A 115343-nucleotide genomic window follows, 5' to 3' on the forward strand; every position below is an offset into this window, starting at 1 on the left:
GAAATACCGTAAACCAAGAACTTGACTGAATTCACGTTCTTTAACAAAAGATAGCATGAATTAACAAGAGTGCTTTGTACTCATCGTATTTTTCGATAAATCATTACTGATTGATTAAAAGTAAACAATTTTGTATTGAACAATAATAAGCCATTTTTCTCTGTTATAGAATTGTAAGCTTTTTAATTCAATCCTCAACAAACGGGCAAGATTATTGAACAAGTTTTATGAACTTTAGTGGTAGCATCATTAGTGAAATGCTTTATAACAACTAATTAAGGAGGGGTAGAATATGAGAAATAACTTTCAAATCGTTGCGTTGCAAGAGAAGGAGTTTAATAACCTATTTCTAATGAATGAAGAAGTATTAAAAAGTATCGGGGCAGTCAAAATAATAGCAAATAAAAATCCTGGATATCTTTGCAGGATAAGTTTGAAGGATGCAGAGGTAGGAGAAGAGGTAATTTTACTGAATTACCAATATCATAGTGTTAATTCGCCTTATAAAGCAAGTGGTCCTATATTTATACGAAAGGGAGCAACTACTGCTAAGCTAGATGTAAATGAAATTCCGCATATGTTACATCATAGGTATCTATCTGTACGCGGCTACAATGCTGACTCAATGATTGTAGAAGCAAGGGTTACAGAAGGTGTAAATGTAAGAGAAAATATAGATGGAATTTTTGATAATAAAGAAGTAGAATATATTCACATTCTTAACGCTAAACCAGGATGCTATAACTGCCTTGTTAATAGAGTGTGAAAAAATTAAAAATGCAAACTTCTATTATCCTATAAAGGGTACCACCAATCACTATCAAGCTAATTCAACAAAATCTCCTCTAAAATGAAAAAAATACGCTATTCTATTTGTAGAATCATAGGAAAGGATGGCGTTTTTGTATGTCTATTTCTGTATCTGATGAATTACAACTATTTGCTCAAGAGATTCAAAGTTTTTTATCTCCAAATACCTTACGGGATCTTGCTAGAGATGTTGGTTTCGTACAACGAACCAGTAAATACCAAACAAAAGATTTAGTCGCTTTATGTATATGGATGAGTCAAAATATCGCTACAACCTTTTTAGCTCATATGAAAGAAGAAATTATACCAGTTTTAATGGATATAATAAAGACAAATAACATTCCTGCAATTAGGGAAGCTATTGATGCAATAGGTTTCATTTGTTTCTATAACAAAATACATTCTAATACTCAAATTATTGATGCACTTATTCTGTATTTAGGGAACAATTTCAACGATAACATTATCCTATGGAAATTGGTCAGAGCATTTGAAAGTTTTAACGATATCAATGTCATTAAAACTCTTATGGAAATAGAACAAAACGATAGTCAATTGGTTATAAGAAATGAAGCCAAGAGGTCACTGAAAATTATTAATAACCGTACTAATAATTAAAAATGAATTTTCAAGAGAATAAGTCATTTTGTTTCATAGGGAAGGTTCTACCTAACACCATTCCATTTATAAAATAGACAATACTTAATAGAATTCTTCCAACAAATAAGGCAGCTGTTTTTATATTCCAATCCTTTTTCTGGATTACATAAAGAATTGGAAATAGTATAGGTATCCCAAAAACAATAATAAAGACTGTATTTACCATTCTCTCCTTCTAACAAAATGATTATGTTTTTAAACTTGGTGAATTCTCAGGTTGGAGGTATGTTTCATTGTTACTGGTTAAAAACAAGGGCCGGAATTCCGGCTCCTTTTCTATCCCGCAACATAAAGGTTTACTTTATCTCTTGGTTTCAAAAAACTCAATCCACTCTCCATCAGGACCCGCGAAGAATATGTAACGTGTTCCATCTGGTAATGTTTCGATTTCTTCTCCTAGTAAAAATGTTACGCCATGTTTCTTGAGTCTTTTGATTTCTTCTTTTAATGAATCCACTTTAAAGCAAATGTGATGTACTTTTCCTTCTGCCGGAAGGGAAGAGTTATAGCCCTCAATTAATTCGAGTATCGTCTCTTTTGATTCTTCCACACCTAAAAAAGCGAGTTTTAAGTCTGGATTCGGGTGCCCCATACGTTTAATGAGCTGTAAGCCAACTACTTCTTCATAAAATACGATAGATGTTTCTAGGTTTGCAACCATAAGTCCAACGTGTTCAATTCTTCTAACTGGCATGTAGATTCCTTCTTTCTGAAAATTATATACAATATATTATTGAAAATTTAGAAAATAAGCAAGATAAAAACCTTACAAATTTTAGCGTGTTATATGGTATAGTGAGAAAGTATGTTTGGGGAGAAGGAAGGAGATTATACGATGAATACACCTACTCAAACTCCTTCATTATCGGAAACGATGAAAGAGTGGCATTATGCATTAGCATATGAAATTAAACATTGGAAAACGATAGGTGGTAGTAAAATTTCTATCATGAACGGTCGTTTTTTATATACAGATTATGAAAGTACAGTATATGTATTTCAGCTTATTTCAGAAGTAAGCTTACCTGAAGGTTCACCGATTCGAATTGAGTTCGATGGTGAGGAAGCGACAGGGGAAGTATTATCTGTACATGGATTAGAAATAGAACTGAAGTTAAATGATTATATACAAGGTGAAATACGAGAAGCTGTTTTATACAGTGAACCGTGGCAACTTTTAGAGCAACTACAAGAGCGATTAAAAGATGCACGTAAAGATAAGCTAAAACGTAATCGTATAAAGCGTCTTGTTGATGGGACGAGCAGTCCGAAACATATGGAAAAGATGAAAAATCCGAAAAATGAATTGGCGTATCGCTCGTTTTATAATCCGACAACGTACGTATGGGGACCGCCTGGAACAGGGAAGTCTTACAATTTATCACGTATTATTTCGGCTCATTATCAAAAAGGAAAGTCGGTACTTGTGTTAGCTCATAGTAATGCAGCCGTGGACGTATTAATGAGTGAAGTAACAAAGCAAATTGAAAAGAAAAAGAAATGGACGCCTGGTGAAATTGTTCGTTACGGTTATAGTCAACACGAACATATACGAAATCATGAAACGTTACTTGCGTCGAAGTTAGTTGAAACGACGAACGGGTCTTGGGGTGAGGAGAGACTCTATTTAGAAGAGACACGACAAGATCTTCGTGAAAAGATTTTATCATATAAAGCGACATCTGCTGATAAGAAGCGTATACAAGAGATTGAAAGTGACCTTCGAAAGCAAAAGGCAAAAATTAAAGAAGTAGAAAAAGAATACATTGAAAATGCGAAAGTGATTGGTGCGACTTTATCGAAATGTGCTATTGATTCACTTATTTATGAGCGTACATTTGATTTAGTTGTTGTAGATGAAGTGAGTATGGCGTTTGTTCCGCAAATTGCATTAGCTGCTTCACTTGGAAAACGTATCGTCGTTTGTGGTGACTTTTTACAGTTACCTCCAATTGCGATGGCAAATCATGAACTCGTTCGAAAATGGCTTGGCGAAGATATGTTTTACCATGCTGGGATTGTTGAGTCTGTTAATAAATCAGAAGCACATCCGAACCTGTTTATGCTGCAGGAACAAAGACGTATGCATGCGGATATATCTAAATTTACAAACTCATTTATTTATAAAAATAGAGTTTATGACCATCCGTCTGTTTCAGAACGTAAAGAACTTGCGCAATTGCAGCCGTTCGCAAATGAAGCAAGTGTTTTATTTGATACGAGCCAAATGGGAGCTTTTTCGTTAAAAGACGCTGCTTCAGGATCTCGTTTTAACATTATGTCTGGTTTAGTAGCAATGCAAATGATGTTAATCGGACTGTTAGATGGTGTGCAATCCATTGGTGTTGTGACGCCTTACAGAGCGCAGTCTCGCTTTTTATCAACGTGTATTAGAGAAATGTTGCAGAGAACGAAATATCAAAACATACCTGTTTTAGCAGCGACAGTTCATAAGTTCCAAGGATCTGAAAGAGATATGATGATTTTTGATACAGTAGATAGTTATCCGCAAGAACGACCTGGCGTTTTATTCTTTGACCATAAAAACCATCGTCTCGTCAACGTTGCTGTGACAAGGGCGAGAGGGAAGTTCATTCAATTATCAGATTGTCATTATATGCGAAAAAACCTTTCTAGAAAACAAGCGTTGTCACAATTAACGGCTCATATAGAACGCCACGGAGATGTGTATGATCGCACGACATCAAGACAATTGTGGGAACGGAAAATATCGAAACGATTACGCTGGTTTATGGAAATGAATCTTGAGGAAACGAAAGGGCTATTAAAAGATATTTTAGCAGCAAAACGAAAAATCATTATTTCGCTTCCAAGTACAAAACAAGTAGATAAACGAGTATGGCAAGCGTTAATGCGTACAAATGCGCAAATAACGGTGTATAGTGATGGACCAGTTCCACTGAAAAATGTAAAGTTACAAAGACAAAATAAAGCATTCCCGTTCCTAGTAATCGATGATGAAATCTTTTGGGCAGGCGCACCCCTTACATCTCAAATGATGTTTGAAGGTAGTACAGAATTTCCGTACGTATGTGCAAGACTGCAAGCACCAGAAACCATTGGTGTATTAAAAGGATTTTTAGATATTCGGTAAATTCGGATAGGAATTCCTTGACTTTTATTTGAAATGAACTTAGAATGAATGTAATTTAATATAATTTTATGAAAATTCTTATCACGAGAGGTGGAGGGACTGGCCCTATGATACCTCGGCAGCGGATTCTTTATGAATACTGTGCCAATTCCAGCAAGTTAACTTGAAAGATAAGAAAGAAGCTCATTTTGACTGTATATACAGAAGCCTCTTTCTATCTTTTAGAAAGAGGCTTTTTTACGTGAAAATAAAAGGAGGAAGAACAATGGGAGCGACAGGAGTAGCGTCACAAAGAAAAACAATTGAAGAGAGTATCGAAAGAAATAAGGGAAAGTACATAGAAACAAGTCATGATATTCATGCGAATCCAGAGATTGGTAATCAAGAGTTTTACGCATCTAGAACGTTAAGTTTATTGCTAGGTAGTGCAGGATTTCAGTTGCAACACAATATAGCTGGACATGAAACAGGATTTATTGCGCGAAAAAGTTCAGGAAAACAAGGACCAGCAATCGCATTTTTAGCTGAGTATGACGCTTTACCAGGACTTGGCCATGCGTGTGGTCACAATTTAATTGGCACAATTAGCGTTGCAGCAGCGATCGCATTATCAGAAACGCTTGAAGAAATTGGCGGGGAAGTTGTCGTTTTCGGAGCACCAGCTGAAGAAGGAGGACCGAACGGTAGCGCAAAATCGAGTTATGTAAAGGCAGGTTTGTTTAATAATATTGATGCAGCGCTTATGATTCATCCGAGCGGAAAAACAGCGACAACGAGTCCTTCACTAGCAGTCGATCCACTTGATTTTCATTTTTACGGAAAAACAGCTCATGCTGCAGCTTCACCTGAAGAAGGAATTAACGCATTAGATGCGGTGATTCAGCTGTACAACAGTATTAACGCACTTCGCCAACAACTTCCGTCAGATGTGAAGATTCATGGCGTGATTACAGAAGGAGGAAAAGCACCTAACATTATTCCCGACTACGCTGCGGCAAGGTTCTTCATTCGTGCAGCAACGAGAAAAAAATGTGCGGAAGTAACAGAAAAAGTGAAAAATATCGCACAAGGGGCAGCACTAGCAACAGGCACAAAAGTAAAAATCCATCAATTCCAAAATGAAATCGATGAACTACTCGTAACAAAAACATATAACGACATCGTAGCTGAAGAACTAGAGTTACTAGGTGAAGATGTAAACCGTAAAGAAAGACTTGGTATTGGCTCAACCGACGCAGGAAACGTAAGTCAGGTTGTACCGACCATTCACCCGTACATTAAAATCGGCCCAGATGACTTAATTGCACATACGAATGAATTTAGAGAAGCAGCGCGTTCAGAATTAGGAGACAAAGCATTAATTATATCCGCAAAAGCATTAGCAAATACGGCGTATCGATTAATTACAGAAGAAGGGTTGTTAGAGAAGGTGAAGGAGGAGTTTAGAGAGGCGCAGAGGAATCAGGGATAAGGGGATTAAGGTGCTCTTTTCGCAGAGCAATTTAATTAATAAGTAGAGACATAAAAAAAGAACATTGAAAATTAAAATGTACCCTATAGAATAGACACTTAAAAAAAAGTCTATTCTATAGGGTCTTTCTTGTATAATGAGAGAAAAATGAGAATCGGAGAAATTTCAAAATGACGAAAAAACTGTTCACAGAAAAAGAAGTTCAAGCACTATCAAAGAATCGATACGTAAAATCAGTCAGTCAGAAAGGGATTACTTATACAGATGAATTCAAACGTATTTTTATTGAAGAAAATGAAAAAGGAAAACCACCTCGTATTATTTTTGAAGAATGTGGATTTGATATAGATGTCATCGGTCTACAACGTGTTGTATCATCAGGAAATCGATGGCGTACTTCCTATAAGGAAAGGGGGGTATTTGGTTTAAGAGATACACGTAAGGATAACTCCGGAAGAAAGTCAGAGAAAGAACTTACATTAGAAGAGAAATATGCACGTTTAGAAGCGGAACGAAACTTATTAAAAGCTGAAAATGAATTATTAAAAAAGATCAAGCTTATGGAAGGGAGGATGGGAAAGAAATAAGGTTACACCCCAGTCAGAAATACATCTTAATTCGTACTATTATTGAAAGGTATAACCTGAAAAATATGGTGAGATATTTGTGTGAGATCGCTGGTGTTTCGCGCTCTGGATACTATCATTATTTTTCCGCTACTGCTCAAAGTCAGCGAGAGAAAAGAATGCATCAAGATGAAATGGCGAAAGAGCTCATAGTAAAGGCATTTCAATTTAAAAACCGAAAGAAAGGGGCTCGTCAAATTAAAATGACATTGGCGGGTCAATTTCAAGTTGTTTACAATTTAAAACGCATCCGAAGAATCATGAAAAAATATGGAATTGTCTGTCCCATTCGGAAAGCGAATCCCTATAAAAGAATGTTGAAAGCGACGAAAGAACACTTTGTAGTACCTAATCAATTAAAACGAGAATTCAGGCAAGGTATACCTGGAAAGGTACTTCTTACAGATATCACATACCTGTTTTATGGCAAAAATCAGAAAGGATACTTATCTACCATTCTAGACGGGTCTACGAATGAAGTTTTGGCTTATCATGTTTCAGAACGGCTTACTCTAGATATCGCAACGACAACTCTTCGTAAACTAAAGAGGAATAAGAAAGTGGAATTAACACCAGATGCATATATTCATTCAGATCAAGGAGCTCATTACACAAGCCCTACCTATCAAAAGTTGGTCAAAAAATTAAAGCTAGGACAATCCATGTCAAGACGAGGAAACTGTTGGGATAATGCCCCTCAAGAATCCTTTTTTGGGCACTTTAAAGATGAAGCACACATAAAAACTTGTACATCTTTCACTCAGTTAAAACAAGAAATTAAAGACTATATGAAATACTATAATCAACACCGCTATCAGTGGAATTTAAAGAAGATGACCCCTGTTGAATACAGAAATCATCTTCTTGATGCCGCCTAACTTTTTTTAAAATGTCCTTTACAAAGGGTACGGATTAAATCAATGTTCTTTTTTTATTTAATAATCATTAATTTTGTTGGTTTTTCTCCTAAAGGAAAAACTTTTACTGTTAGCGGAGGATAATATGTATCTCTTTATTAGAACGACAATTTCTCCTCAAACTCACTCTTTAAAACAATTAAAGGAGACGATAAGCCGAATTGCATTAAAGAGTCTAAAAATGCAGCGAGGGAATCCATCGAATCGCTCATGACCTTCATCATATAATTAAACTCCCCACTAATTCGATATAAATCTGTTACTTCAGGAGCGGCATTACAATATTGGATAAAATCAGTGCATTGGCTCGTTTTAAACATGATGAATGCTTGAATGTTTTTATTAATTTTGGAAGGCTCAAATTTCGTTCGGTAAGCCGCTATAACACCTTGATCCTCAAGTTTATTCATACGCTCCTTTACAGCCGGTTGCGTCATGGATATAATTCGTCCTATTTCTGAAACAGAAATTCTCGCATTTTCATACAACAAGTTCATTATTTTATGGTCGATTTCATCTAGTTTTACTGCATTTTGCATTGTGTAGCCTCCTTATTTTATTTTTTAAAGTGAATCACAAACTATAACTATAATATCATAAGTGAACGAGCTAAATTACCTATAAATCTATATTTAAAATTATTGCTGTTTGAATAAAAATATAAGTATAGGTTTTATTAAATAGAAATTTAGGAAGGATGGAAAAAATGAAGAATCTTGATGGAAAAGTAGCGTTAGTAACAGGGGCGAGTCGCGGAATTGGTCGTGCGATTGCGATGAGATTGGCAAACGACGGTGCATTAGTGGCAATTCACTACGGTCGAAATAAAGCAGCTGCAGATGAAACGATTAGTGAGATTGAATCCAATGGAGGAAAAGCGTTCTTAATTGAAGCAGACTTCAATTCCATTGATGGTGTCAAAAAGCTAGTAGAACAATTAAAGAATGAATTACAAATAAGAGTTGGTACATTAGAGATTGATATTTTAGTAAACAATGCAGGGATAGGTACACAAGGGACGATTGAAAATACGACAGAAGAAATTTTTGATGAAATTATGTCCGTAAATATTAAGGCGCCGTTCTTCTTAATTCAGCAAACATTACCGTTACTACGAGCAGAAGGGCGCGTTATTAACATTTCATCAGCTGAAGTACGACTTGGTTTTACAGGGTCCATTGCATACGGCTTAAGTAAAGGTGCATTAAATACGATGACACTGCCTCTTGCTAAACATCTTGGAGAAAGAGGTATAACTGTGAATACAATTATGCCTGGATATACGAAGACAGATATCAATGCGAAATTGCTAGATGATCCAGAAATACGAAATTTTGCTACGAATTCATCTGTGTTCGGTCGAATCGGGCAAGTTGAAGATATTGCGGACGCAGTAGCATTCCTTGCTTCTGCTGATAGCCGCTGGGTAACGGGGCAAATTATAGATGTTTCTGGTGGATTTTGTTTATAGAAGGAAAACAGCTTATGACCATCAAGCGACTGAATTGAGATATCCCCAAAATAGATTCTTATAAATAACTAGGAAATTTATTGTAATCAAAGTTTAGATCCCTATATTAATTTGTAAAATAAATTCACTTTATGTTATTATTTTTTCTTTGGACTGATAGTTGCGGGAGTTTTGATTATGATAGCTTTTATGCAACTCGATCTTTACCTTGCACTATATGTAAAAGAATTTGTACCAACACAATCTCTTTTCTCATGGAATACTGGTTCATTCTCTTTGAGTAATACTCAAATTTTCGGATGGATGATGGGATTGAATGGAATCTTATTTGTTTTATGTTCTTTACCTATTGCAAAATACTTTGAGAATTGGAGCGATCGAAATGTTTTACTTGTCTCTAATGTTTTGGAACAGGTATGTTTTTAATAGGGCTAACGACGAATATATGGCTATTGTTTGGCTTTATGGCAATATTAACAATTGGCGAATTGATTCGTTCGCCAGTTGTACATAGTTTTGTCAGTAAATATGCACCTGAAAATGCTAGAGGACAATATATGGCAGCATCTAATTTACAATTTACCATCGGGCACTTTATTGCACCTATTATAATTGTATTTTCTACACGGTTATCTCCAAGCGTTGTGTTCGGAATTATACTACTTTGTGCCCTTGTTAGTGCAGTTTTCTATGTGAAAATATTTCGTATGATTTCAAACACAACTATGCATAATGAATGATGAATTAGTAAAGAAGCTTGTAAATCAATAATAAGCTAATAAAATACTATTTAAAAACGCTATTTTTTTCCGTTGAATCATAGGAGAGAATAGCGTTTTTCTATGTGTAATTTTGTAGAAGTGATAAAGTTCAGGATGGAATTATTTCAGGAAGGGGATTTAACGTACACATTGCTTTTAGAGTGTACCTTATATGTTTATTTGTAAATGAAATTTGAGCGAGTAGCGGTTACCCTCGCTTTTTATGAGAACAGAACGGGAGGAAGGTTAAGGAATTAATTAGGAATAAAATTACATTTTGGGTCAAACTAAAAAATTTTGATGATTGATATTTTTAAACGATCTTATTATAAAATGAACATCGTTTTTATAATTTAACATATTATTTCAATTAACTACGTTAAAATAGGTTTTTTATATTATGAAAGTTTAGTATTATTAGTTTCTTACATACTTTTCCTATTTATAATGGTATAGTAAAATATAGTAAAAAGAGAGGGGATTAGTATGGCGATAATTGGAATTGATTTAGGGACAACTAATAGTTTAGTAGCAACATGGTCGGAAGATGGTGCAACACTTATTCCAAATGTTTTAGGTGAATTTCTCACACCATCGGTAGTTAGCGTTGATGAAACGGGGGAAATTTTAGTTGGGCGTATTGCGAAAGAGCGACTAATTACTCATCCACAACTAACAGCAGCAACTTTTAAACGTTTTATAGGAACAGAGAAAAAATATGAGCTGGGTACATATACTTTTTCATCTGAAGAGTTATCATCTTTTGTTATTAAATCTTTAAAACAAGACGCAGAAGCGTATTTAAATGAAGAGGTTACCGGTGCTGTAATTAGTGTCCCTGCCTATTTCAATGATACGCAGAGAAAGTCAACGAAACGTGCAGCGGAAATAGCAGGATTAACAGTAGAACGCCTCATTAGTGAACCGACAGCTGCGGCAATTGCTTATGGCTTATACCAAGAACAATCAGAAACAAAATTTCTCGTATTTGATTTAGGTGGAGGAACTTTTGATGTTTCCATTTTGGAATTGTTTGAAGGGATAATGGATGTAAAATCAATTGCGGGTGATAATTATCTTGGTGGTGAAGATTTCACGAAAAGTTTAATGACCTTCTTCTTAGAATCCCATCAACTGGATCCAGAGTCGCTTGATTCAAAAACATTATCATTAATTTATACACAAGCAGAACGCTGTAAGCTTGCTTTGTGTAATGAGTCAACTGCAACTATGAATGTTGTGATTCATAATCAAACATATGAAACAAGTATAAATAGGGGTGAATTCGAAAAGATTGTAACGCCGCTACTGTTACGTCTTCGTTATCCGATTGAACGTGCTCTTCGTGATGCTTCGTTAAACCCGAATGATTTAGACGCTGTCATTTTAATTGGTGGAGCGACTCGAATGCCTCTTGTGAAATCTGTTATTTCTAAAATGTTTGGGCGTATGCCTTATGCAAATATAAATCCAGATGAAACAGTTGCTTTAGGTGCTGCAATTCAAGTTGCCTTAAAAGAACGAAATAAGGCTTTAGAAGAAGTGATTTTAACCGATGTCTGTCCATATTCTTTAGGAACAAGTGTTGTTCAAGAATTTGGAGATGGTAAGTCAGAGTCTGGGTACTTCTTCCCTATTATAGAGAGAAATACACCAATTCCTGTAAGTAAGGTGGAGCGACTCTATACAGTAAAGGATAAACAACAATTTATAACTATTGATGTATATCAAGGGGAAAACCGTAAGGTAGTAAATAATTTAAAACTGGGCGAGCTCAAAATTAAGATTCCTCCTGCTCCTGCTGGAAATGAGTCGGTTGATATTCGTTATACATACGACATTAATGGCATTCTTGAAGTTGAGGTAATAAGTACATCAACTGGAGAAAAGAAAAGAACGATCATCCAGCAAAACGCTGGAAATCTTACAGATGCAGAAATAGAAGAGAGACTTTTAGAGTTAAGACATATTAAAATTCATCCGAGAGATAGAGAAGAAAATCGACTTCTTCTTGCAAAGTGCGAAAGGCTTTATGAAGAGTCACTTGGTGATGAACGCAAAAAGATTTCTATATTACTGCAACAATTTGAGAGCGTACTTACAACGCAAAATGATAAAAAGATTAAAGAAGCTTCCAGTATATTAAAAGAACATATTGAAAGTATGGAAAGGTGGGCAAATCGCTAATGAGTATTTGGAATACATTGGAGATTGAACCTACTGACAATATTTCAGTCATTAAAAAAGCTTATGCAAAACTCCTGAAAATACATCATCCAGAAGATGATCCAGAAGGATATCAAAAATTAAGAGAAGCGTTTGACGAGGCAGTGAAAAGTGCGAAAAATATGAAAGATAAGCCGTCGATTCAAATAGATGATATAAATGCTCTTGATAGGGAACATGTATTTTCTCCATGGACTGACAGTGATGCGGAAATTGCTACTACTACAATTACTGAGCATCCAGTCTATACATTCATGGAAAGTGTTGAGACGCTTTATGATAATTTCTTTGCACGGATAGAGCAGGGGAATTGGGAGGAAATATTGCGTTCAGATGTGATATGGGATGTTCAATATGCAGCAGCACTACAAGATCAGTTAATTGAATTTTTCTTATATCATTATCACTTCCCACATTCGATTTGGGAATTAATCGATCAAGTATTTCGATTCAGCGAGCAAAGAAATGATTTAGTAAATGAATATGGAGAAAATACAATTCAATTTTTATTAGAAAGAATTAGCGGCGAAAAAGAAATGCGTTATGATATCTTTGAAAAAACTGCTGATTTAGATTTTGAGTTGTATTTCTATATACGAGAAGAAATACAAAGGAAACTGATAGCGAATGAATTAGAAGATGTAAAAGAAGAACTGGATCGTGCGTTTGCAATGTATCAAAGGGACCCTGAATTATTACGTATGCAAGGTATTTATTATTTACGTATAGACAATAAGGAGAAGGCATTACAAGCATTTAGCAATATTCTGTTGATTGATAAAGACGACCCAGATGCATTATTATATCGTGCCCGTATTCAGCATAATCTTGGGAAATTTCACGATGCTATCAAAGATTGTGAACATCTTCTTTCTGTCTACCCAGAGCATATGGATGCGATGTTCATGATGACAAAATGCTTAGAAAAAGCGGGAGAAATAGAGAAAGCTGAAAAAATAGTGCAGGATGCTTTTCAAATAGATAGGAACCATGTTGAGTTTCTATCATATTTCAATTTGTTTTTGGCACAAAGCGGAAAGAAACCAAATAAACCAGGGGTTACAATGGCTTATGTATTTGGTTGGATATTGATGTATAGTGGCATGTTTTTAAGACGTACCTGGGTGTATATTTTATTTTTTATTCTTGCTATTATTACGCGACTACCTTTCAAATATATCCTTCTTCTTCCGGTTGTTTGGGAAGCGTGGAAGTTTTATAGACTGAAAATCAAAATGTAAGGAGGAGCTTAGGTGTTCGTTTCAAGAAAGAAAAAACAGGTAAAACAATATTTACGAAGCATGTCTACTATATGTATGGGTACTTATTTTCTTATTCATTATTTTACAAAATATGAATTTACATTTATAAGAGACCGTATACTTGGGAAAAAGTTTTTGAAGAAACAATTACAAAGATTTGATTGTAACGAACCAGCACAATTGAAAGAAATGATTGAGTGGTTATTAACAGAAGGATCACGCCAAGAATTTCAAACGATGTACAATCAATTAACCCCTCTTTCAGAAGCACAGCGAAAGCTATTACTTCCAAGACAATCAAACGATGAAAAAATGTACGTTGTGAATTACTCATTGCACATGTTACCTGATGCTGGGATTGCTGCATTTGATTATGCATGGTGTATTTGTTTAAGTCGAATTGGTAAAAGATTAGGTTATTTATCTAAAAAAGAAGCGGAACATTATATGATACAAGCGGCAAAACTTGCTCAAAACTCCTATTCAGATTGGCATGAGTACTTTCTTGCTTTTCATATCGGTAGTCACTTTAATAAATTGGACATAGAGTTCATAAGCAAAGATAAATACAATATTTTTTACACACTCGGTATGTTTAGAGTTAAAGATTCTTATGTGCATACAATTGCATGGAAAAATGACCTCCTTACAGATATGAGGGAAGGATAATGTTTGAGAGGAAAGCCTTACAATTGGACTGTATGATATTAAGATTGATGATAAATACTACTTCACCAGATGAAGAAGTAGTAATATGGTCGTTTGAAAATCTAAATGTAGTTCCATAACAGTGTTTTATGTTAAAGCAATAGAGAAATGAGAAGGTGTTTCAAAGAGTCTTCGGTTAGAGTTGATACTTCTTATTTCGTATAAAAATAGTACGTTATCCTATTTACGAGAACCATAGTAAGGATAACGTACTATTTTTTCTGTTATGTAATTATATTAAAATATAATGATGTGTTTGCAAGAGACTACAGATGTATTCTCTATAAGATGTGAAAGAAGAGGAGGTTATATTAATCGAAAAAAATTGATATATTAGTTGCATAAAGAACTCAACAGCCTATATACTATAAATATCAAAAAAATTTGATGAAGGGAGAGTGAACTACAGTGGCGCAAAATTTCCAGCTCTATGAGAAAAAATTCAAAGCATTAGCGGATCAAAAGCGTTTAGAAATCATGTATGAACTTTGTCAGCGAGGCCAAACGTGTGTATGTGATTTAACAGAGATTTTTGAAATGACACAATCTAAGTTGTCCTATCATTTAAAGATTTTATTAGATGCAGGTTTGATTGTAAAAGAAACAAAAGGTACGTGGAGTTATTATGATTTAAATGATGCGGAAGTGAATAATTTATTATCAGAAGAATTGTGCTGTATCTTTAGAAAAACAGGGAAAGGTAGTTGCTGTTAAAATTTTGAGTTATTAATCAAAAAAAATTGATTAATGATATGTAAAGAGGAGGAATAAGGTATGAGATATGTTCACATCGGTATAAACGTTACGAATTTAGAGAAGTCTATTGAATTTTATGAAAAAGTATTTGGTGTATCACCAGTTAAAGTGAAAACGGATTATGCAAAATTTTTATTAGAGACGCCAGGACTTAATTTTACGCTGAACGTACGAGATGAAGTGAAGGGAAATCAGGTAAATCATTTCGGTTTCCAAGTGGATACAGCTGAAGAAATTACATTACATAAAGAAAGATTAGAAAAAGAAGGTTTCTTTGCGCGTGATGAAATGGATACGACTTGTTGCTATGCAGTTCAAGATAAGTTTTGGATAACGGATCCTGATGGAAATGAGTGGGAATTCTTTTATACGAAAGCACATAGTGATGTTCACAAAATTGAAGAGTCATCATGTTGCACGACTGCAAATGAGGTGACTAAAAATTCTTGTTGTTAATAGGAGATGGAAAATAAAATGAAACGCTTATCCTTTCTAGACCGATATTTAACACTATGGATTTTTCTAGCGATGGCTGTTGGGATTGGTTTAGGGTTTGTATTCCCTAGTGTAGTAGACGGACTGAATATATTACAAGTTGGAACGACGTCTATTCCACTTGCTGTTGGTTTAATTGTCATGATGTATCCACCATTAGCAAAAGTTCGCTATGAGGAAATGGGCCGAGTATTTAAAGATGTAAAAGTGTTAGTTCTATCTTTAGTACAAAACTGGATTATTGGTCCGGTACTTATGTTTGTGTTAGCAATTATTTTTCTTTCTGATAAACCAGAATACATGGTTGGTCTCATTATGATTGGATTAGCACGTTGCATTGCAATGGTAATTGTTTGGAACGATCTTGCTGATGGTGATAAAGAGTATGCGGCAGGTTTAGTCGCTTTTAATTCGGTATTCCAAATGCTCTTTTTCTCGGTTTATGCATACGTATTTGTAACAGTCATTCCAGAATGGTTAGGGATTAAAGGGGCTATTGTCGATATTACAATGATAGAAGTAGCGAAATCAGTATGTATCTATTTAGGAATTCCTTTTATAGCAGGTATGTTGACACGCTTTGTACTCGTTAAGTTAAAAGGAAGACAGTGGTATGAAAAGGTGTTTATACCGAAGATTAGTCCACTTACACTACTTGCATTGCTATTTACAATTATCGTTATGTTCTCTTTAAAAGGAGAGATGATTGTTAGCGTACCATTAGATGTAGTAAGAATAGCGATTCCGTTATTAATCTATTTTATTGTAATGTTTTTTGTTTCTTTCTTTATGGGAAGAAAAATTGGTGCAAACTATCCGGTAACAACAACGTTAGCATTTACAGCAGGTAGTAATAACTTTGAATTAGCGATTGCTGTAGCAGTTGGTGTGTTTGGTATTCATTCAGGCGCAGCATTTGCAGCTGTTATCGGTCCTTTAGTTGAAGTCCCTGTCATGATTGCACTTGTAAACGTCGCTTTTTGGTTTAAGCGTAAATATTTTAATGACCAACCAGTATAATTTAAAAACAAAGGCGGAATACATTTATTACTACAATTGTGTGCGAATTCAAGCAAACCTAAACCATCTATTCCCTAAAGAATTTAGGGAATAGATGGTTTAGGTGTTTTGATAGGTGTCTCGTTTTCGGGGGGTACTTCAATTTATTCTGATGAGTTTTTTTATAATTTATCAATAATTATTCTTTTCTCTCCGGCTGATAGGAAAGAATAACGACACCTGAATTGGTCGTTCTTGTTTCTATAAGTTTTAATGCTTTTGTATTGCTCTGGTCTTTAAAGAGACGCTTTCCGCTTCCTACGATAACGGGATTGACTATAAAGTGATATTCATCAATGAGGTCATGTTGCATTAATGTTTGTGTAAGATCACTGCTGCCATATATTAAAAGGTTCTGACCGGACTGTTCCTTCAGTTTTGATATTTCTTCTACAATATTACCCTTGATAAGCTTTGCATTCCATTCGGTTTTTTCCAAAGTTGTTGAAGCGACAAATTTAGGCATGCTGTTCATCTTATCAGCAAAACCTTCTTCATCAGTCATAGAAGGCCAGGCAGCTGCAAAACCTTGATAGGTTACTCGCCCTAGTAGAAGCGCTTCACTTTCAAACAGTAAATCGGATTGAAACTTTGCTACTTCTTCATTGAAGTATGGAGCAGTCCAAGCTGGTTCCTCCATGACACCATCTAGTGAGAGGTACATCGATACAATTATTTGTCCCATTTTGTTCTCCTTTAGTTTTAAATTGAGATTTTTACATATTGGTAACGCAATTATTAATTCTCCAGCTAGAGAAATTCTCCTTTTTAATTGTTTCGACAAAAGGAAAGTTCTATCATTTCGCGAATTTATTAGACATAGACGAGTGCTATAATTTTCTATATCTACATAAAGAGGTGACTACGTATGAATCAAAGACCGTCAGAAGAAGAATACGCCGGGAATTCCGGCGAATATATCCGTTTGGTGCCGGACGGTAACATCATCGACATTCTGCTTGTCCAGGAAAAGCAAATGATCGAGCTCCTGGCATCGTTGACCGAAAGCCAGGCCGAATATCGGTATGAGGAAGGAAAATGGACGCTGAAAGAAGTAGTGGGCCACATTGCAGACGCGGAACGCGTCATGACATACCGTCTGCTCCGGTTCGCAAGAGGGGACCAGACGCCTCTGACAGGTTTTGATCAGGAATTGTTCATACCTCCTTTTGGAAGCTGGACAACCGCGCAATTGGCCGAAGACTACCGGGCCGTACGGCAATCAACGATTACATTGTTGCGCGGGCTACCGGTGGAGGCGTGGACCCGCAAGGGCACAGCCAATAACCTAAGTATTACGGCGCGCGCCCTCGCGTACGGCATCGCAGGACACGAACTGCATCACATGATGGTCATCCGAAATCGGTACTTGAGTTAATCGTCGGCTGAGGCATTTTGAATGGAACTAACGGGTAACTTTAACAAAATAAGGAATACAATTAAACATCCTAAAATATGCAAATTTTTATACATGACTGCTTGCGTATCATGGAGTGAATCCAAATGCTATTAAAGCAATGAACGAAGTAAATATCGACATAACAAATCAAACATCAGATATAATTGATGCAGAAATTTTAAATTGTGCTGATTTAGTCGTTACGCTTTGTAGTCATGCGGATGCTGTTTGTCCATCTACTCCGCCGGATATGAATCGTGTTCATTGGGGATTTGATGATCCAGCAGGAAAAGAATGGTCTGAATTTCAACGTGTTAGCGATGAAATTGGTGAACGTATAAAGCGATTTCTGAAATAGGGGAGTAAATAAAGGAAAGAGTCAATCTTCTATTGTGTTGGAGATTGGCTCTTTTTTATTATATATTTCATTGGTTTAAAACAACTATTATATATTTCATTGGTTTAAAACAACTATTAAAAAGAATAGAGAATATTCTGTCATGGTGTTAAAGTTATAATAAAGCGATTTCAAAAAGGTGGTTTAACTTATGATTTCTGAATTAAGCAAGAATGATTTTTATAAATGTAGTAGTTTAATAAATGAACAAGGTCAGTTAGAAGTCAAAGCTGTAATTACGGGAGTGAATCCTGGTCGAATATTTGTAGATAACGAGACTTCTCCTAATTCGGGACTCATTTGGTTAGGTAATAATGATGGCTTCTTCTTTATTGGAGATGCTGAAAATGAAGAGTTTAATAAAGAAATGAATCGTTTTATTAATCATGTAATAGTACCTGAGGCGAGGAAAGCAGGACTAGATTGCTTTGAAGGAATCGGGAATCATTCGAAGTGGAATAAAACAATCGAAAGAATATTTCAGCACCGTAACTTAAAGAGTTGGAATCAAAGAGTGTATATGCTAAGAAAAGAGGATTATGAAAATCATCATGAGCCTAAATTTGAACAGGGATATACTGTGCTAAAAATGAGCAAAGCTCTCTATGAAAATAATAATAAAACATTTAAGAACATTGATTTTTTACAATCAAAAATTTTAGAGTTTTGGTCTTCACCAGATTGTTTTTTCAATGAAGGAATCGGTTATTGCATTGTTTATGGTGATCTAATTGTGAGTGTTTGTTTTTCAGGATTTGTATTTGAAAATATACACTGTATAGATATTGAAACAATAGAAGAGCACCAGGGGAGAAAATTAGCTCAAACGATAGCTCATAGTTTTGTGAAAGATTGTTTGGAGAATGACATTACTCCATATTGGGACTGTATGGAATTGAACAAGTCTTCTATCGCAGTTGTGGAAAATGTAGGGTTTACAAATGTGTTTAATTACGTAGGATATTATTTTCCTTTTGAGTAAATTAAGTGTATTTTACAAACCTATCATCGAGGATTTTTACATGTAAGGAGAATAGGATGAAACACATAATAAAAGACGTATTAATAAATTATTTTAAAGAAATTCATACATTAGCAGTGGAAGAAGAATTACATAAGAACAGTTGGCATACAGATTTACACTATAAAATCATCGTAAATGGAAAGCGGTATTCCGCAAGATTTATAAATAGCAAGCGAACAATCAATCCAGCTTTTGGAGCGTTATCAAACGAACAACTGATAGAGCAAGTATGGTTTACGTATTATGTACGCGAACATGGAATTCCTTTTATGCAGATAAATAAGAATAGGGCAGGAGAGCCATTTACACTTGTCGCTTGGAATGAGGAACAATACAGATTTGTCTTGTCTAATTGGATTGAGGGAGAACATATTACACATTGTACAGAAGCTATCGCAAAAGCCTTTGGAAAGGAATCAAGAAAGATTCATGACATATCTTGCGCATTTCAAAGCTCGATTTTTCAAAAGAAATCACATTTGGATGGGTATGCCCAGTTTATTCATATGTTAGAAAGTAAGGCAAGCGCATGCAAAGAATTACGGGAGTATATAAAGCTAGCTACATATCATATAGAGTGTGCATATACGAGTGAATTAAAGTTTATCGTACAGACAGATTTAAATCCTTTGAATGTTTTATGGGACTCAAGTGAGCAGGTAAAAGGAATTGTAGATGTCGAATCGATTGGATATGTTGATCGTATTGAAGGACTAGCCTTTTTACTAAAGTGGTATTCTCGAACAGAAGGAATACATTCGCATGAAGTATGTTCAAGTGTTGCTAGTGCATTTTTAGAAGGGTATAAGGCTCATAATATTGTTACATCAAATGATTACAAAAGACTTTCTTCGTTACTATGGTTATCCGGTAGTTTAAATTGGAATTTTGTGAAGAAAACACTAAGTGTAATAAGTGATAAGAGGAAATTAGAAGAACATTTGGAAGTTTATAGAGTGAGGGGAGAAAGGTTGTCTTCATTAATAAGTAGAGAAGAAAGAGCCAACTCGTTTGAGTAGGCTCTTTAATGATAAGTAGGCTGAATATAACCTAATTTTATCCCTTTCGTGACAGCTTCTAAAGAAGATGAAACATTTAATTTATCAAATACGTGCTGAATATGATTGGAAATTGTACGTTCGCTAGCGTATAACATAGAAGCAATTTCTTTGCGCTTATAGCCATCACATAGTAATTGTAAAATTTGTTTTTCAGTATGAGTCAATTCTTCAATTGTTTCTGTAGGGGTTGGAAAATGAGATGCGCCTTTATTAATGTCATGTAATACTTTCACCAATATTTCAGGTAAAATATTTTTATTAATAAAACCACTTACACCTAGTTTTTGAGCTTCATACTGGTAAACAGGTAAATCATAACCGGTTAATATAACAATTTTTGTATTACATTTACTATCCAAAATTATTTTTGCTATTTCTAAACCATCTTCACTACTTATATTGCTTAAATTAATATCTAATAAGATAATATCTGGTTTAAACTGATTGATAATTGTAACGACATTTTCAACATTTTGTAATGAACGGAATTCATCTATTTTAGGATAATCTTCTAAGGCTATTTCCAAGCTTTTAGCAAACAAAGCATGATCATCTATTAATAAAATGTTTATAGGAATCGTCTCCTTTCATAGGAATGATAATAGTAATGCATAAACCAGAAGGCTTACTATTTGAAATGGTCATTTTACCATTTAATAAAAATAGCTGTTCTTTAATCGAATTCAATCCTTTATGACCATTCAAAATATCTGCTTCGGTAGTTGTTAGACCTTTGCCATTATCTTTCACAACAAGTTTTATTTCCCCATCTTCTTGTACTAAATGTAAATGTAACTTTGAACAATTTGAATGTTTGAATGCATTCGTTACTAGTTCTTTTAATATTCGATATACGACAAGGTGATAGGGTTCTACTAAAAACAAGTCGTCGTTACACGTAAAGGATATATTAACATGTTTCGTTTCATATTTTTTTTGTATCATTTTAAGTAAATTACGATAATTTTCTTTTAATGTAAGTGTTTTTAATAGAGTTGGATGATACTCCTGCATTTCAATGCGTATTGTATGACTTAAGTTATCCAGTGTCGCTACGATTATGTCATGAATTTCTTTTTTACTAGATTTGTTCATCATATTTTTAACAGCTAATATGTCTTGTAGTATTTCATCATGTAAATAATTAGAAAATCCACTTTTTAATTGTTCTTCTTTTACGATTTGTACTAAGTTATGAACATACGAACTGTCTGGCAAAGTTTTTAATTTTTTTGTATTCAAATTGGAGATAGTGTTTTTTGTGTCTTGAAATAATAATGTGAAATAAAGCTGAATGAACCAAATAATTGTATGTATAAAAATGAAATAAGTAATCATATTAAATTGAAATAGTACTCCAAGTGAACTCATAAAAATAAAAATGCATACAAACATAAAAGCAATTGCACCTTTTTTTAAGGGGAAATATTGTTTCATAGATATATGATTTTTAAAGGCTATTGCATGAATACTAAATAGGGGGAACAGAATTATTATGTACCATCCTAAATTATTTACATATTCGGGACTTCTCCCAAATAACGTAACATATACGATAAAGGGGAAGATAAGAATTGTAGTAGATGTAAGTAAATGCTTTTTTTCACTTTTAAAAACAAATTTAATTCGTTTGTTATGTTTCAGGAATAGAAAAATAATCCAACTAACACTGATAAGCCATTGAAATGAAAATAGAACAGAAAATATTCTATCGTTTATTAAATATGCACCTAATGTTAGTAAACATGTAACTCGTAAAATCCAATCTTTTTCTTTTTTATAACTATAAATAGAATCTTGGAAAAAGAATAGGAGTATAAATTGCACGATTTTATATAGAATGAATACACTTAGTAGTGTACTGAATGCACGAAAAATTGGTTCATCGTTCAGTGTAAGTAAAAACTGCCAAGAAGTAAAAAGTAATAAACTAGAAAACTGTGATAATAGAGTATTGTTTTTTAAGTTGATAAAACTAATATATGATCCATAAATGGACATGACCGTTATAAGCAGTAAAGGGAGTAATTTTGCTGTTCCTATAATATTGTCTATTGAAAATTCGTAGCATAGAAAAATAATCATACAAAGTTGGTTAATTAAAATTAAAATTTGTTTTTGCTCATAGTACTTTTTCATAAAATCACTTACCTTTGTTAGATTACATACAGATAAAGCTGATGTTTTTTTATCATCAGCTTTATTTATAGTTTTTTACTTTTTATTGTTAAATATAATTTTATAACATGCTCTTTTTGTTAACAAATAATAAACGATATATACAACAGTAAAAATAAATATTGCAAAAAGAATCGGTAATATAAACGCACTACTTTTTCCTAATAGGTCATCCATTAAAGCAGTCTTATAAGTTATTAATGCAAAGATACTATGTGCTAATCCTATTATGTAAGGAATGCTAAACAAGGTGAAAATTTCTTTACTTATTATTCTTTTTATCTTCTTTTTGTTATAGCCCATTCTATTTAAAATAATAAATTCATTTTTATTTGCCATCATACTTGAAAGGTTATGGAAATAGAGAATACTGCCTGTTGCAATAAAGAAGATGATAGTAACAAAACTAATGAGCAAGAATGTTGAGCTATTTTGCTGAATAATATAATCATTTTTCTGGTAACTGCTTGTAAAATAACTATTATTTTTAAATAGTGGAGCTAGGTTTTCATAAACTGCTTTATTATTCCTCATATCTAATCCATTAAAACTCACTATCGTTTTTTGGGGTAATTCTAAAGCTTTTATTTCTTTATAAAGTTGATCTGAGATAATAAGTGTTCCGACACTATTTGCAAACCCAATTGAATTAAGTAATGTAGTGTCTTTTACTTTAACATCTATATTAGTTGTAGGCGTTAAATTTAAAGTATATATTTTCGCTTTATCTAGATTTTCTTTTTCAGGTCGATATTTTACTAGGATGCTTTCATTTTTAGGTAGATGATTAAATTCTACATTTTTATCTTGAATATGTATTAACTTTCTGTAATCTGACTCAGAGATAAGGTCAAATCCATGTTCTTTTTTTATACGATATTCTTTCGGTAAATTATTAGAATTAGATTTCCCGTTAATAATGGTTGTTTCTGTATATCTTGTATTTTCTTTACCGACAGTATTTTGTACAGTTTGTAGTGCTTTATTGGCTACGTCCTTATTGTCTAAAGGAAACTCAATAGCTGAAGGTACGATCCGTTCTGTAGCGGCAACAGGATAGTAAAGTGTCAGTAAAGTAGAACTGAAAATAGCTAAAGTTCCAGCGGTTAATAAGGTTAACAAAATTAATGTTTTTGCTTTTGAACGAATTTTAAATATAAAGTTTGGGATGACGATAATATTGGATTCTTTATAAAACCATATTTTATTTTTCTTTAGCTTTTGAATCGCATATGGTAAAAATGAATGAATAAAGAAGATCGTCCCTAATATTACACTGAACATTGTTAAGAGAGCGATTGGAGAAAAGCCAATTGTTTTCCACAAAGATTTCGTGCCCCTTGTAATATCGATTGCTAAGAAATAGCCAATTAAAATGAAAAATAATCCTAGTAGTGAAAAAACTGTATTGATTTTTATCTTTTTATCTTCTTTTTGTTCCATACGTACTAAAGTTAGTAAGGAACTTTTTCGAAGAATAATCCAATTTGATAAAGATAAAACAAAAAGAACAGCAAAGATAAAAGCAAAGGTGAATAGTACTGCATCAAGGTTAATAAATGGTACTTTAGAAGTATCGATTTGTAATTTTAATATTTTGATTATAGCTCCTACAATTCCTTTATGAGCAATAGCACCAAAAATAATTCCTACAAATAGGGCAGCAAAGCAAATGATAATATTTTCAAAAGTTAACAGTTTTAGCATCGTTGATTTTCTATACCCTAAAAGGGAGTAAATGCCGAGTTCATTCATTCTTTTTTTCATAAAAAATGTATTAGAGTATGACATATAGAATAGTACAAATGCCATAACAAAGATCGCCACCGTTTTTGACATCGTTTCTACTCTACCATCAGACGAAATCTTTTCCATGACAATGTCGTTCGTGGAAAAAGAGATAAAGGAGAAAAATACCATCAGTACAAAAGCTACTGAAATAAAATAGAATGAATAGAAGGAGAAGTTATTTTTTAAATTCTTTTTTGCGATTGTAAATAAACCCACAGTTCAATCTTCCTTTCATGCTCTTAGTTATATCGATTTTCATCAATTTTAGAGATCTCTTTTAATATTTCTTCAAAAAATTCTTTTCTATTTTGTTTATTTTTCTTTAATTCTTTTATAATGTTTCCGTCTTTGAATATTAAAATTCTACTAGAAAAACTGGCTGCATAGGCATCGTGAGTTACCATTAAAATTGTAGTTTGAAGGTCCTCATTTACTTCTTTTAATTTTTGAAGTAGTTCTGTTGCAGAATTTGAATCTAACGCGCCTGTAGGTTCATCTGCAAATAAAATACTAGGCTGCTTTGCAAGGGCTCTTGCAGCTGCAACCCTTTGTTTTTGTCCACCTGATAATTGACTAGGATACTTGCTTAATTGCTCAAATATTCCAAAACGCTTTGCTAAATTTTCTATTGTGGATTCAATTTCCTTTGGAGATTTTTTTAACAGAGTAAGTGGAACAGCAATATTTTCCTTTACGGTTAAACTATTAAGTAAAAAATACTCTTGAAAAATAAACCCTAAGTAATCCTTCCTAAAATCAGCAGATTTATTATTGTTAAGCGTTTGGATATTAATCCCGTTTATAAAAACATCGCCATCTGTAGGTGTGTCGATAGTGGATAAAATATTTAATAAAGTTGTTTTTCCGGATCCAGAGGCCCCCATAATCCCCACAAACTCACCCGCTAGAATATCAAAAGAAACTTTATTAAGCCCTGGTAATTGATTCTTGTTATAAATTTTTGTCACATTCCTTGCAGATACTAATGCATTCATTTTATTTACTCCTTTTCATCTATTTATATATGAAGTGTATCTTTTGATATAAAAAGAAGCATGAGTAAAAAGCGCAATCTTGTGCTCATATGCTGTTACTTTGTATTACGAAATTGTGTAACTGATAAAAAATATAGATACATCATGATAGGGGTATGAATAAAAGAAGCATCAACTTCCCAAATCCCATTACCTATAAAATGAGGTAACTTCCACATAATGGACATAAACGATGCTTATACATGTAAAGTAAGAGTTCATGAAAATGAATAAAGACTGCTAATTTTCGTGCGATTTGATTATGTAGAAATAGGGGGAAGTGACATGGGAGACAATACTCCTAAGAAAATTTTATTTATTCAATCGGGAATTCCTTTTTATTATCCAATGATCGAAGCAGCAATTTTGAATAGTTTACAAAAGGTAAACAGCGATACAAGTATGGTGAGTCCAGAAAAAGCTATAAAAACCGCGTTAAAAATGAAACCAGATTTTATTTTGGTATTAAGCGGTTTAAGTGAAGAATTTAATCATATTATGCCATTCTTAAAAAAGGCAGGGTTTACTACTGGACTTTGGCTGACAGATGATCCTTATTATACGGATGTAACACAACATCTTGTGCCGTATTATGATTACATATTTACGCAAGATTTAAATTGTATCAAGTTTTATAGGGGGATAGGATGTAAGAATGTATTTCATCTCCCGTTAGCAGCAAATCAAGATGTGTTTAAACCTTCTCTTAAAGAAGATACATATAAGTATGATCTTAGTTTTATAGGAACCGCATTTGAAAATAGAATTAACTTTGTTGATTCTATTTCAGAGTATTTAGCAGAAAAAAATATAAAAATTGTAGGTTTCGGTTGGGAGAATTTAAAGAGTTATGAAAGGTTAAAGGATAAAATACAAATCTTGCCACTTGCAAAGTATGAAGATGCGTTACATTTTTACGTATCTACTAAAATCAATATAAATTTGCATCGTTCACTAATTGATCAGGAATTGAATTGTAACTCTGCAAATATTCAAGCGTATTCCGTAAATAATAGGACGTTTGAAATTAATGCCGTAGGTTCTTTTCAATTAACTGATATACGCCCAGATGTAGGAAAGCATTACATACCGGGTGTTGAAATAGAAACTTTTAATAGTGCATCGGAGTTTATACAAAAAGCGGAGTATTATTTGGAACATGTACAAGAAAGAAAACGTATTGCAAAAAATGGACTGGATAGAACTTTGAAACATCACACATATGATAAACGTATAGTACAATTATTAAACTATATTAATTTCATAGGTGTGCAGATGTAGTCTAACCATTAACTGAAATGATAAGCATTTGGTGCTTTCTAACTCTCGTATTCTATAAAAATTATTTACGAAAAAGGGATTTGGATACATTTGTAGAATTTATTTATTCTGAAAAAACAATTTTGCATTCAAACTAATTTACATCTAATAATTAGAGGAGATTAAAAATGAATCACTTTTTTGTAGAATTTGGCGAATATGAAGCAAGTGTTTGTGAATGGGGAGATAAAAGTAATCCTCAAATCATTTGTTTTCATGGTTTAGGAAGTACAAAATTAAGTTTTATCGAAATAGCGGAACTTTTAAAGGATAACTATCATATTGTATCGTTTGATCTACCTGGACATGGGAAAACATCAAGTTTTGAGAAGGATGAAGATTACGGTGCAGCCCATTTAATAAATTGGGTAGTAGCATTACTTGAGCACATAGGAAAAGAAACATTTCATATAGTAGCACATTCATGGGGAGCAAGCGTTGCGCTTCACTATGCAGCCGCATGTCCAGAAAAAGTGAATAAAATGGTTTTGTTAGATGGTGGTTATCATCATGGAAAAATGAATGCAGCCTATTTTGCGAAGCTATATAAAGATGTGAAAGAGGGAGAGTGTCCACCGCGATCATTAGAAGAAGAAATCATTCATTACGAAAAAGATTTTGATGAATATATTTTTGATAGTAAAGAAGCGTTCATCCAATCAGAAAAAACGGTTTACAGCAGGTGGTCACCATTAATAGAACGTGCGGTTTATGACTTAATGAGAGAAGAAGATAGTAAAGTGAAATGGCATGCTACTGGCGATACCGCTAGAGGTGTCATTAAGTTTCAATATACGGTGTATAAAACATTGAAATCGCATAAAATTAAAAGCGATATTTTATTATTGTATTGTGACCTTCCTGATAATTATTTAGAAATAAGAGAATTGCAGATTGCGGAATTTAAGAAGCGTATTAACATTACGACTAAGCTTTACAAAGATACAGGGCATTTAATGCATTGGGATAGACCAGAAGAGATTGCTGAGGATGTTTTAAATTGGTTCATATAAAAAGGTCCGTTGTTCGCATTTGAGCAACGGATTTTCTTTTGAAAAACTGAATCTAAGAGAGATAAGCAAGAGCATTACAGTTCTATTACCAATTCATTTTTTGCTATAATGGATGCGTGGCAGAAAACAGATAGAAAGATACTGCTAGTAATTTATACTTAAAATGTAGGGAGATTGAACAGAGTTATGGGGACAGAAAAAGAAATTAGTTCCGCTAAATTAATATGGAAGATGACGCGCCCGCATACGTTAACGGCGACGTTTTCTCCTGTAATTTTAGGAACAGTGGCATCACTTTATGTTGCCAAAATTGATTGGCTTTTATTTGTTGCGATGATGGCTGCATGTTTAGCATTGCAAATAGCGACGAACTTATTTAATGAGTACTATGATTTCAAACGTGGATTAGATACAGCTGATTCTGTTGGAATTGGTGGCGGAATTGTCCGTCATGGATTGAAACCAAAAAATGTGTTAACAGTCGCACTTTTATTGTATGTACTAGCTGCACTTATCGGAATTTATATTTGTATGAATAGTAGCTGGTGGTTAGTCGTCATCGGTTTAATTGGAATGGCGGTTGGCTATTTATATACAGGCGGTCCATTACCAATTGCGTACACTCCGTTTGGAGAATTAGTTTCTGGATTGTTAATGGGGACATGTTTTGTACTCATCGCTTTCTTTATTCAAACGAATACGATAACGACTGAAAGTGTATTAATTTCTATTCCAATTGGAATTTTAGTCGGTGCAATCAACATCCGAGATATCGAAGAAGATATTAAAGGTGGAAGAAAGACATTGGTAATCCTCCTTGGGAGAGAAAAAGCAATAGTAACACTAGCTGTAGCCTTTTTCATTGCTTATTTATGGATCGCCGTAATTGTATTAATGGGTTATATAAGCCCCTGGGCATTAGTTATGTTCCTAGGTTTGAGAAAGCCAATCTCTGCCATTCAAAGTTTCCAAAAAGGGGCAAAAGATTCCGGGTATATGCGCATCGCCATGAAATCAACAGCGATGACAAATACGATTTTTGGCTTCTTATTATCGGCAGGATTATTAATCAGTTACTTGTTTTAAATAAAAAATATTATTACGTGACTAAACCCCAATTTCTCAATTTTAATATAGAGAAATTGGGGTTTTATTTTTATAGCGTGTATTTTCCCTTTTAATCAAAAGCAAACTTTAAAAACAAATAAAAATATCAAGCATGTGAGCATCAAGAACGGAAGTGCATGGAATATACATCTTTAGCTTGATGGGTATGTGGCGGTACCCCTATGCCAATCAAGCTAATATTTTGAAATGCCCCAAAAACGAAAATTTTATCTTTTCATAGGTGTCCATGAGAGTTGAACTCATTTTTTCGTTTTGGGGTAATTTTGAATTCTTAAATTGATGGCAATATGGTGAGACCCTTTAATCGTAATTAGCATTATGATAATCGTTATTTAAGCTGGGCACTCTTCCATGGGGACGATATTCTATGTGAAAGGTATTATGTTATCACTTGTACTGAGGCTCTTCATGTTCAATTTGTTGAAGACGAGGATTTAAAGATTCAATAATTTCTTGAGCTTGTTGTGCTGCACCTTTATATAATTGTTTTGCTTGCTTGTTATCAGTATCAAGAACAAATCCTTCTAGGCATGCTTGAGCACTCTTTAATCCAGCGATAGTTTGTTTAAGTTTAGTACTTACTGTCATGTAGTATTCCTCCTTGTAAATGTACTTCAAAATATAGAGTGCCTATTTTGTTATCATCGTACGATTTCCAATTTTAGGGTTATGTGAATGAGAAATTTTATAGTTAATCATTCAAAGAAGGATTTTTTTAGCTAATAGATGCATGGAATAGTTTTGTCCCAATAACAAAAACTAGCAGAAATAAAACGATAATATATAAGGGAGATTAAATGTGCTGAAAAAGATAAGAAGAATTTTCCAAGTGTTCCTCTTTTTATTTATCGGTGGATGTTTAGTTCTGTTTATTTGGGGTGAAATTGACAGAACGATAGCCGAAAAAAATGGGGTATTTAGCCAGAATTCTAGTCAATACCCTATGCGTCAAAGTGATATTACTTTGTATACAGATGGGAAACAGTTAAACAATCAACTATTCTCAGATATAGAGAAAGCAAAGCATTACGTGCATGTTAACTTTTTTTCTATTGCTGATGATAAAGTAAGCCATCAGTTTCTAGAGTTATTGCGGAAAAAAAGTCAAGAAGGTGTAGAAGTATACTATGCTTTGGACAGGTTAGGTGGAATTTTACTAAAGAAAAAGGAAAGAGAATTATTAGTTAAAAAAGGAGTTCATTTTACATATTACAATAAACCTGCTTTCCCATATCTTTTTTCTTCTTTGGATCATCGGAATCATCGTCGTATTTCAGTTATTGATGGAAAGGTTGGTTACATTGGTGGATTCAACATCGGAAAGAAGTATTTAGGAGAAAAAGAAAAACTTGGTTATTGGAGAGATTATCATCTTCAAATACGAGGAGAAGGAGTTCAAGATTTAGAACACCAATTTGTATTAGACTGGAAGGAAAATTCAGGGAAACCGATTCCAATACACAATGCGGTAAAGGAAAAGGGAGCAACCTCGCAACGATTTACTGCATATTATAGTGGAGAAAAACTTGGGCAAGATTATAAAATGCTGTTTCAACAAGCAAAAGAATCCATTATTATATTAACACCTTATTTTATACCAAAGGACAGAACTATTTGGAACGCATTAGTAGATGCAAGAAAGAGGGGAGTCCGTGTCAAAATTCTATTCTCACCTCATTCGGATGCACTATTAGTTAAAGAAGCAGCATATCCATATATCCGAAAAGCATTAAAACAGGGGATGGAAGTATATGGTTATAAAAATGGGTTGTTACACGGTAAAGTATTTTTGATTGATGAAAAAGTATTGATGGTTGGGACCGTGAATTTTGATTCACGCTCGTTTCATTTAAATGAAGAAATGAACTGTTATATTCATGACCCTATCTATATTTCGAGAATAAAACCAGTGATTAATGCAGACTTACAAAATTCAAAGCAAGTAACATCCTCTGACGTCAACCAATTATCTATAAAAGAAAAAATAAAAGAAAAGGTTGCAAAAATGTTTGAGTATTATTTGTAAAGACAATGTATTTTTATACTTGGATAACAGGGGCTATATGCTTAGTGATTTTACATATTTTCCATGGAAGCAGCTGGGCAGTTGCTACAAGTTCGATAGAAAAGGCTGTCATTGATGTATTCCACGATCTCTTCGTGGAGAAGCAATGGCATGGCTTTAGGACCAGTATTAGATCTTTGGGTAATCTTAGGTTGATGGCGGTACCCCATCGCCATCAACCTAAGAAAACAGGTCACCCCCAAAACGATAAATAGGCTTTTTTCACAATAAAACCTAAAAATTTCGTTTTGGGGGTGTTATAAAACTTTAGATTGATGGAAATGGGGCGGTACCCCTGGTTTTAAGTTAAAAAAATCCCCGGAAATAAACCTTTTATAAATATGATTATTTTATTTCGAGGGGCTCCTTATAAATCTTAGCTATATATTTTACGAAATCAATGACGGGATAGTGTATGAGTGAACGGTGCTGCGTAAAACGGATCCCTTCTTTTTCCATTTTTGAAATGAGTTGTTCAATTTCCAACTCTTTTTGTTGTATCCTATTATAATTTTGATATACAATGTTTTTCCATTGATAGGAAGAACCGTGAAAAAAATTCTCCCCTTTTACCCTGTGACTAAATATAATTTCTATTTTTTCTCTGCGTTGTTTTTCCTTCATATGCGCTTCCGTTGACTGCATGTTTATCGCCTCTTCCCTTTTTTGTATACTGTTTCACAAAATTTGGTCTAACTCATCATAGCCAATGTGCATTAAGCTTGTTGGGAATTGTCGTTTAAGGCTATCTCATCAACTATATTTTTTTCAAGCGCTTAATCTAATATATTGGATCATAATCTTACGTCTAAATAAGTTGATAGTGTATATAAAACACTATCAATCTTTATTATAAAACGATTCTTTATAGGCATGCACCTTTTTACACTCACCAAAATTTACAACATGACGAGTATCTTTATCGATGAATGTTATTCTGTATTTACTGAGGTTAGTTTTTATTTTGACTAACTAACATATTGTTTGCCTCAATATCTATTTTATAAAAAAGAAAATAGATGTAACGGTCCCTCTTTTGATAAAAAAATCCTATGAAAATATAACGCTCTTAAAGAGTTTTGTTACAAGTTTGTTATGTTGGATTTAATAAAAAGGAAAGTAATATTTATTTGTAGAAAATTTTTAGAGATAAAAATAAGCTGAATATTCATGGTAAGAAAAGGGGGCACTTATATGCTAACAAATGATTTAGATTTCCGATTAGAACCACGTTTAAAAGAACTGTATGAACAACATAAAATAAGAGCGCAGAAGATAGACTGGGGTTATCATGAATTTTTACCATGGGATAAGGGAATGGACTTTAAAAGAGTTCCTTGGGATGAAAGTCAAGTTACTCTCCCTTCTGGTGTAATTACGGCCATTGAAACAGCTTTATTAACAGAAGTGAATTTACCGTGGTTTACAACGTATTTATCTGCAACTTTTAAAGGTTCCCTTTCTGTTATTACAGACTTTATTCATACTTGGACCTCAGAAGAGGATCAGCATTCGAATTTATTAGAGACATATTTACTACTCACTCGAAGTGTAAACCCTAAACGTATACATGAATTAAGAAAATCAGTCGTTGAGTGTGGATTTGAGCCTGATTTTCATACACCAATCGAAGCCATGACGTATACGACGCTACAAGAACTTGCAACAATGGTGTTTTACAATAATGTAGCTAAGGTGGCAAGTAAGCATGATCCAGATCTTGCTACATTATTACGCCGTCTTGCAAAAGATGAAACACTTCATTATGCGTTTTATCGAGACGTTATTCGAACACATTTAGAATTGGAACCAAATTATTGCTACTATATTGCCAATGTGATTAGGAATTTTAAAATGCCAGGTGCCGTCATGCCTGATTTTGAAAATAGAATGGCTGTGATTGCAAAAGAAGCAAACTATGGGCCACTACAATATTTTGATCAAGTACTTGATGTAGTGGTTGAGTATTGGGGGTTAAAAGACTTACGACCAATTGCCCCTCTAGCAGAAAAAGCAAGAATTGAGATTTTAGAGTATCATATAAGATTGAAAAAAATACGGGATCGATTTGGCCGTTTTCAAGGAAAAACGGATCTACGTTAATGAGTATAGATTTCAGAATATACGCGTGGGAATTCCCTTTTCTTTTATTTGAAATCTAGAACGCTCTCTATTATTTTGAGGCTGTTTTCCTTAATTTAACTTCTGAAGAAAAAAGTAATTGACACCAAAAATAAACTCGTGATATTATTAAAAGTTTGATAAAAAACAACATATGTGTTAAGCTTGAGAAGGTTACCACATATGGAGGTGGGTTATATGTTTCAAATTGGCGATAACATTGTTTATCCAATGCACGGAGCAGGTATAATTGAAGCCATAGAAGAAAAAGAGTTCTCAGGGAAAAAGCAACTTTATTATGTCATAAAAATGTCCATTAGTAATATGCAAATCATGATTCCTAAGGGCAAAATATTGAGTTCGAATATACGTCCAGTTATTGATATACTTGCATTAAAGCACATTATACACATTTTTCACCATGAAGAATCCTGTAAATTACTGCCGTGGAAACAAAGGCATAAAGTGAACACGGACAAAATAAAAACGGGTGAAATACAAGAAGGTGCTGAAGTTGTACGGGATTTAATGCGTATGAAGAAAGAAAAAGCATTGAATACAAGCGAAAAAAAATTGTTGGATGATGCATATAAGTTTTTGGTTAGTGAACTAGAATTAATTAAAGGAATCACTGAAAATCAAATAAAAAGTTTCTGTTAAGATTTATTATAAATAATGTATGACGTCCCTCAGAAATATCATGAATTTTCTGGGTATACGATGAGTATTAATAGGAAAGTATTTCAAAGATATTCAACTTCTTCAACTCACTTTTAGAGTAGATACCTCTTTTGTTATTACTTCAATCTAATCCATTTTTATTTTTAAATTTCTTTTACGAACGTTTGAAGTTTCATCAAAATAACTCGATTAAATAGTCACTTGATTTTTACAATCCTGATTCACACTGGCACGGACAAGGAGCCGTAAGGATGAAAGAGAGGTAGGGCTTATACTATCTAAGTCATTATTTCTAGAAGAAAAAACAATCAATCTCACCACTATCTTTAAGAGTGCCTTATATCTACTGAGACGGTGAATAGTAATTGTTTATCTTCTTTACGTAAAATGGATAAACGAACTGGTAACACCATATGATTAACTACAAAAAATTGGTTTCCAGACCAGGAAACCAATTTAAATTTTATTTACATACCAATAGTAAATTAAGCAGTAAGAAGGAGTGTAAACATGAAAAAAATGTTAACAAAAGAATTAAGTAATGAATTAAAGAAGCGAGAAGGGATCATCTCTATTACAGTTGAGTCTTATGAAAAAATCGAAGTTGGTGGAATTCGTGTAGATGGACCAGCTATTATTCTAATTAATCAAGAATAGGTAAAAATAGTTGCATACAAGGAGAAAAGGATCGGCCTTTAAGAGAAGGGGGATCCTTTTTGCTTGTTGCAGCTAATATGGGATATACATAACTTTTATCTGATGTGTTGGGATTAAAAGGAAGGAGAGGATCGGGATTATCATGGTGGAGAGCTTAATATTGGTAGGATTTCTTTTTACGTTATATAAATTTGTTGATAAAAAACAAACTAATTATTTAAAACGATAGATTGTTTCCTTTTTTAAGGGCTAGATTTATTTGAGAGTGAAATGGATTATTTAAAGGAGGAATTTAGATGGATGCAAGGAAAGAACGCATAAAATACGAGAAGATGTCAAAGAATTATGATCGTATTTATTTAGTTTCGTTTATCCTATTAATTGTACTTGTTTGTAGTAGTGTGATTATCATAGGAGCTACAGGGGGAAAATATGGAGTGTTTTTATTGTTAGCAATTTTACTTAACGCACGTATTACGAAAGAATCTCAAAAAAAGTATGAGTACTATTCTAATAAAGGGCGTATTTAAAATGATACATATCCTGAAAGGAACAACCTAGATGTACGTTCAAAATATCCCTATATCATCACCTATTAACTAGTAAAAGTAACTTTATATAAATAATTTTTTAGCAATGTAGAAATAGAAACCGTATCTTATTAAAGTGTTATTTCCGTTCATATAATGAATTATCCTTCTAGCATATTTATAAGATTTACATCATATATTAGGAGAAAGAATGCGAGTTAGAAAGGAGTCTTATAGAATGAGTTATTTGGAGGGAAATGACTTTAGTAAACAAAATATGGTAAGTGTGCCTAATCCCTATGTATATCAGACATTACAATCAGTAATTGGTAAACATGTGGTTATTGAAACTGTAAGAGGAAATATAAGAGGGAAATTAAAGGATGTGAAACCCGATCATTTGCTCATTGAAGATACGGTGCCATATATTGTACGCATTCAACAAATTGTATGGATTATGCCAAAACAATAATCAAATTATATGTAATTTGATTATTAACAGATTAGCGTCATAGAGCATCAAATAAAAACACAGGGTTTTATCTCTGTGTTTCTTCAAATTTTCGTTTTTGGATATATGCTTGAGCGTGGATAATTTCTTTCTGAAGTTCTTTTAATTCTTTCGTAGATCCAGATTCAATCCTCATGTACGTAGTAACTAGACTAATCATCATATCCATCTTCTCTACTATATTTTGAATGACCTGTTCAGATTGCTCTTTTTTAGGGTGTTGTATTGCTATTAAAGCATTTTCTATATAATAGTTCTTTCGTTGCTGGATATCATAAATAAACTGTTTTGTGTTTGAGTTCATTTGTTATTCCTCCGTTTTGGATATACTTCTATTCTATCATATTTGAATGGAAAATATGATATTACCCTAAATTCACAACTTTCTCGTACATCTTCTCAAATATACAACCTAATCTCTTAACGTACAGGGAACTAATCGAAATGTGTCAATTTTGTGTCTGAATGTATGATTTTTTGACATGGTGCCCCTTGTTGCAAGATGGAGCTGCAGCACCGTTCTATCAAATGGACCGTTTTTACTTAACGTTCATCGGTCAAAGGGATTGTTACAAGTGATTTTAGTGAAGAATTCAATTATAATTGGGATGAATTTAAGAAATAGGTAAAAAGAGTGGTTCTAAATGGAGTCACTCTTTTGTTGTATAATTCTTGAATCTTAATAGATTAATTGTATTGTAAAGAAAAACAAAGTGATAGTGAACACAATAAATTTGTACCGTTTTGTTTAGGCGGTGTAACTGTGAAAACTATAGAAATTGAAATAGTTAGATCTGAGAGTCGTCAGAATTAAAAAAGGAATTAGATAAAGTTGTAAAAAAGTTTCGTTCAAAAGGTTTAAAGGTTGTAGTACAATATCGAACACAAGCAATTGTAAATGGAATTGAATAATCAGCTTCAATCATTGGGTGTAAATCAGAATGATTGAGGCTGAACGAGTAAAAGAAGAATTAGAAGAGAGTAAAAAAATGGGGAATAAAATAGGGAGACCAAAACTAGAAAAAGAAAAACTTTCAATTACACTACGTATAGGGGTCCTGCCCCATCGCTATCAACCACAATGACCTTTTTAGCAATCTATGCAACAGAGCCTTTATAGTAAGATTATCTTGTTGAGAATGATTGAAAAATTCCATATTGTAATATAAAAAATCAATATGATATGAAAGGATATCTTGCAACAATCCCTATAAATTCTTTTCAATAATTGAAAATAAAATCAATCCAGATTATTATATTGTTATTGTAAATTTATTTTATTGAAGGAGGATACATAAATGAAAAACTCAAAAGGCTCTATTGAGTCGGAGATAAGTAAAGCAATTACGCACTGGGAAAAGGACTACCTAGGACGCGGGTCTATATCCGTTAAGACAGATATATTACGAGATATGATTATCGTAAATTTACAAGGTATTTTAACACCGGCTGAGTATACTGTTTGCGAAACGAAAGACGGTATGCTAACGATAAAGAAAAATCGTTCGGAGCTAGTTGAATCTGGAATTGACGATTTGAAAGAGATTATACTAGAATTAACTGGAGAAGAAGTAAAAAGTTTTCATACGGATATAAGTTCTCGTACTGGTGAACGAGTAATGATTTTTAAATTGTTCCATAATCTTGAGGAGAAATTTTAAAAATTAAAATCACTGTAGGGGTAGTGGAAGATACACTAAAAATGCAGTGAGGTAATTAAGAAATCTACAAGTTGTGTACTTTATTTTATCTTATTAACAAGGTAATGATTAGAAAACAAGAAAACTTGAAATTATTTATGTATAATGAATTTTGATTCGCAAAACGGATAAATAAATTGACAAACTACTTAATATGGTTTATCTTATAATTGTTTTAAAAATTAATAGATGCTTATTTTAACTGTTTGCTATAATTAAGGCTTTAGCATTTTTTTAATATGTAATATTGACTAAATGAAAAAGTTTCTTAATTAAAAGATAGCGCATAACATAAATTGATATATTGATTGCATAATCTAGGAGATCACAGATATACTGTTATTTTTCATAGGAGTAATACATATATTACTATCCTCTATAAAATGGGAGCTCTTCAAAAAACTGTATTGAAGTTAGTTGAAGGGAAACCGACAATCTCCATAATTCAATGATGATATAAAATCATTGAATTATGGAAGTTGTCGGTTTTTTTTATGGAAAAAAAACGATGTACGAAAAAGAGTGAATGAAAATTGAAATTAAAAAAATTATCGTAATGAAAAGGAATTCTTACAGTTTATTTTCGTTTAGAAGGGAGTATTTACATGTTAATTTCGCTAAGTTCATCAACACTGTTAACATTATTTTTTATCGCGCTTAGTGCTTCTTGGCTAAGTGGATTATTGTTTTTACATGCAAGGATGCCTTTACGTTTTGTTCATATCCATATTGGTATCGCTGCTTTGCCTTCATTGGTTTCTTTACTTGCACTTGTTAATCACAATGGAGATAGAGTTGTAGGGCCTTGGCATTTAGATACTTTAGCTTGGTTCATGGCTTTCTTCGTTCTTACAATTGGTTTAATCATTCAGCGTTTCTCTGTACGTTACTTAATGGGAGATCGCTCATATCGAAAATACTTTGCACTTTTTACATTTACTACAGGTGTATCTTCGGTCGCATGGTTAAGCGATGATCTTCGTTTCATGATTATTTGTTGGGGAGCAACTCTTATAGGGTTGGTTTTACTCATAGGTCTAAATAAAGGGTGGAAAGTAGTTAGTGAAGCAACAAAAATCTCTGGCTATTTATTTACAATAAGTTGGATCGCCTTGCTAGCAGCTATCATTTGGCTGTTTCAAATAACTGGACAGTGGCAGTTAACATCAGTTGTAACGAATGAAAATGTAGCTCAATTTGGAACATTGGAGAAAACAGGAATTAACTTATTGATTATAGTAGCTGTGATGATTCCGGCAGCACAATGGCCTTTTCAAAGATGGTTAATTGAATCAGCTGTTGCGCCAACTCCTGTTTCTGCTATTATGCATGCGGGTTTAGTAAATGCTGGCGGTATCATGTTAACTAGATTTTCGCCACTTTTTCATGATGATATTGCACAAATCATTTTACTCATTTTCTCTAGTATTTCTGTCTTAATAGGTACAGGAATTAGTTTAGTCCAAGTTGATTATAAACGTCAGCTAGTAGGATCCACTATTGCACAAATGGGATTTATGCTGATTCAATGCGCATTAGGGGCCTATTTAGCAGCTGTTATTCATTTAATTTTACACGGTTTATTTAAAGCCACACTGTTTTTACAAGCTGGTTCCTCAGTACAACGTTTTGAGGGAGTGAAGCAATCTAATGAAAAGATGTCCAATTTATGGATGATAGTCGGACGTGTTTTCGGATTATTTATAGCAATTGCTTTCTGGTTTATGACTTCTGGAGAGGGGTATCAATTCGTTAGTGCGTTCATCTTAGGTTGGTCATTATACGTTTCATGGAAACAGCTTGTTGTTTTTGGAGAGGGAAGAATGGGAAGAATTGCTGGCTTAATTGTTTTGAGTGGATTTTCTCTCATTTACTTTACCGTTCATAACTCTCTTTATAAATGGTTGCATACTGACATGTATCAAAATGTTCAACCTTCAGCTTCAGCCGTTATTTTTGTTATAAGTCTCTTATTATTTGGTAGTGCTATTAGTACTCTTGTTACTCGTAATCAATCTTCTACAATATTTGCTGTAATGTATCTTTGGTTCGTTCGAGTAGGTGAAGCGAGACAAAAGTCAGTAGAAAGTCATCCAAGCTATCTGAAACATGATGTATCAAAGGGAGGTAATCAGTGATGAGCATACAGTCAATCGTAACGAAAGAAACTTTAAAAAAGAAAGATACAAACATTGAAATACAAGAAAAGAATATGAATGATTTAGTTGAATCTGCTAGCCGAGTGATTGCACCACTTTGGCCTATCTCAACCTTTGCAGCTCATCACCCTTGGATGGGACTTGAAAAACAATCATTTGAACAAGTTGCAGATTGGTTAAAAGAAGCTCGTAATGTAGATATATATCCTAGTGCCCCCATGATTCATTCGGCAAAGGTGAAAGGGGAGATTGAGGAATCATTTTTACAAATAGGCTTGTCTCGTTGGCTTGATTCACAATCTTTTCATATTCCGCGAGAGAGAGCAGAGCGTTTTTGCCAAGCAGCTTTAAAGTTAGAGAGATTACCTTCTAGTTTATTACCATCGCCAGAATTAAATAAATTAGCAAAGGAAATGAGTTATGTAAATACAGGGAGTATGGAAGACTCTTCTATGCAACCAATCAGTTCACTTATAGAGAATCAAAATGGTGACAATCTATCAGATGTTCTTAATTATCATATTATTAAATGGTGTAAATTATATCTTGATGACGCTGGATCAAATTGGACGATGCCAAACCGAGAGAAAGGTTTGTATCGTGCATGGCATCACCTTATTACATTTGATCCAGCGCTCAGTAAAAATGAGCGTAAAGTTTTAAAAGATTGGCCACAGGATGCCCAGAGAGCTTTAACAAAAGCATTATCTGAACTAGGAATTCCTGAATCTAACAGGCAAGCTTACCTTGAAGGGCACTTACTTTCTTTGCCGGGATGGGCAGGAATGATACGATGGCGCTCCCAACAATCAATTAAGGAACAGGCACTCGTTATAGAATATTTAGCAGTTCGAATTTCAATGGAGCTGGCTATTGTAAAACCTTATTTACCTTTAAAAAATCAAAAGGCTGAGAAAAAAGTTTCGATTGTCCCACTTATAGCTTCTTGGATCTATTGGGGGGATATTTCCACACGGGAATGGTTACAAATGTCTGCCACTGAACAAAGCGAATTATTAGCATTCGCTTATCACTTTGATGAAAATACTCGCAAGAAACTTTGGCTGGAAGCTTGGGAACAGACGCATGCAGAGCAATTAAGGGAGAAGATCGCTTCTAAACAACGTGCAACGAATGATAAAAAACATGTAGTAGCTCAATTAGCATTTTGTATTGATGTACGTTCAGAACCGTTTCGACGCCATCTAGAAAAATTAGGTCCGTTCGAAACGTTTGGAATAGCTGGCTTCTTTGGGTTACCAATTGCGACTACTGAACTAGGTAGTAATGACAGCCATCCTTCTTTGCCAGTTATATTAAAACCGAAACACCAAATAAAAGAACTCACGGATGAAAAGGAATTTAAAAATTATAAACAACGCAAGAAGATAGACAGCTCAGTAAGTTATACGTTTAAGACGATGAAAAAAAATGTACTGACAAGTATGCTATTACCTGAGGTAAGTGGCCCTTTACTTGGTTTACAAATGATAACAAGGAGTTTTGTGCCAAGAAGAGTAGGTAGCTTCATTCGTAACCTTCGTAAAAATATGTTACAAAAACCTAATACAACATTCTCACTTAATCATGTCCATGATACAAAATGTGAGATACCTATCGGTTTTACGAAAGAAGAAAAAGTGAACTATGTGCGTCAAGCTTTAAAAATGGTGGGACTGACAGAAAAATTTGCGCCTTTAGTTGTAATGTGTGGACACAGTAGTCAAAGTACGAACAATCCTTATGCCGCAGCGCTTGAGTGTGGTGCTTGTGGCGGAGCAGCGGGAGGGTTTAATGCGAAAGTTTTCGCTACTTTATGTAATCTTCCAGAAGTAAGAGAGGCGTTGTCTGCCGAAGGTATTAACATTCCTGAGGACACCATTTTTGCAGCAGCTGAACATAAAACAACCGTGGATGAATTGGAATGGATTTACGTCCCAAAACTTTCGGAAGCTGCGCAAGAAGCATTTGATTGTATTGAGTCGATTATGCCAAATGTGAGCCAAGAGGCAAATAAAGAGCGTTTAATGAAATTACCTCATTTTAAAACGGAAATAAAAAATCCGAGTAAAGAGGCACATCGATTTGCAGAAGATTGGAGTGAAATACGTCCGGAATGGGGATTAGCTCGTAATGCATCTTTTATTATCGGGCAGCGTGAATTGACTCAGGATTGTGACTTAGAAGGTAGGGCTTTCCTTCATAATTATGATTGGAAACAGGATGAAAATGGCGATATATTAGCTAACATTATAGCGGGACCAGGAACAGTAGCGCAGTGGATCAATCTTCAATATTACGCTTCAACTGTAGCTCCTCATTATTATGGTAGTGGAAACAAAACAACACAAACCGTTACGGCAGGTCTCGGTGTTATGCAAGGAAATGCAAGTGATTTGTTATCAGGCTTACCTTGGCAATCCGTTATGCAGTCAGATAGTGAGACGTATCACTCACCACTTCGTTTACTCATTGTAATTCAAGCGCCTATTGAATATATAGAACGCTTGCTAAATAAGGATTTCACATTTCGAGAAAAAGTTCAAAATGGATGGGTCAGACTTGCAAGTATTGATCCAGAGGGACGCTGGAAAAACTGGTAAAAATCATGTAATGAATCATTGTTACTAGCTTAAAAGTTTCATAAATACAATCATGAAGAAGGAGTGCTATATATGAATGCAAAGCATAAAAAGGTTTTATTGTTAACAGACATTGAACAAGGAATAGAGCCTATTATCCAACAAGTAACTAACATTCAACGAGAAAATATGTTGACTATACACAGCTGTGATTCTGTAATTGTACATCCTTTTGGAGATATAATGAGGTCTATTATTATTGCTATTTATCAAGAAAATGTGGAAGAAATTTTTGTTGTCGGAATAGAGGATAAAAAAACAGATGTAGTTAATTTACAAATTCAACGTGATTCCATAAAAAATAACAAGGAACTAGATTATCTCTTTGAAAATTGCATGCCTGAATTTTCAAGTGGTAGCCTTGAGGAATGGCTAAGTGGAAAAGAAAATGTTAGTGAAAATATTGAGAAGAGTATAGATATGATTCGTCATCATCCATTAGTACCTTCTAATGTTAAAGTTCATGGCTTCATGATTGATAAAACAGGTGGAAAAGAAACGGTTGTTAAAGTTTCTGCTAACAAAGTAGTTGAACAAGTTAACTAATTTATGAAAGACAAATTAATTCTTATGTATAAATCGCTGTTGTATAATACATTTTATTATGTTTTAAGAATCAGAAGAGGTAGCCATGCAAAATAAAATCATCGTTATGTTTCAAAAAGATTTTCGTTTATATGATAACCCAGCTCTATTTGAAGCTGCTCAGTCTGGTGAGGTTCTTCCGCTATATGTATATGATGAAACTTTTTCAATAGGAAGTGCGTCAAAGTGGTGGCTACACCATACTATAATAGATGTAAAGAGGCAACTTGAGGCATTGGGATCTACTTTAATAATCCGCAAAGGAAATACAATGGAAGAAATACTTTCTCTCATAGAACAGTTAGGTATAACGGCTGTATATTGGAATATTTGTTATGATCCGGAAAGATTACAATTTAATCAAAAAATGAAAATGATGTTAGAAGATAAAGGTATTACCTGTAAGGAATTTAATTCGCATTTATTATTAGAACCGTGGATTATTAAAAAGAAAGATAACACTGAATATAAGGTTTTTACGCCTTTTTATAATGCATTTCAAAAGCAGGTAATATCTAAACCTATTAGTAAAGTGCAGAGTATAAAATGGGGAAGTTCTTTACCAGCAAGTTTATCTGTTCCAGAATTACACTTGTTGCCGACTATACCGTGGACATCTCATATGGAATCAATATGGGAGCCTACAGAAGAAGGGGCATACAAAACATTCAAGAAATTTTTCTCTAGCAAATTAGTCTCTTATAGTGAAGGAAGGGATTTTCCAAATCAAAATGCTCATTCGATGTTGGCACCGTATCTTTCATTTGGTCAAATATCAGTAAAGCTAATGTATCATTACTTAATAAATAAAAGTAACGAAAAACAATGTAGTCTTTTTGAACAACAAGTGAATAGCTTTATACGTCAATTCATTTGGCGAGAGTTTTCTTATTATTTGCTATATCATTATCCATTTACAGTATATAAACCTCTTAATAAGAACTTTGAACATTTTCCGTGGAATAATGAAGAGGAGTTATTAAGAGTATGGCAGAAGGGCGAAACTGGTTATCCGTTTATTGATGCAGGAATGCGGGAACTATGGCAAACTGGTTTTATGCATAACCGAGCAAGAATGGCTGTGGCTTCTTTTCTTGTAAAGCATTTGTTAATTCCGTGGCAAGAAGGGGCAAAATGGTTTATGGATACACTATTAGATGCTGATATTGCAAATAATACAATGGGGTGGCAATGGGTTGCTGGAAGTGGGGTAGATGCATCACCGTACTTTCGTATTTTTAACCCGATCACACAAGGTGAAAAGTTTGATAAAGATGGGGAGTATATAAGAAAATGGGTACCAGAATTAAGAGATATGCCTAATAAATATATACATAAACCGTGGGAAGCACCTGAGCATATTTTACAAAAAGCCAATATAAAGCTAGGAGATACATACCCTTTGCCAGTTGTTGATCATAAGGCAGCACGAGAGAGAGCCCTTTGTGCATATAAAAGTATGAAAGAATTTATATAAAATACACGAGTCAATATGAATTTGATATGTAAAGGTTATAATATCTATTTACGTATTAAAGTTGTATTCATTGAAAGAGCATACGAATCATATAGAGTTTCTAAAACCTTCTATTAAAAAGGAGAATGTTTATGAAAAAATCTAGTATTATAGTATTTTTACTAACATATGGTTTGTTTTATGTTTCTAGTGTTTTATTTCCTATTGATCGTACTTGGTATGATGCGTTAGAAAAGCCGTCTTGGACACCTCCTGGTATGACAATCGGAATGATATGGGCTGTATTATTTGGACTTATTGCATTATCAGTTGCAATTATTTACAACAACTATGGATTCAAGCCAAAAACATTTTGGTTTTTATTCCTTTTAAATTATATATTCAATCAAGCGTTCAGCTATTTTCAATTTAGCCAAAAGAATTTGTTTTTAGCAACAGTAGATTGTTTACTAGTCGCTATTACTACGTTACTTCTCATTATGTTTTCTTCCAATTTATCTAAAGTATCGGCATGGTTGCTAATCCCGTATTTTTTATGGACTACATTTGCTACATATTTATCTTGGACCATTTATAGTATGAATTAAAAACGTAAATAAAAACTTGAGCATAATAAAAATGCTCGAGTTTTTATTTGTATGAATGGTAATCTGAAATATAGAATATATACATCTTAGGGAGGTCATCTTTGTGAAGAAATGGATAAAAATTATTCTGTACTCTTTACTAGGTATTTTACTTATAGGAAGTATTAGTTTTTTTGTTTGGTCTCAGTTTAGTTACAAACCGACGAAAGAGGCTTTGTCGTTAGTGGATGATAAAAAAGATGAAGATTATATAGCTTTTGGAGAGAAAGATGCTAAAATAGGGGTTATTTTTTATCAAGGAGCTAAAGTAGAAGCCGAGGCTTATAGTTATTTAGGAGAAGCTCTTGCGAAAGATGGGCATTTTGTAGTAATGCCTAAATTACCATTAAACTTAGCGATACTTGGAATCAATGAGGTAGATAGTGTAATTGAAAAGTATCCGGAAGTTCAAAAATGGTATGTTGCGGGGCATTCAATGGGCGGAGCTATGATTTCTAAGTATGCCTTTCAACATGAAGAAAAGGTAGACGGGATTATTTTCTTAGGTTCGTATCCTGCAGATGACTTCTCTACGAAATCGATCCCGATGTTATCAATTTATGGAGAAGTAGATGCTTTAGCAACTGTAGAAAAAATAGAGAACAATAAAAAGTTCATGTCAAAGAATACAACTATGCACATGATAAAAGGGGGAAACCATGCTCATTTTGGCATGTATGGTGAGCAAAAGGGTGATAATGCGAGTTTAATTACGCCAAAAGCACAACGAGATGAAACAGTGAAAGTAATTGAAGAATGGTTGTTGAAACAATGATAGACGGGAGAGCCAACTCATACGAGTGGGCTCTTTTATGTAATTTCTATCTTTAATTTTCCTCTTATTTTCTCCGGAATATCCTTTTCAGAAATAGCCTTGTACGAGTAAACATACCTACCTTTTACATGAATTTTCAAGTAAGTTTTTCTTATAAAATCATTAGGAGTATTCGTCCCTACTGTATACTCTTTTTCATTTCCAGATTCATCAATGTCTTTTAACGAGTACATAGCTCTACCGTTCGTATGATAATCGGGAACACCATATCCTTCCGCAACGGCATATACATTTTTCTCTTCAGCAAGTGGATTTAATATGTCTAGATCCCCGCGTAACATGAAGGGGAGTAAGTATATAAGAAGGCCTATTCCTATTATGCAAAGTATAAATTTCTTCATGATTGTTTCTCCTCGTATATTATATTTAAGCTGTTATTTCAGCTTTAAATTCCCTTAATAAGAGACCCGTAAATTAATACTTGGATGTCTCAAGATATTTCTAGATAATGATTGTAGGATCATTTGGGACAATTCTAATTTCTCCTGTGGATATACCACATAAAAAAGAGTGTTTCTCAGTGAACGTGCGGGACTCCCTACTCGCAGGCTGAGCAGCCTGACCCTCGAACCTAGATGTTAGTAGCTCTAGGGCGGCTTTCGATTCAGGACAAGCTCTCATACACGAGGTTGTTGGTCGGCGTACACACTAGAGATATCTCGAGGCGTCCAAGAAATGATTCTAAATCGAAAGGAGGTCTCTTACGTGAGATTATTTGTTGGTCTAGATGTAAGTTCGTTTGATATAAAAGCTTGTATTCTAAATGGTGAAGGAGAAAAGCTAGACTCCTTTTCAGTCAATAATGATTTACCAGGTGCCACAGCGCTTAAAGAGCGATTATTACAACGTATAGCCACTCAAGAGGTTGAAACCTTTAAAATCGGCTTAGAATCCACATCTGTTTATAGTTTTCATCCATCTATGTTTCTTCACTATGATGAAGACTTACAAAGCTTTGGAGCAAAAGTCTTTCTAATGAATCCAAAACAAATTGCAAACTTCAAGAAAAGCTATTCTGACATGGATAAAACAGACGAGATTGATGCCTTCGTCATCGCTGACTATTTACGGTTCGGAAGAAATCAAATGTCTATCGTAAAAGAAAGCCAGTATGTGGCACTACAGCAATTGACAAGATCTCGTTATCAGCTCGTTAGAATGTTGACAAAGGAAAAACAACATTTTTTACAACACCTAAGTTATAAATGTAATACGTTCTCACAAGAGGTGGACTCTTCTATATTTGGCAACGCCATGATGGAATTGTTCCTTGAAAAATTCAGTCTAGAAGAGCTAGCCAACATGCCTTTAGAGGAACTCGCTGAGTTCCTACAAGTGAAAGGAAAAAACCGATTTGGTGACCCAAAATGTGTGGCATCAACCATTCAAAAGGCTGTTCGCTCTTCCTATCGTTTGGATAAGGTTGTGGAAGACTCCATCGATGTCCTTCTCGGAACATCTATTGCGGTCATTCGTACCTATCAACAACAAATCAAAGAACTAGAAAAATCCATTAAGCGAATCATGGCTGGATTGCCTCAAACACTTGAATCCATTCCTGGAGTCGGACCTGTGTTCGCCGCCGGTATTCTCGCTGAAATTGGTCAAATCGAAAGATTTGATGATGAAACCAAGGTAGCAAAATATGCCGGATTATATTGGCGTACGCACCAGTCTGGTCGATTCACCGCAGAAAACACTTCATTATCTCGTAATGGAAATCATTACTTGCGGTATTACTTAGTTGAAGCCGCCAACTCTGTAAGAAGGCATGTATCTGATTACCAAGAATATTACGTGAAAAAATATAATGAAGTACCAAAACATCAACACAAACGTGCACTCGTTCTAACCGCAAGAAAACTTGTGCGATTGGTGGATGCGCTACTACGTAGTCACCAACTCTTTACGCCAGAAAGGTGCGTGAAAGTGTGACATAAAACTTGTCATCGCTACCTTTCAATTAATTTCCAGTAAATTACATGTATTACTGGTCTAGTTTCGTGATGTCTTTTTTAAATAAATAGTACTTTGATAACTAAAAATTCTGTTGTTTTTCAGTTGACATACTACCGCAGGTCTTTTGTTCATTTACATGATTCAGTATAGAAAAAAATTCTTATAAATATAGAGGGGAATTCCTTAAAATTTTCTTAATAAAGTTTAACTGTGTGAAAAAAGATTAACTTGAGTATTAAGCTTACGGAATGAATAGCCAAATAACCTGTTTTTTTATTTTGATTTAATTAACGAAAAAAGCATCTTGTACTCCTTTTGTAACTTTTTCCAAATAGAAATTTTCTATAAAATAAAGGGCTTGCCTTCCAAACAAATCGTTATTTGTAACACTGCTATCAAAGGAAAGTACTCGTGACATCTCTTTAATATTCAAAAACATTAATAATCTATCGCGTGAAATTTTTTGAAAATTTAGGTTTAATATCTTTAAAATAGGTGTATTACATATTACATAACAACTAAATAAAAAAATTAAAAATCTAAAGGAGGAAAAATATAATGTATAAGAATGAAAGAAAACCGGTGGTTCATGAATATGATAATGAACATGAAGTAGTTATGAAAGTAAAAGAGCTAGAATTACAAGGGATTCACCAAGATGACATTTACGTCTTAACACATGAAAAACATATAACAAAAAAGATTGCGGATGATACAAACATAAATACGATTGGAGTAAAAGAACAAGGATTGGGAAAAAGTATTATCAACTTTTTCTCCAAAAAAGGGGACGAGCTCCGAAATCAAATGGAAGAAATGGGGTTGTCGAAGGAGGAAGCTAACTTATATGAAGAAAAACTAGATCAAGGGAGAATTTTACTCCTAGTAACAGATGAAACACTAACGGCGAGTGATAGGCAGACGCAAAACTATCATTCTCTCTAATAGATTGCAATAGGTAAGGTAATTATTTTAGCTTGTAGCATGGAAGACATTAAAAGTAGAGAAGGGTGAGAAAAATGAAACATACAATATTTAAATATGCTGTGATTGGGATTACGACCGGAGTCATAGTCTCCCTATTAAAAAAAGAAAATCGGAAAGCTATACAAACAACAGGAAAAAACGTAAAAGACAAACTACAAGAAGGAAACATAAAGGAAACATTAGAGAAGGTAACCGAAACAAGTAAACAATTCTCTGTAACTGCAGCTAATGTTGCGAAACAAACATTACCACAACTGCTTACAGCCACACCGGTTGTCATTTCTACTATTAAAGATTTAACAGAAAACGAAAATAACAAAAAGAAAAAAGATGAAAAGGATAACGAAATAAATGAAAATAGTAAGGGCATAGACGGAGAAAAAACGAAAAATGAAAAGGAATATAGGAAAGAAGGGAAAGAAGAAAGTGCTTAGATTTAATTCTAAAAAGAGAAAGTGAGGAAGAAAGTATGAAATCTCTGTATGCAATTGATGTAGGAATTGGTTTTACTAAGCGGGCATATCGACAGGATGTAGATTCTGAGGTGACGATTAAGAGTGAAGCTTCCACACTAGCCCCTGTACCTAATCATGATGAAAGTGAAGATTTAACAAAGGTAAGTTTTATAGATTTAGATTTTGCATACTACATGGGAAAGGAAGCGCATCAATCTGACGCTTCATTGCTTCCTCCATTTGACGAAGAAATAGAAAATTATTATGAAAGCGAACGGTTTAAACAACAAATATTTGGTTGCATTGCAAAGGATTATAAAGAAAATGTCGTGTTACCTTTAGTTGTTACCGGGCTTCCTGTCACTTATTTTGGTAGTCAGCATGAGCAATTACAACGTGCACTAAAAAAAGAAACTTCTGTGCAAATTGATGGAAAATTTATTACTATTACGGTGGAAAATGCTTTAATTCTTCAGCAACCGGTCGCTTTACATGCCTATTTCTTAAAAGAGGGAATCATTCAGGAACGAGATCGTATCTTAATTATTGATGGTGGATTTCGTACATTAGAAATGACAGATATGAAACAGAATGTCATTTTAAATCATTATGAGACAGAGCTAGGATGTAGCAAGCCTTTGAAAAATATTAAGAATATCGTGCAGAATCATGCGGGTGAAAGTAATCAATTGCATATTAACGACATGCCAAACATATTAGAAAAAGGATATGGAGGTCGAGAAGAAGATCCTCAGACAAGTCAGGTTCATACTTTAATTCAAAAAGAGTTGGATGCACACTTCCAAGACGTCATGCGTGTATTACAAGAACAATTTAAGTTAGAACAGTACGATACTATTATTTGGACAGGAGGAATAGTAGATCTCCACAAAAAACGAATTGAAAAAATGTAAGGTGAAATTTCTTCTTTCCGTATGGTAGATGCTTCGAAAGAGGCTGCACTTCATGGATACTATATGATTGGAAGTCAAGTATTTGAGGACATCACCAATCAATCTGCATATGAATCTAAATTATAATAACGAACGAAATGGAGTTCGTTGAATGGACGTGCCAAATTATGTAGCTTCTTTTCCACATATAATAAATGCTTTATAAGAAAAGATAAAAAGTGCTTATATAGAGGAAATGTTTAAAATTGAGAATAAAAATAGCTAATATATAGGGGGGCTTCCTTTTAACAGAATAAGGCCCCCTATGCCATTAAAGTCCGATTGGTTCAACTAATAATCAGTGGGGATGAAGAAAACCCCCACTGATTAAAGTTTCACTTTATATTACGGGATTCGATCAAACATAAAACGATTCAGAAAGGAAGAATAATATGGAATGCATAAAAATGCCGAAATGGAGTTGGTATCATGTGAAAACTAGTGAGCTTGAAAAACTTTCTTCTATAATCCCTCGTGATGTAACATCTTATTTCTCTCAATTTGTAAAGAAAATAAGTTCCCCTTGTGAAAATGGATTATATGTTTATACATTATCACCAAGTCAAACTTGTGTATATGGTTCGTTTTTATATGATCAAGATAAAAAGGACGCCAAAATTCAAAAATTTCTTCATTATTTCGTAGCCCATGGAATACTCATAACAGTCCAGGAAAAAGAGGAAGAGGACTTTCAGAAATTAATACATAATGCCCCTTTTAGTGCAAAAAATTGTAATAGTTCCGCTGAAGGCTTATGTGCTATCTTATCAATGTTTATATCTCACTACTTGCGAAAGGTTGACTATTTCGAAAACAATTTCAGAAATGTATTATGGGATTTTTATCATCATAATAACATAGCAGTTTTAGAAAGAATTTATCATATTCGTCATGAATTATTTATGAACACACATGTGTTTCGCTTAATACAAGAAGTGTTACAAGGCCTGAAAGAAGCTTGGTTAGAAAACTTAACAAACACTCTTTGTTATAAACAAACAAACGTAAAATTAGAGCGTGGATTACAACTTGTTAAAGAGTACCAAGAAGAATTGGACACGATGATTCATTTACAAGAAGTGGTTTCTTCACATCGTGGGAATGAGATTATGAAAGCTCTTACTGTATTAACTGCTGTAAGTACGCCTTTGACGGCCTTAGGAGCATTGTGGGGGATGAATTTTAAATATATGCCTGAACTAGAATGGAAATATAGCTATTTAATTGCTCTCTTATTTATTATTTTCACAACAGGAGGTATGTATATGTATATGCGATTCAAAGGGTGGACAGGTGATTTATTACGAGTAAAGAAAAAGAAATCTTTTTTTAAATCTAATTAATCTTGTATATAAAAAATATGACAGATATTAATCTAGATATATAGTTAGTAATATTTATTAATTGGGATAGTATCATTTCGATTTTACAATAGAGATATCGCTGCTTTCAGCAAAACAGACTTCAGAGGCGATTTAGCCAAGATTAATATACCTACCCTTGTTATTCATGGTGATTCAGATGCAACTGTACCATTTGAATATAGTGGGAAATTAACAAATGAAGCACTCCTATTATTTTTAAAGTACTAATTACAACTATATCATTGTTAATTGATACATTATAAATAATTTGCAATTCTATCATATTTTTTCTAATAAATGGAAATACCTAAAGGTGAATAATTTTGAGGAGGTTTTCAATTATGGAAGAAAACCAGGACATGAATTCTCTAGATGAACAAGACGTGAAACGTGAGACATTGACAACACGACAGGGGCACCCTGTGAAGGATAATCAAAATATCCGAACAATTGGGAATCGTGGTCCAGCAACACTTGAAAATTATCATTTCATCGAAAAAATTTCTCATTTTGATCGAGAAGAGGTTCCGGAACGTGTAGTACATGCGCGAGGAGCTGGAGCATTTGGGTATTTTGAAACGTATGGAAAAGTTGGAGATGAGCCGGTAGAAAAATATACTCGTGCGAAAGTGTTTTCGGGGGCTGGCAAAAAAACACCGTTAATGGTTCGTTTTTCTACAGTAGCTGGAGCTAAGGACTCACCAGAAACAGCAAGGGATCCACGAGGTTTTGCAGTGAAAATGTATACGGAAGATGGTAACTGGGATTTAGTAGGGAATAATTTAAAAATTTTCTTTATTCGTGATGCGATGAAGTTCCCAGATATGATTCATGCGTTTAAGGTTGATCCGGTTTCGAATGTGGCGAATCCTCAGAGAATGTTTGATTTTGTTTCTCGTACCCCGGAGGCAACGCATATGATTACATTTTTATTTTCTCCATGGGGTATTCCAGCAACATATCGCCATATGCAGGGATCTGGTGTAAACACTTATAAATGGGTAAATGAAAAAGGCGAAGCGGTATTGGTGAAATATCACTGGGAGCCGAAGCAGGGAATTCGAAATTTAACACAAGAAGATGCAAACAGTATTCAAGCAATGAATGTTAGTCATGCAACACAAGATTTATATGAAGCAATTGAGCGCAAAGATTATCCAGAGTGGGAGCTATTTGTACAAATTATGGAGGATGATTATCATCCAGAACTCGATTTTGATCCTCTTGATGATACGAAGCTTTGGCCAGAGGAGCAGTTCCCCTGGTTACCAGTAGGACGTATGGTTCTTGATCGTAATCCAGTTGATTACCATTCAGACATTGAACAAGCTGCTTTTGGTACAGGAGTACTTGTTGATGGCATGGACTTCTCAGACGATAAAATGCTACAAGGTCGTACTTTCTCTTATTCAGATACGCAACGTTATCGCGTTGGTGCAAACTATCTACAATTACCTGTTAATGCACCTAAAGCACCTGTCCGTACAAATCAACATCGTGGTCAAATGGATATGCGTAATCCGAAAGAGTCTGGAGAAAATCCGCATATTAACTATGAGCCATCTATGCTGGGTGGTTATAAAGATGCAAAACAAGAAAAGCACCATCCACACCAACCAACTTACAATGCGGCTGCTATGAGTGCACCAATCGATCGTCCTAATAATTATGGTCAAGCAGGTCACACGTATCGTAGTTTTGAGGAGTGGGAACGAAATGAGTTGGTTAAAAATCTATCTGAAGCACTTGCAGTATGTGACAAAAGAATTCAGAATGCGATGATTGAACACTTCAAACAAGCTGATGAAGATTATGGCCGTCGTGTTAAAGAAGGTATTGAAAAGAAAATGAAAGAAGCTAAAACGGAAAACAAACTTCCAGGCCGCGAAGTAAGTAAATCAAAATATGGCCAAGGTTCATTAGCTGCAAACGAAGCAACAAAAGATGCAGTGAAGAAAAGCCATGAATCAGATCCTTATTAATTAGACGTAAGCGCAATAGTATACTTGGAGGTGCCGTTAAAACGGTTAGGTAGCCTTTCATACGATTACTAAGTAGTTTTGTTTAAAAATATGAGAGGTACTAAATATCATAAGATAGTTGATAAACAAGTAAAAATAAAGCTTTATAAAAGATGCTCTTGGATAAATCCAGGAGCATCTTTTTAAATGTGGAGTAGTGGGACACTGTAATCAATTTAAAGAATCGAAATCTTGAATCGGCTACACTAAGTTGGACAGATACTATAAGGGCTAGTAGACTTAACATACTAACCTAAGGGAGCGTGCTACTATGTCACGTCAACGTCGAACTTTTACACCAGAATTTAAACTTCAATTAGTAAAGCTATATGGAAATGGAAAGTCCCGTGCAGATATCTGTCGAGAATATGAAATAACGCCTTCTGCGTTGGATCGCTGGATTAAGAATCATCAAGAAACTGGGACATTTACTGCTAAAGAAAATCGGACAGAAGAAGAAAATGAGTTAATCAGATTACGTAAAGAAAATCAACGTTTAATGATGGAGAATGACATTTTAAAGCAAGCAGCGCTGATCATGGGACGAAAATAGATGTGATCCGAAATAACACTCACAAATATTCAGTATCAGCAATGTGTAACGTCCTTAACATCGCCAAAAGTACCTACTACTATCACGCCAAGCCGCGTGAACAAGACGCACATGAAAAAGAAGACGTTGAGCTTTCCAACGAAATAGAACGACTCTTTAAAGAAAGCCGTAGTAACTATGGTACTCGTAAACTCAAAGTAGAATTAAAGAAACAGAAGATGGTCGTTTCTAGACGTCGAATCGGTCGAATTATGAAACAATTAGGACTTGTATCAAATTATACGGTGTCACAATACAAGCCGTATAAACAAACCTGTAATGAAGCACCAATCAAAAATGAGTTACAACGTCAGTTTAAACAAGAAGAGCAATTAGCTGTAGTTGTCAGTGATTTAACATACGTCCGTGTTGAAAAAAAATGGCACTATGTATGCTTATTTGTGGACCTTTTCAACCGAGAAATTATAGGTTACAGTGCTGGTCCAAATAAGACAGCAGACCTTGTGTATAAAGCATTAGCGAGTATTAAAGGAAATTTACATAACATCAAGATGTTTCATACAGACCGAGGAAAAGAGTTTGATAATAAACTGATTTCAGAGGCTTTAGAAACATTCAGAATTCAACGATCATTAAGTATGAAGGGCTGCCCCTACGATAACGCTGTGGCCGAAGCGATGTTCAAAGTGTTTAAAACAGAATTCGCAAACGGAGCACACTTCGCTTCTCTTGAACAGCTCGCTCTTGAACTTGATGATTATGTTCATTGGTTTAACAACATTCGAATTCACGGAACACTAGGCTATTTAACGCCAGTGGAATATAAGAAACAGACCTTATAAAAATTGTCCAGTCTAGTGTTGACATTCCAATTATAACACTTACTATAAATTCTTCTTCCATTAAACTACTTCGTTAATCCTAAAAGAAGTAAACAACTTAATTATTTTTTAAAGGACTTTATTATAAATTAAACAACTTTATTATCTCTACACATTTTTGTGATAGTTATGAATTTTTATAGGTATATTTAAGTTTCGTTTCATATTTAAAGAGTTGTAGCCATCATATAGCTATAACGTTTCAAGTTTTAAATAATAAGTATCGTTGTAGGAGAATCGATTTTTTTAATGTTCTATTATGCAAAAGTAAACCAAAGGAAATGGTTTGCTTTTTTTGTTTATTTATGGCTTCTTAAGAGTTTCATTTTGTATCTATTATAACTATTGTTTTTTTTATTTTAAATCCAAATAGTTTATTCGGATTTAAAAGAATATTGACAACTGAATCGATGAGTTTTTCATGGATATGACTGCAAGTATTCATTTGTTTGCGAGTAATCCTCGCGAGTTTGCATTAAAGTTTAAGAGAGAAATATATGAACGTACGCGAATTGAAAGTACGATTGGTATTGGTCCGAATTTATTATTGAGTAAAGTAGCTTTGAGACTACTAAAAATTGATCTGTACATAAATAAAAAGTGCATATTAGCAACATCTAGCAATTAATTATGGAGTGTACATTATTTATGTACATTAATCTGTAAAGGGGGCACCGCCCATGCCTATCAAGCTAAGATTAAGTAAAAGTCCGTCGACTAGATTTTTTCTATTTTCTAAAGAGTTGATATCAGCTTTCTAAAAATCTGCACACCAAATAAACCCTAACGGGTTTCATTTTTTTAATTAAGCTACATGATTGTGAGTAAACAAATAATTGTACACGACACCCAATATATCAAAGACTGTTTTCTTCTCATATCGATGAGACTTTCGTCCATTTTTATGCAAGAGATTGAACAAAGGAAGGTCTTTGATAGTTCCTGGGTGTTTTGTTGTAGAGATTGATATATAAGTAGGTAGTAATCTTTAATGATATAGACCGCTTTATATTCACTTAGTTCTCGTTTCTTTTTGACGAGGAGTAAGTGACGCATTTGAAACATAGTGGAGGAACAAAGAAGGATACTAATTAATTGCCCATATAAATGACACTCTAGCCGTTCTAATTTTACAGAATTACAATGATGAATACAAAAAAATGATTTCCATGTTTTAAATAAAAGTTCAATTTGCCAACGTAAAGAGTAAAAATCGTATACTTGTTTTTTGGGTAAGTATTCTGAGGGGATATTTGTAATGTAAAAGTTAATCGCACTAAGCCGTTTACTACGCTCTTTATAGGTAATTTGCTTCTTATGTTCTTTAGATGCTAAATCTTTTTGCCTATGTTTCATTTGTGTTTCAGTTAATTTATATAAGATAAGCCTTGCAGGAAGTTTTTGATACATTCCGATATAAATCTCAGGAATCTCATAAGTTTTACCAGACTGTAATTGGTCAATAAATTGCTCCATATCTAGTTGAATGTACTCAGAATGCTTTTTTATTGTTCCATTTTGAAAGTATTCAGGCTCCCTATTCTTTTGATATATACGAGTATTGAGCTTTAATCGTGAAATAAAATAAACATCACACTCGCTTATAGTATGTAGGTCTTTTAAGTCAAAGTATCCTAAATCACGTATGCATACATCGTGTGGTTGAAGAGACGTTAGGCAAGTGAATCCATAAGTTTTATCATTGTGTTTTCCCGATCCTACATGAACATGTAGAAACTGACCACTTAGTAAATCGTACTCTAATTGAATTTTCACACCAGCACTTTGACCACTACCTCCTGAACCTTGATATGTAGAGGCGAATTTATCTGGAACCTGAAAATGTGTAGAATCCAATATACGAATCCGACGAAAATAGTTTGTATACGATGTTGGAATTTGGCTAGATAAACAAAATTGTTGATGGAGTAAAGAGGCTAATATTTGTTGTAACAACTGTACAGCTTGGGAATTAAAACGTTGATTGAGTCCTTCTGGGCTCATAGAAATACCTGTGTTAACTTCTAATCGACTACATAGTTGTGTCAATGAAGTATTTGCTATGTTTTTGCTTAACCAAACACATAAAGCCACTAATTCTTGTGCACCATATTTACTTCTTCGTTGAACAAATCCGATTTTTCTAGCCAATTGCTCCAAAGCATGCGGTGACATATATCGTTGCAATTCTTTAGAAAACAATTCTAGTTCATCAGAAATCGATAAGTTCATATCAAAAACGCCATCCTCTCCTATGATTCTATAGACAGAATAACGTATTTTTTCATTTTAAGGGAGTTTTGTTTTGTTAGTTTGATAACGATGAGGTAGTGACTCATAGACAGCAAAATAAGCAAGATAATACTTTTATCAGTAGGCGATTGTATCTGGTACTGTGGGGAAATCTATTTGTAAAAGTATTTGGCAATGACTCTTGATAAAGATTAATTAGTTCTGGTTTTGGACAGACTGGTCCCATAAATCAATCTGTTCTTTTTTAATCATATGTATAGCTTCTACTCCAGAAAGAGTGGATGTAGCTGTGTCAAAACATTTGAACCTTAGCATAGAGCGGGTTCACTTCTTTATAAAGCGATGATCTTGTTCTACTATGTTATTCAAGTACTTTTGTTGTCTAAGTTGCATACCATCAGGTATGCTTTTCTTACGATTAATCAACCTGTATTTATAGATTTTTGATGGATTGAGTACCAAAAATCTATATCACACATGTATCCACGTATAACGCATACTAAATAACCCTAATATGATTCTTTTTTTACGGATTCGGAATCCTAAAGCATACACACCCCTTTCTTCACTTCTACTATATAAAAAATAGTAGTGCGAACCAATGCCTTGGCCTGCGCTACTAATCTTAGTATGTTTCTTTTTTTAACTGTTCAATCGCTATAGGATAAACAGGATTCTTATCGACTGTTATAACACGAGGTTTTGAAACATGAAAAGAACGCAAAGCTTTCTTGAAAAAGCGCTTTGCAGCCTTCTGGTCTCTTGTTTTGCCTAGGCAAAAATCGATTGTGTTTCTTTTTGAATCAACAGCACGATACAGGTACATCCATTGATCTTTTACTTTGATATATGTTTCATCGACTCTCCAAGAATCATTTGTTTGTTTAAGATGACATCGAATTCGTTTGTCCAATTCAGGACCATACTGATGAATCCAACGCATGATGGTCGTATGAGCGATAGATAGCCCTCGCTCTTCCATCATTTCTACAAGGTTACGTAAGCTTAAATTGTACTGTAGGTACCATCTCACCATTAAGGTTGATAGTGTTTCCATTTGAATGGACTTAGCTTAGACATACTTCATCCACATCCTTTTTAGATTAGTAGTATTTAGTATGTCCAAGTTTGATAATTTTTTTGCACCAGAACCTTTTTTCGTTAGAGGGATCCAAATTTATCTTAGATTGATAGTGATGTAGCGAGATCAAGATATTACAAACCTAACAAGAGCGGAGCCGTTTATAGGGTCTGCTTTTATTAGGTATAAATAACTAATTTAATTGATGAGTAAATAGAAAGAGTGTAATTTGTTGTACTGGAATCAGTGTAAAAAAGGCTATAATACCTATTTTTGTATCCTAGCTATAATATAGTCCCTAGAATAAAATTAGCAAGCAAGATGTTCATTATTAGTATTTCACTTTACATTGATTTCTTTTTCGCTTTAAATTTCCTGTTTAAAAAAATTATTATTAATTTACTAGTTATATATGACATAAAAAAATATATAAAATATGCTATCACAAAATTATTCGCTACAACATTCATTTGTTTATAGGTATATATAAAGAAAATTGCTAATATAATTCCCAACAATATTGGTGCAACAAAGACTTTCCTTACAATAATTGTGATTACGATACTTAACAATACACAGGTTAAAGGGATGTAGAAAATTAACATTTCAAAAAAACCTTGGGTTGACTTAAAGTATTCCATAAAAGCTTCCATAATACACATCCTTTTTGCATAAGTTTATCATGAATTAATATCAAAAAACTTTGTCTTTTCTTTTTATCAACAAAAATTGTAATGAAATAAAAGACATCTTCCAACACTATATTCCAATTAATTACTTTTTATTCCAAAATATAGCTTTATGAAATATAATATAATAGAATTTTATATTATAAAGGGGATGGAATTATGAAAAAAAGAATGGGGATACTTCTAACTAGTTTGTTCCTAACGTTACCAACGATCGCTAGTGCTGAACAAGAAAAGGATTGGCATTTAGTGGAACCTAGTAGCCCGGGAATTGAGGCGAAATGGTTAGAAGAATTAGGGCCTGAATTTCAACAAGAGTACAATAATTATAGCGTTCAACAAAAAAAAGAAATATTAAGTGAATTCTATAAGGCTTCTAAAAAAACAGAAGAATTTAAAAAACAGCTTGCAAATAATGAAAACAGTAAATCTTTAACTCAGCAGGCATCGAGTAGATGGACTGGCTATGGTATGGGCACAATGGGAGATGCTCTTGTTTCTTTAGATAATGGTAGTAGTAGTTTTCGGTGGGGGCATGCAGGAATTGTAGCAGATAATAATGCGTATGTATTCGAAGCAAATCCAGGCGAAGGTGTTCAAAGAAAAGCGAATTATTGGAACACTTATTATAATAGTAAATATGCTTTGTATGTAAAAGGTGCAAGTACTAGTTCATATCAAGGAGCACAGCATTATGGATGGCAACAATGGAGAAATGGAAAACCTTATGGTTTGTCAATGAATAAAATGGACGAATCTTCTTACTATTGCTCTAAATTAGTATGGCGGGCTTGGAAAAATGAAGGATTTGATATAGATGCAGATGGCGGCCCTACAGTTTGGCCGATAGATATATTAAATTCAAGCCAAACTGTATCATATTAAAACCATTTTAATTTAAAGGAGCAAATAATGAAGAAAATAAAAATTATACTATTAACTATAGTAATAATTGCTTCCTCTATAACAGCTATATATTATTTTCTTTTAAAAAGCAATGAAAATCATGTATCCGTGCAAGGTCAAAAATCAACAGCATTTAAGGATATCGGAGTTCTTTATATGAAACCAGGCGTGATACCTAATAGTGAATTTGTATTTATAAAAGATCCAGAAGATGAAATTGTTACAAAGAAAATAACTGGTACTGATTATTATTTTGAAGACACTATCAAAAATAAAGGAGAATTTGTTTTATCTTCCGTTACCAATGGTAATCGTGCTTTTATTGATTCAAAAAATAAAGTTGAATTGGCACGGGAAAAAGAAAAATCTGGAGTCTCTGCTATTTATGAAGATGAGAATTTAGTAATTAAAGGGTTAAATGATGATTTGAAAAATTCAACACTACTTATTAAAAGTAATAAGATTAATCACCAGATTAAATTAGTGGGTTATATCACACAAATTGATTATGATCAATCAAAGCATACAGCTTACATTTTTAATGATTTTACCCATGAGCAGAAAAGTGTTCTCTATACATTTAATGTTGAAACGGGAGAATTAAAAGAATATAGTTTTGATGCCTTTGGTTCACCTAAAAATTTTATTAAAACTAGTGATGAAATTATCTTTAGTTCTGAAAAAAAACTCAGTATTTTTAACAAGAGTACTCTAACTACAAGATACATCGAGCTACCTTATTCTAATACAGTTGGAGTGCATGCTTACGAAGATAAATACTATGTAACTTTTGTTGAAGGACATATTGTAGAATATGACAAAAATTTTAACTTATTGAAAGAATATAAAAACTCAAAGGATTCGAAGGTATTTAGAACTAAATTAATAGGTCATTACCTATACTCTTTATCACCAGGAAGTTTCACTGAAAACGGCGAGAATATTTTATATGCTCATGATTTAAAGGGAAACTTGAAAGAGAGTCATTTAATTTTACCAAAAAAAGAAATGTTTTCTATAGATTTTAAAATACTAAATTCAAGTTCAGACAATTCTTAGAATCCTTTATATTAAGGGTTCTTTTTTTGTTTCAAAGGGAGATCCTAGAATCGGTTCTGGTGCAAAAATAAAAGAGAATAAAATGCATATATTCCTAACAGAATCGTAGCTTATGCTACAAGTCCAAACAATTGATGAATAAATTTTTTCTGGTTTTGGACAGACTGGTCCCATAAATCAATCTGTTCTTTTTTAATCATATGTATAACTTCTACTCCAGAAAGAGTGGATGTAGCTGTGTCAAAACATTTGAACCTTAGCATAGAGCGGGTTCGCTTCTTTATAAAGCGATGATTTTGTTCTACTATGTGATTCAAGTACTTTTGTTGTCTAAGTTGCACACCATCAGGTATTGTTGTTTCTTTTTTCAGCTGTTCAATTGCTATAGGATAAACCGGATTCTTATGGACTGTTATAACACGCGGTTTTGAAACATGAAAAGACCGCAAAGCTTTCTTGAAAAAGCGCTTTGCAGCCTTCTGATCTCTTGTTTGCCTAGGCAAAAATCGATTGTGTTTCCTTTTGAATCAACAGCGCGATACAGGTACATCCATTGACCTTTTACTTTGATACAAGTTTCATAGACTCTCCAAGAATCATTTGTTTGTTTAAGATGACGTCAAATTCGTTCGTCTAATTCAGGACCATACTGATGAATCCAACGCATGATGGTCGTATGAGAGATAGATAGTCCTCGCTCTTCCATCATTTCTACAAGGTCACGTAAGCTTAAATTGTACCATAGGTACCATCTCACCATTAACATAATAACTTCTGGTTGATAGTGTTTCCGTTTGAATGCACTTGGCTTAGACATACTTCATCCACATCCTTCTTAGATTAGTAGTATAAGTATGTCCAAGTTTGATAATTTTTTTGCCCCAGAACCGTTTTTTTCGTTATGGGGGTAATGATTTGTCTTAGCTTGATGGGCATGTGGAGGGACCCCTATCAGACAATATTCTTTGTGAAAACGATTAGGTAATCAGCATATAAACATTATGTTAATTCAATGTATGCCTTCATTTTGCCTAAAACGAGTGGAATCATTTTTTTGTTTATTAGAAACGGAAGTTGATATAGGGATTCTATACAAGCAAGATAATAATTTGACCATAAAATATAAAAGACATAATTCTAACTAGGAAAATTATCTTATTTTATCATCAGGTCAATAGAAGGTGAAAATTTTTTATATTAATTACGCCTTATTTTAATGAATTAAGAGAAACTCCCCTTTTATTATTAAATAAAATACATGAACATTCGCATGAAAATAAATAGCGTTTCTATTCTAGAACTTCTATATTCATATTATTTAGAGGAGAGGAAATAATCATGTTTTATGGTAATTGTTTTAGTTGTGATGGGAGGGAAAGGCGAGGAATAACCGGACCTACCGGATCAACAGGTCCTACTGGAGCTACGGGGGCTACTGGAGTTACTGGTCCTACCGGAGCTACTGGTCCTACCGGATCAAGGGGAGCTACCGGAATTACAGGGGTTACTGGGGTTACAGGACCTACTGGAGTTACGGGTCCTACCGGAGTTACAGGAGCTACCGGAATTACAGGACCTACGGGAGTTACGGGACCTACTGGAGTTACAGGTCCTACCGGAGTTACAGGAGCTACCGGAATTACAGGACCTACTGGAGTTACGGGACCTACTGGAGTTACAGGTCCTACCGGAGTTACAGGAGCTACCGGAATTACAGGACCTACGGGAGCTACTGGTTCTACCGGATCAACGGGACCTACTGGACCTACTGGACCTACTGGATCTACAGGTTCTACTGGATCTACTGGAGTAACAGGTCCTACCGGAGCTACGGGACCTACCGGAATTACAGGTTCTACTGGATCTACAGGACCTACCGGAATTACTGGTCCTACTGGAGTTACTGGTCCTACTGGAGTTACTGGTCCTACTGGAGTTACAGGTTCTACTGGATCTACAGGTTCTACTGGAGTTACTGGTCCTACCGGAGCTACGGGACCTACCGGAGTTACTGGGTCTACTGGGGTTACGGGACCTACCGGAGCTACGGGAGTTACAGGGGCTACTGGGGTTACAGGACCTACTGGAGTTACGGGACCTACTGGAGTTACAGGTCCTACCGGAGTTACAGGAGCTACCGGAATTACAGGACCTACTGGAGTTACGGGACCTACTGGAGTAACAGGTCCTACCGGAGTTACTGGAGCTACCGGAATTACAGGACCTACGGGAGCTACGGGTCCTACCGGATCTACGGGTTCTACCGGATCAACGGGACCTACGGGGGCTACTGGTCCTACTGGAGTTACTGGGTCTACTGGGGTTACAGGACCTACTGGATCAACAGGACCTACCGGAGTTACAGGACCTACTGGCGTTACAGGACCTACCGGAGCTACAGGTCCTACCGGAGTTACAGGAGTTACAGGTCCTACGGGATCAACGGGACCTACGGGGGCTACGGGATCAACAGGAGCTACGGGTCCTACTGGCGTTACTGGGTCTACTGGGGTTACGGGACCTACGGGGGCTACTGGGGCTACGGGATCAACGGGAGCTACTGGGGCTACGGGATCAACGGGAGCTACGGGAGTTACAGGTCCTACTGGCGTTACTGGGTCTACTGGAGTTACAGGTCCTACTGGCGTTACTGGGTCTACTGGAGTTACAGGTCCTACCGGCGTTACGGGAATTACGGGTCCTACCGGAATTACAGGATCTACAGGTTCTACCGGGGTTACGGGTCCTACTGGAGCTACTGGGTCTACCGGCGTGACAGGTCCTACGGGGCATACGGGCGTCACAGGTCCTACTGGAGCTACGGGTCCTACCGGAATTACGTCTAATGTATTTGGAACCTTTGGTTCATTCTACACAGGAACAATTTTACCAGGACAAATCCTTCCTTTAACTGTAGCAAGTTCTAACAATACAACAGGAGCATTTACCATAAATGCAGACGGATCACTTACTATAATACAAAGTGGCAATTATATTGCTGATGGTAGAATTCAACTGGCCCCAGGATCTAGCGGGGTTTATGGTATTCAAGTTAATGGAAATGGAATTAATGTCAGTTATTACAATGCTGGCTCAGCAGAAACGATAATAGGGAATAGTGGCGTTATTACTATTTCGACTGTTTTGACTTTAAATGCTGGGGATAAAGTTTCGCTTGTAAGAGCCGGAACCTCTACAATAGCTAATACTTTTTTAGGTGCAATAGATGCTGTTACAACTCCAACTGGAGCTTTAAAGCTAATTAGAATAGGGCCTTAAATAAGAGACAAAATGACTTAAATAGTGAATAGCTGGTACAAAGATTAATACCTGATGTTTTTAGTTTACTAGAACAATTTTTTTGATTAGTTATAGGCATCTATAACCCATTGAAGTTCTGAAAAACTAGCATTTAAACTCTGTTGAATCGTTGGAAGTGTTACGTGAGATATCGCAAACCAGCGGGAAACATGTAATAAATTATTTTAATAAAAATAGCCTTATTCTCTTATGCTTAGAAAATAAGGCTACTAATTTCAAAATTAAACAATTTGATTTTTATAATCACGAACAAATTCTTCCATAGTAAGAGGGCTTCTACCAAGTAAATTTAGTACATCAGGCGTTATTCTTTTGGCTAATCCTAATTTAGCTGTTGTATATATGCCTATCATTACCATGATGTAGTCTGATTTCAGGCCTTTTTGGAGCATTCTTTTTCTAAATTTTAATATACTAGGGTTCGTATAAACTATTTTTTGTTTTGTTTCCTTTGAAATAATATCAGCAACTTCATAATATGTTAGAGCTTCTTTTCCAGTTAAAGAATACTCTTTAAACTCATGACCTTGTTCAGTTAATACCTTTGCAGCTACTTCTCCAATATCTCTCACATCTATAAAGCTTGTTTTTCCTTTTCCAGCAGGAACCTCAATTATTTTTTCTTTTCTTAGTTCCTCTCCATGTTGTGTAATTAAATTTTGCATAAAAAAGCTTGGTCTTAAAAATGTATAGGGTATTCCCGACTCTTTTATTATGCGTTCAATTTTGGCATGAGGGACTATTGGATTTTTTTCTACACCTAGTAAAGAAAGAAAAACAATATGTTGAACATTCTCCCTTTTAGCAGCATCAATGACAGGTTGAAAATATTTTTTCGCATCCGCAAGATGAGGGGGACGAAGAAGAAATAACTTTTTTATACCTGTTAATGCAGGTTGAATGGAAGTTGGGTCTTCAAAGTTAAAATATACACCTTCTTGATGTTTCCGATGGGTTGCTATTTGAAATTCAACATTTTTATTTGTTAAAGCTTTTACTACTTCTTTTCCAACATTTCCACTAGAACCTGTTATTAGAATCATTGCACTCATCCTTTATTTCATTTTTAAATTTGCGATCATATTTTGTAAAACACGAATAGTAGTTTGGACATCATTATTAGGTATATTTGTAATAGCATCTTGTATAACATCGTCACTAATATTTTCCATTTTGGGAATTGATTTTTTTGTTTCATCTGTTAAAAAAATAAGAAGTGATCGTTTGTCACTTGGATTATGTGTTGTAACAATAAGTTTCTTCTCTAATAAACGCTTTATAATACCCGAAACTGTAGGCCTATCTGATAATAATCTATTTGCAATCATAGCTGGTGTAGTCCCTTCAGGATGAAGGGAAATATCTTTTAATACAGACCACTGTTGTGCAGTTAGTTCATATTGTTTTAATTGATTTGATAGTTCTGTTTTTGTCATAACGCTTAGCTTATGTAATAGATATCCTAAATTATCCATATGAACCCCCATAGTTAGTGTGCTAATTATATAGTTAGTATACTAACTATATTCGCGGAATACCACTCTTTAATAAACTTTTATTAAAAAATTCATTATTACTACTTCTCTTTCTTAAATCCTTTGGATTTAGCAATTTAATACTTGTAACAAAAACAATCGTTTAGGGGGCTTTATTTACTTCTATCCAAATAGAGAAAAATACTATGCAAATTCAGTTTCAAAAACTTGTACCAAAAATATAAGGGTTCCAACATATTAGTCATATATAATATGTTGGAACCCTTATATTTTAAGTTTTTTGAATTTAGATCTTGATAATATAGATTCCTAATTGAAATTAGTGTATTCAAAAGGGGATATTATAATAATCGCATACTAAAAGATACTAATCAGGAGGTATTAATATTATTCAAAATCAAACATTTTAAATTGCTTCGATAAATCAGCAGATATCTTTTCCTCATTTTTCTCACTACCTGTTTTAAACTCTAAAACATTCTTCAATCCTTTTTCTCCGTATGTAGAAGAGACACAAATATTACGATAAGCTTGGCTATAATGAATTACCTGTTGTTTTAATTCTTTTATTTCACCGTCTTTTTCTCGCAGTGTTTGTTCTAATTCCTTTATTTTCACTTTAAACTCAACATTTTCTGACTCAAACGTCTGCTCTTTTTTTGCAATTGCGTATAACGAATTAATACATGCATTTAAATGTGTCAAGGAAGAAATTAATTTTTCTTTATTATCATAATTCTTTTCAACTATATCAAAAATGTTAGGAAGGGGAATACCTGTATCAAAATCTATTTTAGTTGTGAATGGTATCGGTTCATTTAATTTGGCAATCTCATCTTTTAAATTCCGAGACCAGGTATTCCGACTTATACCAGTCTCTCTCTCAAGACCTATATAGGATATGGTTTTATTAGGGTGTCTCTGAACATAATTAAGTAAATGTTGTTTAAGTTCTTGTAATGAATACTTTTTTGGTTTTCCTATTTTATTCTTCATCGTGTGCACCTCCAAATAAAAAATTAGCTACTGTATCTAACTGTGTGTCCACTCTAGCTTTCTGTTCTTGCATCTTTTTTAGATCTTGAGAGATATAGTTTAATTCTGCCTGTGAAAGTTCGTCATATTCCAATGTGGTAAAGTTGTAGTTCATATTTTTTGTAATGGTCTTAAATAAGAGTAACTGTTCTTTAATACGTCTCCATAAGAATTCAGATTCATCATTAAGCCATTTGTATAATTCTAGATTAAATTCACTATGGGGAATAAAGAAATACTCACAATACCTACAATCTCCAACCGGACAGTTCGTTGGACTGTAAAGGCAATAACCGTACTCCATGCGGGGAAGTTCTTCTAATTCGGCTTGCGATAATTGATTCAAAAAAGCTTTGGAAAATAATTTTTTTATGTTGCTATCATTTGATATTCCTTCTGTATTTAAAGAAATATGTGGAATTTTTCTATACTGATCTGACAAATATTGAATCGATGATTGGCTAAAGTATTCTAGATGATTAAAATAATGCATTTGTGCATCTAAAGAACTATGTCCTCCTATCCTAGCTATAGTGAGCATATTAAACCCTTGAAACATCATATTACAGAAAGCAAAATGCCTTGTATCTAAAGGTTTGATATATTGAAGCGATAGGCCATACTTTTTCGTAACTATTTCTTCGTAAAAATTTTTTAATAATGTATATAGTTGTCCTTCTTCAAATTTAGTTTTATCTTTCTTATTCTTAAAAGCATTACCATGGGTCTTTTGATATCGTTGAGATTTACAGTAATGATAATAAGATAATAGATACTCATTATGTGAGTTTTCATTTGTAATACAGATATACTCATGAATTAAATCATATATACGTTTACTAATAGTTAGTGTATCAGTTACATCTATACTGTGTATTTTTCTTGCTTGCTTTTTTGCTCTTGGAATTGTTAGTGTATACTTTCCGTTATTCTCTTGTGCACATTCTCTAGATAATAAAATAAATTCTTTTATCCGCATGGGAATGATCAATGTAATATTCCACCATAAAATAATAGGGAAATAAATTTCTTTTTCTGTATCTGTCCACTTTTTTTGGAAATCACGTATAATCCAATCGAAAGTTAGTACATCCTTAAAATCAGGCAAATTTCTGACGGTGTTCGTATAACCATAAGCAAATTGTTTACATAAAATGATTAAATCATCTTGCTCCTCGTAACCAATAAAAAGTAAGTATTTTGCTAACGATGTAGCGTATTTAAAAATTACACTTGCTGATTTATTGTTGAGAAAGGATTCTAATCGGGAGTAACACTGGCTATCTTCAAAGCCTTTAGTTACTAAAATTGCTTGTTTTATAAATTGTATTTTCCCCTGTATAGTTTTTAATGAATTCTCTTGTTTTAGCTCTAATAGCACGTAGTAACGTAGAGATTCTTTATATATAGGAAGAGAGTATATATTGAAAGAAATTTTAGTAATTCGCTTATCTTTATCAGCAAGTAGCCAAATAATGTCTTCGAATCTGTCATTAATAATTACACCTGTTTTTTTAAATTCATCAAACATTTGAGTAAACTGAGTTTGTTTATCGTGAGAGAAAAAGACTTTACTTAAAGATTCTATATACGATTTTATTCCAATATCAGATATAAACTCTTTATTATATATTTCTAGGTTTTTTAACACTTTTTCAACACCTCTGGGTTATCATATAGACCTAATTAGATATAAAGTAATGATCAAAATGAATGAATGCTATCTTTATTTCTTGAAACAAAGTATTTAGGTCAACAAAAGAATTTACATAGTCCTTGCCGAATGTATCGACAGCTTCTTGTAATAGATGAAGCAACCTTAAAATCCATGATTTCTCTCTCTCTGCTACAGATATGAGGGTTGCACTTTTTAAAACAATTATTCTTTTGGAAATTTCCTCTTGAATACTAATTAATAAATAAACTTTTGGAATCGAATATATACATCCCACACAAGAAGAACTATTTGGCGTTATACAGTTAGGATGACTAAAACATTGAATATGTTCTGTATGAGAAGGAGATAAGTCTTTATATAACTTTTCTAACTTGTCTTCTAATGTCTTTAAAGGCATATTAAGAATTTGAAGAGCCATGGACTCGTGTTCTTGATGTTGTGCTTGTAAAAAATAACCAAAATTTTCAAGACTTAAAGGGGTCTGAAAGATTTTTTGTAGCTCTAAAATACGAGCCGTTTCTTCATCTAAACTAATATTATTCTCTTTTTTTATCTGTATAGTTTGAATTAATAAATTGTATAGATACCCAAAGTGACCACGATTAAATAAATGCTCTGTGATATTACTGATAGGTCCGTCTTTGTTTGTTGTTTGAATATAAATAGAAGTAGATTCTTGATTAGTATGAGAGCGTGCTCTTTGAGGTAGGACCAATGCGCTTGCTTTATATTCTGAGTTTTGTACAGCTTTATGAAATAGATAAGTCATAAAACTTCGATTCATTTTTCGACTTTGAAAATTAAATTTGTAATTCTCAAAAAAAAGTTTATGAATTGCTCCTCTTCTATTACCTAGGTTTATTAATTTACTATCGTTTACTCCTTGTCTATGTAGATCACAAATGACAATCATTGTAGCAATTGGAATTAACATATCAAGGTTAACTAAAAAACGATTCAAAGCGCCAGTTTTGGAAACAACTAGTCTTTGTGAAGCATATTGATTGATAATTTTTTGAGCTTGTGTAGTATTTAATCTGTTTCCATTTTTAAACCATTCAAAAGAAAAATATCCAGCTAATTTTATATTAATAAACGGCAGTTCAAGAAAATCCCGAGAACGCCAAGCGTTAGTAAAATGAAGTGAAACATACAACCATGTACCCGCGTATCTTCGATCTTCTATTGCTTGTAAGAAGTGTTTTTCTATATTCTTCACGTATTTTTGACAATAAATAAAATCTTCTAGAGGATAAATTTCTTCATCATTACCTGAAGAGGAAGGTTTAGCCGAAATTTTGTATGTATTAGAAAAAATACAATTACTTAAGTTCTCTTTACAATAGTCTAAAAAGTGAACAAAATGCTTTTTGTAATTTCCAGAAGAAAGGCTATTGAAAAGTATTTTTAAAGTAGCATCGCTACAATACATAATATCTTTAGTTAATAATTCTAATAATTCTTTGCAAAATAAACCATATTCACGAGCTTGCATACGTTGTATATGCATATTGGCTTGTGAGGAATTCATTTTACTTAAAAAGAATTCTTCCATTATAGAGATAGTATCTGCTAAAGAACGGGTATCGAATATAGAGCGAACGGTATGATAAAACACATCTTCTGGTTTTTCAAGTTTTAATAAACGATATGAATCCAGGGAATTTAAATAGTTATTAACAGCTTCTTTTGGTATTACTTTTTGACATTTCCCTTGATATATTATCCAGATACATCCTTCCCAAATTGTAGAAAATCTTTGTATTTGTGACTCATTTAAAGAAAGTAGATTTTGTACCTCTTGAATTGTATAATAATAATCCGGAATAGTTGTCATAAATCTTTGATATGAATCTACCTGTTCTTTAAGGAGCATTATCTGTTTTTTAGTACCATAATTCACAGATTCAAAATTAATATGTTGATGATCTAAAAGTTCATAAAGTGAGCGCCGATTTTTTAAACCTAGAATTTTTGCAGCTTGTGAAAGTGAATAATAATTATTGATGTTGTTTACATTAAAGAATTTTTGTCTCTGTTCTTTAAATTTTTCAACAGAATCTTTTGGAACGTACCATGTAGACTTTATTTTTATAGAACCTGGGAATGAATTGTTATGTATATATTCAATAATTGTACTACGATCTAATTGCAAGTCTTTTATTAAAAAATTCACTGTGTAGTAATTTGATGGATCAAATGGTTGGGTAATTAAAGGGATTATCTCTTTTCTATGTACGTACGTGCGATTACCTATTACAATTATATCTTTAAATTGCTTTTTTTTAATTCGAGTTTGAACATCCTGTACGCTCAAATGTAGCATGGTTGCTATTTCTTTAGAAGATAAGTAATTAGACTGGAAGTATAAAAAATCTTTAACAGCTTTTTCTGGAATGAATTTTTTACCACGTACCATTTCAATTTTGAGATTGGCAACGACCTCTAAAGGATTAGCTTTTCGATAAAACCAAGCCCTAAGTGATTTTGCATTCATAGAAAGTATATTGGCAGCTTCGTTTATTGTTAATAACTTCATCTTTTCCTCCCCTTAAACTAGTTAATAATCTTTAAACAATTCATCCAATAAATTTTCGATTTCATTCTTTAACTCTACAGTATCAGCCATATAAGTCAGAGCTGAGAAAATACTTGTATCGCCCCTAGACAAAGCTACTTCATAAGGGTTATTTGCAACCTTAGCGATTAGGTTTGTAAAAGTTCCTCTTCCAATGTGAAATGACCATTTGGTATTTTTTAAATTGATAGACATAATAACATCATCTACATTCAATGACTTTGATAATTCCTCTATAAAACATTTTTTCACTTTTTCAAAGTGATATCTAATAGATTTTCCTGTCATCGCTTTACCGTCCCTGTTTACAAAAAGGGGAGTTGTTAAAGGTAAGTCAGGGGAGTCATAGATTCCCTTTAATAATTTAAGATGATCTTTATAAAGATGAGGGAGTATATTTTTTATATTATAAACAAATTGTAGGCGCGGCTTTTTAACATAGCTAGTTCCATTTGTATCTTTAATATCTGGTCGAAGTGTTTGTGAAGTTAAAGCTATTTTCATTCCACCTTTTCCGTATGAATCACTATAAGGTGTAATATCTTTTAATGTAATATTAGCAATTTCCCCAATTCTCAATCCCCCAAATATGGATAAGTAGATAGCTAATGCTATAGGTGGAGCAACATGTATAGCCATTCTAATAAAAGATAAAATATGTTTAGGTGGCAAAGTGTGTTCTATCACTTTTAAATCAGTATATTTTGCATTAGCCGCTTCGTTAGAATATTTTACTTGGAATGGAGATAATTTATATTTTTGCTTAGGGTTATTTGGTATAACAGCTTCAGTAAAATTTTCGATTGTGTAGTGTTTAGAACATCTTTTTCTTGCTAAAAACTCATAAAAATACACGAGTGATCTTTCTATATTCTTAACACTAGAATTAGTTTTTCTTTTCCATAATAATTCATTCAAAAATGTATTGCCATGTTCGAATGTTAGCTCTGTTAGTGAGGTAAGACGGAAGTCATTTTCTTTATCAATAAGTATATAATTTAAAAATTGACATAAATGTATAGCGTGTAATCTTTGTGTGTTATAACTTTTATATTTCCAATTCTGAAAAATAAAAGCACTTAATGGATGGACGATAGAGGTTCTTAATGTCTTATGTTTAAGCATAATTAAAGCATGTTTGCGGTAGAAAGGCTTGTTATCAGTCCTCTTAACTTCTACTAGTGCTGTGTCTACACAAAATTGATATTCTTGATTAGATAACATTTTATATTTGTTAATCAGAATATTCCTCAATGTTTTCTCCCCTTTTTTGAATTGATCCACTAATCTTATACTTATTTTGAAATTTTCAGATACTTAAATTTTAACTTAGCGTAATTATTATGTACACAAAATAATGTACATTTTTTTGTAATCTTAGCGATGGATGTGGAAGCGAAAAAGAATAAGGATGGAATAGCGCAGTGGACATATGACGATATACCCGAGAAGTTATGGAGTATTAGACCGCTCAGTAAATTTTGGGGTATATCGTATAAAACGGAAATAAAATTAAATCGAAAAGGTATACATACGATTGGGGATTTATCGCAGTACCCATTGAAGTATTTAAAGCAATCCTTTGGTGTAATAGGGGAAGAATTACATTTGCATAGTAATGGGATTGATTTTAGCAGAATAGCAGAGAAATATGTTCCAGCGACAACATCTATAGTAAAAAGCCAAATATTATTTCGTGATTATTCGATAGAAGAATTCATCGTTATTTTATTAGAGCATGTAGAAGAAGTTTGTTATAGGTTGAGACGAGAAAAGAAATACGCGCAAACGATTCATTTTTCAGTCGGATATAGTAAGGAATACGGAGGAGGAATAAAAAAAGCACATACGTTAAACAGAGCAACAAATTTAACGATGGATATTTATAATGTTTGTACTTATTTTTTATACGAGAGACATGCAGGAGAACCGATTCGATCAATAAGTGTTTCGCTAACTAATTTAATACATGAAGGAGAAGAACAAATTTCACTTTTCGATAACATTATACAGAGGGAAAAAGAAATGCGATTAACGAAAGTTATGGACGAAATTCGAACACGATTTGGTAAGAACAGTATTTTACGTGGGATTTCTTACACAAGCGTCGCAACAGCAAGATATAGAAACACATTATTAGGAGGACATAAATCGTGATGAATGCGAATATGCCAAAAGGAAGAGGGATGGTAAAGTGGCAACCGTTTGCCAGTATGCCAGAGCAGTTCGTTTGTATTAAAGAAATGATACAGGAGCAAACAAAAATCCCGCGTCCAATCTTAACGCAAGATGCAAAAGAAAGTATTGAAATTAAGCTGTTAATTTCATATTTAGGTGAGGAAGAGGTTTTACTTACATATTATAAAAATGGCTACCTATATAAAAATTACATAACAGTAGCTGAAATAAATCCATTAAATAAGACCATTATTTGTACCGATGCTTTTCATAATCAAAGAATGTTTAATTTTGGGGATGTAATGGAAGTGGATTAGAGTATCTTTCTATGCAGTAGGGTATTTTTAGTAGTCTACTGCATAGAAAAATCAAAGATCCAGCCACATACCAATTTTCAAGGCTTTAAAATGACTTTTATACAATCATCTTCACGATTATTGAATATTTGATAACCGTAGCTCGCTTCTTCAAGGGGGATTTTGTGTGTAATAATCTCCTTTGGATCGAATTCTTTATTTGTTATTTTTTCAAATAGTTCCGGCATAAAATGAATGACAGGTGCTTGTCCCATTTTCAGATTAATATTTCTAACCCAAAGTGCCCCGAGTGGAAAGGCATTATAATTACCGCCATAAACACCAGTCATTTGAACCGTTCCGTATTTTCTTACGGCTTTCGTAGCAATTTGAATAGGACCGAGAGTTCCGCCTTGTAATTTTAATTTTTGTTCCAGAAATTCAAGGGGCGATTTTTTTCCATCCATCCCCACGCAATCAATAACTACATCGGCACCCCCATGTGTGATTTCCTTTAAATGTTCTCCCATATCAGGAAATTTTGTAAACTCAAATACCTCAACATTGTTAATCTTTTTTGCATAATTTATCCGATAATCTAAGTAATCGACTGCAATTACGCGTTTAGCACCTTGCATCCAAGCGAATTTTTGTGTCATTAATCCAACAGGTCCACAACCAAGGACGATAACAGTATCGCCTCGCTTAACGCCTGCGTTTATTACACTCCAATAGGCTGTTGGTAAAACATCAGATAAAAAGAGTAGAGATTCATCTTCAAGTTCGCATGATTCTGGTATAACAAATGGAGTGAAATTTCCAAAAGGAACTTTTAAATATTCTGCTTGTCCACCTGGATGGTTACCAAATTTCTCTGTGTAACCAAAGTATCCACCAGAATCATAATGAGGATTCGAGTTATCACATTGACTTTCCATTTCATGTTGGCAATAGAAACAATGTCCACAAGCAACGTTGAAGGGGATGACAACACGGTCTCCTTTTTTCACTTTAGTGACATCTGGCCCTACTTCTTCAACAATACCCATTGGCTCATGGCCAATAATGTATCCTTGTGGTAAAGGCATGTTACCTTGATATAAATGTAAATCAGAACCGCAAATAGCGGTTGAAGTAATTTTTACAATAATATCATCTTTTTTCTCTAGCTTTGCATCATCCACCTGTTTAACTTGTATTTTGTTTGGACCTTGATAGGTTACGGCTTTCATCTCATATCTCCTTAGGAATCATTTTTCATAATTTATTAGTATCTCTTGACAAAAAAATTAGTAGAGAGAAAGCTATACATACTGTCGTTATGAAAGTACGTTATAGTAGCTCTTATGTCTTTTGCCCTATTTTAAGAAGAAACTCAATATTTATACATGAACTAATTCCCATAAAAAGGATAACTATTTTTTCATAATTCGTAGCATATTAAAAACATCGGAGGTGAAACGATATGGCAAACAATAACAGTGGAAGTCGTAATGAATTGTTAGTTCGAGGCGCTGAACAAGCTCTTGATCAAATGAAATATGAAATTGCACAAGAGTTTGGTGTGCAACTTGGTGCAGATACAACAGCTCGTTCAAATGGATCTGTTGGTGGTGAAATTACAAAACGTTTAGTAGCAATGGCTGAACAACAACTTGGTGGTAGAATTAACCGTTAAGTGAATTGACATAAAATATAGTAGATATGTAAATCAATTTCTTTTGTATATGTATAAAAAACAAACCCTTATAGTAAATGAATTTTCACTCAAAGATTATTGATAATCTTCTTTCATAATCTTTGGGTATTTTATTTGTAAACTACTTTCCTAAACAATAAACACGTGGTGTTGGAAAGGTGTTTTCCATGCATAGTAGAAAATCTTTTGCAGGAAAAAGCATACTTAAAAATTTGATTTCAATATTGAAATCAATATTTATTATGATATTTTCGAAAGGGAGGAATTTAAAAATGGGTATATTAAGTGGAAATCCTCAAAATGAGCCGTTACATTACGGAGAAGTATTCGACATTTGGAGTTATCTTCTTGCTGCACAGGGTGCGATTGCAAGTCATCAAGTGTTTATGAATCATACAGGTGATGAAGATTTGAAGAAGTTTTTAGAAGGCTTAATTGAAAATGATATGAATTCGGAAATAGAAGAATTAAAGGCGCTTTTAAAAGTTAATGGGGTTGCTTTACCGCCTGCTCCTCCAGAACGACCAGTTGCATCTATCGAAGACATTCCTCCTGGAGCACGTATTAATGATGCAGAAATTGCTGCTGCTGTTTCTACAGGATTAGCAGCTGGACTTGTCACATGTAGTCAAGTAATGGGAAAATGCCTTCGAGAAGATGTAGGTATGTTATTTGGACAATTTCATATGAAAAAAGCGCAGGCAGGTGTAACGTTGCTACGTTTAAGTAAGAAAAAAGGGTGGGTAGTTCCACCTCCGTTACATGTAAGAAATTCAGATCAAGCTTAATAAACAAAAATAAAAAAGTGGCGTTGGCCACTTTTTTATTTTTTAGATGTATCCTCAAGCTTGGATTTATTTATTGTGGAGGAATCTATATATTCATCTGACATTTCCATAGCATATTTATCATGACGAATATGATTGTGATTTCTTAAATTATCATCGTTACGCAGTACTAGCTTCTTCATATAAATGTGGAAGAAAATTTCTGTTCCACCAATAATTAAAGCGGCTATAAATGAAGAAAGTCCAATATTACGAGTAGCATCTAAATCAGTAAACAAGGATGTTAGTAACCAAGTGCCAAAGAAGCTTAAGCCTAAATCTGCTATTGTAGCAATCATATTTCCGTACTTAGGTAAAATGAAGAGATCTCCGATTAAATAGGCAGCTCCTGTAAGGAAAAGAGAAATGAGTAATACTTTAGGAATTGAAATGCCTTTAAAGATACTAAGTATAATTAGTAATACTGCAGTTATCAATGTGTATTTAATTAATAAAGCAACAATATGTTTCATCATTTTCTTCCATTGTTTAAATGTATATGGAATAAAGTGAAACTTTAATCAGTGGGGGTTTTGTTCATCCCCCACTGATTATTAGCCCTCACCAATCGGACTTTTACGGACAGTTGATTTCCCACCTAACTTCTTTGCTTCCGCTGAATTTTGAGGTGGGGGTCTTACTGCCCGTTAAAGCGAGATAAAATATTCCATTAAAAACGGGTTATGCTTTTATATAGCGTAACCCGTTTTAATCACTCTTTAATGGGAAGAGGTACAAGCTGGGTAAGAAGCAGGCTTATACTACGGATAGTATTTGCGAAATATCGAGTTTTATTCACAAAGGGTAGGTCTATCCTTATAATAGAGATGTTGCCTAAGTACAGTTTTTTTACTAAACTTAATAATTTTTTTCCATTTTGATTTTGAAGTATATTTTAATTACTTAATATTAAAACCAAAGTTTTTTTGCTTAATGTGCCTTTTTATCTACATATTTTCCGTAATCAGGTACAGCAATTTTATCAAATTCTTGAACGAGTGTATTGAGGCTTGTTGATAGCAATTCGCCTGACATCGGTATCCCATGTCCAGTAATAGCGACTAGAGGCTTTAATTTCTCTAGCTTAATAACTGACTCTTTAGCGGTTTTCCAGTCTGTTGTTAAATAGCGAGGTGGTCCGCTTATTTCCTGTTCCTGAGTAATTACTTTATATAAATATTCCTGTTTCACTGTAACAAAAGCGTCCCCAGCAATTAAAGTTCGGTCTTTTTCTCGGAATAATGAAATATGCCCTGGAGTATGTCCTGGTGTATGAACCCATCTAAACTCTGGCATATGAGGAACGGTTCCATCTGCAGGTAATACTTTTACGCTATTTTCTAAATCAATCGGTTCGTTAGGGAACAGAGACGACATTTTCGCTACCATACCACCTTCAACTGTTGGGTCTGGCTCAGGATAGCTTTGTTGTCCAGTCAGGAACGGTATCTCCATTTGATGTGCATAGACTGGAACATCCCAATACTTGATGAGTTCAATTATTCCCCCAACATGATCAAAATGCCCGTGAGTTAAAATAATTGCTTTTGGGCGACTATTTGTACCAAATCGCTTCTCAGTGACAGAGATAATTTCATTTGCACATTTAGGCATTCCAGCATCAACTAAAATAAAATCATTGGTATGCGGATGTCCAACAAAACAAATGTTGACGATTTGAATCGTGTAACAAAATAAATCAGGCAATACTTCGAGGCCATGACCACTTTCAATTGAAGTTGCCGGAATAAACTTGTAATCACTTCCATAATTCATTTCATTGTCCAATTTTTCTCCCCCTTAATTTATTCCAATATGACATTATAGTTCCCTAATTTTGAAAATCCATTTTGGAGCATTTGAGAAAAGAATGAGTGGGGGATTACAAAAAACAATAACTTAGTCTTAGAATTAAGGGGGAGATATGTCAATTTATATAAAATGTAAACAAAGAATATTGATTTTAAAGTCGTAGTTTATATTATTTTTTTTGAGTTTAAGTGTATATCTTTTAAGAGGACATACCAAGTTCTTATATTTTGATAATTACTTGAAACTTGAACGGGAAAAACATGATCAAGCGCCCATTCTAATTTGTTTATTTCATTTTCAAGTCCTGTTGGATAGAGTAAAAGGATCTTAAAATTATTTTTAACAATATTTGATAAAACGGTTTGTAATTCAAGCGCTTCAGTCAAGCTTCCGCCCCATCTAACAAATAAAATGGATTGTGAATTATGCATTCTTTCGTAAAGGTTATCAATTCTTTGATCTAATTTTTGTTTGAAATCATGGTATGTGATGAACCAATCTTCATTCGGAATAACAGGGAAATCATGATAAGATGTTACGTTATATTTTGTATCTTTTATAATATGAGAAAAAACAGGTTGTATCACGCCATCATTAAACACAATATTTTGCTCCGGTATTGCTTGCATGTTTTTTAAATCCATAAAGTCTACGAAATTATTTTTCAATAATGTGTTGATAGAAGAAAGATTCGGTGATACAAACCAATCTAGAGGACCTGAATATTTCCGCAGCTTATATTTTTTTAGATGAATAGCAGTATAACAATTTTCCCCTAAACTAATAACATCATCATACATTCCTTGAAGCTTTTTCATTTCCAATACAATCATCCTTTTTTAGAAAAATTAGAAGGTATATATAAATTCTAAAAAGCGTTATTATGACACAAAATATGCTTTTGAAAAATAGGAGAATGGGTTAATTATAAATAATATATGTATGTATAAAACCTCCTGTGAAAAGGCTCACAGGAGGTTAAACTAAGGCGTATTTTGAGTTATGTACCATTTGTTGAGATAAGAATTGTGTGATAATTCATGGCGTTTCTATAATAAAAGGGGAAAACAGAAATACATTGAAGTTAGTTGTGAACAAATTGTAATTTAAAATTGAGAGGAAATAAGAAGCTCTAGTTGCTTCATTATGCAACTAGGGCATTATTTAATCTCTTCCTAACTTAATTATATCATGTAAATCAAATTCGAAATAGACTGTTTCTTCTCATTTACTCCTGCTACAATCAAGAACACATGCATAGTAAGGAGAGATGTTATATGAGTTCTTTCGTTCTCGATTTTCAGGAAATAGAAAAGGGGCAGCTTTCACTCGTCGGCGGCAAAGGGTTGAATTTAGGGGAGTTATCTAACATTCAAGGTATACAGGTGCCAGAAGGATTTTGTGTTACAACGGTAGGATATGAAAAAGCCATCGAGCAAAATGAAGAGCTTCAAACTTTGTTGCAGCAGCTAACCAAGTTGAATCGTGAAGACCGAGCTCAAATTGGTGAAATTAGCAAGAAGATTAGAGAAGTAATTATGGCAGTACAAATCCCCACTGATGTAGTGGAAGCGGTAGCTCATTATCTCTCACGTTTTGGAAATGAACATGCGTATGCCGTGCGTTCTAGTGCGACGGCTGAAGATTTACCGTATGCTTCGTTTGCTGGTCAACAAGATACGTATTTAAATATTATCGGAAAAGAAGCGATTTTGCAGCATGTAAGAAAGTGCTGGGCGTCTTTATTTACAGAGCGAGCCGTTATGTACCGCATGCAAAATGGTTTTGAACATAATCAAGTTTCTATATGTGTTGTCGTTCAAAAAATGGTTTTCCCTGAGGCTTCGGGAATTTTATTTACGGCTGATCCGGTTACTTCTAACCGAAAGGTGCTATCAATTGATGCCAGTTTTGGACTTGGTGAGGCGTTAGTATCAGGGCTGGTCTCTGCCGATAATTATAAAGTAAAAGAAGGTAAAATTACTGAAACGGTGATAGCGACTAAAAAATTAGCTATTTATGCTGTCAAAGAGGGCGGAACAGAGACGAAACAGATTGATCCGGCTCAGCAAAAGGTTCAAACATTGTCTGAACAACAAATATTACAACTAGAACAGATCGGAAGACAGATAGAAGCTTATTTTGGCTGTCCGCAAGATATTGAATGGTGTTTAGCCCGTAATACATTTTATATTGTTCAAAGCAGGCCGATAACGACTTTATATCCAATTCCAGAAGAAAATGATGGGGAAAATCATGTATATATATCAGTTGGTCACCAACAAATGATGACCGATGCGATGAAACCATTAGGGTTATCTTTTTTTCTGTTAACGACAAGTGCCCCAATGCGCAAAGCGGGAGGACGGCTGTTTGTTGATGCTACGCAACAATTAGCTTCACCTGCTAGCAGAGATTATTTAATAAATACTTTAGGAAAATCAGATCCACTCGTAAGAGATGCATTAACGACTATAATCGAGCGAGATAATTTTATTACATTGTTACCGGATGAAGAAACGGAAAAGAGTGCTAGTAAAAGTAAGCCACCAGTAAGTTTGCAGCCAGAAATCGAAAATGATCCAGCAATCGTTACGGAATTAATAAAGAATAGTGAAGCATCACTTGAAGAGTTAAAACAAAATATGCAACTGAAATCAGGAGTGGACGTACTTGATTTTATTTTGGAAGATATTCAGCAATTAAAGAAAGTATTGTTTAATCCACAAAGTATAGCAGTTATTATGGCAGGTATGAATGCTTCAGCATGGATCAATGAAAAAATGGAGCAATGGCTGGGCGAAAAGAATGCAGCGGACACCCTTTCTCAATCGGTGCAAAATAATATTACGTCGGAAATGGGTTTAGCATTAATGGAAGTTGCTGATGTGATTCGGCCGTACGAAGAAGTTATTGCGTATTTACAACATGTAGAAAATGATAGCTTTTTAGATGAATTCGTTCAGTTTAAAGGCGGGGAAAAAGCTCGAGAGGCAATCGATGCTTTTCTAAATAAATACGGAATGAGATGTAGCGGAGAAATCGACATTACGAAAACGCGCTGGAGTGAGAAGCCAACAACCATTATCCCGATGATTTTAAATAATATAAGAGATTTTGAATATGGTGCAAGTAAACGGAAATTTGAAGAAGGACTGCAAGAAGCTTTGAAAAAAGAAGAAGAGTTAGTAGATCGATTGCAGCAATTGCCGGATGGAAAACAAAAAGTAGAAGAAACGAAGCGAATGATTCGCAATATCCGTAATTTTATCGGCTATCGTGAATATCCGAAATACGGTATGATTAATCGTTATTTCATATATAAGCAGGCGTTACTGAAAGAAGCTGAGCAACTTGTGCAGAGCGGTGTCATTCATGAAATTGATGATATATACTATTTAACTTTTGAAGAGCTTCACGAAGTTGTTCGCACGAAGAAACTAAATTATGAGCTTATTCATAAACAAAAAAATGATTATAAATTATACGAAAAACTAACGCCTCCTCGTATAATGACGTCTGATGGAGAAATCATTACAGGTAAATATAAACGAGAAAACCTCCCAGTTGACGCGATTGCAGGTCTGCCTGTTTCTTCTGGATTAGTTGAGGGGAGAGCTCGCGTTATTTTAAACATGGAAGATGCGAATTTAGAAGAGGGAGATATATTAGTTACGGCTTTTACTGACCCTGGCTGGACGCCATTATTTGTATCTATAAAAGGATTAGTTACTGAAGTCGGCGGACTTATGACGCATGGAGCAGTTATCGCACGTGAATATGGATTACCGGCAGTTGTTGGGGTGGAGAATGCTACAAAGCTAATAAAAGACGGACAACGAATTCGGGTACATGGAACTGAAGGGTATATTGAAGTGTTGTAATGAAGTAAAAGATCATCCGCTATAAATAGTGGATGATCTTTTATTTTGCAATAACTCATTTCTTTAAACCAGCTGCATAAAAAGGTCCATGAACTGCGATTGTTGATAAAATACGAGCAATTTCCTTTGGTGTTTCTTTTTGGCCACTATTTAACCATTGCTGAATGACACCAATATGAGCAGATGCCATATAAGAAGCTAAATATTGGCTTGGAACAAGTAAATTTTCCTTATTAATGAGAGCACCATTCGTATCTTCAAATAATGTTTTCCACATAAAGTCTTTCAACTTTGTTTGAAAAGATAAATCTCCTTTTGGGCTTAATACAGCTTTCATAAAATCACTATTTTCATTTAGAAATTCAAGAATAGAAGTGATAAGTAGAAACGACATTGTTGGAGAAGGATTCGATCCGAGATCCGCAATCACTTCTGGGAATCTCTTTTTTGCAATGCTAGAAAACTCATACATAATGTCTTCTTGGCATTTTGTCATTAAATCAAATTTATCTTGATAGTGCGCATAGAAAGTACCGCGATTAATGTTTGCTTTCGTTGTAATATCTTTCACTGTAATGGCGTCAAAACCTTTTTCTTCAATTAATTCCACCAATGCATTTCGTATGGCAGTTTTCGTACGAACAACACGTAAATCTAAATTACTATCGCGCAAAGCATGTCCCTCCTTCATTTTAGCCAACACATTTCAAGGATGTGTCTTATAACCGACACATTCACGATTTTTGATTATTGTATAAGGTGTAGCTCGAACATATAATTCAAAATGTAAATAAACAACACTTGGTTATTATAAATCAAATGTAAGGAGGAGAAAAGAAATGTTTAAAAATAAACTTTTATTGTTATCACCAGTTGTTGCACTACTTGTTGTTTTTATTTTTTCATTAACATTATTTCCAACCGTTCAACCTAATCCGAAAAATTTGCCAATCGCAATTGTAAATGAGGATCAAGGAGTAGAAATTCCGAATCAACCGAAAATGAACATGGGGCAAACAATCGTTGATAACATGAAAAAAACAGCGGAATCAGAGGAAGAACCCGCCGTGAAGTGGGTAGAAGTAAGAAATAAAGAAGCTGTTCAAAAGGGATTAAACAATAGAGAGTATTATGCGGCATTAGTCATCCCGGAAGAATTTAGCGCAAAACAGGCATCATTACGAACACAACAGCCGTCTTCGCCAGAGGTAGAAATATTCATAAATCAAGGAATGAATACAGCAGCATCAACTATGGCAGGTCAAATGTTAAATACTGTAGTTGATAATATGAACAACAATGTTCGTACACAAATATTAGAAGGATTGAAAGCAAACAGGGCTACTTTAACAACAGACCAAGCTGCGAAAATAGTAACACCTATTGTAAAGAAAGTGACAAATGTAAATGAAACCGGAAAAAATAGTGCGAACGGGAACTCGCCAATTTCATTATTCCAGCCATTATGGATCGCAAGTTTAGCGAGCGCAGCGCTTATCTTTATCGCGATAAGTAAAATGCCGATTCGTACAAGAAACGAAAACTTCGTATTAAAACTAAAGCAAATCGTAACAGGCGCAATTGCCGCACTTGTTATTGGGTTCGGTCTTACGTGGATTGTGGATGGAATGGTAGGATTAAATATTTCAAATTTCACTGATACAGCACTATTTTTATCTATTACATCCTTTAGTTTCTTCTTAATGATATCGGCCGTACTTTCATTAGTTGGACTAAAAGGAATTGGTGTATTCGCACTCTTACTATTCTTTGGGGCACCGTTATTATCATTAGCACCGGAAATGTTGTCGCCATTTTATCAAGACTGGGTGTACGCATGGTTGCCAATGCGATTTATGATTGAAGGACTGAGAGAAATATTCTTCTTCGGAAAAGAGTTAAGCTGGAGTACACCTCTTACTGTACTCGTTTGGATTGGTGCGGTAAGTATGGCTATTATTCTATTGACTGCTTTCAAACGTAGTGCAATAAAGGAACATAAAACAGAATTAAACGCTTAGAAAAAAGAACGTTTCACTCGTAGTGAAGCGTTCTTTTTGTGGTGAAATGAAGAGTTCGTATTTGTGGTTCATTTTGTATACATGCTCCTACTATTTCAAATTGCATAAAATGTTATGCGGAATAATGGAGGGGATACAATGTATAATTCGAATTATTATGATTCGTATAGGCAAAATGATAAGCTGATTCGCGATATTGAGAAAGCAATTAATGGAGAGTTTAGTGCAATAAGTTGCTATGCGAAATTAGCCAACATGGCTCCAAATGCGGCGGAACGAAATCAAATTCTTGAAATTCGTAACGATGAAATAAAGCATTTTCACCAGTTTGTACAGATCTATACAAATTTAACTGGTCAGCAGCCGAAACCACAAATTACAGAGGAATGTCCAAATACGTACTTACAAGGATTAGAATTTGCAATACAAGATGAACAGAAGACAGTGGATTTCTATTTGGAGATTTCAGATGAAACATCAGACGCACATTTAAAAGAGTTACTGCGTAGAATAGCTACAGATGAACAAAATCATGCGGTGTGGTTTTTATATTACTTTGTGAAAACGAAGTGAGTGTTTAAAGAATTAAAACCGTTTCACTAGTAGTGAGACGTTTTTTTTGTGGAATACAAGCTGTAAAATAGATATCTTGAAAGTGTAGTGGTTCATTTTGGTATATAATGTATAAAACGAAAATTAGTAAAAGAAGTAAGTATATGAAAGGAGAACAGGAATATGGAGAGAACTACAATTAAAGAATATACAATTCGAACCGCTAAGGAAGAGGAAAGCGATAGCATTATCAAGCTATTAAAGGAAGTAGCACAGTGGCTACAACATAAAGAAGTAGATCAATGGCAGTATCTGTTAGGTGAAGAAGCAACAGCTGAAATACTAGAAGGTATAAGAGAGAAATATACATATGTGGTTACGAAAGAAGATGAAATTATCGGTACAGTTACAGTATCTCCTAAACAAAATGAATGGGATGAATATATTTTTGGTAAAGAGGAAGTTTCTAATTCATTATATATTCATAGATTTGCGGTGAAACGGAAGTATAAGGGGAACGGAATCGGAGAATGGATGTTACGGTGGATAGAAGAGAATGTACAACATGACAAAGAGTTTTTAAAACTAGATTGTGTAGGACATAATCGCATATTGAATGATTTTTATAAGAGAAATGGTTTTGAATATGTTGGCAGTACAGATGGACTTAGTAAGTTTCAAAAGAAAAGGGGATAGTGAATGAATCAAATTGATACTGGTTTAGTTAAAAGATTAATAGGGGAACAGTTTCCTGAATGGGCACATTTAGAAGTGAAACCTGTAAAGTTTAGTGGGCATGATAACAGAACATTTCACTTAGGTGATAAGATGAGTGTAAGATTGCCAAGTGATGCAGCATATGCACCGCAAGTAGAGAAAGAAAACAAGTGGCTACCTTTATTAAGTAAGGAGCTTTCTTTACCTATTTCTATACCAATTGCGAAAGGAAATTCATCTGAAGTGTATCCATGGCTGTGGTCTATTAATAAGTGGATAGAGGGAGAAACAGTTACGAAACAAAACATTCGTGATTTAAATGAATTTGCAGCGGACTTAGGAACTTTTTTAGTAGAATTACAATCTATTGATGCAAGTAACGGACCGGTAGCTGGAGCACATAATTTTTACCGAGGCGGGCTTATATCTGTATATGATGAAGAGGCGAGAGGTGCTATCGAAAATAATAAGGACGTTTTTGATGAAACAGTATTAAAGCATCTTTGGGATTTAGCACTTCAGTCAACATGGAACCGTAAGCCAGTTTGGATTCATGGAGATGTTGCACCAGGGAACTTACTCGTTAAGGATGGAAAGCTTTGTGCTGTAATTGATTTTGGTATTTTAGGAGTAGGGGATCCGGCCTGTGATGCAGCGATGTCATGGACGTTTTTTGATAAAAGTAGTAGAAAGATATTTAAAGAAGTACTACAAATAGATGAAGAAACGTGGAATAGAGCGAGAGGATGGGCACTTTGGAAGGCGTTAATTACGTATGATGCGAATAAGATTAGTAATAAGATAGTGGCAGAAGAATCGTATCGTGTCATTCAAGTAATTGTGGATGATTATGGACAGTAATAGAAAAAGCCTATTTTGAATCATACGATCAAAATAGGCTTTTTTATATGATTAATCGATACTTAAAGCTTTTTTACCCATTTGATTATAACTGTGCTCAAATCGGGATTTTACCATTGGCTGGTCTTTTTTACCGTCTAATGGGTCATTATAATAAATGTTACGATCATCTACACCAGTTATGATAATAGTATGTGCATTTCTGTATCCATTTACAGTTTTTCCTTGAGGTGTTTTCCAAGTTTGTTCTAGTTGTGGAGCAGTTATTCTGTTTCCTACCCACGCTACAACTGGTTTACCATTACGTACGTAGCTTTCTAATACAGAGAAATCCTGTCCTGTTAAATCTGTACCTCTTGCATGTTTATCAAGTAATTGTTTCAATGGTGCCGGGTTAATAGAGTAACCCAATCTTTTTCCTGTTACGTCACCAACGAATCCGATGTCTGGATCACCCCAAACTGTAATTTTTCCGCCTTCTTCCATCTGATATCTCGTTGTATCAAAGGGCATTTGATTAGCAAAGTCTACTTTATTTAATGAACGTCCTGTATAGTATTCTAAAAGCATTTGGAGTGAAATAACTGCACTTCCTTTTTGTAGTTCCGGCAATTGATTAATGGCAGGAACATTTAAGAGGAGCTTTGGACGTAAGAGATAAGACATGTTTATCCATTTTGGTCCTTTATCTGTACGAATTTGTACCCATCCGTCATCTCCCATAGCTAATTCTTCGATGCCGCCTTGTGGAGCATACTTTCCGGATATTTTAGAAGAAAAATTAGGGCTATCGTAAGCAAAAAATGTTCGTGGTATGTATGTTAGTTCTTTTCCTTCCCCCTCTTTTAAATATGGATTCATCCATTGAAGCCCTTCGCTAGTGCGAATTTTTAACCAGATGCTATTTTCTTCAACAACTGTTACAGTTTGAGGGGGATATTTACCAACCACGTATCCTGTTCTTGACGGTCTATCAAAGGTAACAAAGTTTTTATCAATGTATACTTGTTTCTCTTTTAATGGTGTCCACTTTAACCCATGATCCGTCGCAATTTTGATCCAGCCGTTTTCAGATTCATCGAATACAGTAACGGTTTGTGGTGCATATTCAGCAAGTATACCTGAATGAAGAGAGGTTTCAGGATAAATAAAATAATGTTGTTTCATAGTAACTTGCTTTAATTTAATTTCTTTATCTTTCGATTGGTCTGTGCGAGCAACTAAACTTGCAGCTTCTGCACGGGTAATCGTGTTATCTGGATACCAATGACTACCACCATAGCCCAGTGAAATACCAAGAGCAACAAGAAGATTAGCCGATTTTTCACTCCAATGTCCTTTTAAATCTCGGAATACAGTAGGTAGGTTTTCAGTGGTTTTTTTGTCTAAGTTATATGCATGAACAAGCATAGAGGCCATAGCAGCTCTCGTTAGCTTTCCAGAAGGTTCGAAATTTCCATTCCCGATGCCTTTAATAATCCCAGCTTTTTCAACTGCAGCAATATAAGGAGTAGCCCAATGTTCTTGAGAATCTTTAAATGATGGCTTTGCTGAAGCGTCTATTTGTAAGTTTAATATTTTTGCCATGATAATTGCGGCAGAAGCTCTATCAATTTCAAGATTAGGTCCAAATGTACCGTCTGGTAAACCGGATAAGACTTTTTTCTTTACTAAATAATCAACGGACGGCTTTGCCCAGCCAATAACATCAGGAAACTGATAGTAGTAATCGTCTTCGTCTTCGTAATTCCCCAATCGCGCATTATTTTTTTGTGTTACAGTTTCACTCACAGCGAAAGAACTAGATGGAGCGATGATAGCACCAAATAGCAAGGCGCTTGCCAAAGTTATTTTTATTGTTTTCAAATTTCTATTCTCCTTCTATTTTTATGTAGGTTAATTTAAAGAGTACATTGAAAGAAATAATTTAGTTACAAAATATACGTTTGAAATGAGTATATGTAACATGTATGAAAGATATTATATGATAATTTTTGGAGACTGACAATAAAAATGTAAGATTATTGCTTGTGTAATTTTCAAATGAAAAGAAGGGATTTAATATAATTATACAGAATATTTAGATAAATAGGAGGTGTCGAATTTTGAGTGAAATTGAATTAAAAAGGAATGTAATTAAGACAGGGAGTGAGAAGAGCATCATTCTTCGGTTTATACTCGCTAGTCTCGTTGGGGTGTTTATGTTTTTCGTACCAGTTACAATAAACGGTGCTTCTTCCATAATGATTGATCATATCGTGTCGTGGATTAGAGCTTCGGTTCCGAGCGTCGTACCTTATTACGCACTACTCGTTATGATAATGGGTGCGATTTATCCGTTTTATACGAAAAAATGGAATGCATCTATCGTAGATATTTGCTTTTCGATTTTAAAAGTAGTTGGCGTTGTTTTCGGTGTATTATATTGTTTGAAAGGAGGGCCAGCTTGGTTCTTTGCACCAGATGTAGGGCCGTTTTTGTATGAGAAACTAGTCATATCGGTAAGTTTACTCGTTCCGATTGGTTCGGCGTTTTTAGCGCTATTAGTCGGATATGGATTACTTGAATTTATCGGTACGTTTTGCCGACCAATTATGAGACCGTTATGGAAAACACCTGGACGATCAGCAATTGATGCGGTTGCGTCCTTTGTGGGAAGTTATTCACTGGCTTTATTAATTACGAACCGTGTCTATAAAGAAGGAAAGTATACAACAAAAGAAGCATCCATTATCGCTACAGGATTTTCTACAGTATCCGCAACATTTATGATCATCATCGCAAAAACATTAGATATTATGCATTTATGGAATGTTTATTTTTGGACGACTCTCGTTGTGACATTCATCGTAACTGCTATCACCGTAAGACTCCCACCCCTTAGTAGAAAACCAGATACATATGTAACGGAAGAAGGGTTCCCAGAGCCTGTTTATAAAGAGAAAATGTTAGAGCGCGCTTGGGAAGATGCGCTAGAAGTATCGAAATCTGCACCGAGTATTATAAAAAATATTGCAGTGAACTTAAAAGATGGTTTTATTATGACAATGGGAATTTTACCATCTATTATGTCTGTAGGGTTAATTGGTATCGTCTTAGCGAAGTTCACACCAATATTTGATTGGGTCAGCTATATTTTTTATCCTTTTACATGGGCTTTACAACTGCCAGAAGCAGACTTAGCTGCTAAAGCGGCATCCGTCGGTATTGCGGAAATGTTTTTACCATCATTATTAGTAGTTAGTGCACCACTTGTGACAAAGTTTGTCATTGCGGTTGTTTCGGTATCATCTATATTGTTTTTCTCAGCATCCATTCCTTGTATTTTATCGACAGATATTCCGTTAAAAGTATCAGAACTTATTATTCTGTACGTACAAAGAACGATATTAACGTTGCTTATCATTACGCCGATTGCTTATTTGTTGCTTTAAAAAGGGGAAAGGCATAAAAAAGAATCCTTCTATAAAAGGAAGGATTCTTTTGTTTAGTGTTTTTATCAATTAAATACCTTAAAATGTACACTTTTGGATGTTTTATTTGTTTTTCGAATATGAAGTAATACTTCTTAAGAAAATTCCTAACCCTGCAAAAAAGAATCCTAAGCATAATAAGCTTCCTGGCGTTCCCCAAGTAATTTGATCTAGCATTTTTATCTCCTCCCGTTTATTATTATATATTATTTGTTGATATTTACCAGAATTTTCTTTTTTATAAGTACGAAATTAATGTTTATCGATGATTCATCCACCCCAGATGTGAAGAGTATATTCGAAAAATGATTCTTTCAATTACATTATGTTATCTTTATAATACGTTTTTGTTTTATATGATATAGTAACAACAAAGGGGGCTTACAAATGGAAATCATTCACGAAAGAGCAAAGCTACGGTTAATGGATAGTAATGATGTCGAAACTTTGTTTTCGATTGTAGAAGGAAATCGGGAAATTTGGGCGTATTTAATCTCTAAAATGGATAGTGTGCAAGATATGCAGCAATATGTGCAAAAAGCGATACAAGGTTATGGAAAGGGTACACAAATCCCTTTCGTTGTAGTAGATCAACAGACGAATAAGATTGTAGGAAGTACACGTCTATATAATATTTCAGTAGAAGATAAAACAGTCGAGTTAGGACAAACTTGGTATCATCCAAGTGTCCAGCGTACGAGTATAAATACAGAGTGTAAGTATATGCTTCTCCAGTATGCTTTTGAAAAACTGCATATGCTCAGGGTACAAATTAAGACAGATGCAAGAAATGAAAAAGCACAACGAGCAATTGAAAGGTTAGGCGCAGTAAAAGAGGGCGTGCTTAGAAATGAAAGAAAATTACCGAATGGTTATGTGAGAGATGCAGTTGTGTACAGTATTATCTCGAGTGAATGGCCAGACGTGAAAGAACAATTGTTAGAAAAATTAGAGTTGTATAAAGAAAAGCTATAATTCGTGTTTTGAAAGGTATATTGTTTGTGATACATGAAAAATATACCTTTTTTCTTACAAAATGCTACTTTATTTTAATTCCTTTTGTTTCATCGTTCCCTTCTGAGAAAAAATTCGTTACAATGTAGTTGTATGGTAATAAACTTATGAATTTAAAACATGTAATGAAAACCGCAAATGAAAATGAATTGATAATCCTCAATTTTAAATGAAAACCCTTTTATACATAAATAACAAGTAAAGTTCCTTCTTTTAAATAAACTCAAACAAAACGATTTGATATAAATGTTTTTTTATAGAAGTATGGATGATGTACGGAGGCAATTACAAATGAAAGAAAATAAGAAGAGTAAGAAAAGACGAATCTTTCAAGTATTTTTACTAATGATTTGTTCTGCTATTTTATATGTAAGTTATGCAGCTTACGATATTTGGAGCTACCGTTTTAAAACAGACGATAGTGTGAAAACGGATGCTGGTATCGTACTAGGAGCGGCTTCTTGGAATGGGAAACCATCCCCTGTATTTAAAGAAAGAATTAATCATGCGATTTCTTTATATAAGAACGGAAACATTAAAAAGATTATTTTTACGGGTGGTACAAAGTTTGAGGCAGAGCTTGAGGAAGCGCGTACTGCAAGAGTATATGCAATGAAACAAGGTGTAAAAGAGGAAGATATTTTAATTGAAACAAAATCCCTTTTCACTGAAGAAAATTTAAAGAATGCGAAGGAAGTTGGAATAGAGAACGGAATACGCACATACACGATTGTAAGTGATCCACTTCATATGAAACGCGCAATGAGAATCGCAAAACATATTAATATTGAAGCGTATGCTTCACCAACGCCGACATCAGCATATAAAACGTTAGATACAGAAATCCCATTCTTCTTTAAAGAATTATTCTCATATATTGGATATGTAACCTCGTTGCCATTAAAGGCATTGAAGGGAGACTAATAAGGAAAGAATCTATTTTTCAATAGGAACTTTTCTTATTAGTCAAAAACATTGTATTTTTATCGGAATAGTGAAACAATAGAGAGGTAGCTTCATATAATCATAATGACAAAATGAACGGTTTATGAATCGAGCATAAAGGAGATTATAGTATGGCACTCTCATTTGTTGAAACAGAAAAACAATCTTTCATTATTGAACAAATAAATAAATTGATTCCGAAGTTCATGGAAAGGGAGCATCAACTAAGTGAATTAGGATCATTTCCGTATGAAAATATAAATGATTTGAAAAATATCGGATATACGAAATTAACGTTACCGAAGGAATTTGGTGGTAGTGCGATTTCTTTATATGACTTCGTTCTATTTCAAGAGAAAATTGCGGAAGGCTGCGGGGCTACTGCCTTATCGATTGGCTGGCATCTTGGCATTGTGAAAGAACTAGCGGAAAATCGCTCTTGGAATGATGAGATGTTTAAATGGTTTTGCGAAGAAGTGCGAAATGGGGCGCTCTTTAATAGGGCAGCAACAGAACCGAAAACAGGGAGCCCGACGCGTGGCGGTAAACCAGAAACAATAGCGGTTCAACAAGGCGAGAAGTGGGTTATAAATGGAAGGAAAACTTTTACAACGATGGCGCCAGTACTTGATTATTTTATTATTTCAGCAAGTATGGAGGGCAAAGAAGAAGTTGGTGAGTTTGTCATTCCAAGAAATACAATCGGTGTATCCATTGAAGAAACGTGGGATAGCGTTGCAATGCGAGGGACTGCTAGCCACGACCTTGTCTTACAAAATGTAGAGATAGACAACCGCTTTTTTACGGATGTAAAAGGCGGGAAAGTGAAACAAAAGGGTATTGGCTGGTTGCTACATATACCAGCATGTTATTTAGGAATTGCACAATCAGCAAGAAATTATGCAGTTCAGTTTGCGGGATCATACAAACCAAATAGTTTAAACCATTCTATTAGTTTATTACCGAATGTTAGAAGATTAGTTGGAGAATTAGAACTCGAGCTTATGCAAGCTCGCGTCTTTTTATATCAAATTGCGAAAAAATACGATGAGGCAGAAGATAAACTGTCACTACAAGCAGAATTAGCGGCAGTGAAATACGCCGTAACAAATGCGGCGATATCCATAGTGGATAAATCAATGCGCATCGTAGGAGCAAAAAGTTTATCAGAAAAAAATCCGCTTCATCGTTATTATTTAAACGTTAGGGCAGGACTACACAATCCGCCGATGGATGATGCAACACTATCTATGCTTGCGGATGCGGCGTTTCGGTCGTAGGTTTTTTAGCTTGAACTTTATTATTTAAGTGCGATATAGTTGTTTTGAAAGCACGTGTTTGATTAGTAATCGAACGCGTGCTTTTTATTCGTTGGATATACTAGTTTAAAAAGCACGCGTTTTAATATAAATGGTTATCATGATTTTGTAAGTGTTCCTTGATGGAAAAACATTTGCCATCTTCCCTCAATCAGTTTCCAAATGGAGCTTCGCAAAGTATTCTGCATTCTAGTTTCATCTCTTACACGATATGTTGCCAACACTGTATCGTCCGATATAGGGTGTATTTCAAAATTAGAAAGAGTCATTTCTCTTACACTAAGTCCGTCTCCACCAACAGAGTCCTTCTTATACCAAACGTTTCCTGAACTTCCAAACTCAAAAAAATTGTCTGCAAGTAACTTGTCCAGTTCAGCTGGATTTGTACGAGTTTTAGGTTCTAATAGTTTTTCCTCTAGTGCACATAAATGCTTTTTTAATTCAGATTGCTTTTTCACGTGATCATCCCCATATATTAATTATTGTACAACAACTAAACTGCTCTTTTTTTAACTAACGAAAAGAATTTTGACTAGTTAGATAATTGGTTGCGTATTATTATAATGCCAGTATAGAAGCGTTGTAAACATTTGTCTTATCTAATCCCAAATTAAAGGCCTTTCCAAATCTACCATTCGTAAATATTGTAAAAATTGACCTGCATGGACCGCATCATGATAAGCAATTCGTAATAGCATATCGCCTAAATATCGTTGATAGCCAACATCGCTTCGATCAATAAGTCTTGAATCTAGCTCTGTTATGCTTATTGATTGAACATATTCTATGAAATTGGCAAAACATGATTGTGCTAATTCAATTTCTTTTTTAACACAAGTAATTGACTCGTCATCATACGGGATATGTATGTCGTTTATTGAGCCGTTGTTTTTTAAAATCATATGATAGTAAAAAGTTGAGCTCCATACGTGACGAATCATTTCACCAAAGGACATAGCCTCATGATCAGGCTTCCAATTAAGAAAATTATCGGGAAGAGAATTCCATAATTTTTCTGAGCGCCTTCTCGTTTCTTTTAAATTTAGTATACTAAGATCAATTGCATTCATAATACATTCTCCTTTACTATTAAACTTAAAATAATTGTATCAATTAAATAGTTAGGGTATCATCGAAATATGAATGTATATCCGAATATCTCATATATAGCTAAACTCATTGCTGAACCTACAAGAGCAATCATCTTAGATTGTTTAATGAATAATCAGGCACTACCTGCTAGCGAATTAGCTTATATGGCAAAGGTGTCACACCCAACAATTAGTTCTCATCTTTCTAAATTAGTAGAGGGGAATCTACTTACAGTTGAACAACATGGTAGACATCGTTACTATCGACTTGCTAATCAAGAGGTAGCAGAGGTTCTTGAAAAGTTAGGAACAATCGCACCAACAGTTCAAGTTCGGTCTTTAAAACAATCAGATCAACTAAAACAAATTCGTTATGCTCGAACTTGTTATGATCATCTTGCAGGCAAACTTGGTGTAGAGATAGCTGAAAAATTACTACATAGGAAATTTATCATTTTAGAGGAAGGAGAATATATTGTAACGGAACAAGGTAAGCAATGGTTTCTGAATTTTGGAATAAATATTGAAAAGGCAAATATAAAAAGGAGAGTATTTGCAAAACCTTGTCTTGATTGGAGTGAAAGACGCTATCATATTTCTGGTTGGTTAGGATCTACAATAGCAAAACTATTTTTTAAACAGGAATGGATTACAAAAACGGATAAGAATCGGGCTGTCCATCTTACAAGAAAAGGTATGAAGTTCTTGAGAGACGAATTAGGCATTGACATGGAAAATAAAGAAATGAAATAACCTGAGTCTATACAAATGTAGACTCAGGTTATTTCATTTCTTTTAAAAATATTTAGTGATATTTGCGCACGGCAAATTAACCTCGTTTGCTTTACGGAAAGAGATTAACTACAAAAATAGTAGTTGAGACGATCCTATTAAATTAGTAATCATATTCATTGGAAATTATGCGTAAGAATATAGTAAATGAAGGGAGATATAAAATGAATAAAGTGAAACTGAAAATATTTAATATAAAGTATGTCATGATATGTCTTTTATTCACAATTATATGTATTCTCACTTCATTCTTCATTTCTAGTAATTCGAACGTATTTAAATCTTATTATATTAACCAATTACTAGGAACGAATTCTACTAAAGGTCTTATGTATATGATAGGCAGCGAAAATCGTTATTTTGCAGAAGAATTTCATAAAGAAAAAGGACGAGCGTCTTTGGAATCTTTTTTACTTTCACTTTCTACAAATATTAATGTAAATGATCTTCGAAGCTTATTAACTCGAGAACTTCCAAATATGAATCAATTTTATTCGGAAATATTAATTGCCGGGGAAGGAACAGATTATACGAACATTCCTGAAGAATCCAGCATTCCTTTAGAGAATATTCAAGATAAAGGTACTGCTGTTAAACATCCAAAAAGTGAGAAAGAAAACAATTCAAATACACAAAATAACGGCGAAAATAAAGTTTTTATTTATCATACACATAGTTGGGAGTCGTTTATTCCTCTCATTCCAGGTGCTACTAAACCTGATGATGCCTCTAGTACAAATAATGAAGTGAATATTACGTTTGTCGGAAACTATTTAAAACAAAAGTTAGAAGAAAAAGGAATAGGCGTTTCACATGATACGACAAATATGAGGGACTTTCTGCGAAATAAAAATTTAAACTGGGCCCAATCTTACAAAGGATCTCGTCAAATATTACAAGAAAAATTAGCACAAGATAAAAATATTATGTTTCCTATTGATCTTCATAGGGACGATGCACGAAAAAATATTACGAAGAAAACGATTAATGGAAAGGATTATGCACGACTCTATTTTATTTTAGGTCGAGAAAATCCTAACTATGAAAAAAATAAAAAAATAGTAACGGCAATCAATTCATATTTAGACGAGAAGTATTACGGTTTAAGCCGAGGCATTTTTATTAAAGATCGTAAAAGCGGGAATGGAGTATATAATCAAGATCTTTCTCCAAATGCATTACTTATTGAAATGGGAGGGGTAGATAATACTCCAGAAGAACTGTATGCTTCCGTAGACGCATTAGTAGAAGCATTTAGCCATTATTATAATGAAGTAACAAAGAAAAATAACTAAATATAGCGGAGAAATTTAGTGTTTTTGTAAAATGAAAAGGAGTGACACCTAGTTAGGCGTTCTAGGGGGTTACTCCTTTTTTGTAGAATATGAAAAATATAAGGTTACCAATACACGTTATCAATTGAAAAAATCTTTCTTTTCATTCTTCTTTTTATCGTTTTATAGGAGAATGCTATGCTTCTTATTTCACCTACTGTATAATAAGAAAAAAGCACGAAAAGAGGTTATCTCATGCTAGAGGTTATTGCAACATGTTTAGAAGATGTGAAACGAATTGAACGAGCTGGCGGGAAGCGAATTGAATTAATTTCATCTTATACAGAAGGCGGTTTAACGCCGAGTTATGCATTTATAAAAAAAGCGGTAGAAGCAGTACATATACCAATTCACGTTATGATTCGTCCGCATGCGAAGTCTTTTACATATACGGAAGAAGAAATTGAAATGATGAAAGAAGATATTGTAGTTGCTCAGAATTTAGGAGTAGCTGGTGTTGTATTAGGTGTATTAAATGAAAGAAATGAAGTGGATGAAGAGAAACTAGCGGATTTATTATCTGTGGTAGATGGGATAAATGTCACATATCACCGTGCAATAGACGACACGGAAAATCCAGTAGAAGCGATGAGAACGTTAAAGAAGTTTCATAAAGTGACTCACGTCTTAACTTCAGGTGGACAAGGGAATATAGTTGATAATATTCCGGTGCTTACAGATATGCAAAAGGTAAGCGATGGTCAAATTCAGCTTGTTGTTGGAGCTGGTGTAACGAAAGAAAATATAAAGCAATTGCTAAATGAAACTGGAATTTCGCAAGCTCATGTCGGTACAGCGGTAAGAGAAGGGAAATCATGTTTTGCTGAAATTGATCTTACTTTAGTACAAGAATTAGTTCAAATTACAAAATAAACACGTAAGAAAGAGGAGAAACGATGAAGGAAAATACGAAGAAAGAATTATTCTCATGGGCGAAAACGATAGGATTTACCCTTGTATTAATCGCAATTATTCGCGGTGTTTTATTTACACCGTCATTAGTACAAGGCGAATCGATGATGCCGACTTTAGAAAATAACGAACGAGTTCTCGTCAATAAGATTGGTTATAGTATAAGTGGGTTAGAACGCTTTGATATTATCGTTTTCCATGGAAAAGAAGGATATGATTTAGTAAAACGAGTAATTGGTTTACCAGGCGATACAGTTGAGTATAAAAATGATGTTTTATATGTAAACGGCAAAGCGATGGAAGAACCATATTTAAAAGAGTTTAAAGAAAAAGCAGCAGGTCGTGTATTAACTCCAGACTTTACGTTAGAACAAATTACAGGAAAAACGAAAGTGCCAGAAGGCCAAGTGTTTGTATTAGGTGATAATCGTGAAGTTTCTAAAGACGGTCGTATGTTTGGATTTATTTCAGAAGATGAAATTGTCGGAAAAGGACAAGCTGTTTTCTGGCCGTTGAAACAAGTAAGAGCGTTATAAAGAAAAAGTATGGGAGAAATATTCTTCCATACTTTTTTTATGCCTATTTATTTAAACGTTTGGTTCTGCTATAACTTGAGCTTTTGAAAGAGAACCATCATTATTTCTAAATTTTATTTTGTATTGACCTTACATAAAGGTTAAGTAGCTGAAAAATATATTGATAGAATTGAAAGAATATTTTATAATTTTAAATTATATGTTTGTTTCGAAAAACGGAATTTAAGTTCCGAAATTCGGAACAAGAGGGAGATAGAATGAGTATAAATAAAACGGCAGTTAAGACAATGGATATTTTAAAGTTGTTTTATGAGCATGAAGAACTCAGTTTAACAGAGATGGTTCAGCTTACAAGTATGCCGAAAACATCTGTTTATCGTTTAATTGGCTCGTTAGAAGAAATGGAGTTTTTACAAAAAAATGAGAAGGGGAAATATCATCTAGGAGTTGTTTTTTTACGATTCGGTCAACTTGTTTCACAAAGACTATCAGTAAGAAATATTGCGATTCCATATATGAAAGAGCTTAGAGATAGTTTAGGCCAGGCAGTTAATTTAATTATTCAAGATGGTAATGATGCGATTTATGTGGAAAAGATGGAAGGTGTTCAGCCTGTACGTGTGTATACGGCGGTTGGGAGAAGAGCGCCACTTTATGCTGGTGCATGTCCGAGAATTTTACTATCGTATTTTTCTGGGGAAAAGAAACGGAAATACATAGAGGAAACGAATTTAAAACAGTTTGCAGATGGAACAATCATAGATAAGAAAAAATTGCTAGAAGTGTTACAAATGGCGAAAAAGGAAGGACACACCATTAGCTATTCTGAGTTAGAAAATCATACAGCAGCTATAGCAGCGCCCATTTTCGCAAATGATGGAACGGTTGTAGCAGGCATTAGTATTTCAGGATTAGCAATTGAGTACAGCGAAAGTAACATTCCATATTTTATCGCTAAGGTGAAAGAGACAGCGAATCGCATTTCGAAAGAACTCGGCTTTTTGGCATAGAAAGAGGGAGTAGGATGAAATTTTCTGCGTTAGGGGATCAAGCAATTATTGTTACATTTGGTGAAGAAATCGGGATGGATGTATACGAAAAAGTACAACGACTATTTCAAGCGTTGCAACAACATCCGTTTACAGGAATGATTGAATGCGTTCCGTCATTTACTTCATTGGCCGTTTACTACAATTTGTATGAAGTATGGAAGGGAAATGATAGAAAGATAAGACCGTATGATTACGTATGCCAATACATAGTTAGAATGTTAGATACGTATAAGGAAGAGCTGAAACGAGATGTGAAACATATTTCTATACCCGTTTGTTATGGGGGAGAGTATGGACCTGATTTAGAAGAGGTGGCACATTATCACGGTTTACAAGTAGAAGATGTGATTCGCATACATAGTGAAACAACGTATTTTGTGTATATGTTAGGCTTTACACCAGGGTTCCCGTATTTAGGAGGGCTATCAAAAGAACTAGAAACGCCTAGAAAAGAAATACCACGGTTACAAATCTCTCCTGGTTCGGTAGGGATCGGCGGAAATCAGACAGGTATTTATCCGCTTGAAACACCGGGTGGATGGAATATTATTGGCCGAACACCAATCTCCTTATTTAATCCGGAAGAAGAAACACCAACCTATATTCAAAGCGGTATGTATTTACGATTTATCCCAATAACGAAGGAAGAGTACGTATCACTTGAGGGGGCTAAAGAATGGATGTAGAAGTTTTGCATGCAGGTATGTTTACAACAGTCCAAGATTTAGGACGATCTCATTATCAACAATACGGCGTACCCGTTGGCGGGGCTATGGATCAAAGTACACTTCGGATGATCAATATGTTAGTTGGTAATGAAGAAAATGAAGCGGGACTCGAAATGACGATTATGGGACCGAAATTGTTAATAAAGAAAACGACGTTACTCGCAATTGGCGGTGCGGATATGGAACCGTTACTAAATGGTGAGCGTATTCCATTATGGCGGCCCATTTTAGCGGAAGAAGGTAGCATGCTTTGCTTTGGAAAAGTGAAAAGTGGTTGCAGAGCGTATGTGACTTTTGCAGGTGGTATCCATATTGACCGTACGATGGGAAGCAAAAGTACTTACATACGTGCTGCGATTGGTGGTATGGAAGGAAGAATGCTGAAAAAAGGAGACTATTTTCAACTTGGGGAAAGATCAGAAATGGCTCATCGTTTCATGCAAGGCTTACAAAAGGGTGAGCGCATAAAAACAAAATGGGCAATTAGCAGTAGCGTACTCCCAAAATATAAGAAGTATCCTAAACTTCGCGTCATAACTGGTTTTGAATATGATCAATTTACAGAAGAAAGCAAAAAGGCCTTTTTTACGAAAGAGTATAAAGTATCTAATTACGCTGACCGTATGGGTTATAGGGTTGAAGGAGAAATTTTAAATAGAGCCGTTGAAAAAGAGATTTTATCGAGTTCTGTTACATATGGGACCATTCAAATTCCAAATGGCGGACAGCCGATTATATTAATGGCAGATAGGCAAACGACAGGTGGCTATCCGAGAATGGGAAATATCATTTCAGTAGATTTACCTCTTATTGCCCAGCTAAAGCCGGGGGACTATGTATCGTTTGAGAATATTACGCTTGAAGAAGCGGAACAATTGTACATAGAAAAAGAAGTAAATATGAATCTATTAAAAAAGTTCATCGCTTTACGAAGCTGAGTGCAGGAGGGAAATATCATGACTACAATTGATTTAAATTGTGATTTAGGAGAAAGTTTTGGCGCTTATAAAATGGGGAATGATGATGAAATTCTTCCGTTCGTTTCCTCTATAAACGTTGCTTGCGGTTTTCATGCGGGTGATCCGTCCGTTATGCGGCAAACAGTCGAAAAGGCAATGCAACATAACGTTGCGATAGGGGCACATCCCGGATTTCCAGATTTAATTGGATTTGGTAGAAGGAACATGAACGTTTCAGCAAGTGAAGTATACGATTATGTTTTATATCAAATTGGTGCATTAGACGCTTTTGTAAAAGCAGCTGGTGGGAAGATGCATCATGTGAAACCACACGGTGCTCTATATAATATGGCGGCAACTAATCCGGAAATTGCAGATGCAATCGCAAAGGCAATTTATCATATGAATTCAAGTCTATCACTTTACGGATTAGCAAATAGCGAGGCGTTTATACAGGCTGCGGAAAAATACAATATAACTCTCGTACAAGAAGCTTTTGCAGATCGTACGTATAAGCAAGATGGAACATTAACGAGTCGTACGGAAGAAAATGCGCTTATAAAAAATGAAGATGAAGCGATAAATCAAGTGCTTCAAATGGTGAAAGAAGGCTATGTAAATTCGGTGAATGGTGAGAAAGTAGCAGTTCAGGCGCAGACAATCTGTTTACACGGTGATGGAGAAAAAGCAGTACAATTTGCGAGGAAAATATACAGAACATTCGAACATGATAAAATTTCTATATGCGCACCGAAATAAAATAATGAGGGGAAGTGTTGGAATTGGTGAAATTAATCGGGATATTACTTGTTGCAGTGGGCTTTTTATTTAGATTAAATACACTATTAGTCGTTATGGTTGCAGGTATTGTTACGGGGATGGTTTCAGGATTAAGCTTTTATGATGTTATCAGCATGTTCGGTAAATTTTTCATAGAAAATAGATATATGTCTATGCCTATCATACTAACTTTACCGGTAATCGGAATTTTAGAGCGTTACGGTTTGAAAGAAAGAGCAGAAGCACTTATAACGAAATCAAAAGGTGCAACAACTGGAAGAGTATTAATGTCATATTTTACGATAAGAGAATCATCAGCAGCACTTGGACTGAATATTGGTGGTCATGCACAAACGGTAAGACCACTCGTTGCACCGATGGCAGAAGGGGCTGCGCAAGGTAAATACGGTAAGCTCCCTGAAAAATTAAGAGAAAAGATTAAAGCAAATGCAGCGGCTGCGGAAAATACAGCTTGGTTTTTCGGAGAAGATATTTTTATCGCAACTGGTGCGATTCTATTAATGAAAGGGTTCTTCGATTCAGTAGGTATGCATGTCGGAGTATGGGATATGGCGCTTTGGGGTATTCCAACTGCAATATCTGCACTTATCGTAAGCTGGATTAGATTTAGAAGGTTTGATAAATATATAGCGAAAACAATGGAAGCAAAAGAAAAAGAAGAAAAGGAGGCAATATAAAATGAACATCATCACAATGGATACAATCTATTACGTATTAGGTATAATCGTTGCCTTTATCGCTGTTCGTATCGCATTCGATCGTGAGCATCCAAACCGATTTGGTTCTAGTTTATTTTGGGCATTGTTTGCAGTTACATTTTTATTCGGAAATGTAATCCCTTCGTTTTACGTTGGCTGTATTGTGCTCACTATGGTTGTGTTAGCGTCATTAAATAAAGTAACAAAATCAGAGGAGAAAGAAGTACCAGTACAAGAACGTGTGAAACATGCGGAGAAATTAAAAAATAAAATTTTTATGCCTGCACTTTTAATACCTATTTTTACAATTATCGGTACGTTAACGTTAGGAAAAATCAAATGGGGGAATGTTTCTCTTGTTGATCCAGATAAAGTAACGCTAGTAGCATTAGCATTAGGAGCATTACTTGCATTCGTTGCGGCAATGCGTATTACAAAATCGAAAATAACAACGCCTGTACAAGAAGGAAGCAGACTATTACAAGCTGTCGGCTGGGCTGTTATTTTACCACAAATGTTAGCGGCACTTGGCGGTATTTTCGCAAAATCTGGCGTTGGACAAGTCGTTTCTGATTTAGTCGGCCAAGTGTTACCGACAGAGTATCCGTTCGTTGCTGTTATGGCGTACTGTTTAGGAATGATGCTTTTCACAGTCGTAATGGGAAATGCTTTCGCAGCGTTTGCTGTTATTACTGGCGGAATTGGTTTACCTTTAATTGTTCAAATGCACGGAGGAAACCCAGCGATTATGGCAGCGCTTGGTATGTTTGCGGGATATTGCGGAACGCTACTTACGCCAATGGCAGCAAACTTTAATATCGTTCCGGCAATGCTTTTAGAACTAAAAGATAAAAATGCCGTTATTAAAGCACAGGTACCAATTGCTCTTTCCATTTTTATTATTAATATGTTTATTATGTACGGCCTTGTATATCGTTTCTAATTAGGAGGAGAAAACTATGAAAACAGTATTATTAACAGGATTTGACCCGTTCGGCGGAGAAAGCATCAACCCAGCCTGGGAAGTCGCAAAAAGTTTGCATGAAAAAACAATCGGAGAATACAAGATTATTAGTAAACAAGTCCCAACTGTATTTCATAAATCAATAAAAGTTTTAAAAGAATATATAGATGAACTAAACCCAGAAATAATTATATGTATCGGACAGGCTGGGGGCAGACCAAATATTACGATAGAGCGTGTCGCAATTAATATTGATGATGCAAGAATTGCTGACAATGAAGGAAACCAACCGGTAGATGTACCGGTCGTAGAAGAAGGACCAGCTGCTTATTGGTCTACACTTCCGATGAAAGCAATTGTAAAAAGACTACAGGAAGAGGGCATACCGGCTTCCGTTTCACAAACTGCAGGTACATTCGTTTGTAATCACTTATTCTATGGTCTCATGCATGAACTAGAGAAACAGGATCAGAAAATAAAAGGCGGGTTTGTTCATATTCCGTTTTTACCAGAGCAAGCGAGTAATTATCCAGGGCAACCGAGTATGTCACTTTCTACTATTCGTAAAGGGATAGAGTTGGCAGTTGAGGTAACGACGACCGTTGAGGTGGATATTGTAGAGGTTGGTGGCACGACCCATTAAGTAGAATGAATTGCACGACACCTCCTGTAAACAACTGGTATAATAAGTATAGCAATATACATAGAGGTGATTTTTGTGCAACAATTTGAAGAAGTACGTTTGATTTTAGAAAAAGCGAAGAAAATTACAGTATTAACAGGAGCTGGTGCAAGTACGGAAAGTGGTATACCAGATTTTCGTTCGGCAAATGGATTGTATGCTGATGCGAATGTGGAGATGTACTTATCAAGAGGGTACTATAACCGAAGTCCGAAAGAATTTTGGAAGCATTATAAAGAAATCTTTCAAATCAATACGTTTCATCAATATAAACCAAATCGTGGGCATCGCTTTTTAGCAGAGCTAGAAGAGCAAGGGAAAGATATTACGATTTTAACGCAAAATATTGATGGTTTACATCAATTAGGTGGTAGTAAACATGTTATTGATTTACATGGAACGCTTCAAACAGCACATTGTCCGAAGTGTAAAACGGGATATGATTTGCAGTATATGATTGATCATGAAGTGCCGCGCTGTCAGAAGTGTAATTTCATTTTAAATCCAGACGTTGTTTTATACGGAGATACATTGCCGCAATATCAAAATGCGGTCAAACGTTTATATGAAACAGATGTCCTTATCGTTATGGGAACGTCACTAAAAGTACAACCAGTCGCTTCATTCCCAGAAATCGCAAAGAGAGAAGTAGGAGCAACAACCATCTTAGTAAATGAAGAATTAACAGGGCAAGAATATAACTTTGATTATGTTTTTCAAAATAAGATTGGTGAATTTGTTGAAGGATTATCTTCAATAAAATAAATTATCAAAAAAACTGAGGTATCCGCCTCAGTTTTTTATTTGGAGAATCACAGTTTAAAGCATTTCGATAATGTAGCAACCACATCTCTATAACCTATAAAAAAGGTTTTAGTTGGCAAAATAGCCGAATAGAAAGAAATGTTTTCTTTAACGAATATACAGTCGTCATAAAGTAAGCTAATATGTAGCTGTTGTAAAGGTTCTATTTGGTGCTGCCTTAGGTATAAAACTAAGTCATTATAAAGTTGCGTACTATACTCACTTACAGACCACTCTAATGAAAGCTGACCTGCTATGCTAGTCCACCATACTTTAAAACTACATATTAATTCTTTGAATAATTCTTCATTACATAAATGATTATCAAAAAGCTTCTCATAAAACATATAATTTTCATCATAAAAAATTTGCGAATCATATTTGTCATTAGCAACTTGTTTGCGAAGTGTATGCCATAATTTTTTGAAATTCGTTTCAAAGTTAGTAGAGAAATTGAATTGTCTTGCTATATAAGGAAAACGTAAATTCCCTGTTTTCTCTTTTTGATTGAGATAAATATTTTGAATGTAAATCATAAAGTTTAAACAATGAGGCGCATTAGTATGAATTGTGAATGAATCTGTCATTTCATTTTCTCCTTAGTAATGTCTTTTATTGATTTATTTCTTAAGTATACAACCTTTCTTTTAGAATAACATTCATGTTATTCCTTAATAAGGGAATGGTAATAAATAGGATATAAAATTAAAAAACTGAAAATTAAATCTTTTATTTCTTTTGTAATTAATATAAAATTCTATATATATCATATAAATAAATTTGATACATAATGGTTCTATGTAGAAATGTTAATAGAATGAAGCGAGGGAGCGAAATGAGACAGAAAAAGGAGCAGAAGAAACAATCGAAAAAGAAAAAGACTCATATTCCTTTTCGGTTAAATGTACTATTTTTTATTGTCTTTCTTTTATTTTCAGCTATTATAATTCAATTAGGTAAAGTACAAATCATTGATGGAGAAACGTATAGAAATGAAGTGAACAAAAAGGAAGACGTAACGGTAAGTACACCTGTTCCTAGAGGGAAAATGTTCGATCGACAAGGTCAGGTGATTGTAAATAATAAACCACTACGAACCGTTACATATACGAAAATGAAAGGAGTAGATTCGAAAGAAGTTTTACAAGTAGCAAGACAGTTAGCCCAGTTAATTGAAATGTCGCCAGAGGATATAGACAAGTTAACAGAAACAGATAAAAAGGATTTTTGGATGCAATTAAATGAAAAGCGGGCAGCAGAAAAAGTAACGAAAGAAGATGAGAGTAAATTTAGGAAGCAGGAGATAGAAGGGAAAGAATTAGATAAAAAAGTTGAAGAGTTACGTAGGGAAAGAATTACACAAGAAGAATTAAGCGAACTTTCAAAAGAAGACCTAGAAGTACTAGCAATTAAAAGCAAAATGAATGCGGGATATAAAATGACGCCGCAAATTGTTAAAAAAGATGTAAGTCAAAATGAATATGCAGTCGTAAGTGAAAGATTGGCAAGCTTGCCAGGAGTGGATACGACAGTGGACTGGGAACGTGAATACCCAAATGATAAAATACTTCGTTCTATTCTTGGTAGCGTTTCTACTGAAAATGAAGGATTGCCAAGGGAACAATTAGATTATTATTTAGTACGTGATTATAACCGAAATGACCGCATTGGTAAGAGTTACATCGAAAAGCAATATGAAGACGCATTACATGGAACGAAAGAGCAATCTAGAAGCATTACAGATAAAGCAGGAAATATAATCCGGACAGAAAAAGTGACTGAAGGAAAAAGTGGAAATAATTTAATGTTAACAGTAGATATGGAGTTACAGAAAAAAGTAGAGGAAAGTCTTGAAAAGAATTTACGAGCATTTCATTCTGCAGAGCCGATGATGGATCGTGCATTCGTTGTAATGATGAATCCGAAAAACGGTCAAATTTTATCGATGGCAGGAAAGAAAATTGTAAATAAAGATGGCGGGATGCAAATAGAAGACTATGCTTTAGGGACGATGACAAGTTCTTATGAGTTAGGGTCAACTGTGAAAGGGGCTACATTATTAGCCGGCTATCAAACTGACACAATTAAGCCGTATACGCATTTCTTTGATGCACCCATGTATTTTAAAGGAAGCTCTAAGCCGAAGAAATCGTGGAAAGACTTTGGTGATATTGATGATTTAAGAGCTTTACAAGTTTCATCAAACGTATATATGTTTAATACAGCATTAAAAATGGCAGGTATAAATTATGTGCCAAACAATCCATTAGATATTAAACAAGAAACATTTAATAAAATGCGCTACTATTTTAGACAATTTGGCTTAGGTGTACCGACTGGTATTGACTTGCCGAATGAATCGATTGGTCAAATGGGTAGAACGGATAACATACCTGGTTTTTTACTTGATTATGCGATTGGACAATACGATACATATACGCCGCTTCAACTTGCTCAATATATTTCAACCATTGCAAACGGTGGTTATCGAATGAAACCGCAAATTGTGCAAGAAGTGAGAGAGCAACCACATAGACCAGAGGATGTTGGAAAAGTTATTCGATCTATTGAACCAGTTATTTTAAATCGAGTAGATATGAACACTTCATACATTAATCATGTAAAAGAAGGATTTAGAAGAGTTTTTCAAGAGAATGACGGAACAGGTACTGCAACGTTTAAAGGATTACCGTATAAACCAGCTGGAAAAACAGGGACAGCTGAAACTGTGTATGGCGGAGAAAGTGAAATTGGAAGAGATGAAAACAATAATCGAAAAAAATGTTATAATTTAACTCTTGCCGGTTATGCGCCGTATGATGCTGATCCGGAAGTAGCTTTTTCAGTTGTTGTACCATGGGTAAATGATGACAAATCAGGAATTAATTCCGCGATTGGTAAAGAGATTTTGGATGCGTATTTTGAATTGAAAGCGAAAAGAGCAGGTGGAAATCCAGTCCCAGTAGAGCAGCCGAACAAGGCCCAGTAAAAATAATATCACTGCATGGAGACATATGGTGCAGTGATATATTTTTGATTTAAAAAGCGTTTGAATAAGGTGGGAATGGATATGAAACAGGAGATTAAGAGAGGTTGGGGGAAATACATACTCTTCGTGTTTGTTTTGGTAATGGCTTATCATTCTTTTACTTTATGTAAAGTGGAAGGGAAATCGATGCAACCGACTTTATATGAAGAAGACTACGTATTTGTAAATAAAGCAGCAGTACATTTTTCCGATTTAGAGCATGGAGAAATTGTCATTATAAAGGAAGAGGATGAATCGAAATATTATGTAAAACGAGTAATAGGACTTCCTGGTGACGTAATTAACATAACGAATGGATCTGTATATGTAAATGATAAAAAACAAGAAGAACCGTATACAAATAAAGATTTATTCAATAATACGCAAGTGTTTTATAACTTTCAAAAGACAAAAATCCCACCAAATAAATTATTTGTAATGGGAGATAATCGTGAACTTAGTAGAGATAGTCGAAACGGTTTAGGATATATTGAAGAAGATAATATAATAGGCAAAGTGGAATTTGTATATTATCCTTTTTCAAAAATGAAGATCATAGAATAAGTGGGGTTTTCTCTATCCCCACTTATTAACGTTTCACTTTATCTTCTTTAAAAAACCTTTTGGGTTAAACGATATGAAAAACTTATGCTTAGATTCATCGATTATGAAATTGTTGTTTGTAGCTAAAAACTCTTCAACCGCTTCCATTGGGCCAGGCCCCCAATCGGGAAGAAGCGGATTTCCATTAATAGAGGTATCTTCTACAATCATATAACTTCCAGTAGTGACGATAGATTTATATAGTAAAAGTTCTTTGGATACATGCTCTTTACTATGATCAGAATCTAAAATAACTAAAATCACATCATCAGGTTTGCGCATACTTACTATTGTTTGGATGGCCTGTACAGAAACAGAAGAAGCTGTTAAATACGTAATCCGATTATGTGATGGGCGATTTGGCTGCGGAGTTAGATCAATAGTAAGTACGTGACCTTTTCCAATTAAATCTAACATAGAAGCTAAATATAGTGCACTACCACCATGAAATGTCCCGCATTCAATAATTAAATCGGGCTTTAATTCATAAATGATTTCTTGATACAAAAAGAGATCAGAGGGAAGTTTACAAATTGGAACACCGAACCAGTGTGTATCTTTAAGCCACACAAGGCTGTCGTAATATTGGTTTAGAAATTCATTGCTTATATTATCGATTTTAAATTCTCCTTTCTATAAAGGATTCTCTCGTTTGACGTAAAGTATTTACGCATGAAAGTTGTACTATATACTATGTGGTAAGGAATTGTAAGGCGAGTGTTTTTACTTAAAAATAAGCCAAATAACTCATGTGAAAATGAAAGGAAATGATTGTATGTACAAGTACACAATTTGTTTTATTAGAAAAAGCGATAAAATACTGCTATTAAATAGAAATAAAAAGCCAAATATGGGAATGTGGAATGGTGTTGGTGGAAAAATTGAAGATAATGAAACGCCATATGAAGGAATAATTAGAGAAACGCTTGAGGAAACAGGCATAGATCTTCCAAGTGTAACGTATAAAGGGAATGTGGTTTTTAAAAGTAAGGACGAGTCTCGAGGTAGTGAAGGAATGTATGTATTCCTTGCTGATCTGCCAGATGGAGTACATATGGACACGCCATTAAGTACGGCGGAAGGATTATTAGAATGGAAAGAAATTGATTGGATATTAAATAAGGATAATAGAGGTGTAGTTAGCAATTTACCAAAATACTTACCAATAGTATTAACAGAAGAAAATAAGTTAGAGCATATATTCACATATGATAACGGGAATATTATTCATTACACAACTTCATTTTTGACAGATGATAATGCGAACAAACGATATGTAAAAAAAACTCTTTCATACTCAAGTTAATAAAATATTTCAAAGAGCAATCAGCATTTTTATGTTGATTGCTCTCATTATATATGTGAGGTGATGATATGTTCCAGAAATGCAATTCATTGACCATAATCGTCATATGTACGATGTTCCTTTTTGTAGCCTGTTCTAAAAGTGATACAGAACTTAAAGACATTCAAAAAGCAGATTACCTCGTATCCTATTCAAATGCCATGAAAGCCGGTAGTTACATATATGCATATGATAAGAAAGGAAATACGATTAGTAAAATGGAAGTAGATGGTCAAAGTATGATGAGCAATGCAAAAGATGAAAAGGGATACTACTTTTCATCAAATAGAAATAACAATCATTATGCAATTGATAAGACTGGTAAGATGCAAGAAATCAGTAGACCGAAACAATTACAAGATGTAAACGCAGGGGCATATTTCATCCATGCAGAACAAGGATATGTATATTATGATGTGAATATTGGATTGGTAGACGAAAAGAAGGGATATACAAGTGAACTTGTATATTGGAAAGATAGTGACAAAAGGCAAGAGAGTGTAGAACTAAAGGGAACGATTCAAGGTGCGCATATTATTGAGAATCATATATACGCATTTTCACAAACGCTAGATAAAGTATATATTTCAGAAATAGATTTGGTCACAAATAAAAAAACAAACGAATTTGAAATTCCTAATGAAAATGTGTATTTTGCACCAACTCCTCAAAAAGTAATTTTTCAAAAGTATAAAGATAAACTAATACTCGCATTAAGTGATAATGTAAATCAAAAGCTGCCTTCCAAATTAATGATGATAAACCCGAAAACTAAAGTAGTAGAAAAAGAAACGGTATTAGATGACAAACAATTCATACCTGTTTTAGTGCAGGTGTATGATAATAAGGTGTACGTTTTAAATCATGATGAAAAAATAAAAGAGTTAGATGAGAATTTGAATATCATACGTACATATTCACTGCAGAGTGATACAAAAATCGCTAGAGAGGACAAAGGGATTTCGGATATACAAGTACATGGTAATAAGTTATACATCTTATACAAAGATATGAATCCAAAGAGTAAAACGAAACAATTGGTAGCTGAGATTGAAGGATATGATTTGTTAACAGGAGGAAGTATTGAAAAGACTACTTTACAATTAGAGAGGAAATGGGATGATATTACTTTTCTTGTATTAAAAGAGTAAAAAAATGATTTGAAGGGAGTAACTCAAATTATGACATTCAAAAACGAGGAAGAATTAAATAAAGCTTTCGAGGCGGCCAAAGCGAGTCTAGAAATAGAAGGCATGACTGTTACAAAGGAAATGGAAAAAATTATAAAAGAAAAGGTATCCGGAAAGATAACGCACGAGCAACTTATTACATTAGCTGATGTGATTGCAAGACGTGGACGTACTTAACAATCTAGAAACCACCACAAAATTTTTAAAAATAAACGGGGAAAAAGAGATGGTAGATCCATCTCTTTTTCATATGCTCCATGATTAACTGCGAATCGCCTTAATCAGAAAACGATGTTGCTTCACATCAAAATATCCTTTTTGTAAGATAATTTCATGTATACGATATAATTCCTCATCATACCTTTCGACAGTAAAATTAGGGATTTGCCACGGAATTGCTTTTAAATAATAGACAATAGCGCCAATGTCGTAAAAGCGTTGGAAAGGGAATGCTTCTTTTGCTTCTAAAATAGTAAATCCATTTTCCTTTAACTCACTACATGCTGTTTCAAGAGACCAACTTGCAAATTCGTTATTTAGCGGTGCGTTAAACTGCTCATTTAGTTCCGCACAATCGAGACCACCAACTTGTTGTGTAAGAAATATTCCATTAGGAGAAAGTATTCTATTTACCTCAGAAGCAGAATAGGATTCATGTTGATTCATAATGAAATCAAACTGTTCATCTTGAAATGGTAAAGCAGTATCATCAATTACTGCCACAACTGTAACCCCTAAAGGTTCTAATTTCTTCCGAGCAATTGGCAAGTTTGGTGCATAACCCTCAGTCGCATAAATAGTTGGTGGGAACGGTTGTAACATAGATAAAAACTCTCCGCCGCCAGTACCCATATCGAGCATTGATTTAACACGTTGCATAAGCTGATAAGCAGTGCTACCGTACGACCATGATAAAAGCTCGCTCTTCATTCGGCCCGTTTCTGAAATGAAAGAAAAATCCCAACCGCTAAAATTTGTATTTGCACTTTCTAATAAAGTTAAAAATAATAGATTACGTTTCATAATTATGTCCTCCTATTTTTCAATGAATGATATGATGAAAAAAGAAAAAGGAGGACCTCTTATGAAAGAGAAGCGGTTTTACGTTTCGTGCTCGAATAGATTCATATAAATTCGCTCCTTGTGACAATGGTTATTTATATATTCGGGATAAGTAAGTGAAAGTCCTTTGAATTTGTGAGGGAAGGTTATGCTCTTCAATAATTGGGCTATTAAATGAAATAGTGCAATACGTATTGATTACATGAATTTTAACATTTTTGAATTTTCTTGAATTATCCTCTTGAACCTCTAGTTACTTTAGGTTTTATAATGAATTTATATTTTTAATAGGGGGATTTACATGAATACGGATAAAAAGTTTTCTATTGGAGAATTCTCGAAAAAAACGGGCATACCAATTCCTACTTTGCATTACTATGATGAAATTGGATTGTTACAACCAGAAAAGAATCCTTCTTCAGGGCACCGCATTTATAAATATCAAGATATTATAACCTTACAAAAAATTATAAGTTTAAAATTTCTAGGCTATAGTCTAGATAAAGTCGCTAATTTGTTACATGAATCAAGCTTTAGCGTTGATCTGAATGAAAGCTTGTCTCTCCATTTGCAAGTGTTAGAAAGAGAAAAAGAACAAATTGAGCAATCAATGCAAGCAATGAAAAGAGTAATGAAGTTAGTCGAAGAGGAAGAAGAGGTAGATAGTACTGTATTATTTAGTCTTATTTACGGTATGAATACTGAACATACACACAAAGAATGGACGGAACGCCATAAGTTAACGGATATCGTGGAAGAAATATCAAAGAAATCAGAAGAAGATAAAATTGCTTTGGATCAAACGTTTATTCAATTGTCTAAAAAGGTTAAGCAATTATATGGTAAACCAGTCGAGGATTCGAAAGTACAAGAGATGATTAAGGAATATATTGAAGAGTCTTTTTCATTTCTTAATGAGGATCTGATACAAAAGTTAGCTAATACTAGTGTGGAAGAACTGGATATGCAAGAACTTGAAAATATGATACCTTCGCCTTTCGCAGAAGATGAACAAAAATGGCTTAATGAAGCGATGGAATATTATATGAAGCAAGTAGAAATGGAAGAGGGATAGATTTTATGAGCAATGGTAGGTGGTTTAGCTTTATCGAAATAATGCTATAGACCTTTCATTGAAGAAGTGGAATGTTGGAAAAATATGTTTGTTATTGCTGTATTTAAAAGAAAGAAATGCGTATGCTTTATTTTTGAAGCATACGCGTTTTTGTTTAAAATACTCAAAAACAAAAATCTTTTGGTAAAGTACCATTTTTAATCACCGTTCGTAACCCATGTTTTATAATCCAAGGATTAACTGGATGCTGTTTATCACGTAATTGCTGCAACCATTGAAAAACGAGTTCTTTATCTTCTTTCGTAATATCGTTAATATGATTGGCTACAGATTTTTGAACATATTTAGAAGGGTCATTCATTAAAGGCTCAAGAAGCTGTAAATTGTACTGAAAGTCACCTTTCAGAGCTCCTATTTTTTTAGCCCAAGGAAGTCTAGGTCTCGTACCTTCAGAAACTAATCTTCTAATGTGACTGTTTTCATCATGAATCCACTTTTGTAATATGTTTAGTGTGTCTTCATGGTATGTTTGAAGAAAAGGCCGAATGGCATACTCAGCAGTATTCCTTTTCGTTATTTCATACATGGCGTTGAATGAGGTTTCAAAATCGTTAAGCCCATATTTTTCAACGTATTTTGCAATAGGCATGTACATATATCCGTTTGTAAATGTGCCTACTTCTGTTGTATTTTCTGGTCCTAATGTTTTCAGTAATATATGTATTGCTTCATTAAAATCTTTTTGTAAAGCATTGTGTAATTCATCTGCCAATACTTCAATACGCTGCTTTAACTCTAAATTTTCAACTTTACATGTTACGGAAGACACAAAGTTTCTTTTAGAGAAAGTAGGATCGTGTTTATAAATAGAATCAGCCATTTTTTCTGCTAATTCTTCGTTAAATAAAAATTTTAGCGGAACATATTTACCCATTTTTTCACCTCAGTGATCAGTTGAAAACAAGTTTTATTTTTTAATCGACAATCCATAAACTAAAGTCTCACTCGGAGTCGTAATACTAAAACCTGTCGTTTTATAATCAAGCTTCACCGTATCACCAGTGTAGTCTTTCGTAAATGAATCCATTTGTACGATAAGGTCTGCATCTTCATATACAACATCATCTGCAACATATGTATCCCAAATTAAATCGACATCAACGAAAATACTACAAGAGTTTGTCATTGTCCCTCTAATGCGAATGATTTTTTTATCTTCACGTTCTAATCTATGTATAGCTGCTATTGCTTCATCAGTAATGCGAATGTTCATTGTATCCCAACCTTTATTTATATTTCCTTTATTATTGCAAAAACAGGGGCAATAGGGAAGCAAAGAGGTTTGCAATAAAAAACGAGCAAACAAATTTGTTTGCTCGTTTCACTTTATTTTAGTTCACATTTATCAAGTGGAATGACTTTTGTTTTTTTCGTAAATTTGTATCCTAACCAAAGTACTAAGAAGAGTGGTAAACCGATGTAAGAAACGAGTACGCCGTTCCAATCGATTGATTCGCCCATAAACGCGCCGTAGTTTTGACCTAAAATTACGATGACGCAAAGTGCAAATGCGAAGATTGGTCCGAATGGGAACCATTTTGCTCTATAAGGTAAGTCATTTAAATCTTTTCCTTGTGCGATATATGCTTTACGGAAACGGTAATGACTAATTGCAATGCCGACCCAAGCGATAAAACCAGACATTCCTGATGCATTTAATAACCAAATGTATACAACACCGTCACCGAATAAAGAAGCAATGAAAGCGATACTACCGACAATCGATGTTACGATTAATGCGTTAACAGGTACGCCGCGGCTATCTAATTTACCAAGAAACTTCGGTGCTTTCCCTTGGCGAGCTAAATCCCAAAGCATACGAGTTGAAGCATACATACCAGAGTTACCAGCAGACAGTACTGCCGTTAAAATAACAGCGTTCATAACAGAAGCAGCAAAGGCAACGCCCGCTTTTTCAAAAATAAGTGTAAATGGACTTACTGTTACATCACTTGCAGCAAGGCTTTCAGTTGTATAAGGAATTAATAAACCGATAACGAGAATCGCAAGGATATAGAATAAAAGGATACGCCAAAAGATCGAACGAATTGCTTTCGGAATATTACGCTCTGGATCAGATGTTTCACCAGCAGCTACACCTAATAATTCAGTACCTTGGAATGAGAAGCCAGCTGCCATAAATACACCGATAATTGCCATGATGCCGCCATTAAATGGTGCATCTGCAACAGTGAAGTTTTTGAAGCCAACAGTTTCGCCGCCCATAATTCCGAAAATCATCATAAACCCGACAATTAAAAAGATAATAATTGTAGCTACTTTAATAAGTGCGAACCAATATTCAGATTCACCAAATCCTTTAACAGATAAGTAGTTTAAAAGGAAAATAATAGCTAAACATAATCCGCTCCAAATGAGGGAAGGAGTATCTGGAAACCAAAATTTCATAATTAATGTTACAGCCGCTAGTTCAGCAGCAATCGTAATTGCCCAGTTATACCAATAGTTCCATCCAAGGGCAAAACCAAGTGATGGATCAACAAATTTTGTTGCGTACGTGCTAAAAGATCCAGTAACAGGCATGTAAGCTGCGAGTTCAGCTAAGCTTGTCATTAAAAAGTAAACCATAATTCCAATTGCGGCGTATGCAATTAATGCACCGCCAGGTCCAGCTGAATGGATGACACCACCGCTGGCAAGAAATAGTCCGGTACCAATTGTACCGCCGAGAGAAATCATCGTAAGGTGCCTTGATTTTAGACCGCGTCTTAATTCACCTTTTCCTTTTGTAGCTTCTGTTTTAGAGGTAGCTTGATTCGTTGCGCTATTCATGTTCAACACTCCTTTTCTTGTAAGATAGGAAGGAGCGGGGGAGAAAAATACAAAAAACCGCCAAAGGAATTTGGCGGAACGTTTCACAAATAACCACCCCATCATACCCTTCCGTTAAGATAGCACCCCACGTTTACACGGTAATTTTGTAAACGTGACAGTTCTGTTCCTTTCGGAGACAGCCCCAGCTCATATTTCCAGAGAAGAAATATAAACTTCGGCAACTTTTCCTTTCAAACGGAGTCTTAGACATTCTCTGTATCTCGTCCGTTTTACTCTTAAAAGTCGCAACCTCTACCTCATCGGATTGATGAGGATTTATATATTGCTAAGATTTTTAATATATGGCAATTGTAATGAGTTTCTGAATATATTGCAAGATATTTTGTAGGAAAAAATCAAAAAATATCGGTTATTGTATAGGAAACGCTTGCAAAACTCCACCCGAACCTACTATTATGTAACAATAAGCAAAGAAAAAATTGTTATACAAATGTTTCGCAAAAAATATTGAAAAACCCTTCAAAAATTAAAAGAAAATTCAGAAAATATAATTCGACATTCATAATCAGGTCATATTTTTTGATATAATTAGAGTAACGTGTAAGTAAAAAAGGGGAAATCAAAATGAAATTAGAAACAGAAAGGCTCTATATAGTGCCGTGTACAGAAGAGAGTATTCACGTTGCTAACGAG

Annotated in this window: 105 protein-coding genes, 12 pseudogenes and 2 riboswitches (2 of these 119 only partly in view); of the genes and pseudogenes, 79 read left to right on the forward strand and 38 right to left on the reverse strand. The window is 34.3% G+C overall.

Annotation, left to right across the window (positions count from 1 at the left end; genetic code table 11):
• The 3 genes and pseudogenes from QCI73_RS11700 to QCI73_RS11710 form a co-directional block, all read left to right on the forward strand.
• Nucleotides 1-29, forward strand: partial view of a bifunctional transcriptional activator/DNA repair enzyme AdaA gene (locus QCI73_RS11700; protein WP_000654824.1) — the end only. 568 nt of this gene lie to the left of the window's left edge; 29 of the gene's 597 nt are visible here — the last part of the coding sequence; the start codon falls outside the window, past its left edge; it ends in the stop codon at nucleotides 27-29.
• Nucleotides 30-292: 263 nt separating this feature from the next.
• A complete protein-coding gene (locus QCI73_RS11705; protein ID WP_353822968.1) occupies nucleotides 293-766 on the forward strand; it encodes a DUF1203 domain-containing protein in 474 nt (157 codons plus the stop codon).
• Nucleotides 767-906: 140 nt separating this feature from the next.
• A pseudogene (locus tag QCI73_RS11710) lies at nucleotides 907-1101 on the forward strand (IS4 family transposase); the annotation flags it as partial.
• A 337-nt stretch (nucleotides 1102-1438) separates the two neighbouring features.
• Here QCI73_RS11710 and QCI73_RS11715 read toward each other — a convergent pair.
• A complete protein-coding gene (locus QCI73_RS11715; protein ID WP_327923042.1) occupies nucleotides 1439-1636 on the reverse strand; it encodes a hypothetical protein in 198 nt (65 codons plus the stop codon).
• Nucleotides 1637-1771: 135 nt separating this feature from the next.
• Nucleotides 1772-2164 (reverse strand): VOC family protein, encoded by a 393-nt coding sequence (locus QCI73_RS11720; RefSeq protein WP_327923043.1) that lies wholly within the window; start codon nucleotides 2162-2164, stop codon nucleotides 1772-1774.
• Nucleotides 2165-2275: 111 nt separating this feature from the next.
• Between QCI73_RS11720 and QCI73_RS11725 the strand changes: the two genes are divergently transcribed.
• The 3 genes from QCI73_RS11725 (at nucleotide 2276) to QCI73_RS11735 (ending at nucleotide 7560) form a co-directional block, all read left to right on the forward strand.
• Nucleotides 2276-4585 (forward strand): AAA domain-containing protein, encoded by a 2310-nt coding sequence (locus QCI73_RS11725; RefSeq protein WP_070806472.1) that lies wholly within the window; start codon nucleotides 2276-2278, stop codon nucleotides 4583-4585.
• Nucleotides 4586-4660: 75 nt separating this feature from the next.
• A riboswitch (SAM riboswitch) is annotated at nucleotides 4661-4762 on the forward strand.
• Between the two features lie 88 nt (nucleotides 4763-4850).
• Nucleotides 4851-6056, forward strand: coding sequence for a M20 family metallopeptidase (locus QCI73_RS11730; RefSeq protein ID WP_353822969.1), 1206 nt, complete (start codon nucleotides 4851-4853; stop codon nucleotides 6054-6056).
• A 170-nt stretch (nucleotides 6057-6226) separates the two neighbouring features.
• Nucleotides 6227-7560 (forward strand): IS3 family transposase gene (locus QCI73_RS11735; RefSeq protein WP_416274065.1). Its coding sequence is split into 2 segments (ribosomal slippage): nucleotides 6227-6611 and nucleotides 6611-7560, totalling 1335 coding nucleotides; the frame shifts between segments, so codons are not numbered across the junction.
• 137 nt (nucleotides 7561-7697) lie between these two features.
• Here QCI73_RS11735 and QCI73_RS11740 read toward each other — a convergent pair.
• On the reverse strand, nucleotides 7698-8138 hold the full coding sequence (locus QCI73_RS11740; RefSeq protein ID WP_048555301.1) for an Lrp/AsnC family transcriptional regulator: 441 nt from the start codon (nucleotides 8136-8138) through the stop codon (nucleotides 7698-7700).
• A 167-nt stretch (nucleotides 8139-8305) separates the two neighbouring features.
• Between QCI73_RS11740 and QCI73_RS11745 the strand changes: the two genes are divergently transcribed.
• The 8 genes and pseudogenes from QCI73_RS11745 (at nucleotide 8306) to arsB (ending at nucleotide 16298) form a co-directional block, all read left to right on the forward strand.
• Nucleotides 8306-9070 carry an SDR family oxidoreductase gene (locus QCI73_RS11745; protein ID WP_262725198.1) on the forward strand — a complete coding sequence of 255 codons (765 nt, stop codon included), beginning with the start codon at nucleotides 8306-8308 and terminating at the stop codon, nucleotides 9068-9070.
• 156 nt (nucleotides 9071-9226) lie between these two features.
• Nucleotides 9227-9810: pseudogene (locus QCI73_RS11750) on the forward strand (MFS transporter); the annotation flags it as partial.
• 507 nt (nucleotides 9811-10317) lie between these two features.
• Complete coding sequence (gene hscC, locus QCI73_RS11755) at nucleotides 10318-12018, forward strand: molecular chaperone HscC (protein WP_070806468.1); 1701 nt, start codon at nucleotides 10318-10320, stop codon at nucleotides 12016-12018.
• The gene (locus QCI73_RS11760) at nucleotides 12018-13298 is read left to right on the forward strand and encodes a J domain-containing protein (protein WP_353822970.1); all 1281 of its coding nucleotides are present in this window, start codon (nucleotides 12018-12020) and stop codon (nucleotides 13296-13298) included. Before hscC ends, QCI73_RS11760 begins: the two co-directional genes overlap by 1 nt.
• Nucleotides 13299-13310: 12 nt before the next feature.
• Nucleotides 13311-13988: a DUF1266 domain-containing protein gene (locus QCI73_RS11765; protein ID WP_000498142.1), complete on the forward strand. Its 678-nt coding sequence runs from the start codon at nucleotides 13311-13313 to the stop codon at nucleotides 13986-13988.
• A gap of 447 nt (nucleotides 13989-14435) precedes the next feature.
• Complete coding sequence (gene arsR, locus QCI73_RS11770; protein WP_000068188.1) at nucleotides 14436-14741, forward strand: arsenical resistance operon transcriptional regulator ArsR; 306 nt, start codon at nucleotides 14436-14438, stop codon at nucleotides 14739-14741.
• A 60-nt stretch (nucleotides 14742-14801) separates the two neighbouring features.
• Nucleotides 14802-15239, forward strand: coding sequence for an ArsI/CadI family heavy metal resistance metalloenzyme (locus QCI73_RS11775; RefSeq protein ID WP_353822971.1), 438 nt, complete (start codon nucleotides 14802-14804; stop codon nucleotides 15237-15239).
• An 18-nt stretch (nucleotides 15240-15257) separates the two neighbouring features.
• The gene (arsB, locus tag QCI73_RS11780) at nucleotides 15258-16298 is read left to right on the forward strand and encodes an ACR3 family arsenite efflux transporter (RefSeq protein WP_353822972.1); all 1041 of its coding nucleotides are present in this window, start codon (nucleotides 15258-15260) and stop codon (nucleotides 16296-16298) included.
• 178 nt (nucleotides 16299-16476) lie between these two features.
• On the opposite strand, the gene QCI73_RS11790 is transcribed toward arsB, so the two are convergent.
• Entirely contained in the window at nucleotides 16477-17022 is a 546-nt protein-coding gene (locus QCI73_RS11790; RefSeq protein WP_327923050.1) for a dihydrofolate reductase family protein, read from the reverse strand.
• Nucleotides 17023-17205: 183 nt separating this feature from the next.
• Here QCI73_RS11790 and QCI73_RS11795 point away from each other — a divergent pair, with 183 nt between their 5' ends.
• The 4 genes and pseudogenes from QCI73_RS11795 (at nucleotide 17206) to QCI73_RS11810 (ending at nucleotide 20176) form a co-directional block, all read left to right on the forward strand.
• The gene (locus tag QCI73_RS11795; protein WP_353822973.1) at nucleotides 17206-17715 is read left to right on the forward strand and encodes a DinB family protein; all 510 of its coding nucleotides are present in this window, start codon (nucleotides 17206-17208) and stop codon (nucleotides 17713-17715) included.
• A 109-nt stretch (nucleotides 17716-17824) separates the two neighbouring features.
• Nucleotides 17825-18094, forward strand: a pseudogene (locus tag QCI73_RS11800) (arsenate reductase/protein-tyrosine-phosphatase family protein); the annotation flags it as partial.
• 190 nt (nucleotides 18095-18284) lie between these two features.
• Complete coding sequence (locus tag QCI73_RS11805) at nucleotides 18285-19115, forward strand: GNAT family N-acetyltransferase (RefSeq protein ID WP_353822974.1); 831 nt, start codon at nucleotides 18285-18287, stop codon at nucleotides 19113-19115.
• A 56-nt stretch (nucleotides 19116-19171) separates the two neighbouring features.
• Nucleotides 19172-20176 carry a phosphotransferase gene (locus tag QCI73_RS11810; protein WP_353822975.1) on the forward strand — a complete coding sequence of 335 codons (1005 nt, stop codon included), beginning with the start codon at nucleotides 19172-19174 and terminating at the stop codon, nucleotides 20174-20176.
• A 5-nt stretch (nucleotides 20177-20181) separates the two neighbouring features.
• Here the strand turns inward: QCI73_RS11810 and QCI73_RS11815 are convergent, their stop codons facing one another.
• From QCI73_RS11815 to QCI73_RS11830, 4 genes are all read right to left on the reverse strand, one after another.
• Nucleotides 20182-20790, reverse strand: coding sequence for a response regulator transcription factor (locus QCI73_RS11815; protein ID WP_353824107.1), 609 nt, complete (start codon nucleotides 20788-20790; stop codon nucleotides 20182-20184).
• Complete coding sequence (locus tag QCI73_RS11820; RefSeq protein ID WP_353822976.1) at nucleotides 20768-22357, reverse strand: ATP-binding protein; 1590 nt, start codon at nucleotides 22355-22357, stop codon at nucleotides 20768-20770. The genes QCI73_RS11815 and QCI73_RS11820 overlap by 23 nt, the downstream gene beginning before the upstream one ends.
• A 75-nt stretch (nucleotides 22358-22432) precedes the next feature.
• A complete protein-coding gene (locus tag QCI73_RS11825) occupies nucleotides 22433-24403 on the reverse strand; it encodes an FtsX-like permease family protein (protein WP_353822977.1) in 1971 nt (656 codons plus the stop codon).
• Nucleotides 24404-24426: 23 nt separating this feature from the next.
• Nucleotides 24427-25182: an ABC transporter ATP-binding protein gene (locus QCI73_RS11830; RefSeq protein WP_262725908.1), complete on the reverse strand. Its 756-nt coding sequence runs from the start codon at nucleotides 25180-25182 to the stop codon at nucleotides 24427-24429.
• A 324-nt stretch (nucleotides 25183-25506) separates the two neighbouring features.
• Between QCI73_RS11830 and QCI73_RS11835 the strand changes: the two genes are divergently transcribed.
• The 3 genes from QCI73_RS11835 (at nucleotide 25507) to menA (ending at nucleotide 28640) form a co-directional block, all read left to right on the forward strand.
• Entirely contained in the window at nucleotides 25507-26502 is a 996-nt protein-coding gene (locus QCI73_RS11835; protein WP_262725909.1) for a CgeB family protein, read from the forward strand.
• A 167-nt stretch (nucleotides 26503-26669) separates the two neighbouring features.
• Entirely contained in the window at nucleotides 26670-27554 is an 885-nt protein-coding gene (locus tag QCI73_RS11840; protein ID WP_262725910.1) for an alpha/beta fold hydrolase, read from the forward strand.
• 186 nt (nucleotides 27555-27740) lie between these two features.
• On the forward strand, nucleotides 27741-28640 hold the full coding sequence (menA, locus tag QCI73_RS11845) for a 1,4-dihydroxy-2-naphthoate polyprenyltransferase (protein ID WP_353822978.1): 900 nt from the start codon (nucleotides 27741-27743) through the stop codon (nucleotides 28638-28640).
• Between the two features lie 429 nt (nucleotides 28641-29069).
• Here menA and QCI73_RS11850 read toward each other — a convergent pair whose 3' ends face one another.
• On the reverse strand, nucleotides 29070-29270 hold the full coding sequence (locus QCI73_RS11850) for a DUF1657 domain-containing protein (protein ID WP_000218931.1): 201 nt from the start codon (nucleotides 29268-29270) through the stop codon (nucleotides 29070-29072).
• A 211-nt stretch (nucleotides 29271-29481) separates the two neighbouring features.
• On the opposite strand from QCI73_RS11850, the gene QCI73_RS11855 reads away from it, so the two are divergent.
• Nucleotides 29482-30708: a phospholipase D-like domain-containing protein gene (locus QCI73_RS11855; RefSeq protein ID WP_353822979.1), complete on the forward strand. Its 1227-nt coding sequence runs from the start codon at nucleotides 29482-29484 to the stop codon at nucleotides 30706-30708.
• A gap of 384 nt (nucleotides 30709-31092) precedes the next feature.
• On the opposite strand, the gene QCI73_RS11860 is transcribed toward QCI73_RS11855, so the two are convergent.
• A complete protein-coding gene (locus tag QCI73_RS11860; RefSeq protein ID WP_001191994.1) occupies nucleotides 31093-31392 on the reverse strand; it encodes a hypothetical protein in 300 nt (99 codons plus the stop codon).
• Nucleotides 31393-31941: 549 nt separating this feature from the next.
• Between QCI73_RS11860 and QCI73_RS11865 the strand changes: the two genes are divergently transcribed.
• The 5 genes from QCI73_RS11865 to QCI73_RS11885 all read left to right on the forward strand — a co-directional run bounded on the left by QCI73_RS11865 (nucleotide 31942) and on the right by QCI73_RS11885 (nucleotide 35208).
• On the forward strand, nucleotides 31942-32850 hold the full coding sequence (locus tag QCI73_RS11865) for an acyl-ACP desaturase (protein WP_000957102.1): 909 nt from the start codon (nucleotides 31942-31944) through the stop codon (nucleotides 32848-32850).
• A 216-nt stretch (nucleotides 32851-33066) separates the two neighbouring features.
• Nucleotides 33067-33528 (forward strand): CarD family transcriptional regulator, encoded by a 462-nt coding sequence (locus QCI73_RS11870; protein WP_000486297.1) that lies wholly within the window; start codon nucleotides 33067-33069, stop codon nucleotides 33526-33528.
• 531 nt (nucleotides 33529-34059) lie between these two features.
• On the forward strand, nucleotides 34060-34206 hold the full coding sequence (locus QCI73_RS11875) for a BC1881 family protein (RefSeq protein WP_000738548.1): 147 nt from the start codon (nucleotides 34060-34062) through the stop codon (nucleotides 34204-34206).
• A 296-nt stretch (nucleotides 34207-34502) separates the two neighbouring features.
• Nucleotides 34503-34736, forward strand: a complete 234-nt coding sequence (locus QCI73_RS11880) for a hypothetical protein (protein WP_000340034.1) — start codon at nucleotides 34503-34505, stop codon at nucleotides 34734-34736.
• Nucleotides 34737-34974: 238 nt separating this feature from the next.
• Nucleotides 34975-35208 (forward strand): YuzF family protein, encoded by a 234-nt coding sequence (locus tag QCI73_RS11885; protein WP_000120818.1) that lies wholly within the window; start codon nucleotides 34975-34977, stop codon nucleotides 35206-35208.
• A 67-nt stretch (nucleotides 35209-35275) separates the two neighbouring features.
• Here QCI73_RS11885 and QCI73_RS11890 read toward each other — a convergent pair whose 3' ends face one another.
• On the reverse strand, nucleotides 35276-35551 hold the full coding sequence (locus tag QCI73_RS11890) for a hypothetical protein (protein WP_353822980.1): 276 nt from the start codon (nucleotides 35549-35551) through the stop codon (nucleotides 35276-35278).
• 634 nt (nucleotides 35552-36185) lie between these two features.
• Here QCI73_RS11890 and QCI73_RS11895 point away from each other — a divergent pair.
• From QCI73_RS11895 to QCI73_RS11930, 8 genes and pseudogenes are all read left to right on the forward strand, one after another.
• Nucleotides 36186-36299 (forward strand): annotated as a pseudogene (locus QCI73_RS11895) (recombinase family protein); the annotation flags it as partial.
• Nucleotides 36300-36545: 246 nt separating this feature from the next.
• The gene (locus QCI73_RS11900) at nucleotides 36546-36908 is read left to right on the forward strand and encodes a Na-translocating system protein MpsC family protein (RefSeq protein ID WP_000798157.1); all 363 of its coding nucleotides are present in this window, start codon (nucleotides 36546-36548) and stop codon (nucleotides 36906-36908) included.
• A 644-nt stretch (nucleotides 36909-37552) separates the two neighbouring features.
• Nucleotides 37553-39085, forward strand: coding sequence for an NADH dehydrogenase subunit 5 (locus QCI73_RS11905; protein ID WP_262725913.1), 1533 nt, complete (start codon nucleotides 37553-37555; stop codon nucleotides 39083-39085).
• Nucleotides 39085-41709 carry a DUF2309 domain-containing protein gene (locus QCI73_RS11910; protein ID WP_353822981.1) on the forward strand — a complete coding sequence of 875 codons (2625 nt, stop codon included), beginning with the start codon at nucleotides 39085-39087 and terminating at the stop codon, nucleotides 41707-41709. Before QCI73_RS11905 ends, QCI73_RS11910 begins: the two co-directional genes overlap by 1 nt.
• 72 nt (nucleotides 41710-41781) lie before the next feature.
• The gene (locus tag QCI73_RS11915; protein WP_262725915.1) at nucleotides 41782-42294 is read left to right on the forward strand and encodes a carbonic anhydrase; all 513 of its coding nucleotides are present in this window, start codon (nucleotides 41782-41784) and stop codon (nucleotides 42292-42294) included.
• 85 nt (nucleotides 42295-42379) lie between these two features.
• Nucleotides 42380-43810: a cryptochrome/photolyase family protein gene (locus QCI73_RS11920; protein WP_353822982.1), complete on the forward strand. Its 1431-nt coding sequence runs from the start codon at nucleotides 42380-42382 to the stop codon at nucleotides 43808-43810.
• Nucleotides 43811-43941: 131 nt separating this feature from the next.
• The gene (locus QCI73_RS11925; RefSeq protein WP_000749746.1) at nucleotides 43942-44397 is read left to right on the forward strand and encodes a TspO/MBR family protein; all 456 of its coding nucleotides are present in this window, start codon (nucleotides 43942-43944) and stop codon (nucleotides 44395-44397) included.
• Nucleotides 44398-44500: 103 nt separating this feature from the next.
• Nucleotides 44501-45211, forward strand: a complete 711-nt coding sequence (locus QCI73_RS11930; RefSeq protein ID WP_262725918.1) for an alpha/beta hydrolase — start codon at nucleotides 44501-44503, stop codon at nucleotides 45209-45211.
• A 35-nt stretch (nucleotides 45212-45246) separates the two neighbouring features.
• On the opposite strand, the gene QCI73_RS11935 is transcribed toward QCI73_RS11930, so the two are convergent.
• A complete protein-coding gene (locus QCI73_RS11935) occupies nucleotides 45247-45612 on the reverse strand; it encodes a YxeA family protein (RefSeq protein WP_353822983.1) in 366 nt (121 codons plus the stop codon).
• Nucleotides 45613-45976: 364 nt separating this feature from the next.
• On the opposite strand from QCI73_RS11935, the gene QCI73_RS11940 reads away from it, so the two are divergent.
• Nucleotides 45977-47206 (forward strand): IS110 family RNA-guided transposase, encoded by a 1230-nt coding sequence (locus tag QCI73_RS11940; protein WP_127063753.1) that lies wholly within the window; start codon nucleotides 45977-45979, stop codon nucleotides 47204-47206.
• A 307-nt stretch (nucleotides 47207-47513) separates the two neighbouring features.
• Here the strand turns inward: QCI73_RS11940 and QCI73_RS11945 are convergent, their stop codons facing one another.
• Complete coding sequence (locus QCI73_RS11945; RefSeq protein WP_242296755.1) at nucleotides 47514-47669, reverse strand: acyl dehydratase; 156 nt, start codon at nucleotides 47667-47669, stop codon at nucleotides 47514-47516.
• A 119-nt stretch (nucleotides 47670-47788) separates the two neighbouring features.
• Between QCI73_RS11945 and QCI73_RS11950 the strand changes: the two genes are divergently transcribed.
• From QCI73_RS11950 to QCI73_RS11985, 8 genes and pseudogenes are all read left to right on the forward strand, one after another.
• Nucleotides 47789-48175: a YflT domain-containing protein gene (locus QCI73_RS11950; RefSeq protein WP_242296756.1), complete on the forward strand. Its 387-nt coding sequence runs from the start codon at nucleotides 47789-47791 to the stop codon at nucleotides 48173-48175.
• 74 nt (nucleotides 48176-48249) lie between these two features.
• On the forward strand, nucleotides 48250-48651 hold the full coding sequence (locus QCI73_RS11955; RefSeq protein ID WP_327923062.1) for a peptidase U61: 402 nt from the start codon (nucleotides 48250-48252) through the stop codon (nucleotides 48649-48651).
• 35 nt (nucleotides 48652-48686) lie between these two features.
• A pseudogene (locus QCI73_RS11960) lies at nucleotides 48687-49712 on the forward strand (ParM/StbA family protein).
• A 305-nt stretch (nucleotides 49713-50017) separates the two neighbouring features.
• Nucleotides 50018-50968 carry a magnesium transporter CorA family protein gene (locus tag QCI73_RS11965; protein WP_262725924.1) on the forward strand — a complete coding sequence of 317 codons (951 nt, stop codon included), beginning with the start codon at nucleotides 50018-50020 and terminating at the stop codon, nucleotides 50966-50968.
• Between the two features lie 75 nt (nucleotides 50969-51043).
• A pseudogene (locus QCI73_RS11970) lies at nucleotides 51044-51217 on the forward strand (alpha/beta fold hydrolase); the annotation flags it as partial.
• 113 nt (nucleotides 51218-51330) lie between these two features.
• Nucleotides 51331-52971 carry a catalase gene (locus tag QCI73_RS11975; RefSeq protein ID WP_327923064.1) on the forward strand — a complete coding sequence of 547 codons (1641 nt, stop codon included), beginning with the start codon at nucleotides 51331-51333 and terminating at the stop codon, nucleotides 52969-52971.
• 310 nt (nucleotides 52972-53281) lie between these two features.
• A protein-coding gene (locus QCI73_RS11980) for an IS3 family transposase (RefSeq protein ID WP_085964333.1) occupies nucleotides 53282-54405 on the forward strand; the annotation gives its coding sequence in 2 pieces (ribosomal slippage) (nucleotides 53282-53528 and nucleotides 53528-54405; 1125 coding nt in all).
• A 445-nt stretch (nucleotides 54406-54850) separates the two neighbouring features.
• Nucleotides 54851-55009: pseudogene (locus QCI73_RS11985) on the forward strand (Y-family DNA polymerase); the annotation flags it as partial.
• Between the two features lie 240 nt (nucleotides 55010-55249).
• Here QCI73_RS11985 and QCI73_RS11990 read toward each other — a convergent pair.
• The 3 pseudogenes from QCI73_RS11990 to QCI73_RS12000 all read right to left on the reverse strand — a co-directional run.
• Nucleotides 55250-56676: pseudogene (locus QCI73_RS11990) on the reverse strand (IS4 family transposase).
• 216 nt (nucleotides 56677-56892) lie between these two features.
• Nucleotides 56893-57108 (reverse strand): annotated as a pseudogene (locus QCI73_RS11995) (DDE-type integrase/transposase/recombinase); the annotation flags it as partial.
• A 223-nt stretch (nucleotides 57109-57331) separates the two neighbouring features.
• Nucleotides 57332-57777: pseudogene (locus tag QCI73_RS12000) on the reverse strand (IS6 family transposase); the annotation flags it as partial.
• Between the two features lie 849 nt (nucleotides 57778-58626).
• Between QCI73_RS12000 and QCI73_RS12005 the strand changes: the two are divergent.
• Complete coding sequence (locus QCI73_RS12005) at nucleotides 58627-59352, forward strand: YiiX/YebB-like N1pC/P60 family cysteine hydrolase (RefSeq protein WP_200730775.1); 726 nt, start codon at nucleotides 58627-58629, stop codon at nucleotides 59350-59352.
• A 27-nt stretch (nucleotides 59353-59379) separates the two neighbouring features.
• Complete coding sequence (locus QCI73_RS12010) at nucleotides 59380-60432, forward strand: hypothetical protein (RefSeq protein ID WP_162281166.1); 1053 nt, start codon at nucleotides 59380-59382, stop codon at nucleotides 60430-60432.
• Nucleotides 60433-60542: 110 nt separating this feature from the next.
• On the opposite strand, the pseudogene QCI73_RS12015 reads toward QCI73_RS12010, so the two are convergent.
• Both QCI73_RS12015 and QCI73_RS12020 read right to left on the reverse strand, forming a co-directional pair.
• Nucleotides 60543-60982, reverse strand: a pseudogene (locus tag QCI73_RS12015) (DDE-type integrase/transposase/recombinase).
• Nucleotides 60983-61051: 69 nt separating this feature from the next.
• Nucleotides 61052-61249, reverse strand: coding sequence for a hypothetical protein (locus QCI73_RS12020; RefSeq protein ID WP_353822984.1), 198 nt, complete (start codon nucleotides 61247-61249; stop codon nucleotides 61052-61054).
• 521 nt (nucleotides 61250-61770) lie between these two features.
• Between QCI73_RS12020 and QCI73_RS30850 the strand changes: the two genes are divergently transcribed.
• Complete coding sequence (locus QCI73_RS30850) at nucleotides 61771-63711, forward strand: beta strand repeat-containing protein (RefSeq protein ID WP_200730776.1); 1941 nt, start codon at nucleotides 61771-61773, stop codon at nucleotides 63709-63711.
• 263 nt (nucleotides 63712-63974) lie between these two features.
• Here the strand turns inward: QCI73_RS30850 and QCI73_RS12030 are convergent, their stop codons facing one another.
• The 6 genes from QCI73_RS12030 to QCI73_RS12055 all read right to left on the reverse strand — a co-directional run bounded on the left by QCI73_RS12030 (nucleotide 63975) and on the right by QCI73_RS12055 (nucleotide 71794).
• Entirely contained in the window at nucleotides 63975-64796 is an 822-nt protein-coding gene (locus QCI73_RS12030; RefSeq protein WP_200730777.1) for an SDR family oxidoreductase, read from the reverse strand.
• A gap of 12 nt (nucleotides 64797-64808) precedes the next feature.
• A complete protein-coding gene (locus QCI73_RS12035; protein WP_200730778.1) occupies nucleotides 64809-65228 on the reverse strand; it encodes a MarR family winged helix-turn-helix transcriptional regulator in 420 nt (139 codons plus the stop codon).
• A 408-nt stretch (nucleotides 65229-65636) separates the two neighbouring features.
• Complete coding sequence (locus QCI73_RS12040; protein WP_234449433.1) at nucleotides 65637-66245, reverse strand: hypothetical protein; 609 nt, start codon at nucleotides 66243-66245, stop codon at nucleotides 65637-65639.
• Nucleotides 66235-67935, reverse strand: a complete 1701-nt coding sequence (locus QCI73_RS12045) for a site-specific integrase (protein ID WP_200730780.1) — start codon at nucleotides 67933-67935, stop codon at nucleotides 66235-66237. Before QCI73_RS12045 ends, QCI73_RS12040 begins: the two co-directional genes overlap by 11 nt.
• Before the next feature lie 31 nt (nucleotides 67936-67966).
• Nucleotides 67967-70501 (reverse strand): DNA-binding protein, encoded by a 2535-nt coding sequence (locus QCI73_RS12050; RefSeq protein ID WP_353822985.1) that lies wholly within the window; start codon nucleotides 70499-70501, stop codon nucleotides 67967-67969.
• A 21-nt stretch (nucleotides 70502-70522) separates the two neighbouring features.
• On the reverse strand, nucleotides 70523-71794 hold the full coding sequence (locus QCI73_RS12055) for a site-specific integrase (RefSeq protein WP_353822986.1): 1272 nt from the start codon (nucleotides 71792-71794) through the stop codon (nucleotides 70523-70525).
• A gap of 123 nt (nucleotides 71795-71917) precedes the next feature.
• Here QCI73_RS12055 and QCI73_RS12060 point away from each other — a divergent pair.
• Both QCI73_RS12060 and QCI73_RS12065 read left to right on the forward strand, forming a co-directional pair.
• Nucleotides 71918-72697 (forward strand): annotated as a pseudogene (locus tag QCI73_RS12060) (DinB/UmuC family translesion DNA polymerase); the annotation flags it as partial.
• Entirely contained in the window at nucleotides 72694-73035 is a 342-nt protein-coding gene (locus QCI73_RS12065) for a YolD-like family protein (RefSeq protein WP_353822987.1), read from the forward strand. The pseudogene QCI73_RS12060 and the gene QCI73_RS12065, both read left to right, overlap by 4 nt.
• A 77-nt stretch (nucleotides 73036-73112) precedes the next feature.
• Here the strand turns inward: QCI73_RS12065 and QCI73_RS12070 are convergent, their stop codons facing one another.
• On the reverse strand, nucleotides 73113-74246 hold the full coding sequence (locus QCI73_RS12070; protein ID WP_353822988.1) for a zinc-dependent alcohol dehydrogenase: 1134 nt from the start codon (nucleotides 74244-74246) through the stop codon (nucleotides 73113-73115).
• A 233-nt stretch (nucleotides 74247-74479) separates the two neighbouring features.
• Between QCI73_RS12070 and sasP the strand changes: the two genes are divergently transcribed.
• Both sasP and QCI73_RS12080 read left to right on the forward strand, forming a co-directional pair.
• Nucleotides 74480-74692: a small acid-soluble spore protein, SasP family gene (gene sasP / locus QCI73_RS12075; protein ID WP_327924122.1), complete on the forward strand. Its 213-nt coding sequence runs from the start codon at nucleotides 74480-74482 to the stop codon at nucleotides 74690-74692.
• A gap of 293 nt (nucleotides 74693-74985) precedes the next feature.
• Complete coding sequence (locus QCI73_RS12080) at nucleotides 74986-75501, forward strand: DUF3231 family protein (protein WP_000512120.1); 516 nt, start codon at nucleotides 74986-74988, stop codon at nucleotides 75499-75501.
• Nucleotides 75502-75536: 35 nt separating this feature from the next.
• Here the strand turns inward: QCI73_RS12080 and QCI73_RS12085 are convergent, their stop codons facing one another.
• From QCI73_RS12085 to QCI73_RS12095, 3 genes are all read right to left on the reverse strand, one after another.
• Complete coding sequence (locus QCI73_RS12085) at nucleotides 75537-76013, reverse strand: YndM family protein (protein ID WP_071743133.1); 477 nt, start codon at nucleotides 76011-76013, stop codon at nucleotides 75537-75539.
• Nucleotides 76014-76470: 457 nt separating this feature from the next.
• Nucleotides 76471-77328, reverse strand: coding sequence for an MBL fold metallo-hydrolase (locus QCI73_RS12090; protein WP_353822989.1), 858 nt, complete (start codon nucleotides 77326-77328; stop codon nucleotides 76471-76473).
• A gap of 188 nt (nucleotides 77329-77516) precedes the next feature.
• On the reverse strand, nucleotides 77517-78185 hold the full coding sequence (locus QCI73_RS12095; protein ID WP_353822990.1) for a DUF1796 family putative cysteine peptidase: 669 nt from the start codon (nucleotides 78183-78185) through the stop codon (nucleotides 77517-77519).
• A 444-nt stretch (nucleotides 78186-78629) separates the two neighbouring features.
• Between QCI73_RS12095 and ppsA the strand changes: the two genes are divergently transcribed.
• The gene (gene ppsA / locus QCI73_RS12100; RefSeq protein ID WP_353822991.1) at nucleotides 78630-81236 is read left to right on the forward strand and encodes a phosphoenolpyruvate synthase; all 2607 of its coding nucleotides are present in this window, start codon (nucleotides 78630-78632) and stop codon (nucleotides 81234-81236) included.
• Between the two features lie 55 nt (nucleotides 81237-81291).
• Here ppsA and QCI73_RS12105 read toward each other — a convergent pair whose 3' ends face one another.
• Nucleotides 81292-81909, reverse strand: coding sequence for a TetR/AcrR family transcriptional regulator (locus tag QCI73_RS12105; protein WP_353822992.1), 618 nt, complete (start codon nucleotides 81907-81909; stop codon nucleotides 81292-81294).
• A 166-nt stretch (nucleotides 81910-82075) separates the two neighbouring features.
• On the opposite strand from QCI73_RS12105, the gene QCI73_RS12110 reads away from it, so the two are divergent.
• The 4 genes from QCI73_RS12110 to QCI73_RS12125 all read left to right on the forward strand — a co-directional run bounded on the left by QCI73_RS12110 (nucleotide 82076) and on the right by QCI73_RS12125 (nucleotide 85387).
• The gene (locus QCI73_RS12110; protein ID WP_327924113.1) at nucleotides 82076-83257 is read left to right on the forward strand and encodes a YhgE/Pip domain-containing protein; all 1182 of its coding nucleotides are present in this window, start codon (nucleotides 82076-82078) and stop codon (nucleotides 83255-83257) included.
• A gap of 138 nt (nucleotides 83258-83395) precedes the next feature.
• The gene (locus QCI73_RS12115) at nucleotides 83396-83830 is read left to right on the forward strand and encodes a ferritin-like domain-containing protein (protein ID WP_327924112.1); all 435 of its coding nucleotides are present in this window, start codon (nucleotides 83396-83398) and stop codon (nucleotides 83828-83830) included.
• Nucleotides 83831-83992: 162 nt separating this feature from the next.
• On the forward strand, nucleotides 83993-84505 hold the full coding sequence (locus tag QCI73_RS12120) for a GNAT family N-acetyltransferase (protein ID WP_327924110.1): 513 nt from the start codon (nucleotides 83993-83995) through the stop codon (nucleotides 84503-84505).
• Nucleotides 84506-84508: 3 nt separating this feature from the next.
• Nucleotides 84509-85387: an aminoglycoside phosphotransferase family protein gene (locus tag QCI73_RS12125; protein ID WP_353822993.1), complete on the forward strand. Its 879-nt coding sequence runs from the start codon at nucleotides 84509-84511 to the stop codon at nucleotides 85385-85387.
• Nucleotides 85388-85438: 51 nt separating this feature from the next.
• On the opposite strand, the gene QCI73_RS12130 is transcribed toward QCI73_RS12125, so the two are convergent.
• A complete protein-coding gene (locus QCI73_RS12130) occupies nucleotides 85439-87253 on the reverse strand; it encodes an S-layer homology domain-containing protein (protein ID WP_353822994.1) in 1815 nt (604 codons plus the stop codon).
• Between the two features lie 239 nt (nucleotides 87254-87492).
• On the opposite strand from QCI73_RS12130, the gene QCI73_RS12135 reads away from it, so the two are divergent.
• The 4 genes from QCI73_RS12135 (at nucleotide 87493) to QCI73_RS12150 (ending at nucleotide 92099) form a co-directional block, all read left to right on the forward strand.
• On the forward strand, nucleotides 87493-88821 hold the full coding sequence (locus tag QCI73_RS12135; RefSeq protein WP_353822995.1) for a YjiH family protein: 1329 nt from the start codon (nucleotides 87493-87495) through the stop codon (nucleotides 88819-88821).
• Between the two features lie 426 nt (nucleotides 88822-89247).
• On the forward strand, nucleotides 89248-89835 hold the full coding sequence (locus tag QCI73_RS12140) for a GNAT family N-acetyltransferase (RefSeq protein WP_000402598.1): 588 nt from the start codon (nucleotides 89248-89250) through the stop codon (nucleotides 89833-89835).
• Between the two features lie 330 nt (nucleotides 89836-90165).
• Nucleotides 90166-90798 (forward strand): YdcF family protein, encoded by a 633-nt coding sequence (locus tag QCI73_RS12145; RefSeq protein ID WP_000662223.1) that lies wholly within the window; start codon nucleotides 90166-90168, stop codon nucleotides 90796-90798.
• Nucleotides 90799-90950: 152 nt separating this feature from the next.
• Nucleotides 90951-92099 (forward strand): acyl-CoA dehydrogenase family protein, encoded by a 1149-nt coding sequence (locus tag QCI73_RS12150; protein WP_327924102.1) that lies wholly within the window; start codon nucleotides 90951-90953, stop codon nucleotides 92097-92099.
• Between the two features lie 137 nt (nucleotides 92100-92236).
• Here the strand turns inward: QCI73_RS12150 and QCI73_RS12155 are convergent, their stop codons facing one another.
• On the reverse strand, nucleotides 92237-92596 hold the full coding sequence (locus QCI73_RS12155; protein ID WP_353822996.1) for a nuclear transport factor 2 family protein: 360 nt from the start codon (nucleotides 92594-92596) through the stop codon (nucleotides 92237-92239).
• A 141-nt stretch (nucleotides 92597-92737) separates the two neighbouring features.
• Nucleotides 92738-93208: a DinB family protein gene (locus QCI73_RS12160; protein ID WP_353822997.1), complete on the reverse strand. Its 471-nt coding sequence runs from the start codon at nucleotides 93206-93208 to the stop codon at nucleotides 92738-92740.
• A gap of 69 nt (nucleotides 93209-93277) precedes the next feature.
• On the opposite strand from QCI73_RS12160, the gene QCI73_RS12165 reads away from it, so the two are divergent.
• The 12 genes from QCI73_RS12165 to QCI73_RS12220 all read left to right on the forward strand — a co-directional run bounded on the left by QCI73_RS12165 (nucleotide 93278) and on the right by QCI73_RS12220 (nucleotide 103452).
• The gene (locus QCI73_RS12165; RefSeq protein ID WP_327924097.1) at nucleotides 93278-93982 is read left to right on the forward strand and encodes an ArsR/SmtB family transcription factor; all 705 of its coding nucleotides are present in this window, start codon (nucleotides 93278-93280) and stop codon (nucleotides 93980-93982) included.
• A 203-nt stretch (nucleotides 93983-94185) separates the two neighbouring features.
• The gene (spoIIP, locus tag QCI73_RS12170) at nucleotides 94186-95316 is read left to right on the forward strand and encodes a stage II sporulation protein P (protein ID WP_327924096.1); all 1131 of its coding nucleotides are present in this window, start codon (nucleotides 94186-94188) and stop codon (nucleotides 95314-95316) included.
• Nucleotides 95317-95550: 234 nt separating this feature from the next.
• A complete protein-coding gene (locus QCI73_RS12175) occupies nucleotides 95551-96228 on the forward strand; it encodes a copper homeostasis protein CutC (protein ID WP_353822998.1) in 678 nt (225 codons plus the stop codon).
• Nucleotides 96229-96251: 23 nt separating this feature from the next.
• Nucleotides 96252-96803: a signal peptidase I gene (gene lepB / locus QCI73_RS12180; protein WP_000662493.1), complete on the forward strand. Its 552-nt coding sequence runs from the start codon at nucleotides 96252-96254 to the stop codon at nucleotides 96801-96803.
• A 257-nt stretch (nucleotides 96804-97060) separates the two neighbouring features.
• Entirely contained in the window at nucleotides 97061-97813 is a 753-nt protein-coding gene (locus QCI73_RS12185) for an IclR family transcriptional regulator (protein WP_353822999.1), read from the forward strand.
• 14 nt (nucleotides 97814-97827) lie between these two features.
• Nucleotides 97828-98541, forward strand: coding sequence for a 5-oxoprolinase subunit PxpB (pxpB, locus tag QCI73_RS12190; RefSeq protein WP_074609490.1), 714 nt, complete (start codon nucleotides 97828-97830; stop codon nucleotides 98539-98541).
• A complete protein-coding gene (locus tag QCI73_RS12195; RefSeq protein WP_353823000.1) occupies nucleotides 98532-99521 on the forward strand; it encodes a 5-oxoprolinase subunit C family protein in 990 nt (329 codons plus the stop codon). The genes pxpB and QCI73_RS12195 overlap by 10 nt, the downstream gene beginning before the upstream one ends.
• Nucleotides 99522-99539: 18 nt before the next feature.
• Complete coding sequence (gene pxpA, locus QCI73_RS12200) at nucleotides 99540-100301, forward strand: 5-oxoprolinase subunit PxpA (RefSeq protein ID WP_353823001.1); 762 nt, start codon at nucleotides 99540-99542, stop codon at nucleotides 100299-100301.
• A gap of 23 nt (nucleotides 100302-100324) precedes the next feature.
• Nucleotides 100325-101020: a DUF969 domain-containing protein gene (locus tag QCI73_RS12205; RefSeq protein ID WP_113742674.1), complete on the forward strand. Its 696-nt coding sequence runs from the start codon at nucleotides 100325-100327 to the stop codon at nucleotides 101018-101020.
• Nucleotide 101021: 1 nt separating this feature from the next.
• Nucleotides 101022-101984, forward strand: coding sequence for a DUF979 domain-containing protein (locus QCI73_RS12210; RefSeq protein ID WP_353823002.1), 963 nt, complete (start codon nucleotides 101022-101024; stop codon nucleotides 101982-101984).
• Nucleotides 101985-102000: 16 nt separating this feature from the next.
• A complete protein-coding gene (gene pcp, locus QCI73_RS12215) occupies nucleotides 102001-102648 on the forward strand; it encodes a pyroglutamyl-peptidase I (protein ID WP_353823003.1) in 648 nt (215 codons plus the stop codon).
• Between the two features lie 75 nt (nucleotides 102649-102723).
• Nucleotides 102724-103452, forward strand: coding sequence for an NAD-dependent protein deacylase (locus tag QCI73_RS12220; protein WP_139302864.1), 729 nt, complete (start codon nucleotides 102724-102726; stop codon nucleotides 103450-103452).
• A 47-nt stretch (nucleotides 103453-103499) separates the two neighbouring features.
• Here the strand turns inward: QCI73_RS12220 and QCI73_RS12225 are convergent, their stop codons facing one another.
• On the reverse strand, nucleotides 103500-104078 hold the full coding sequence (locus tag QCI73_RS12225) for a hypothetical protein (RefSeq protein ID WP_074609499.1): 579 nt from the start codon (nucleotides 104076-104078) through the stop codon (nucleotides 103500-103502).
• 248 nt (nucleotides 104079-104326) lie between these two features.
• Here QCI73_RS12225 and QCI73_RS12230 point away from each other — a divergent pair, with 248 nt between their 5' ends.
• A complete protein-coding gene (locus tag QCI73_RS12230; RefSeq protein ID WP_001249208.1) occupies nucleotides 104327-106480 on the forward strand; it encodes a peptidoglycan D,D-transpeptidase FtsI family protein in 2154 nt (717 codons plus the stop codon).
• Between the two features lie 81 nt (nucleotides 106481-106561).
• Complete coding sequence (lepB, locus tag QCI73_RS12235) at nucleotides 106562-107083, forward strand: signal peptidase I (protein WP_087932026.1); 522 nt, start codon at nucleotides 106562-106564, stop codon at nucleotides 107081-107083.
• Nucleotides 107084-107116: 33 nt separating this feature from the next.
• Here lepB (QCI73_RS12235) and QCI73_RS12240 read toward each other — a convergent pair whose 3' ends face one another.
• Nucleotides 107117-107740: a cephalosporin hydroxylase family protein gene (locus QCI73_RS12240; RefSeq protein ID WP_080493756.1), complete on the reverse strand. Its 624-nt coding sequence runs from the start codon at nucleotides 107738-107740 to the stop codon at nucleotides 107117-107119.
• Nucleotides 107741-107897: 157 nt separating this feature from the next.
• Here QCI73_RS12240 and QCI73_RS12245 point away from each other — a divergent pair, with 157 nt between their 5' ends.
• From QCI73_RS12245 to QCI73_RS12255, 3 genes are all read left to right on the forward strand, one after another.
• Nucleotides 107898-108428, forward strand: a complete 531-nt coding sequence (locus QCI73_RS12245) for an NUDIX hydrolase (RefSeq protein ID WP_087932025.1) — start codon at nucleotides 107898-107900, stop codon at nucleotides 108426-108428.
• 68 nt (nucleotides 108429-108496) lie between these two features.
• Nucleotides 108497-109618, forward strand: coding sequence for a hypothetical protein (locus QCI73_RS12250; protein WP_087932024.1), 1122 nt, complete (start codon nucleotides 108497-108499; stop codon nucleotides 109616-109618).
• A 30-nt stretch (nucleotides 109619-109648) separates the two neighbouring features.
• Entirely contained in the window at nucleotides 109649-109834 is a 186-nt protein-coding gene (locus tag QCI73_RS12255; protein WP_000143190.1) for an antitoxin VbhA family protein, read from the forward strand.
• Nucleotides 109835-109918: 84 nt separating this feature from the next.
• On the opposite strand, the gene QCI73_RS12260 is transcribed toward QCI73_RS12255, so the two are convergent.
• Nucleotides 109919-110680, reverse strand: a complete 762-nt coding sequence (locus tag QCI73_RS12260) for a class I SAM-dependent methyltransferase (RefSeq protein ID WP_353823004.1) — start codon at nucleotides 110678-110680, stop codon at nucleotides 109919-109921.
• A gap of 340 nt (nucleotides 110681-111020) precedes the next feature.
• On the opposite strand from QCI73_RS12260, the gene QCI73_RS12265 reads away from it, so the two are divergent.
• The gene (locus QCI73_RS12265) at nucleotides 111021-111794 is read left to right on the forward strand and encodes a MerR family transcriptional regulator (protein WP_353823005.1); all 774 of its coding nucleotides are present in this window, start codon (nucleotides 111021-111023) and stop codon (nucleotides 111792-111794) included.
• A gap of 163 nt (nucleotides 111795-111957) precedes the next feature.
• Here QCI73_RS12265 and QCI73_RS12270 read toward each other — a convergent pair whose 3' ends face one another.
• The 3 genes from QCI73_RS12270 to QCI73_RS12280 all read right to left on the reverse strand — a co-directional run bounded on the left by QCI73_RS12270 (nucleotide 111958) and on the right by QCI73_RS12280 (nucleotide 114647).
• Nucleotides 111958-112728, reverse strand: coding sequence for a DNA alkylation repair protein (locus tag QCI73_RS12270; RefSeq protein ID WP_087932022.1), 771 nt, complete (start codon nucleotides 112726-112728; stop codon nucleotides 111958-111960).
• 33 nt (nucleotides 112729-112761) lie between these two features.
• Nucleotides 112762-113067 carry an iron-sulfur cluster biosynthesis family protein gene (locus QCI73_RS12275; protein ID WP_001026161.1) on the reverse strand — a complete coding sequence of 102 codons (306 nt, stop codon included), beginning with the start codon at nucleotides 113065-113067 and terminating at the stop codon, nucleotides 112762-112764.
• 113 nt (nucleotides 113068-113180) lie between these two features.
• Complete coding sequence (locus tag QCI73_RS12280; RefSeq protein WP_001083374.1) at nucleotides 113181-114647, reverse strand: amino acid permease; 1467 nt, start codon at nucleotides 114645-114647, stop codon at nucleotides 113181-113183.
• A gap of 112 nt (nucleotides 114648-114759) precedes the next feature.
• Nucleotides 114760-114952: riboswitch (Lysine riboswitch) on the reverse strand.
• A gap of 322 nt (nucleotides 114953-115274) precedes the next feature.
• Between QCI73_RS12280 and QCI73_RS12285 the strand changes: the two genes are divergently transcribed.
• On the forward strand, nucleotides 115275-115343 hold the 5' end (the start) of the coding sequence (locus QCI73_RS12285) for a GNAT family N-acetyltransferase (protein WP_000764614.1). It continues 393 nt past the right edge of the window; the window shows 69 of its 462 coding nt (coding positions 1-69); it begins with the start codon at nucleotides 115275-115277; the stop codon falls past the right edge of the window.

The sequence above is a fragment of the Bacillus cereus group sp. MG16 genome (assembly GCF_040459875.1).
GTDB lineage: Bacteria > Bacillota > Bacilli > Bacillales > Bacillaceae_G > Bacillus_A > Bacillus_A paranthracis.

Bases quoted from the DNA above. Each gene is read 5' to 3' on its own strand.
- QCI73_RS12195 (WP_353823000.1), top strand. From the start codon at position 98,532: ATGGATGTAGAAGTTTTGCATGCAGGTATGTTTACAACAGTCCAAGAT.
- QCI73_RS11950 (WP_242296756.1), top strand. From the start codon at position 47,789: ATGTATAAGAATGAAAGAAAACCGGTGGTTCATGAATATGATAATGAA.
- QCI73_RS11880 (WP_000340034.1), top strand. From the start codon at position 34,503: ATGGATGCAAGGAAAGAACGCATAAAATACGAGAAGATGTCAAAGAAT.
- QCI73_RS12250 (WP_087932024.1), top strand. From the start codon at position 108,497: ATGTTCCAGAAATGCAATTCATTGACCATAATCGTCATATGTACGATG.
- QCI73_RS12160 (WP_353822997.1), bottom strand. From the start codon at position 93,208: ATGAATGCAATTGATCTTAGTATACTAAATTTAAAAGAAACGAGAAGG.
- QCI73_RS11820 (WP_353822976.1), bottom strand. From the start codon at position 22,357: ATGAAAAAGTACTATGAGCAAAAACAAATTTTAATTTTAATTAACCAA.
- QCI73_RS12255 (WP_000143190.1), top strand. From the start codon at position 109,649: ATGACATTCAAAAACGAGGAAGAATTAAATAAAGCTTTCGAGGCGGCC.
- QCI73_RS12080 (WP_000512120.1), top strand. From the start codon at position 74,986: ATGGGTATATTAAGTGGAAATCCTCAAAATGAGCCGTTACATTACGGA.
- QCI73_RS11810 (WP_353822975.1), top strand. From the start codon at position 19,172: ATGAAACACATAATAAAAGACGTATTAATAAATTATTTTAAAGAAATT.
- QCI73_RS12145 (WP_000662223.1), top strand. From the start codon at position 90,166: ATGAAAGAAAATAAGAAGAGTAAGAAAAGACGAATCTTTCAAGTATTT.
- QCI73_RS11925 (WP_000749746.1), top strand. From the start codon at position 43,942: ATGAAAAAATCTAGTATTATAGTATTTTTACTAACATATGGTTTGTTT.
- QCI73_RS12040 (WP_234449433.1), bottom strand. From the start codon at position 66,245: ATGAAGAATAAAATAGGAAAACCAAAAAAGTATTCATTACAAGAACTT.
- QCI73_RS12185 (WP_353822999.1), top strand. From the start codon at position 97,061: ATGAGTATAAATAAAACGGCAGTTAAGACAATGGATATTTTAAAGTTG.
- QCI73_RS11850 (WP_000218931.1), bottom strand. From the start codon at position 29,270: ATGACAGTAAGTACTAAACTTAAACAAACTATCGCTGGATTAAAGAGT.
- QCI73_RS12035 (WP_200730778.1), bottom strand. From the start codon at position 65,228: ATGGATAATTTAGGATATCTATTACATAAGCTAAGCGTTATGACAAAA.
- QCI73_RS11965 (WP_262725924.1), top strand. From the start codon at position 50,018: ATGGAATGCATAAAAATGCCGAAATGGAGTTGGTATCATGTGAAAACT.
- hscC (WP_070806468.1), top strand. From the start codon at position 10,318: ATGGCGATAATTGGAATTGATTTAGGGACAACTAATAGTTTAGTAGCA.
- QCI73_RS11945 (WP_242296755.1), bottom strand. From the start codon at position 47,669: ATGTTTTTGAATATTAAAGAGATGTCACGAGTACTTTCCTTTGATAGC.
- QCI73_RS12225 (WP_074609499.1), bottom strand. From the start codon at position 104,078: ATGACAGATTCATTCACAATTCATACTAATGCGCCTCATTGTTTAAAC.
- QCI73_RS11910 (WP_353822981.1), top strand. From the start codon at position 39,085: ATGAGCATACAGTCAATCGTAACGAAAGAAACTTTAAAAAAGAAAGAT.
- QCI73_RS11775 (WP_353822971.1), top strand. From the start codon at position 14,802: ATGAGATATGTTCACATCGGTATAAACGTTACGAATTTAGAGAAGTCT.
- QCI73_RS11865 (WP_000957102.1), top strand. From the start codon at position 31,942: ATGCTAACAAATGATTTAGATTTCCGATTAGAACCACGTTTAAAAGAA.
- QCI73_RS11905 (WP_262725913.1), top strand. From the start codon at position 37,553: ATGTTAATTTCGCTAAGTTCATCAACACTGTTAACATTATTTTTTATC.
- QCI73_RS12275 (WP_001026161.1), bottom strand. From the start codon at position 113,067: ATGAACATTCGCATTACTGATGAAGCAATAGCAGCTATACATAGATTA.
- QCI73_RS11760 (WP_353822970.1), top strand. From the start codon at position 12,018: ATGAGTATTTGGAATACATTGGAGATTGAACCTACTGACAATATTTCA.
- lepB (WP_000662493.1), top strand. From the start codon at position 96,252: ATGAAGGAAAATACGAAGAAAGAATTATTCTCATGGGCGAAAACGATA.
- QCI73_RS11835 (WP_262725909.1), top strand. From the start codon at position 25,507: ATGGGAGACAATACTCCTAAGAAAATTTTATTTATTCAATCGGGAATT.
- QCI73_RS11885 (WP_000120818.1), top strand. From the start codon at position 34,975: ATGAGTTATTTGGAGGGAAATGACTTTAGTAAACAAAATATGGTAAGT.
- menA (WP_353822978.1), top strand. From the start codon at position 27,741: ATGGGGACAGAAAAAGAAATTAGTTCCGCTAAATTAATATGGAAGATG.
- QCI73_RS11840 (WP_262725910.1), top strand. From the start codon at position 26,670: ATGAATCACTTTTTTGTAGAATTTGGCGAATATGAAGCAAGTGTTTGT.
- QCI73_RS12165 (WP_327924097.1), top strand. From the start codon at position 93,278: ATGAATGTATATCCGAATATCTCATATATAGCTAAACTCATTGCTGAA.
- QCI73_RS11805 (WP_353822974.1), top strand. From the start codon at position 18,285: ATGATTTCTGAATTAAGCAAGAATGATTTTTATAAATGTAGTAGTTTA.
- QCI73_RS12265 (WP_353823005.1), top strand. From the start codon at position 111,021: ATGAATACGGATAAAAAGTTTTCTATTGGAGAATTCTCGAAAAAAACG.
- QCI73_RS12050 (WP_353822985.1), bottom strand. From the start codon at position 70,501: ATGAAGTTATTAACAATAAACGAAGCTGCCAATATACTTTCTATGAAT.
- QCI73_RS12175 (WP_353822998.1), top strand. From the start codon at position 95,551: ATGCTAGAGGTTATTGCAACATGTTTAGAAGATGTGAAACGAATTGAA.
- QCI73_RS12270 (WP_087932022.1), bottom strand. From the start codon at position 112,728: ATGGGTAAATATGTTCCGCTAAAATTTTTATTTAACGAAGAATTAGCA.
- QCI73_RS11935 (WP_353822983.1), bottom strand. From the start codon at position 45,612: ATGAAGAAATTTATACTTTGCATAATAGGAATAGGCCTTCTTATATAC.
- pcp (WP_353823003.1), top strand. From the start codon at position 102,001: ATGAAAACAGTATTATTAACAGGATTTGACCCGTTCGGCGGAGAAAGC.
- QCI73_RS12245 (WP_087932025.1), top strand. From the start codon at position 107,898: ATGTACAAGTACACAATTTGTTTTATTAGAAAAAGCGATAAAATACTG.
- QCI73_RS12020 (WP_353822984.1), bottom strand. From the start codon at position 61,249: ATGTCTAAGCCAAGTGCATTCAAACGGAAACACTATCAACCAGAAGTT.
- QCI73_RS12005 (WP_200730775.1), top strand. From the start codon at position 58,627: ATGAAAAAAAGAATGGGGATACTTCTAACTAGTTTGTTCCTAACGTTA.
- QCI73_RS12030 (WP_200730777.1), bottom strand. From the start codon at position 64,796: ATGATTCTAATAACAGGTTCTAGTGGAAATGTTGGAAAAGAAGTAGTA.
- QCI73_RS11705 (WP_353822968.1), top strand. From the start codon at position 293: ATGAGAAATAACTTTCAAATCGTTGCGTTGCAAGAGAAGGAGTTTAAT.
- sasP (WP_327924122.1), top strand. From the start codon at position 74,480: ATGGCAAACAATAACAGTGGAAGTCGTAATGAATTGTTAGTTCGAGGC.
- QCI73_RS11870 (WP_000486297.1), top strand. From the start codon at position 33,067: ATGTTTCAAATTGGCGATAACATTGTTTATCCAATGCACGGAGCAGGT.
- QCI73_RS11955 (WP_327923062.1), top strand. From the start codon at position 48,250: ATGAAACATACAATATTTAAATATGCTGTGATTGGGATTACGACCGGA.
- QCI73_RS11860 (WP_001191994.1), bottom strand. From the start codon at position 31,392: ATGCAGTCAACGGAAGCGCATATGAAGGAAAAACAACGCAGAGAAAAA.
- spoIIP (WP_327924096.1), top strand. From the start codon at position 94,186: ATGAATAAAGTGAAACTGAAAATATTTAATATAAAGTATGTCATGATA.
- QCI73_RS11975 (WP_327923064.1), top strand. From the start codon at position 51,331: ATGGAAGAAAACCAGGACATGAATTCTCTAGATGAACAAGACGTGAAA.
- ppsA (WP_353822991.1), top strand. From the start codon at position 78,630: ATGAGTTCTTTCGTTCTCGATTTTCAGGAAATAGAAAAGGGGCAGCTT.
- QCI73_RS11875 (WP_000738548.1), top strand. From the start codon at position 34,060: ATGAAAAAAATGTTAACAAAAGAATTAAGTAATGAATTAAAGAAGCGA.
- QCI73_RS12150 (WP_327924102.1), top strand. From the start codon at position 90,951: ATGGCACTCTCATTTGTTGAAACAGAAAAACAATCTTTCATTATTGAA.
- QCI73_RS11795 (WP_353822973.1), top strand. From the start codon at position 17,206: ATGAATCAAAGACCGTCAGAAGAAGAATACGCCGGGAATTCCGGCGAA.
- QCI73_RS30850 (WP_200730776.1), top strand. From the start codon at position 61,771: ATGTTTTATGGTAATTGTTTTAGTTGTGATGGGAGGGAAAGGCGAGGA.
- QCI73_RS11725 (WP_070806472.1), top strand. From the start codon at position 2,276: ATGTTTGGGGAGAAGGAAGGAGATTATACGATGAATACACCTACTCAA.
- QCI73_RS11720 (WP_327923043.1), bottom strand. From the start codon at position 2,164: ATGCCAGTTAGAAGAATTGAACACGTTGGACTTATGGTTGCAAACCTA.
- QCI73_RS12230 (WP_001249208.1), top strand. From the start codon at position 104,327: ATGAGACAGAAAAAGGAGCAGAAGAAACAATCGAAAAAGAAAAAGACT.
- QCI73_RS12085 (WP_071743133.1), bottom strand. From the start codon at position 76,013: ATGAAACATATTGTTGCTTTATTAATTAAATACACATTGATAACTGCA.
- QCI73_RS12095 (WP_353822990.1), bottom strand. From the start codon at position 78,185: ATGATTGTATTGGAAATGAAAAAGCTTCAAGGAATGTATGATGATGTT.
- QCI73_RS12125 (WP_353822993.1), top strand. From the start codon at position 84,509: ATGAATCAAATTGATACTGGTTTAGTTAAAAGATTAATAGGGGAACAG.
- QCI73_RS12280 (WP_001083374.1), bottom strand. From the start codon at position 114,647: ATGAATAGCGCAACGAATCAAGCTACCTCTAAAACAGAAGCTACAAAA.
- QCI73_RS11915 (WP_262725915.1), top strand. From the start codon at position 41,782: ATGAATGCAAAGCATAAAAAGGTTTTATTGTTAACAGACATTGAACAA.
- pxpA (WP_353823001.1), top strand. From the start codon at position 99,540: ATGACTACAATTGATTTAAATTGTGATTTAGGAGAAAGTTTTGGCGCT.
- pxpB (WP_074609490.1), top strand. From the start codon at position 97,828: ATGAAATTTTCTGCGTTAGGGGATCAAGCAATTATTGTTACATTTGGT.
- QCI73_RS11900 (WP_000798157.1), top strand. From the start codon at position 36,546: ATGAAAAACTCAAAAGGCTCTATTGAGTCGGAGATAAGTAAAGCAATT.
- QCI73_RS11830 (WP_262725908.1), bottom strand. From the start codon at position 25,182: ATGAATGCATTAGTATCTGCAAGGAATGTGACAAAAATTTATAACAAG.
- QCI73_RS12260 (WP_353823004.1), bottom strand. From the start codon at position 110,680: ATGAAACGTAATCTATTATTTTTAACTTTATTAGAAAGTGCAAATACA.
- QCI73_RS12110 (WP_327924113.1), top strand. From the start codon at position 82,076: ATGTTTAAAAATAAACTTTTATTGTTATCACCAGTTGTTGCACTACTT.
- arsB (WP_353822972.1), top strand. From the start codon at position 15,258: ATGAAACGCTTATCCTTTCTAGACCGATATTTAACACTATGGATTTTT.
- QCI73_RS11745 (WP_262725198.1), top strand. From the start codon at position 8,306: ATGAAGAATCTTGATGGAAAAGTAGCGTTAGTAACAGGGGCGAGTCGC.
- lepB (WP_087932026.1), top strand. From the start codon at position 106,562: ATGAAACAGGAGATTAAGAGAGGTTGGGGGAAATACATACTCTTCGTG.
- QCI73_RS11790 (WP_327923050.1), bottom strand. From the start codon at position 17,022: ATGGGACAAATAATTGTATCGATGTACCTCTCACTAGATGGTGTCATG.
- QCI73_RS12010 (WP_162281166.1), top strand. From the start codon at position 59,380: ATGAAGAAAATAAAAATTATACTATTAACTATAGTAATAATTGCTTCC.
- QCI73_RS11920 (WP_353822982.1), top strand. From the start codon at position 42,380: ATGCAAAATAAAATCATCGTTATGTTTCAAAAAGATTTTCGTTTATAT.
- QCI73_RS11740 (WP_048555301.1), bottom strand. From the start codon at position 8,138: ATGCAAAATGCAGTAAAACTAGATGAAATCGACCATAAAATAATGAAC.
- QCI73_RS12120 (WP_327924110.1), top strand. From the start codon at position 83,993: ATGGAGAGAACTACAATTAAAGAATATACAATTCGAACCGCTAAGGAA.
- QCI73_RS12140 (WP_000402598.1), top strand. From the start codon at position 89,248: ATGGAAATCATTCACGAAAGAGCAAAGCTACGGTTAATGGATAGTAAT.
- QCI73_RS12070 (WP_353822988.1), bottom strand. From the start codon at position 74,246: ATGAAAGCCGTAACCTATCAAGGTCCAAACAAAATACAAGTTAAACAG.
- QCI73_RS11890 (WP_353822980.1), bottom strand. From the start codon at position 35,551: ATGAACTCAAACACAAAACAGTTTATTTATGATATCCAGCAACGAAAG.
- QCI73_RS12210 (WP_353823002.1), top strand. From the start codon at position 101,022: ATGAACATCATCACAATGGATACAATCTATTACGTATTAGGTATAATC.
- QCI73_RS11715 (WP_327923042.1), bottom strand. From the start codon at position 1,636: ATGGTAAATACAGTCTTTATTATTGTTTTTGGGATACCTATACTATTT.
- QCI73_RS11730 (WP_353822969.1), top strand. From the start codon at position 4,851: ATGGGAGCGACAGGAGTAGCGTCACAAAGAAAAACAATTGAAGAGAGT.
- QCI73_RS12115 (WP_327924112.1), top strand. From the start codon at position 83,396: ATGTATAATTCGAATTATTATGATTCGTATAGGCAAAATGATAAGCTG.